We start from the raw sequence: 113,940 nt of genomic DNA, 5'->3' as shown, positions 1-113,940 counted from the left end.
CGCGATCTTCCACGACCGGCCGCTCGCCGAGGCCCTGGCGGCCATCGCGGGCAACGGCCTGACCGGCATCGAGCTGAACACCGGCGGGTTCCTGCCGCCGGTGCACGTGCCGGACATCGACGCGATCCTCGAGGACGACGCAGCACGGGACGCCTTCCTCGCCCGGTTCGAGGGCACTGGGGTGTCCATCGCCGGCCTGAACTGCAACGGCAACCCGCTGCACCCGGACCGTGCGATCGGCCAGGCCCACGCCGAGGACATCCGGCGCAGCATCCGCCTCGCCGCACGCCTCGGCCAGGACCGCGTCGTCACGATGTCCGGGCTGCCGGCGGGCGAGCCCGGCGGCACCCGACCGAACTGGATCGTGAACGCCTGGAACTCCGCCGCGCTCGACGTCATCGAGTACCAGTGGAGCGTCGCCGTGCCGTTCTGGCAGGAGATCGACGCCCTGGCCCGCGAGCACGGGGTCAAGGTCGCACTCGAGCTGCACCCGCAGAACGTGGTGTTCAACCCGGCGACGATCCGCGAGCTCGTGCAGCGCGGTGGCCTGACGAACATCGGCGTCGAACTCGACGCGAGTCACCTGTTCTGGCAGCAGATGGACCCGGTGGCGGTCGTCCGCGACCTCGGCGACCTGGTCTTCCACGCCGCCGCGAAGGACGTCCGGATCAACCGGCACGCGGCGATCAACGGCGTGCTCGACAACTCGTTCCGTCGGCTGTCGCCGGACGAGCCGCGCACGAACCTCGGTGGCGACGAGTGGGCCAACGAGTGGCCGAAGCCGTCCGCGTGGGACTTCGTCGCGCTCGGCAAGGGCCACGACGAGGCGTACTGGTCGGCGTTCCTCGAGGCCCTGCGCGAGGTGGACCCGGACATGTGGGTCAACATCGAGCACGAGGACACCGAGCTCGGTCGCGAAGAAGGGGTCGCGGTCGCCGCGAAGGTCCTGCTCGCAGCCGACACGGCGCTCACGACGCGCGCGTGAGCCGCGTCTGAGACGCACCACGTGATCCGCAACGGGAGGCCCGTGGGACGTGCGCTGATCGGCGCACGTCCCACGGGCCTCCCGTCCAGTGCGCATCGGTGACACGCCCACCGGGCGCTGTCACCGGACCGATGTAGCATGCACGACACCTGTCCCGAGACGAGGAGCCCTGCGTGCCGGAGCCGACCGACCCCGCCTTCCCCCTCGAGCGCATCCGAGAGGTCGGCGACGCCATCGTCGCGTCCGTCTCGACGGTGATCGACGGCAAGACCGAGGCGATCCGCACCGCCCTCACCGTGATGCTGGCCGAGGGGCACCTGCTCGTCGAGGACGTCCCCGGCGTCGGCAAGACGGTCCTGGCGAAGGCACTCGGCGCCTCGGTGGGCGGCTCGGTGAACCGCATCCAGTTCACGTCCGACATGCTGCCGTCGGACGTCACCGGGGTGAACATCTTCGACCAGTCCTCGGGCACGTTCCGGTTCTCGCCGGGGCCGGTGTTCGCGAACGTCGTCATCGGTGACGAGATCAACCGCACCAGCCCGAAGACCCAGTCCGCCCTGCTCGAGGCGATGGCCGAGTCGCAGGTCACGGTCGACGGCGTGACCCGGCTGCTCGATCGCCCCTTCATGATCGTGGCGACGCAGAACCCGATCGACATGGAGGGCACGTACCCGCTGCCCGAGGCCCAGCGTGACCGCTTCATGGCGCGCATCACGATGGGGTACCCGAGCGTCGACGCCGAACGGCAGATGCTCGCGAACCGCGGCGGCGGCGACCCGCTGTCGCACCTGCGACCGATCGTCGACGTGACCACGCTGCGCGGGATCATCGAGGCGGTGGCGAACGTCCACATCGCCCCAGACGTCGAGGCGTACGTCATCGCGATCGTCCGCTCCACACGCACCCACCCCGACCTGGTGCTCGGCGCCAGCCCCCGCGCCACGCTGCACCTGGCCCAGGCGGCCCGCGCCCACGCGGCGTTGCTCGGCCGGCCGTTCGTCACGCCGGACGACGTCGCCGCCCTGGCGCCGATCGTGCTCGCCCACCGGCTCGTGCCGGTGGCGCGCGGACTCGGTGGCACGGGCGAGGACACCGTGCGCGAGATCGTCGTCCGCATCGTCTCCGACACCGCCGTGCCGTTCACGGCGACCCCCGTCCGCTCCTGATGCCCGGCCGATCGGCACCGTCGTCGCTGCTGCGGCGCACCGGTGCCGCGCGCTCGACGCTCGGGCGCTTCGGCCGCCGTGGGCTGTCCCTGCTCCGGCGCACGCCGTTCCCCCGTCCGACCGTGCGCGGCTGGACCGTCATCGCGATCGGCATCGGGCTGGTCGGGGGTGGACTCGTGGGCACCACCAGCGTCGCCGTCTCGGCCGGGCTGCTGCTGCTCGTGCTCGTCGTGCTCGGCATCGTGATGGCGTTCGTGGTCGCCGCACCGCTCCGGGGCAGCCGGAGCACGGCCCGCGCGATCGTGCAGGTCGGCGAGGTGTACCGCGAGCGGATCACCCTCGGCAGCACCAGTCTGCCGATCGGCCCGCGGTCGACCCTGCTCGTCCGCGAACAGCTCGAGGACGCCTTCGCGAGTGCGTCCGAGGCGGAGACCTACGCGCTCGTCGGCCCGGGCCTGCCGCCAGCGGTGCTCGACGTCGAGGCGCTCGCGATGCACCGCGGCCGCACGCTCGTCGGACCCGTCACCATCCGGGTCGAGGACCCGTTCGGCCTGCTCCGCATCGACCGCCCGGTGGTGCCGGCAGAAGAGGTCGTCGTCGTCCCCGCGAGCGCACCCCTCGCCGCGATCGACACCGGCGCCCTCGCCGGGGCCGTCTCCGCCGACGAAGGACGGGTCGGGCAGGGCGGGTCCGCCGACGACAGCGAACTCCGGCCGTACCGTCCCGGCGACCCCATCCGTCGGGTGCACTGGGCGCAGAGTGCTCGCCGCGGCGAACTGCACGTCCGGCAGACCACGCAGGCGCAACCCCCCGAAGCCGTCATCGCGCTCGACGTCCGGCGCGAGTCGTACCAGGGCCTCGGGCGTGAGGACCTGGCGGAGCTGTCCGACCTGGGCGGTGACCAGGCCTTCGAGCACGCCGTCGTCGTCGCCGCCAGTGTCGCCCGCGCCCTCGCCGCCCGGACCTCGCGCGTCGTGCTCGTGAGCGACGGACCGTCCGGCAGCACCCGGCACGCCGGTGACGTCGGCGGCCTCACCGACGTGCTCGTCGGACTCGCGGACGTCCGGCTCCGCAGCGACGCCCGTCCGGTCACCGAGGTCCTGCCCGAGGTGCGTGGACGGGACGTGCACGGCATGACCGCGGTCGTGACCGGCAACTGCACCGCCGAGCAGGCGGCTGAACTCGTGACGGCGACGAGCGGATCGAGCCGCGGGATCATGGCGACGATCGTGCCGCCGGACCCGGTGGTCCGCGGGATCCTCGACCGCGGGGGTTGGCGCACCCTCGTGGTGCCGGTCGCCGGGGCGACCGCGTCCGGAGCCGCACGGTGAGCGGCACCGCTGCGTCGTCGCGTCGCCCCGTCGACGTGCGCGAGGTCCTGGACCGCGACGACGACACCCGTGACACCCCGAGCACCTGGGTCATCGCACTCGCGCCGGTGCCCGTCCTCATCGCCGCGCTCGCGATCCGCCCACTCGTGCAGGGCACCGCCTGGTGGGTGTCCGGCGTCGTGGTCGTCGCGGTGCTCGTGGCCGTCATGCTCGCGGTGCGTCGCCGGGCCCCCGGGGTCCGGTTCGTGGCACTCGTCGCCACCCTCGTGCTGTGCTCGTGCGCCGCCGCCCTGGTCAACGACGTGCAACCCCTCGGCTGGCTCGACGCCGACGGAGCGCTGGGCGAGACGCTCGCCGCCATCCGCCTGAACCCCGCGCCGCTGCCGCAGACCGACGCGATCCGACTGGTCGTGACCGTGTCGATCGCCTGGGTGGCGGGCGTCTCGTTGTTCCTCGCCGCGATCGCCCGGATCCCGTCGCTCGCCGCCGCGCCCGCACTCGTCATCCTCATCGTCCCGGGGATCATCACCGGACAGCCGGCGGGCACCGCGCTCGTCATCACCACCGCCGTCGCCTTCCTCGCCCTGCTGTGGCTGTCGGTCCGACCCGTGCAGCGAGCGCTCCCGGCCGCGGTCGTCGGTGCGATCGGGCTCGTCGTCGCGATCGGCCTGCCCGCGATCGTGCCGCTCAACGCGAGCTGGCTGTCCGGCGTCACCGGGGCCATCCAGTCGCCGATCCAGCCCGGGCGACCCGGCACCCTGCTCGAGCTCGGCAACGACCTGCGGCAGCCGAGCGAACTCGAGGTGCTGCGCTACCGGTCGTCCGACGGCCAGCCCGAGTACCTCAAGCTCGCCGACCTGGACGAGTTCGGCACCGGGGACTGGGTGCCGACGGTGACGAACGCCGCCGAGGCCGACACCGCCGACCAGCAGCAGTGGGCCGAGGGCGTGAACCCCCGCCTGGCGACCCGCGGCGACGTCACGGTCCGGATCACCGGGCTGTCGAGCACGTACCTGCCGGTGCCGTCCGGGGCGGTGTCGATCGAGTCGCGTTCCACCAACCTCGACCTGTCGCAGTGGCGCTGGATGGGGTCCTCGAGCACCGTACGGTCGACCGGTCCGGCCACGCCGCGCGGTGCGACGTACGAGGTCTACGGTGCCTCGACCTTCGCGAACGCGTACCTCGACGCCGTCGCGGCCTCGGGTGTCCTGTCCCGTGCCGACGGCCGGGGGTTCCGCGAGCCGAGCGGTGACCAGCTGCAGACCGACCTGACGCTGCCGAAGGACCTCCCCGCGAACATCTCGTCGACCGCGGAGCGGGTGGCCGGGGCCGCGTCCGACGACTACGCGCAGGCCCGCGCCCTGGAGCAGTGGTTCCGCAGCGACCTGTTCACCTACTCCGAGACCGCCCCCGTCGAGCAGGGCTACGACGGCGACAGCATGGACGTCGTCTCGACCTTCCTGCAGGTCCGTGAGGGCTACTGCGTCCACTTCTCGTCGGCGATGGCAGTGATGGCCCGGACGCTCGGCATCCCGTCCCGGATCGCGGTGGGGTACCGGGCCGGGGCGGCGCAGCCCGACGGTGAGTACGCGGTGTCGAACCGGCAGCTGCACTCCTGGCCCGAGCTGTACATCAAGGGGGCCGGCTGGGTCGCGTTCGAGCCGACGCCGGACTCCGACGCGGCAGCGCAACCCTCGACCGAACCCACCGAGACCCCGACCGCCGCGACGCCCGAGTCCCCGCTGCCCGCGCCCGAGCAGTCCGCTCCCGCCGAGTCCTCGGCGACGCCGACCCCCTCGGCGTCGGCGCAGCCCGGTGCGGCCGGTGCCCTGGGCGGCAGCGGTCCGGCCGGCCTGCTGTTCGGCGCCGCACTCGTCCTCGCGTTGCTCATCGCCCCCGGACTCGTCCGAGCGCTCCGACGGCGGTCGCGGTTGTCGGCCGTCGCCGCTGGTCGCTCACCCGCGGTGAACGCCTGGCGTGAGGCCCTCGACGACGTCGCCGACCACGGCTACGCCCCGGGGCTTGCACCACCCGGTGACGCAGGGGCTGCGGCCCGGACCGCCCGGGCCGTCCTCGGGCGACTCCGTCCGGTGCTGCCGGCCTCGGCACTCCCGCACCTCGACGCCGTGGTCGACGCCGTCGACCGTGAACGGTTCGCGGCTGGCGGGGTCGCAGCGGTCGACGGTGGTGCGCTCGTGCGGCACGTGCAGCAGGCGCGGGAGGCGCTCGACGCCTCGGTCTCCGGTGGACGGGTGCTGCGGTCGCGCCTGCTGCCGCCGAGCCTGCTGCCGTCGTCGGCGTGGTCGCACGAGGGTCATCGGCGCTCCCGTCGCCCCGCCTGACCCCGCCTGACCCGGGCTCACCGCTCGTCGCACCGTGCGAGGGTCGCCGGGTGGTGCGAGGTTGACGGCTCCGTGCGGCTCTACAGCCTGCCACCGAGCGGTCAACGCGGCACGGGATGGTCGCGGTCGCACGGTGCGCCGCCGCGCCTCGTCGCCGCCGCACCGTGCGAAGGTCGCCGGCTGGTGCGATCTTGACGGCTCCGTGCGGCTCTACAGCCTGCCACCGAGCGGTCAACATGGCACGGGATCGCCGCCGCCGCACGGTGCGCCGCCGCGCCGCGCCTCGCCGCGCCGCGCCGCCGTCGCACCGTGCGAGGGTCGCCGGCTGGTGCGATGTTGACGGCTCCGTGCGGCTCTACGGCCTGCCACCGAGCGGTCAACACGGCACGGGATGGTCGCGGTCGCACGGTGCGCACCGCGCCGCGCCGCCGCGCCGCGCCGCGCCCGGTCAGCGGCGGCGGACGACCGCCTCGACCAGGGCGGCGATGACCTCGCCGGGGTCGACCCCCGGCAGCGCAGGCCCGTCGAACACGATCCCGACGTTGGCGGCGACGAGCGCCGTGGCGAACACGTCGAGCGGCATGCCGGCGTCGACCTCCGGGTGCGCCTCGAACCACAGTCGCACCAGCTCGTGCACCCCGTCCTGCAGCACGCGACGTTGCCGCACGAACTCCGGCAGCAGGTCGGTGTGCCGGATGGCGTAGGCGCGGAACTCCGACAGCAGGGCGAACTGCGCGCGCTGGTCGTGCCGTCCGAAGGCCGCTCGCACGACGTCCGCGATGTCCGCCACGGCGATGTCGGCGCGGATGAGCTCCTGCAGCGACCCGAGCACCAGGTTCGTCCCACGCTGCATGACCTGCGCGAGCAGGTCCTCCTTCGACGAGAAGTTCGAGTAGACCGCGCCCTTGCTGAACCCGGCGCGGGCGGCGACCTCGTCGAGACGTGCTCCGTGCACGCCCTGCTCGGCGAAGACGGCAGCGCCGGCGATGAGGAGACGTTCTCGGACCTCGGCCCGTGGTGTCCGCGGCGTGGGGGAGTCGGAGACGTCGTCGTTCATCGTTCCTGCCGGGGCGGGGCACCGGGGCTGGAACCCGGGCGGGCGAGCTGGGGGCGGGCGAGCTTGGGGTGGGAGACCTGCCGCGCCGCGCGTCTGATCACGCGCGGCATCAGCGAAGCCCCCATCACCACGTCTGCGCGGAACCGCTGCGTTCGGGTCGCGTCGGTTCGGTGCGGACGACATGAGCCGGGTCGATACCCGACGGTAGGGATGCTACGCCGGAGCACCGACAGATGACAGCCCTCAGTCGTCGAACGAGGAATCCGTTGCCGTGTCGTGCTCTTCGCGGACACTGCCCGCTCCCGTGCGCCGTCCGGGGCGTCGGAGCAGCCGGAGCGCGTCGGGTCGCAGGCTCCGCCCGCGGCGCAGCAGCGAGCCGAGCGTCGACTTCGGCTGCCAGTCACGACCGTTGGGCAGTCCCCAGCCGCGGCGGACCGCACCCCAGCGCAGACCGAGCGACAGTGCGATCGCGGCCACGATCCCGATCGACGGCGACCCGAGGGCGGACGCGACGACCATCACCACCGACGCCGCGACGGCGACGGTGGCGTACAGCGCGTTCCCGCCGAACACCGCTGGAACCCGGCGGAGCAGCAGGTCCCGCATCGCGCCGCCGCCGACCGCGGTGATCGTCCCCATGATGATCGCGGCGGGCCACTCCAGGCCGGCGTCGTAGGTGCGCTGCACCCCGACCACCGCCCAGAACCCGATCACCGCGGCGTCGAGCACGGTGAACAGTCGGTCCCAGGTGATCTCGGAGAACGACACGAAGAAGGCGATGAGTGCCCCGGCCAGGGCGACCGGCACGTAGAGCGGGTCGACGAGTGCGACCGGGGGGCCGTTCTGCAGCAGGGTGTCGCGCAGCATGCCGCCGCCGAGCCCCGAGACGAAGCCGACGACCAGGAACCCGAACAGGTCGAAGTCCATCGCGCGGGCGATCGATCCACCGAGGAGGGCGGACGCGAACACCCCGGCCAGGTCGAGCACGTTCGTGACCGACGCCAGGCCATCGACGGACAGCAGGTTCATGAGAACCATCAAACCCCACGCCGAACGACTGGCGGGCCGAACGACGGTTAGGTTAGCCTCACCTACGTCATGCTCGCCACTCTCGTCATCGGCCTCCGTGAAGGCCTCGAAGCGACGCTCATCGTCGGCATCATCGCCGCGTTCCTGCGTCGCAACCGTGTCCCCCTCGCCCCCATGTGGTTCGGCGTCGGGGTCGCCGTCGTGCTCAGCATCGGCGTCGGGTTCGGCCTGCAGGTCGTCGAGCAGGCCCTGCCGCAGGCGCAGCAGGAGGGCATGGAGGCGATCATCGGCATCGTCGCCGTGGTCTTCGTCACCGGCATGATCGTCTGGATGCGCACCCACGCGCGCACCCTGACCAAGGAACTCGAGGCGAGCGCGACCGAGGCGCTCGGCCGCGGCACCGCGTGGGCACTGGCCGGCATGGCCTTCCTCGCCGTGCTCAAGGAGGGCTTCGAGACCGCGGTCTTCCTCCTCGCGACCTTCCAGGCCTCGTCGGACACCGGTCTCGCCGCCCTCGGCGCGGTCATCGGCATCGCGGGCGCCGTCGTCATCGGCTACGGCATCTACACCGGCGGCGTCCGGCTGAACCTGTCGAAGTTCTTCACCGGCACCGGCGTCTTCCTGGTGTTCGTCGCCGGCGGGCTCGTGCTGACGGTGCTCCGGCGCGCGCACGAGGCCGGGTGGATCGTCATCGGGCAGCAGCGGACCGTCGACCTGTCCTGGCTCGCCCCGAACGGCTCGGTGCAGGGTGCGCTCGTCACGGGCGTGCTCGGCATCCCGCCGGACCCTCGGGCGATCGAGGTGCTCGGCTGGGTCCTGTACGTCGTGCCCGTCCTCGCCCTGACGCTCTGGCCCCGCGCCTGGCGTCCGTCGGCGGCACGCGTCCCCGCGATCCGTGCGACGGTCGCCGGTGCGCTCGCGGTCGCCGCCGCAGCACTGGCGATCGCCGTCCCGACGGGCGGGGTCGACCTGCCGCGCACCGCTGCGGTCAGCGGGGACGCCACCTCCGTCTCGGCGGACGTCCACGGCGCGTCCGGCGTCCTCCGCGTCGCCGGCACCACCACCGGCCAGGAGGCACGGCTGACGTTGCCGACGTCGGCCCACCGCCGCGTCACCCGCGCAGGCGTGGCCGCCGACCGGTGGCGGGTGCGCACGTCGGCCACCGCAGCGGACCGCCCCGCCACACTGACGCTCGACGACCTCGTCGACCTGTTCGGCCGGATCCCGGTCGGCGTCTCGCCGTCGACGAACCCCGGCCCGTTCACCGCCCGCTGGGCGGTGCGCGACACCGTGACCCTGTGGACGGTCGGTGGTGGGGTCCTGGACGCCACCCGCGACGAACGCACGGTGCTGACGCTGAGCGACGGGGGCCTCCCGTCCGCGCGCACCACGACCCTGGACCGCTCCGTGTGGTCCGTCCCCGACTCCCGCGTCGAGCGGTCCGCCACTGCGGTGGCGACCGCGGACACGCGGTCCGCCGAGCTGCTGCTCTGGAAGGCCTGGTTGCCGATCGCCCTCGGCGTCGCGGCTGCCGCCCAGGCGCTGCTCGCGCTCCGTGACCGCCGTCGTCGGACGGCACCCGTGAACCCCACCCCCGAAACCGTCCCGACGCGCGGCCCACCCGCCGGGGACCCTGCAAGGAGCAACGACTATGCCGTTCGGTAAGCCCGTTCGACCCCTGATCACCCTCGGCGCCCTCGGCGTCGTCACCGCCCTCGCACTGACCGGCTGCGCGAGCTCCGACGGTGCCTCCGACAGCTCCACCGACGCCGCGAAGGTCTCGCGCGTCACCATCACCCTGACGAACGACGGCTCGGACCAGTGCAAGGTCTCCGAGACGAAGGTCCCCGCCGGGCCGGTCACGTTCTCGGTGAAGAACGAGTCCTCGACCGCCATCACCGAGGTCGAACTGCTGCAGGACCAGCGGATCCTGGGCGAGAAGGAGAACCTCGCACCCGGCCTCGACGCCGTGCAGTTCACCGCGACCCTGACCGGTGGGGAGTACCAGGTGTACTGCCCCGGAGCCGACACCGAGCTCACCGACTTCACGGTCACGGGCAAGGTCACCTCGACCGCGAACAGCAGCGCCGCCACCCTGCTCGACGAGGGCACGAAGGGCTACGCCGACTACGTCGACGGCCAGGTCACCGACATGGTCACCGCGGTCGAACTCCTGCAGAAGGACATCGACGCCGGCGACCTCGACGCCGCGAAGACCGACTACGCGAACGCCCGACCGTTCTACGAGCACGTCGAGAGCGACGTCGACGGCTTCGTCAAGAAGGGCCACAAGGCGACCGACAACGCCGGCAACCTCGACTACCTGATCGACATGCGCGCCTCGAACCTCGACCCGGCCGTCGGCTGGAGCGGGTTCCACGCCGTCGAGAAGGACCTGTTCCAGGCGGGGGAGATCACCGCGTCGACCAAGAAGACGGCGGCCGACCTGACCGAGAACGTGCAGCTGCTCGCGAAGCTCGTCCCGACGCTCGACTACAAGCCCGAGGACCTGGCGAACGGTGCCGCCGGCCTGCTCGAGGAGGTCCAGTCGAACAAGGTCACCGGTGAGGAAGAGGCGTACAGCCACATCGACCTCGTCGACCTCGCCGCCAACGTCGAGGGCGCCCGTCAGGCCTTCGCGTACCTCAAGCCGGGCCTGACGAAGCTCGACCCGACCCTCACCGAGCAGATCGCGAAGCAGTTCGACGCGACGAACACGATGATGGACGGCTACCGCAACGCCGACGACCTCGGCGGCTTCGACACGTGGGACGCAGCGACCAAGAAGTCCGACGCGAACCGCATCTCGCAGCAGATCCAGGCCCTGCAGGACCCGCTGTCCCGCCTCGCCGAGAAGGTCGCCACCGCGTGACGCAGCCCGACGACGACCGCGCAGCCCGTACCGGGGTCTCCCGGCGCGGGCTGTTCGGCGCGGGACTCGCCGCGGCCGGAGCTGGGGCGGGCGCCGCGGTCGGCATCGGCGGCGCGACGGCCGCGACGGGGGTCAACCCGTTCACGGCGGCCGCCAACGGTGACGAGTCCATCGACCTGTCCCAGAGCCACCCGTTCTACGCGACCGCCGCACGGCAGCCGCAGGGCGGGGTGCAGACCGCCCCCCAGCGGTACTGCGTGTTCATGACCTTCGACCTGTCAACCAGCGTCGCGACCGAGCTGCAGGTGCTCCTCGCCCGCTGGTCCGCGGCGATCGCGCAGCTGCAGGCGGGGAAGACCGTCGGCAGCGTCGAGCCCGCGCACGGTGACGGCGTCGGCGCGGACACCGGTGAGGCGCTCGACCTCGGCCCGGCGTCCCTGACGGTCACGGTGGGGTTCGGTCCCGGCGTGTTCGACGAGCGCTTCGGTCTGGCTGACAAGCGTCCGGCGGACCTCGCCGACGTGCCTCGGCTGCCGAGCGACAACCTGCAGGCCGGACTGACCGGCGGCGACCTGTCGTTGCAGGCCTGCGCCGACGACCCGCAGGTGGCGTACCACGCCGTCCGCGACCTGGCCCGGATGGCCCGGGGGACGGCGACCGTGCGGTGGACCGTGCTCGGCTTCGGTCGTGCGTCGGCCGGCCCGCACCAGACGACGCCGCGCAACCTGATGGGCTTCAAGGACGGCACCAGGAACATCACGACGGACGAGGACCACGACCGCTTCGTGTGGGTCGACGACCCGGGCGACGGTGCGGCGTGGATGACCGGCGGCACCTACCAGGTGGTGCGGAAGATCCGGATGAACATCGAGATCTGGGACGCCGACGTCGTCAGCGACCAGCAGCGCGTGTTCGGTCGGACCAAGATCGAGGGCGCACCGCTGTCCGGCGGGACCGAGCACACGACGCCGGACTTCGCGGCGACCGGGAAGGACGGTGCAGCGAAGATCGATGCGACGTCCCACATCGCCCTGGCCGCCCACGAGGCGAACGGCGGCGTGAAGATCCTCCGTCGTCCGTACAACTACACCGACGGCCTCAACGAGTACGGCCAGCTCGACGCCGGGCTGCTGTTCCTGGCGTACATGAACGACCCGGAGCACTTCACCCGGCTGCAGCGGAAGCTCGGCGCCTCGGACCGGTTGAACGAGTACGTCTCGCACATCGGCTCCGCGGTGTTCGCGATCCCACCGGCACCGCGCAAGGGGTCGTACATCGGCGAGCAGCTGTTCCGCTGACCGTGCCCGGAGCGCGCTGACACCGCTGGGGGAGAGGGTGCCCTCCGCCGTTTCCCTGGAGGCGGAGGGCACCCGCGCCGCGGGGTCTCGTCGAACGGAACCACCGCCGACCTGAGAGGCGACCCGGCGCGACGCGTCGCGATGCGACAGCCCCGAGAGTACCCCGCCGATCCCCGGATCCGCAGTGCGAGCGCTGCTATGGGACAGGGAGCGCGGCAGCGGATCGGCGCGCGGTGCGCGCCGGACGCGATCCGTGCCTCCCGGCGTGACGGAACGGGCCGCCTCACGGTGGTGAGACGGCCCGTTCGTGTCGGACGGGAGGCGCGGTGTCAGTCCGTCTGGACGCTCGCGTCAGTCCGTGCGCGCTTCCGGCGCACGGCGACGAGTGCGGTGATGCCCGCCAGCAGGAGCAGGCCCGCTGCGATCCCCGGCACCGTCAGGTCCGCACCCGTGTAGGCGAGGTCACCGCCGGCGTTCGTGGAGTCGGCGGGGTCGCCCGCCAGGTCCGTGCCCGCTCCGGGAGCGTTGCCGTTGCCGTTGCCGTTGCCGTTGCCGGCGCCGGGGGTATCCCCGTTGCCCGCGCCCGGGTCGGCCGGGTCCGTCGGGTCGGTCGGGTCCGTGGGGTCGGTCGGGTCGGTCGGGTCGACGGCGAGCGGGATGGTCACGGCGAACGTGATCGTCTGGCCGCCCGGCAGGGTGACCACGAGCGGTGCGTCCGTCGTGGCCGCGGCACGGGCAGCCGCACGGACCGTCGCTGCGTCGGCCGACGACTCGATGGTCGGCACGGCGAAGGTCAGCGTCGCGCGACCCTGCTCGTCGGTCTTGTCGACGATCGTCGGGTCGATCTCGGCGGTGGCGAGCTCGACGTCACCGGCGCTGACCGACACGGTGCCGGCCGCAGCGGGATCGTCGCTGCTGAACACGAGCGACGACAGGTCGATCGTGATCTCGTCACCGGGCTGGAACCCGCCCTCGGGGGTCGGCGTCACCGTGGTGCCGACGGCGCGCTGGTCGGTCGGCGGCGTGACCGTCGGGTTGGCGAGGAAGTAGTCCACCTGCGCCTGCAGGTCGACCTGGCCCGAGTCGGCGATGTTCGTGCCGGTCGCGAAGGCGGCGAAGTTGTCGCCGCCGGTCGACAGGAACGAGTTGACCGTCACCTTGAGGGTGTCGCCGAGCGCGATCGGCTCGCCGTTCAGGGTCATGCCGGTGATGCGCTCGCCGCGACCCTTCGCGGGGTCGTAGGTGTACGCGAAGCCGTTCGAGACGCCGAGCTTGAGGAACGGACGCTCCAGGCCGTCGGGCTGCCACTGCTGCTCGAGGGCGTTCTTGATCTGCTGGCCGGTCATGTCCTCGGTGACCAGGGTGTTCGCGAACGGCTGGACGAGCGCGGCCTCCTTGTAGGTCACTGTGCCGTCGGGGTCGCCGGCGCCGCTCGACGCGTACACCATGTCCGTGCGGAGCCCGCCGGGGTTCATGAAGGCGACCTGCGAGCCGTTGCGCTCGGTCGCGGAGCGCTGCACCTCGGCGATGGAATTGCCGAGCGCGGACTCGCCGCCGCGGTTCTCCGTCTTCCGGTCCGACTGCACCGCACGACGCAGGTCGCCGGTGATCTCGCCGAGCTTCTTGCCGCCCTCGACGTCGGCGACGGCCTTCGCGGCCGTCACGATGCCGGTGACCGCGTTGACGGACGTGGCGTCGGCCGGTACGCGGGTCTCACCGTTGACGGACTTCACTTCGGACGTGATGCCGGTGAGCTGCTTGTCGGCGTCGACGGTGAGCTGCAGGTGCCCGTAGTTCACGCCGTACGAACCGGTCTGGATCACCGGGCGGGTCGTGCCGTCCGGGCCGGCAATCCGGTGGTTGTAGGTCGCGTGGGTGTGTGCCGAGACGATCGCGGACACCTTCGACGAGACGCCCGAGGTGATCGTGCCGAACGCACCGGACCCGGTCGCGTCGGCGAGGGCGTTCGTGGTGGCGCCCTCGTGCACGAGGAGCACGAGCACGTCGGCCTCGTCGTTGGAGTCGTCGCCGTCGGTGAGCTGGTCGGCGTACTTGTTGACCTGGCCTACTATCGGGGCCATCGCGAGCCCCTGCACGCCACCCGGGCTGACGAGCCCGGGGATGAGGTCCTCGGTGGTCGCGCCGATGAAGCCGACCTTCACGCCGCCCTTCTCCACGATGGAGTACGGGGTGAACGCGGGATCGGTCGTGCCCTGCTTGACGATGTTCGCCGAGACGTAGGGCCAGTCGGCCCGGTCCTCGATGCGCCCGGTCAGGTCGTCCTGGCCCTTGTCGAGCTCGTGGTTGCCGATCGCGCTGACGTCGAGGTCCATGGCGTTGAGCGCATCGATCGTCGGGGCGTCCTGCTGGATCAGCGAGGTGAACGTCGAGGCACCGACGTTGTCGCCGACGCTGGCGAAGATCGTGTTCGGGTTGGCCTCGCGGTACGACTGCACGACACCGGCGAGCTTGGCGGCACCGGCGGCCTTGTCGACGGCGGTGCCCTCGGACTCGATGCGGCCGTGGAAGTCGTTGACGTCGATGATGTCGATCGTCGTGTCGCCCTCGGCGGCGACGGCGGTGGAGGGGACGGACAGTGCGACGAGCACACCCGCGGTGGCGAAGGCCGCGCCGCTGGTGATGCGCCGTCGGCGGCGCGGAGAGGAGTGGAGGTTCATCGTCCGAGAACCTATGAGGACGCACAGCCGACCCGCCAGTGTCGGGTCGAAGTCGTCACACGACGTTCACATGCGCAACACCCGTCGTGCTGCGTGCTGCTCGACGTGCCGTCACTCCGCGGCGATGAGGGGGCGGAGCGTGCGGTGGGCGATGCGCAGCCCCTCGAGGACCTTCTCGTCCGTGCCGCCCCAGAGCGGGTCCTCGTGCTCGACCGACAGGGTGCCGTCGAACCCCGCTTCGTACAGGCGGTCGACGACGTGCGGCCAGTCCACGACGCCACGGCCCGGCACCCGGAAGCGCCACCAGCCCATGTCCCACGGGTCGCCGCCCTTGTCGACCTTGCCGAAGAAGCCGTACTCGTCGCGCTTCCGGGGGAACAGCTCGAGGTCCTTCGCCTGCGCGTGCACGATGTGCTCGGCGAACGGCAGGATCGTCTCGACCGGGTCGATGCCGATCCAGGTCAGGTGCGACGGGTCCCAGTTCAGACCGAAGCCGAGGCCGGTGACCCAGCCCCAGAGCTCGGGGGAGTACGCCAGGTTGCCGGGGTAGCCGTCCGGGTGCCAGCCCTCCATCACGCAGTTCTCGATGATCAACCGCACGCCGCGCTCGCCGGCGTAGTCGACGAGCTCGGGGAGGACCCGGTTCCCTTCGGCCATGTTCTCCCGCACCGACTTGCTGTTGTCGCGGCCGATGAACGTGCCGACAAACGGCACGCCGAGCACCTGCGCGGCATCGATCGCGTGCTTGAGGTGGGTGCGGACCTCCTCGCGCCGGGCGAGGTCCTGGTGCAGGTTGTTCTCGTAGTAGGCGAGCGCCGAGATCTCGAGGCCGGTACGGTCGAGCAGGTCACGGGTCGTAGTGGCGTCCTCGTCGGTGAACGTCGCCACCGGCAGGTGCGCCGCCTCGAAGTCGCGGCCACCCGTGCCGGGCCACACGCCGACCTCGAGCCGCTCGTACCCTTGCTCGGCGGCGAAGTCCGCGATGCGGTCGAGGGTCCAGCCGGGCAGGCAGGCCGTCAGCATGCCGAGCTTCACCGGATCTCCCGCCACGTGGTCTCGGCCGCGCTGGTGATCACCGCGTCGATGATGTCGGCGGAACGTGCGCCGTCCGCGAAGGTCGGCAGGCCGTCGGGGGCCACACCGGTACGGACCGCGGTGTAGGTGTCGGCGACGAACGCGGCGAAGGCGTCGAGGTAGCCCTGCGGGTGCCCGGACGGCACGATCGCCAGACGCCGCTGGTCCGGGTACCCCTGCGACGGGTCGCGCACGACGATCTGCGCACCACGCTCGTTGCCGAACCACGCGGACTCGGGCTGTTCCTGGTCGAAGGCGGCGCTGCCCCGGGTGCCGTCGACCTCGAACCACAGGCGGTTCTTCCGACCGGACGCCACCTGCGAGATCACCACGTTGCCGATGCGCCCGGTGCCGGTGCGGAAGGTCGCGACCGCGGTGTCCTCGGTGGTGACCTCGGCCCGTTCCGCGGCGTCGGCGACCGGGTCGGGGTCCGGCGAGCCGGAGAACGACGGCCCCGAGGCCGCGGGCCGGGTCGGGTAGACGATGTCGGTCGCCGCGGACACCGAGGTGAAGCGCTCGCCGGTGACGAACTCGACCAGGTCGCACCAGTGCGAGCCGATGTCGGCGAACGCGCGGGACAACCCGCTCGAGGTCGGATCGACCCGCCAGCTCGAGGCGTCCTCGTCCAGCATCCAGTCCTGCAGGTAGTGGCCGTGCACGGCGAGCAGTCGACCGAGGTCGCCGTCGGCGATGCGCGCGCGGATCTCACGGATCATCGGGTGGTAGCGGTACACGAACGGCACCGTGGCGACGACACCGGCGTCCGCCGCCGCGGCGACGAGTTCGGCGGCCTGCGCCGGGTCGATCGCGAGGGGCTTCTCGCACACCACGTGGATGCCCGCGGCGATGACCGCCATCGCCTGCGGGTGGTGCTGGTCGTTCGGCGTGCAGATGTGCACGACGTCGGGGGCGTCCGCGATGACGTCGTCGAGCGATGCGTACCCACGAGGCAGGTCGAGTTGCGCCGCGACCTGCTCGGAGCGCGATGCGTTGCGGCCGAGCACCCCGAGCACCTCGGCACCGGCGGCCCGGGCCGCGCGGGCGTGGACCCCCGCGATCATGCCGGTGCCGATCACGACGACGCGGAAGCGTCGTCCTTCGTACCCACTGCTCATGGTGCTCCCTCGCGCCGAACTGTCACCACCGTAGCGGCCCGGCCGTCCACCGGGGCCGATGAGTACGGTCGGAGGCATGTCGAGCCTCCAGACCAGCCTGCTCATCCTCGGAGCCAGCGGCGACCTGTCCAAGCGCCTGCTCCTGCCGGGTCTCGCGACCCTGCTCGAGGTCAAGGACGACTGGGACGTCCAGCTCATCGGGGCGGGTGTCGAGGACCTCTCCGACGCCGACTGGAAGGCGCAGGTGCGCGAGTCCTTCGAGAACGCGCAGGCGTCGAAGAACGAGGGCGACGAAGGCGCGGAGGGCGAGTCGTCGCTGTCGGAGCGGCTGCAGGCCGTGATCGACGCGTCCTCGTACCGCAAGGCCGACGTCACGAGCGCCGACGACCTGCGCGCGCTGCTCGGAGCCTGCGACCACGACCCCGCGATCTACTTCGCGCTGCCCCCGGCCGTGACCGAGAAGAGCTGCGAACAGCTCGCCCACCTCGACCTGCCGGAGCGCACCCGCCTGGCGCTCGAGAAGCCGTTCGGTACCGACGCAGCAAGCGCCGAGCACCTGAACGACCTGCTGCACTCGTTCATCCCCGAGGAGCGCATCCACCGGGTCGACCACTTCCTCGGCCGTTCGACGGTGCTCAACCTGATCGGGCTGCGCTTCGCGAACCGCATCATCGAGCCCCTGCTGTCCTCGCAGCACGTCGAACGCGTCGACATCGTGTACGACGAGACCCTCGGGCTCGAGGGACGCGCCCGCTACTACGACAAGGCCGGCGCCCTCACCGACATGATCCAGAGCCACCTGCTCCAGGTCATGGCCGTCGTGGCGATGGAGGCGCCGGCGTCGATCGACGCCGACGACCTGCGGACCCAGAAGGAACTCGTACTGCGCGCCGTGCGGCCGTGGGGCGGGGACGTGGTCGCCGCCGGCAAGCGCGCCCGGTACACCGCGGGCACGGTCGGCGACCGCAAGCTGCCGTCGTACGCCGACGAGGACGGCGTCGACCCGTCGCTCGGCACCGAGACCCTGGCCCAGCTGACCCTCGAGATCGCGAACTGGCGATGGGCCGGCGTCCCCTTCACGCTGCGTTCCGGCAAGGCGCTCGCGAAGCAGCGCCGCGAGATCGTCATCACGTTCAAGGACTCCCCGCAGGTGCCCGTCGGCCTGTCCGGCGCCGCCCACCCGGACCGGCTCCGGATCTGGATCGCCCCGGACGAGATGCAGCTCGAGCTCAACGTCAACGGCCCCGGCGACCCGTACACGATCGACCGCACGAGTCTCGAGACGACGTTCAACCCCGGACGGCTCAGCGCCTACGGCGAGGTCCTGGCCGGTGTGCTCGAGGGCGATGCGACGCTGTCGGTCCGCGGTGACAGCGCCGTGCAGGGTTGGAAGGTCGTCGGACCGTTCCTCGAGGCGTGGAAGGCCGGCACGACGCCGCTCGACGAGTACCCGGCCGGGTCGAGCGGTCCTGAGGACTGGGACAACATCGACGCCTGAGCCGGACGGCGGCGTAGCGTCGGACGACGTGACCACCATCGACGACGTCCTGCAGACCGTTCCCGAACCCGCCGGCGCCGACATCCGTGTCGAGCCCGTCCACTACGACCACGACGGCACCGACCTGCTCGGCGTGCTCGCCAAGGACGCAGCCGTCGCAGGTCCCCGCCCGGCCGTCCTGGTCGTGCACGACTGGCACGGCGTGAACGAGCACGTGGAAGCACGGGTGACGATGCTCGCCCGCCTGGGCTACGTGGCGTTCGGCGCGGACATCTACGGCGCCGGCGTGCGGCCCGGAGACGACACCGCCGGCCAGGTCGCCGGGTCGTACTACCAGGACCTGCCGCTACTCCGGGCACGTGCGACCGCCGGACTCGAGCGGCTGCGGCAGGACCCCGACGTCGACCCCGCCCGCATCGTCGTCATCGGGTACTGCTTCGGCGGCTCCACCGCGATCGAGCTCGCGCGCACCGGCGCCGACCTGGTCGGTGCGGTGTCGTTCCACGGCGGGCTCATCACGCACGACCCCGCCGACGTCTCGGCGATCCGGGCAAAGCTGCTCGTGCTGACCGGGGGAGCGGACCCGGTGGTGCCCGACGACGCCGTGCACGCCTGGCAGGACGAGATGCGCACCGAGCCCGGCGTCGACTGGCAGGTCGTCACGTACGCCGGGGCCATGCACGCGTTCGCCGTGCCGGAGACCGACGCGCCCGACCACGGCGCCCAGTACCAGGAGCGCGCCGACCGCCGATCGTGGCAGGCGCTGCGGGTGTTCCTGGCCGAGGTGTTCGGCGAGGAGGCCGCGGCGCTGTGACGTCGGGGGCTCGGCTGTCGCCTCGCGACACGCCGGGTGGAGCGGTCGGACGGCCTCGATTGGCGCCCGGGCCGGAGCTGTTGTAGAGTCTTCCACGGCCGCAAGGCCACGCGCTCGTAGCTCAATGGATAGAGCATCTGACTACGGATCAGAAGGTTGGGGGTTCGAGTCCCTTCGAGCGCACAGTGCCGGTTGAACGGCATGACACCGAACAGATGAAGGGCCCCGGCGGATTCCGCTGGGGCCCTTCGTCGTTGGTGCTTCGGGTCGCTTCACCGACGCCGACGCCCGAGCAGTGCGATCCCCAGCGCGACCAGCGCCACGACGACGAGCGCTACGACGACGAGCAGGGGCAGCAGGTCGACCGAAGCGGTGTCGTGGCAGTCGACAGTCCCGACGGCACAGGATGCGAGGACGGTGGCCGAGGTCATGGTCAGAGTGAAGCACGACGACGAGGTCGGTGTTCGCGGCCGTCGGTGCGCACCCGCTGGTGGCGCTGCTGATCAGTCGGGCCGACTTCGTGAGCAGAAATGGTCGGGTTCGTCGGCGGGACCCGACCATTTCTGCTCACGAAGCGCGCGGCACTGCCACGATCCTGCGAGAAGCGCGTCACGCATCGGAACCATCCCCGGGACGGACGGGAGGCCCGTGGCGGTCTCGCCACGGGCCTCCCGTCCGTCGTTCGCTCGCCCCCACCCCGCGGGGTTCCGAGATCTCGGAACCTCGCGGGCACGTGCCGTCCTGATCGGAACCTCGACGGAACGCACGCGGGGTGTCGTGGAACCTCGACGCACAGCGCGACGCGTGTCGTGGATCGGGGCGCAGCGTCAGACGGTCGCGCGCACCTCTGCCAGCGACGGGTAGTCGGTGTAGCCCTCGGCGGTCGCGCCGTAGAAGAGCTCGGGACGGGCCTCGTTGAGCTCCGCGTCCTGCTCCCAGCGGTGGGCGAGGTCCGGGTTCGCGATGGCCGGACGGCCGGCGGCGACGGCGTCGGCGTGGTCGCCGTCGACGAGTGCGATGGCCTCGTCGCGGGTGGTCAGCGCCGAGAAGCCGGAGTTGACCACGAACGGTGCGCCCGCGGTGCGACGGACGTGCTGCACCAGGTCACCGGTCGGCTCGGCGTGCAGGACGTCGATGAAGGCGAGTCCGAGCGGCGCGAGGCCCTCGGCGATCGCGGTGTAGGTCGCGCGGACGTCGGCAGCGTCGTCCTCGATGACGCCCTGGATGCCGTGCTCGGGCGACAGGCGGATGCCGGTGCGGTCTGCGCCGACGGCCTCGGCGACGGCGGTCGTGACCTCGATCGCGAAGCGGGCGCGGTTCTCGGGGGAGCCGCCGTACTGGTCGGTGCGGGTGTTCGACACCGGGGACATGAACTCGTGCACCAGGTAACCGTTGGCGCCGTGGACCTCGACGCCGTCGAGTCCGGCGGCGATGGCGTTGCGGGCAGCCTGCGCGAAGCCCTGCACGGCGTCCTGCGCCTCGGCGGTGGTCAGCTCGTGGGGGACGGGCATGTCGGCCTTGCCGGTCGCGGTGTGGGTCTGTCCGGGAGCGGCGATGGCGCTCGGGGCGACGATGCGCGGCGTCTGCGAGATGTCGGGGTGCGAGACACGGCCACCGTGCATGAGCTGCATCACGATGGTGCCGCCCTCGGCGTGCACGGCGTCGGCGACGCGGCGCCAGCCGGCGATCTGCTCGTCGGTCTCGATGCCGGGCTGCCCGGGGTAGGAGCGGCCTTCCTGCACGGGCCAGGTGCCCTCGGTGATGATCATGCCGAGGCCCGCACGCTGACGGTAGTGCTCGACGAGCAGGTCGTTCGGGATGCCGTGCTCACCGGCGCGGGTGCGCGTGAGCGGGGCCATGACGACGCGGTTCGACAGGCGCAGGGCGCCGAAGGAGGTGGGTTCGAAGAGCTTCACGAGGGAGTGGAACGTCGTGTTGCTCGGTGCAATTCCCGCCGTCAGTCGCGCGGGCAGACCAGGGTCGACGAACGGACCTGGCCCTCTGGGCGGATCACCTGGTGCAGGGAGAGGGGCTTGCCGCAGATCGGGCAGCCGCGGTCCACTGACCGGTCGTCGACCCCCTCGGGGTGTCCGGCGCCGATCTGCGACGGTCCCATCTTGTTGATGAGCGTCGTGTTCCACCGTTCGTACCACTTGCCGAAGCGCCCCACGGTGCGTCCTTTCATTCGTGCACGAACCATTATTGCACCATCGGCCCCGGATCACACCTGGTCGACGCGCTCCAACAGTTCCGTCAGGTCGTCCTTGAGCGCTTCCAGGCGTTCCAGCGGCCACCCGAGTCGGTCCGCGACCGCCAGGGGGACCGCTCGTGCGCGGTTGCGCAGTGCCCGACCGGCGGTGGTGAGCGAGACCTCGAGTTGCCGTTCGTCGGCGGCGCTGCGGGTCCGGCGGACGTAGCCGGAGGCCTCGAGCCGCTTCAACAGCGGGCTGAGGGTGGCCGAGTCGAGCCGCAGTTCGCCGGCGATCTCGCGCACCGATCGCGGGTCCTGCTCCCAGAGTGCGAGCATCACGAGGTACTGCGGATGCGTCAGGCCCATCGGCTCGAGCAGGTCGCGGTACAGCCCGATGACGCTCCGGCTCGTGGCCGCGAGGGCGAAGCAGAGCTGCCGGTCGAGCGCGAGTGGGTCGGGTGCGGAGGTCATGTGCCCACGATACCGTTCGCCCACGAAGTGTTCCCGGGGCGCGGTGGGTGGTGCGGGTCGGTGCGGGTCGGTGCGACAAGTTCGACGTCGTACGACATCGATCTTGTCGCACTGGCGCGGCCGCAACAGTTGCAGGCGCGGGCTGGCGACATCCTCGATGTCGTACGACATCGAGGATGTCGTTCCGGGTCGCGGGTCGGCGTCGGCCGCGCGCGGGGTGGGCGCACGCACGGGAGGCCCGGTGCCGGTCTCGTGGACCGGCCCCGGGCCTCCAGGCTGGGTGCGTCGACTACGCGCGGTGCGCGGGCGGGTGCCCCGACTCGTGCGCGTTGGCGTCCGGCGCCACGGGGAGGGCGTGCGACCCCGTGTGGGTGTCCTCGTGACCGGGCTGACCGGGCTGACCGGGCTGACCGGGCTGGCCGGGCTGACCGGCGACCGGGTGCGACCGCTCGAGCTTCGCGCCCTCGACGTCGACGTCCGGCACGATCCGGTCGAGCCACTTCGGGAACCACCAGGCGCTCTGTCCGAGCAGGTGCATCGCTGCCGGGATCAGCAGCATTCGGACGACGAACGCGTCGATGAGCACGCCGAACGCCAGCCCGAAGCCGATCGGCTTGATGGTGGAGGAGTCCGAGAAGATGAAGCCCGCGAACACGGAGATCATGATGATCGCCGCTGCCGTGACCACCGCGCGACCGGCGTGCAGCCCGCGCTGGACCGCGACCTTCGCCGAGGCGCCGTGGGCGTAGGCCTCGCGCATGCCGGACACCAGGAACAGCTGGTAGTCCATCGCCAGGCCGAACAGGATGCCGATCTCGATGATGGGCAGGAAGCTCAGGATCGGCGCCGGGTCGTGCACGCCGAACACGGAGCCGAGCCAGCCCCACTGGTAGATCGCGGTCAGGCCACCGAACGACGCCATCACGGACAGGATGAAGCCCGCCGTCGCCGTGATCGGGACCAGGAAGGACCGGAACACGATGATCAGGATGATGAGCGACAGGCCGACGACCACCACGAGGTAGAGCGGCAGGACGTTCGACAGCTTCTCGGACACGTCGATGTTGGCGGACGCGTTGCCCGCGACACCGAGCGTGACCGTGCCGTCGTCGGTCGTGACGGTCTGCTCGCGCAGGTCCTTGACCAGGTTCTCGGTGGAGATGCTGTCGGGACCGCCGCCGGGCTTCACCTGGAACGCGATGATGTCGCGGTCCGACGAGGTACCGATCGGCAGGACGGCCGTGACGTCGTCGTTCTTCGCCAGGGCCTCGCCGATGGTGACCTCGGTCGCGGTGACGTCGGACTTGCTGATCGACTCCGGCAGCGTCGCGACGACGAGCAGCGGGCCGTTCTGGCCGGCACCGAACTCCTCGTCGAGGGCCTTGTACGCCTTGTACTGGCTCGAGTCGACGGACTCGGACGCGCCGGTCGGCAGGCCGAGGCGCATCTGCGTCGCGGGGAGCGCGATGACACCGAGCACGGCGACACCGGCGACGAGCGTGACGATCGCGCGCCAGGTCTTCATCGGCTTGTTCGGCACCCGGGTCGAGCCGGTGTTGCCGATCTTCGCTCGCTCCTTCTTCCGCAGGATCCGCATCCCGATCAGGGACAGCAGCGCCGGCGTGAACGACGTGGCGATGAGGATCGCGAAGAACACCGCGACCGCACCGACCGTGCCCATGAGCCCGAGGAACGGGATGCCGGTGATGTTCAGCGCGAGCAGGGCGACGATGACGGTCGCGCCGGCGAACACCACGGCGTTGCCGGAGGTGCCGTTCGCGAGGCCGATGGACTCGTGCACCTGCATGCCCTGCTTCAGCTGGGTGCGGTGTCGGTTCAGGATGAAGAGCGAGTAGTCGATGCCGACCGCCAGGCCCAACATCACCCCCAGCACCGGCGTGACCGAGATGAACTCGACCAGGCCGGAGAACGACAGGGATGCAAGTGACGCCACGCCGACACCGAGCACGGCGCTGACGAGCGGGATCGCCGCACCGATGACGGTGCGGAGCATCAGGAAGAGCACGAGCGCGGCGATGATGACGCCGACGATCTCGCCCGGTCCGAGGATCGACGGCACGCCCTGCGCGATGTCGTTCGACACGTAGACGTTCACGCCGCTGATGTCGGCCGAGTCGGCGTCGTCCGCGATGGCGGTCTTCGTGTCGGCGGGGACCTCGTAGGTCGACTTCGTGAACTGGACCGTGCCGATGGCGGCGCTGCCGTTCGACGACACGAAGCGGACGTCCTTCGACAGGTCGAGGAGCTTCGAGCCCTGCTCCAGCTCGTCGGCGCTGTCGTCGAGCTTCTTCGTGTTGGTGTCGATCGTCTTCTGCGCGTCGGCGAGCTGCTGTTCGCCGGCGGTGATCTGCGCCTGCTGCGCGTCGATCTGCGCCTGCGCCTGCTGGAGCTGCGCTGCCGCGGCCTGCGCCTGCGCTGCGGGGAGGGCAGCGCCGGCGGCCTCGGCCTGGGCCTTCTGGGCGTCGAGCTGCGCCTGGGCGTCCTCGATCTGCTGCTTGCCGGAGGTCAGCTGCGCCTTCTGGGCGTCGAGCTGGTCCTGGCCGGTCTCGAGCTTCGCGCGGCCGTCGGTGATCTCCTTGCGGCCGTCGACGATCTTCTGGCGCTGCTCGTCGAGCTGGTCCTGGGTGTCGAAGCCGCTCGTCGCGCCCTTGACGCCGTCGAGCTTCTCGACCTTGGTCAGGAAGTCCGCGACCTCCGACTTCTGCGCGTCGGTGAACGCCTTGCCGTTCGTCGTCTCGAAGACGATCGTGCCGTTGCCGCCGTTCGCCGACGGGAACTTGTCGGCGAGCTCGTCCTGCACCTGACTGGTCTTGGTGTTCGGGATCGAGATCGCGGACGAGATCGTGCCCGAGAACAGGCTGTAGGTGACGCCGGCGACGGCCATGATCACCACCCAGGTGATGATCACGAGCCAGTGGCGTCGTGCGGAGAACCGTCCGAGACGGTAGAGGAGACCGGCCATGCGGTTGCCCCGTTCCTTTCGTTGCAGGTGCTGTGTGGAGCGGGGTGCGCCGGTGGACCCCTGGGGAGGGAAGTGTCAGTCGGTGGGCATGTAGCCGCTGCGGACGCTGTGCACGAGTCGTGCCAGCAGGGAGTCCCAGTCGGCGACGGACTGCTCGTCGATCGCGGGGCCGGAGGTGGCCAGCCAGTGTTCCGCGATCACGACGATGCCGCTCATGAGCGACTCGACGAGCAGGGCGGCGTCGAGGGGATCGGCTGCCGGGTAGCGGCGTGCGACCTCGTCGCGGAGTCGTTCGGTGACCCGCGAGAACGCCGTCTGGGTGAGGACCGCGGCCTTCGGGTCGTCCTTGCCCGGGTCACCGAGGATCCGGTACATGCTCGAGATCGCGGCTGCCAGGTCGGCTCCGCGTGCGGCGGACTCGAGCTCGTCGAACATCGAGGCCCGGCTGCCGTCGCCGACCGGGGTGCGTGCCATGTCGGCGAGGAACCGGTCGATGATCACGGACAGCTCCTGCTCGCACACGGCCAGCAGGACCTCGTCGAGCGAGGCGAAGTGGTTGAACACCGTCCGCCGCGCGATGTCGGCCCGTGCTGCCAGGTCGTCGACGCTGAACTCGCGGCCACCGCGTTCGTCCACCAGGTCGCGTGCGGCCTGCAGGATCGCCGCACGGTGCTTCGCCTTGAGGGCGGCGCGGCGGTCGGTCGTGAGGGTCACGAATGAGAACACTAGGTGCATCGATGCACTCGGTGCAACGACTACGAGTGCATCCTCAGGTTCGTACCCCGCGGTGGAAACTCGGTTCTGAACAGATGTGCGCGTGGTTGACTGCACCCAGCACGACCGCCGGTGCGACCGGCGGCGCGACCGCCAGAACGACCGTTGTACAAAGGAGTACCCGATGCCCGTCCGCCTGTCCCCGGAGACCCTCGACGAGATCGCCGCGAGCGGTGTCGCCGTCCCGACCTACGACCGCAGCGGGATCACCGCCGGCATCGTGCACTTCGGCGTCGGCGGCTTCCACCGCGCGCACCAGGCGATGGTGATCGACCGGCTGCTCCAGCAGGGCGAGGCGCGCGAGTACGGCATCTGCGGCGTCGGTGTCCTGGAGCAGGACCGCCGGATGGCCACGGCCATGGCGGAGCAGGGCGGGCTCTACACGCTCGTCCTCAAGCACCCCGACGGCACCCGCGAGTCCCGTGTCGTCGGCAGCATCGTCGACTACCTGCTCGCCGTCGACGACCCGGACGCCGTCGTCGAGAAGATGGCGCACCCCGACACCAAGATCGTCAGCCTGACCATCACCGAGGGGGGCTACAACTTCGACCACGTCACCGGCGAGTTCGTCGCGGACGAGCCCGGCGTCGCGGCCGACCTGCGGGGCGACGGACCGCCCCGCACCGTGTTCGGCCTGGTCGTCGAAGCCCTGCGTCGACGGCGTGACCGCGGCGAGCAGCCGTTCACCGTGATGTCCTGCGACAACATCCAGGGCAACGGCCACGTCGCCCGCGACATGTTCACCGCCTACGCACGCCTGCAGGACCCGACGTTCGCCGACTGGATGGACGAGCACGTGTCGTTCCCGAACTCGATGGTCGACCGCATCACACCGGTCACCGCCGACGAGGACCGCGCCTGGGTCCGCGACGAGCTCGGCATCGAGGACGCCTGGCCCGTCGTCGCCGAACCGTTCTTCCAGTGGGTGCTCGAGGACGACCACCCCGCCGGGCGTCCGCCGTACCAGGACGCCGACGTGCAGATCGTCGAGGACGTCGAGCCGTACGAGCTGATGAAGCTCCGGTTGCTCAACGCCTCGCACCAGGGCCTGTGCTACTTCGGGTACCTCTCGGGGTACCGCTACGCCCACGAGGCCACGCAGGACCCCGCGATCGCCACGTTCCTGCGCCGCTACATGGACGAAGAGGGCTCGCCGACCCTGCACCCCGTGCCCGGCATCGACCTCGAGGACTACAAGTCCACCCTCATCGAGCGCTTCCAGAACCCCGAGGTCCGCGACACCCTCGCGCGCCTGTGTGCCGAGTCGAGCGACCGGATCCCGAAGTGGCTGCTGCCGGTGGTCCGCGACAACCTCGCCGCCGGCCGGCCCGTCACGTTGTCCGCCGGCATCGTCGCGTCGTGGGCGCGTTACGACGAGGGCACGGACGAGTCCGGCGAGCCGATCCAGATCGTCGACCGGCTGGCCGAACCGCTGCACCGCATCGCCCTCACCCAGCGCGACGACCGGCTCGCCTTCATCGCGAACCGGCAGGTCTTCGGTGACCTGATCGACGATGAACGGTTCGTCGCCGCCTACCGGGACGCCCTCGACGGGCTCATCGCCGACGGCGCCCACGCCACGGTCGAACGCTTGTCGCGTTCGTGACGCGAGTCGCGCCCTGCGCGTGACCGGACGGCGGACGGGAGGCCCGGTTCCAGCTGGCACCGCGCCTCCCGTCCGGTGCCTGGTCACGTCACGGGCTAGGGTCGCGTCGTGAACCGGACCGACCGCCTGTACGCGCTCGTCGAGGAGCTCCGCGCCGCTGCGCCCGCGCTGCGGAGCGCGCGCCGACTCGCCGAGCGGTTCGGGGTCAGTGTGCGCACGGTCGAGCGGGACCTGTTGTCCCTGCAGCAAGCCGGAGTGCCGATCTGGGCCGAGCCGGGGCGGACCGGCGGGTACACGATCGACGCCCGTGCGACGCTCCCGCCGCTCGGGCTGACCGTCGACGAAGCGCTCGCGGTGGCGATCGGCCTCGGCGCGCTCGCCTCCAGCCCGTTCCGAGACGCGGCGCGCAGCGCTGCCCGCAAGGTCACCGCGGTGCTCGCCGAGGACGACGCCCGACGGGCAGCGCGACTCGCGAGTCGCGTGCACCTGCTGGAGTCGGGGGAGCGCACGCCGGCTCCCACGGCGCTCGCCGGTGCGCTGACGGGCGGGCGCGTCGTCCGGATGCGGTACCGCGACGCGGCGGGCACGGAGACCGATCGCATCGTCGAACCGCTCGGCTACATCGGGAAGGGCGAGGACTGGTACCTGGTCGCGTGGTGCCGGTTGCGCGACGGCGTCCGTGCCTTCCGCGGCGACCGGGTGCTGGCGGTCGAGGAGACCGAAGAACAGGCACCGCCCCGAGTGGTCCGACTCGACGAACTCGACATCCCGCACGGCGTCCTGCGCCCCGTGCTCGGGGACCTGCTCGGGGACTGAGGCGCCAGATCCGCCTGCTCATTCGCCGAAACACCGACAGGACGGTGTCGCGGTGGTCGCGCATGCTCGACGAGTCCGGTCACGGTGGCCGGCCAGGAGGGCTTCCCGTGCAGTTCGCATCCGTCCGGATCATCACCGACGACCTCGACGGGATGGTGCGGTTCTACGAACGCGTCACCGGGACCGAGGCGCGGCGACCCGCACCCGTCTTCGCCGAGATCATGACCGGCGGCGCCGTGCTCGCCCTCGCGACCCCGGCGACCGTGGCGATGCTCGGACCGGCCGCGCCCGAGCCCCGCACGAACGGCAGCGTGTTCCTCGAGTTCGTGGTGGACGAGGTCGACGCCGCGTTCGCTGTCTTGCGTGGCGACCTCGACGACGTGGTGCTGCCGCCGACGACGATGCCCTGGGGGAACCGATCGGCGCTGTTCCGTGACCCTGACGGCAACCTCGTGAACCTCTTCAGCCGTCCCGCTTGACCATGTATTCTGTCAGTCACTGACAGAATCGAGTGCACATGCAGCTCCACGTCGAGACCCACGGACACGGCCCTGTCCGGGTCGGACTCGTGCACGGCATCCTCGGTTCGGCGCTGGTGTGGCGCGACCTCGTGTCCCACGCCGATCCGGACCGGTACACGTTCCTCGTGCCGGACCTGCGGGGTCACGGCGAGAGCGACCGCGCGGCGTCGTACACACTCGCCGCGTTCGCAGACGACCTCGCCGAGACGCTGCCGCAGGGGCTCGACGCCGTCGTCGGACACTCGCTCGGCGGACGGGTGCTGTTCGACGCCGTCGACCGGTTGCGCCCGGCGCGCGCGGTGTACCTCGACCCCGGCTTCCACCTGCGGGCACCGGGGCGGAGCGTGCTCGGGCGGGCGTTCTGGGCGCTGCCCGGCCTGCAGCCGTTGCTCGTGCAGGCCTACGACCGCACCGATCCGCGGTGGGGGCCGGCGAACGTCGCCCGCGCCGCGGAGAGCCACCGGCACTGGGACCGCACGATGCTGCGCGACGTCCTGCGCGAGGTCGTGACGACACCGGTCGCTCCGGCGGCCCCGTTCGTGCCGTCGACGCTCGTGCTCACCGACGACGGTCGACACGTCGTGCCCGACGCCGAGGTACCGGTCTACGAGCGCCTCGGGTGGGACGTCGAACGGGTGCGCGGCGTGCACCACGACCTCGCGATGGAGGACCCCGCGCGCACGATGCGGCTCCTCGACGACGTGCTCGGCGGGGCCCGCGCATGAGCGTCACCACGGTGTTCGGCGGGGTGTCCAACGTGCTCGTCACGGACGGCACGACGTCACTGCTCGTGGACGGCTTCTTCAGTCGTCCCTCGTTCCCGCGGCTGATGCTCGGCCGGCTCCGACCGGACGTCACCCGGATCGAGGACGCCCTCGCCCGGTTCGACGTCGACCACCTCGATGTTGTGCTCGTCTCGCACTCGCACGCCGACCACGCCCTCGACGCTCCCGTGGTCGCGGACCGGACCGGGGCGGAACTCGGCGGCTCGGCGTCCACCCGGATGATCGCCACCGGGTACGGGCTCGACCGCGTGCCCTTCCGGGAGCTCCACGACCGCGAGTCGTTCGCGGTGGGGGCCTTCAGGGTCACGCCGCTGCACGCCCTGCACAGCGACGGCGACGCGGTCCCGGGCGAGATCACCGAGCCGGTCACCCTGCCGGCCCGGATGCGCGACTTCCGGACCGGCGGCTGCTTCTCGTTCCTGTTCGAGCACCCGGACGGATCGGTGCTGGTCCACCCGACGGCGAACTGCATCCCCGGAGCGTTCGCGGGGCTCCACGCCGACACCGTCTACCTGGGTGCGGGCGCCGCCGGTGCGAAGCCGACGGCCTGGATCGAGCAGTACTGGCAGGAGACCGTCGGCGCCCTGCACCCGAGCGTCGTCCGACCGGTGCACTGGGACGCGTTCTGGCGTCCGGTGACCCGTCCGCTCAGGCCGCTGCCGAAGAAGCTCGACCGCCTCGACGTCACGATGCGCGCGTTCGCACGCCTGGCGGACGCCGACGGTGTCGACCTCCGGCTGCCGGAGCTCTGGCAGCGCGAGACCGTCTCCACGCGGTCCGCGCCGTGACCGGGGTCCGGGCGCAGAACCGGCGGGCGACGGAGTGTGCCGTCGAGGACGCCGCGGTCGCGCTGGTCGGCGCGCGCGGGTTCGACGTCGTCACCGGGGCCGAGATCGCGACCGCGGCCGGCATCACCGAGCGCACGTTCTTCCGGTACTGCGCTTCGAAGGTCGACGCGTTCCTGTTCGTCTCGCGCGACGTCCACGACGCCGTCACCGCCGCGGTGACCGCCCCGGTGCCGTTCGGTGCGTTGACCGAGGTGATCGCCGAGGTGCTCGTGACGTTCGAACGCGATCACCACGACGACCTCGACCGCCTGGTCCGGGTGCGCGCGCTGCTCGTGGCCGATCCGGCACTGCTGTCCGCCGTGCTCGAGCGGGACGCCGCGCAGACGCTGGAGCTGCAGTCGGCGTGGCAGGGCGCCGACCGGCTCGCGGTGCCGTTGGCGCTGCTCGCGCTGCGCGCCGCGTTCGACGAGTGGGCGGAGCGCCCCGCGGGGGAGTCACTCAGCGCGGCGTTCCGGCGGACCTGCGCCGCGCTGCGGACAGCCACCGGTGGCTGATCGCACGTCATGCCCCGGACGCGTCCACCTGACGCTGCTGGAGGCCCGTGGCGGGCGTGACCCGAGCCTCCCGTCCGCTCTGGACCGTGACGCGAGACGCGCCGCGTCAGTCGTCCGGAAGCACGTCGTCGTCCCACGGCACCGGCGTCGTCTCGCCCGTCTCCCAGTCGTGGCGGAGGACCCCGTACCCGACCGACGCGACCGCGCGGCCGCCCTCGATCGGCCACCCCTCGCGGTAGTGCGCCTCCTTGACCCACCCGGCACGCACGAAGACCCGGCGCATCGCCGTGTTGTCCTCGCGGGTCTGGCCCTCGAAGCGGGTCACTGACGGCAGGGTGCCGAAGACGTGGTCGGTGACCGCACGCAGTGTCGGGACGCCGAGTCCGCGACCTCGGAACGCGCCGGCGATGCGCAGGTCGAACAGCGGGACCGGGTCCTCCAGGTCCTCGAGCCGGACGAACCCGATGCGGCCGTGCTCCGTGTGGTCGACCCAGTACGAGTCGTGCTCGTCGTCGCGGTAGGAGCCGGACTCCACCGCCTGGACGGCCTCTGCACGGCTCCACGTCCGCCGCACGTGGAACGGGAAGTCCTCGGTCGACAGGAAGTCGACGAGTGCGTCGTGGTCGATCCCGGTCGGGTCGAGCCGGGTCAGCCGGACGGAGCGCTCGGTCATCCCGCCACGCTAGCGGGGCTGCAACGTGGTGGCCCAGCGTCCGATCGCGTCGTACGCCTGCTCGCGCACGTCGGGCGCGGACAGCACCACGTCGTGCACGGCTCCCGGCAGTCGGCGGACCGTCACCTCGTTGCCGAGCGACAGGGCTCGGTGGGCCACCGTGTCGACGTTCAGCGCGACGTCGGCGTGCGCCATGCCGGGGTCCCACCGGGGCTGCAACATGCTCTTGTCGCTGAGCATGACCAGGACGGGGACCTGGATGTCGAGCCCGTGCTCGACCGTCTCCTGCCCCGCGAAGACCGCCGCGAGCCAACCCGGGTGCAGGGGGAACCCACGGTCCGGCCGCCACTGCTGGTCGTACGTCCACGAGCCCTCGCCGGCGGCCGACACGGTGCGCGTGTAGAAGCCGGGGTCGACGGCGGGCATCGGGGCGAGGGGGTTCCGCTTGGCGCCGAGCTTGATGACGGGCGCGACGATCGCCCGGCCCACGGCGGTCGCCTGGAACTCGAGCCACGGACTGTTCAGGACGATGCCGTCGACGAGTTCGGGGTGGCGCGCAGCCCACAGCGACAGGGTCAGACCGCCGGTGGAGTGCCCCATCAGCACGAGCCGCCGCTCGCCGGGACCGGGGTGCTCGGCGGACACCGCGTCGAGCGCCGCGGCGATGTCCTCGTCGTACACCGCCAGGTCGTCGACGTTGCCGGGGGTCTGGTGGGGGCGCAGGCTCCGGCCGTACTTCCGCAGGTCCAACGCGTGGAAGCGGGCCCCGAGCCGTTCGACCCGCTCCGCCAGCTCGGTCTGGAAGAAGTAGTCCGACCACCCGTGCACGTACAGGACGTCGGCGCCGTGCAGCGGTCCGCGCCCGTGCAGCAGCAGGTCCGTCGGGGTGTGCCGCCGACGGACGAGGGTGGCGACGACCAGCCCCTCGGAGTCGGTGCCGAGCGGCAGTTCGAGTCGCTCGTAGGGCGCCCCGAGGACGTCCTCGTGCCACCGCTGGACGACCATGACCCCACCGTATCCGGCACCGCTGCGGGTGGTACCGGGGTACCACGGTCGCTCCGCGGAGATCGTCTGCGACGGCGATGTGGCGGACCCGCTCGTCTCCGTACCGTTGCCGCATGATCGAGATCCAGAACCTCTCCAAGCGCTACGGCGAGAAGGTCGCCGTCGACGACGTGTCCTTCACGGTGCGCCCCGGCGTCGTCACCGGCTTCCTCGGTCCGAACGGCGCGGGCAAGTCCACCACGATGCGCGCCGTCGTCGGACTCGACCGGCCGACCTCGGGCACCGCCCACGTCGACGGACGCCCCTACCGCGAGCTGCGCGACCCGCTGCGTCGCGTCGGCGCACTGCTCGAGGCCAAGGCGGTCCACAAGGGACGCAGCGCCTTCGACCACCTGTCGGCGCTCGCCGCGACGCACCGGATCCCGACGGCCCGGGTGCACGAGGTCATCGGCATGACCGGCCTCGAGAACGTCGCGAAGAAGCGCGTCGGCGGGTTCTCGCTCGGCATGGGACAGCGGCTCGGGATCGCGGCGGCACTGCTCGGCGATCCGCAGACGCTGATCCTCGACGAGCCGGTCAACGGCCTCGACCCCGAGGGCGTCGTGTGGGTGCGTCGGCTCGCTCGCAGCCTGGCCGCCGAGGGGCGTGCGGTCTTCATCTCGAGCCACCTGATGAGCGAGATGGCGCTGACCGCCGACCGCATCGTCGTGATGGGTCGTGGCCGGGTGCTCGCGGACATGGACATCGCGGACCTGGTCGCCGCCGCCACGGAGCGGTCGGTCACCGTGCGGACGCCGGAGCCCGAGCGGCTCCTCGACGCGATCGCCGGCCCGGACGTCACGATCGGCTACGAGGGCGACGGGGCGCTGCAGGTCCGTGGCCTCGGTGCCGAGCAGATCGGCGAGGCAGCCGGTGCCGCGGGGATCGTCCTGCACCAGCTGGCCACCACCGAGGCGAGCCTGGAGCAGGCCTACCTCGAACTCACGCACGACCAGGTCGAGTACCGATCGGAGGTGGCCCGATGAGCGCGGTCACGAGCAACGCCGTGCCTCGGCACGAAGCGTCGGGCATCCACTTCTCCGGCGTCCTGCGCTCGGAGTGGATCAAGCTCCGCTCGCTGCGGTCGACGGCGTGGACCTTCCTGCTGGTGCTCGTCCTGCCGATCGGCATCGGCGTGCTCCTGGCGGCCTTCGCGGACAACGGTGGTCAGGGGCTCACGGGTGACGCGGCTCGGAACGCGCTCGTCCTCTACAGCACGAGCGGCACGATGCTCTCGTCGCTGATCGTCGCGGTGATCGGCGCCCTCGTCGTCACCGGCGAGTACGGCACCGGCATGATCCGCTCCTCGTTCGCGGCGGTCCCACGGCGGTCGGTCGCACTGGCGGCGAAGGCGATCGTCCTCGCCGTGGCCGTCTTCGCCACGAGTGCCGTGAGCGTCTGGGCCACCGCCTTCACCACCCTGCCGATCGCGGCGGGACGGAACGTCGAGGCGTCGCTGGACGCGAGCGTCGCGATGCCGCTGCTCGGCGCCTCCGTCTACCTGACGCTCATCGCCCTGCTCGCCTTCGCGGTCGGTGTGGTCCTGCGTTCCACCGCCGGGGCGATCGCGGGTGTGCTCGGGCTGATGCTCGTCGCCCCGGTCGTCGTGCAGCTGGTGCAGTCGTTCACGGGAGCGGACTGGCTCGGCACGCTGACGAACCTGCTGCCGCAGAACGCGGGCCAACCGCTCATGCAGTTCGGCACCGAGGTGACGTCGGGGTGGCACGACGGCGTCCTAGCCTTGGGGGGATGGAGCGGATTCGCGGTACTGCTGGCCTGGGTGGTTGTCGCCTCGGTGACGGCACTCGCCCTGGTCGAGAAGCGGGACGCGTGACCCCTGCCGACCTCGCCCCCGGTGCCGTCGTGGACGGCACCGGGGGCATCGCCCTGCCCGATGCACCCGGTCGTCTCCGGCGGTTCTGGGCGCGCCACCCGGTCATGACCGACGTGCTGCTCATGGTCTTCTGGGGTGCGATCGAGGTCGTCGTGGCGTTCCGGAGTGCGTGGCAGGTCGACGGGAGCCCCGCCGCGCGGGTCACGGTCGTCATCCTCGTGGTCATCGCCGTCTCCGGCATCCCGCTCCGGCGCACGCACCCCGCGGTGACGGCGGTGCTCGGGCTCGCGTCCGTCGTCGCGATGACGTGGACGCAGGCGGGGTACTCGCCGGTGCTCTTCACCGTCTACGCCGCGACCGTGTGGTGGTCGCGTGCCGCCGGGTGGTGGACGGCCGCGGTCGCCGTCGTGCTGGCCGCGGGGGCCACGGCGCTGCGCGTCTTCGTGGTCGCGCCCGGGTCCGGAGGACTTGCGGACGTCCTGTACCCGCAGCCCACGACGTTCCTGCTGGCAGCGGTCCTGATCGGGGTCAACGTGTCGAACCGCCGTCGCTACACGCAGGCGCTGATCGACCGCGCGCACCAGCTGGCCCGGGAGCGCGACCAGCAGGCGCAGCTCGCCACCGCCGCGGAACGGGCCAGGATCGCGCGCGAGATGCACGACATCGTGTCCCACTCGCTCACGGTGATGGTGCGGCTGGCCGAGGGTGCGGCGGCGGGGGTGACCGCTGGTGCACCGACCGGTTCGGCGGGGTCCGCTGCCGCCGCCATGCGCGGTGTCGCCGACGTCGGCCGCGGCGCGATGGGCGACATGCGCCGCATGCTCGGGGTGCTCGGAGGCGACGGCGAACCCGCGCTCGCGCCACAACCGGGCATCCACGACGTCCCGCAGCTCGTCGACCGGTTCCGCGCGCTGGGCACCCCCGTCGCCCTCGAACTGGTCGGCGTCGTCCCCGACGACGACGCCCTGCAGCTCGCCGTGTACCGGGTCGTGCAGGAGGGCCTCACCAACACCGCGCGGCACGCGCAGCGCGTCCGATCGGTCGACGTCCGCGTGGCAGCGTCCGCCACCGAGGTCACCGTGGTCGTCACCGACGACGGACGGACAGGAGGCCCGACTCGGCCCGCCGGATCGGCCCACGCCCCAGCGGGGTCGGGTCGAGGGCTCATCGGGATCGACGAGCGCATCCGCGCGCTGGGTGGGAAGGTGCGCGCGGGCTCCCGCGACGGCACCGACGGTTGGCAGATCCGGGCGACGATCCCGGTCAGGGCGGAGGACCGGTGATCCGCGTGGCGATTGTCGACGACCAGCAGCTCATCCGGACCGGGTTCCGGCTGCTGCTCGAGGCACAGCCCGACATCGAGGTCGTCGGTGAGGCCGGCGACGGCGGCGCGGGTGTTCGGCTCGTGCGTGCCCTGCGTCCGGATGTCGTGCTCATGGACGTCCGGATGCCCCACGTCGACGGCGTGACGGCGACGGCCGCGATCGTCGAGCAGGTCCCCGAGACCCGGGTGCTCGTGCTGACGACGTTCGACCTGGACGAGTACGCGTTCGGTGGCCTGCGTGCCGGGGCGAGCGGGTTCCTGCTCAAGGACGTCAGTGCCGCGCAGCTCCTCGACGCCGTCCGATCCGTGGCAGCGGGCGAGGCCGCGGTCTCACCGCGGGTGACGCAGCGGATGCTCGAGCTGTTCGGCCCCGTGCTCCCCGACGACCGGCCGGCGGGTCCGGACCCGCTGGAGCCCTTGACCCCGCGGGAGCGCGACGTCCTGCTCGCGATGGCCCGCGGGCTGTCGAACCCCGAGATCGCCGCACACCTGGTGACGAGCGAGTCCACGGTCAAGACCCACGTCGGGCGGGTGCTCGGCAAGCTCGGGCTGCGTGACCGGGTGCACGCGGTGATCTTCGCCTACGAGCACGGTCTCGTGCCGCGGTCCTAGCTGCGCGGGGCCCTCGCGAAGAACAGGGTGATCGCGCCGAGGGCGATGGACGCGACGATCAGCACCCAGGCGAGCACGGGGATCAGCCCGTCCCACGGGGTGAACAGGAGCACGATGCCGATCACCAGCACGACGGCGGCGGCGATCAGCACGAGGCGGTGCGGTCTTGCCGGGTGGGTTCTGGTCACAGGTGCACCGTACGCGACGGGACTGCGGACGGGCGCAGTCGCGCGCCGCTAGCCTGGCCGCAGTGACACGTTCTCCCGCTCTGTGACGCAGAGCCCATCCAGCGACACCGGTTCGCTCCTCGGACGAGGGGCGGTGATCTCGTGCGCCCGGAACGGGGACTCCCGACGGAGTTCCCCAGCAACCCGGCGCCCTGTCGAGACCACTCCAGAGAGACCGTTCGTCCATGTCATCGTCTTCTTCTTCATCCTCTCCTTCTGCTCCCGCCGACCGCTCGGGGCTCCGCGCTTCGTGCGGTGACTGCTTCGCCCTCTGCTGCACCGCCTTCGGGTTCCAGCGGTCCAGCGACTTCCCGATCGACAAGCCCGCCGGCACCCCGTGCCGGAACCTGGCCGACGACTTCTCCTGCACGATCCACCAGACGCTCCGTCCGCGGGGCTTCACCGGGTGCACCACGTTCGACTGCTTCGGGGCTGGCCAGTACGTCTCGCAGGTCCTGTTCGACGGCACGAGTTGGGTGGACCGGCCGGACTCGAAGCCCGAGATGTTCCGGGCCTTCGCCGTCGCCCGGCAGCTCCACGAGATGCTCTGGTACCTGGCCGAGGCGGTGTCCCGCTCGACGACTCTGGGGTCGGCGGAAGTGCCGACCGCGCTCCGGCACCGGGTCCAGCAGATCCTCGACGGCGAGCTGTCGGGCCTCCTCGCGGTGGACGTCGAGTCGCTCCGGTCCGAGGTCCGTTCCGTCCTGATCGACGTCAGTGCCGAGGCCCGAGGCGGGTACCCCGCCGCCGGCGAGGCGGCCGGCGACCTGCACCCGTCGGCCGACCTGGCTGGCCGCGACCTGCGATCTCACTTCCTGGTCGGCGCCGATCTCCGAGGTGCCGTCCTGATCGCCGCGGACCTGCGGGGATGCGACCTGTCGGGTGTCGACCTGCTCGGGGCGGACCTGCGCGACACCCGGCTCGGGGGAGCGGACCTGTCGAACGCGCTGTTCTTGACTCAACCCCAGGTGAACGCTGCGCAGGGCGATGCGTCCTCGGTGCTGCCCGACGACCTCGACCGTCCAGGGCACTGGCCGCTCCCGTGATCGGGTTCAGGGCAGGACGATGACCTTGCCGGCGATCCGCCCGGCTGCGCCCTCGGCGTGCAGTGCGCGCAGCTCGGCGAGCGGGATGCGTCGCGTGACCTCGACCGTCAGAGCACCGTCGTCGACCAGTGCGACGAGCTCTGTCAGGCGTTCGCGGTTGGGCAGGACGAACACGGTCGCTGCACGAACGCCTCGGGACTCGTCACCCGGCGTGGCCATGAACGCCGTCGTGCTCACGACGACTCCGCCGTCACGGACCGCTGCGACGTCCGCCGCGAACTGCTCGGGCTCGATCGGCGCCAGGTTGAGCAGCACGTCGACCTGACCATCGAGGGCATCGAGCAGGTCGGTGGCGGTGTGGTCGATGACCTGATCGGCACCCGCCGCGCGCACGGCGTCGGCACTGCGGGGGCTGGCGGTCGCGATGACGTGTGCTCCGGCGCGCTTGGCGAGCTGGACGGCGTACTTGCCGACGACCCCGCCGGCACCCACGACGAGCAGCCGCTGCCCGGTGGTGAGCTGGCCGTCGTCGAACAGCGCCTGCCAGGCGGTCAGAGCGACGGACGGCAGCGCGGCCGCGTCGGCCAGTGGGATGCTCGTCGGCGCTGCGACCACGGCGTCCGCCGGTGCGATGACGTACTCGGCTGCGCCGCCGTCGCGCTCCATCGGCAGGAACGCGATCACTGCGTCGCCCACGGTCAGACCGGTCACGCCCTCGCCGATCGCGTCGACCGTGCCGGAGACGTCGTAGCCGGGGACGTGCGGCAGCTGGATCGGGATCGGCAGGAAGCCGGCCCGCATGCCGTTGTCCGCAGCGTTGTACGCGGAGGCCGCGACGCGGAGTCGCACCTGACCCGCTGCCGGGGTCGGCTGCTCGACCTCGCCGTACTGGAGGACCTCGGGTCCACCGACTTCGTGGAACTGCACTGCCTGCATGGTCATGCCTCTCGTATTTGCTTCGAATTCGAAGCGCTTGCCGGGGATACTAGCACTGCTTCGAACTCGAAGCAACAGGTACGATGGTCGTATGAGCGACACCCCCACCGCGCTGACCCCGACACAGCTCGGCGCCTACTTCGCGCTGACCGAGGTGAGCGCGCTCCTGCGCCCCGCGGTCGAGAAACAGCTCCGCGACGTCGGCGGCTTGAGTTACGTGCAGTTCCAGCTCCTGGCGCGGTTGGGGGATGCTCCGGAGGGGCACCTGCGCATGACGGACCTCGCCGACGGCGTCGTCTACAGCCGCAGCGGGCTGACTTACCAGGCGCAACTGCTCGAACAGCGCGGGCTCGTCACGAGGTCCCCGTCGCCGGACGACGAGCGCAGCACCGTCGTCGCGATCACCGACGCTGGGCGCGAGGTCCTTGCCGACGTGTTCCCCGGCCACATCGGCACCGTGCACGGACTCCTGTTCGCGCCGATCACGGACGACGACGCGAGTGACCTCGCCCGGATCCTCGGGCGCATCAGCGAGCACCTCCGTGCGAACCCGCCACGGTCGAAGTCACGGCGTTCCGGCAAGGCGGCGACAGCATGAGCCTCGAGCGGCGCGCCGCTCGGTGGATCATCGTCGGCTCGGTCGTCGTCGGACTGGCGCTGACCGTCTACGCGACGTCCTACTGGCTGTTCCCGACGTCGTTCCAACTCCAGGAGCGGTTGCCCGACGGATCGATCAACCCGCGCGCATGGGCCGACCTGCTCGTCGCGTACGTCCTCGCGCTCGGCTGCTTCGCGGTCGCCGGATGGGTGGGCGTGCAGCGACTCCGCACTCGCCGCTGAGGCGTCAGCTGCGCGTGCGTGACCGTCGCCGCGACACGGTGGCGACGACGAGCGTGGCGACGCCGAGCGCGATCCCGATCAGACCGAGCAGGTAGCCGAACAGCATCAGGATGCCGCCGCCGATGTTCGCACCGCCCCCGGTGTCGTTCGCGAGCGACCACGCACCGATACCGACCGACAGGAAGGCGCCCAACAGGAACACCGTGCACATCACGTGCAGGACCCTCGTGCTCTGGGAGGTCATGGCGACTCGCTTCCGTGCGTGGACCGGTACCGGATGGTAGCGCGACCTGCGAGGGTGGAGCGATGACCCTCGAGATGCTCTGGGAACGAGCCGATCCAGCCCAGGTGCTGCGGAGCCGCTTCGGGTTCACGGACGTCGACGCTGTTGAGGACTGGGTCATCCGGACGCTCGACCGGTGGTGGAACGTGCACGTCGTCGCGTGCGAGCGCATCGTGATGAGTGACCACAACGCACTCGCCTGGGTCTCGACCGCTGGCGGCCGGATGCTCCTGAAGTGGTCGATCGCGCCGGATGGGTTCGAGCGCTTGGCGTTCGCGGCGGACCTCACGACGTGGCTGGCGGAGCGCGGCCTGCCCGTTTCCGCCCCGGTGCCGACGCCCGACGGACGGGTACAGGTCGAGGACGACGGAGTCTCGATGGGGCTCCAGCACGTCATCAGCGGAACCCTGCTGGACGTCCGTGAACCGGCACAGGTCCACGCGGCCGGTGCGACGCTGGCCCGCTTCCACGACGCCCTGCGCGACAGCCCCGATCGGGCGCGCGCAGCCGGTGTGCGCCCGCCGCCGACCCCACTCACGCAGCAGATCGTGGGTTGGCTGAACGGCGCGCCGGGGCAGGTGTCGGACCGTGCCCGGGTGGCGCTGCGACGGTTGCTGACGGCCGCGCCGTCCGACGACCTGCCGGTCCAGATCGTGCACGGGGACTACCGGGCGGCGAACGTCCTGTGCGCTGACGCGGACGTCGTCGCCGTCATCGACTTCGAGGACCTGCGGCTCGACCACCGCATCGTCGAGCTGGCACGCTCGGCCGTCCTGCTCGGGACGCTCTTCCACGACTGGGGGCCGGTCCCCGAAGCCGTCCATCGGCAGCTGCTCGACGGCTACCGCTCGGTGAGCGCGCTCACTGCCGACGAGCTTGTGTGGTGGGACGTCCTGGTGCTCTGGAACACGATGCTGTTCGTCCCGCTGGGGGATGACCCCACCGGGTGGGGTGCTGCTGCCGAGGCGCTCGTCGGTTAGCGGCCGAAGCGCTTCGCCGCCCGGGCGACGGCCACGAGCGCGGCGACCCCGAGTGCGATCCCGGCGGTACCGACAACCATGCCGCCCATGTACATGAACCCCGCGGCGAAGTTCACGCCAGTGCCGTCCGGGGTGAGGATCGTCCAGAGGGAACCACCGGCGGTGAGCAGGAAGCCCAGACCGAGGAAGACGATCGCGAGGGTGACGATCGAGCGGAAGTCGCGCATGGTCCGAACCTACCGACCCCGCACCGGTGGCAGAGTGGCGTGATGGGGAGCATCCGGAACATCGCGGTCGGGCTGCCGGTCAAGGACGGCCACGTGCTGCTGTCCGAGTCGTTCGACAGCGTGCGGGACCTCCGCTTCCACCGTGCAGTCGGCGGCGGCATCGAGTTCGGCGAGACCGCGGTCCAGGCGCTCCGTCGCGAGTTCCGCGAGGAGCTCGACGTCGCCCTTGACGAGGTCCGGCTGCTCGGTGTTCTCGAGAACCTGTTCGAGTACGAGGGGCAGCCCGGACACGAGTACGTCCACGTGTTCGCCGTCCGGTCAGCCGATCTGGACGAAGTGCCGATCGACGCCGAACTCGTGGTGCTGGACGAGGGCAGCCCGGTGCGCTGGGTACCCGTCGACACGGACGTCCCGGTGTTCCCGGACGGCGTGCTCGATCTGCTCGCGGACACTCACCCGATGGACTCCTCGGTCAGCTGATGCGGCTAGGTCGGCGCCTGACGCCGCCCTGCACCAGGACTCACCCGGAAGCTGCCTCTCGCGATCGAAGATCACGTGGGCATAACCCTTGTCTGAGCATCCATTAAGACCGATCCGGAACGACCCGCTCTGACCGGGGCTTTTGCGTTCTACCCCCGTACGGGGGCCGGGTACAGACACTCAGCTTCCTCATATGCTGCGGACGCTGACAGCAGCCCGTGCTGTCCATCACGTAGGGGGTTTCGTGCGCACATTGCTGCACGCTCCGCGTCCGAGGAAGCGCAGCATCGCTGCTGCCACCCTCGGCGCGCTCGCACTTGTCGGATCACTACTCGTCGCCACACCGGCGCAGGCCATCAACGACACCGGCACCGGTGGCGTGTTCGTGCCTGCATCCGGCCGTGTCCTGGACACCAAGGCTGGTACCGGTGGGTTCAGCACGCCGATGGAGGCCGGCAAGTACCGGACCATCAAGATCGCCGGCGTCGCCGGGATCCCCGACGACGGCACCGTGGGTGCCGTGTCGTTGAACGCGACCGTCAGTGGCAACCCGTCGGCGGGCACGCTGTTCGGCCGGCCGGATGCGGACACGTCACGCACGACGATGTTGATCTACAACGCCAACACCGGGGAGTACGTCTCCAACACCGCGATCGTCGCCGTGAGCGCGGCTGGCACCATCCAGGTCTCGACCGAGACGGCTTCGCGGTTGATCCTCGACGTGCAGGGTTACTACACCGCCAACACGGACGGCCTGACCGCCGGTGGGTTCGTCCCCGTCGCGGGCAAGCGCATCGTCGACACCCGTTCCGGTCTCGGCGCCCCGAAGGCGCTCTTGGCGCCGGGGAAGAGCGTCGACATCCAGGTCACCGGCGCCAACGGCGTCCCGGCCAGCGCGTCCGGCGCGGTCGTGAACCTCCTGCCGATCAACTCCACGGCCTCCGACGGCTACCTCACCCCGTACGCGACCGGGACCACCCGTCCCGACAACGCGTTGCACTACGCCCCGTCGGTGAACACCTCGATCCAGGCGCAGGTGCAGCTGTCCTCGAGCGGGAAGATGACGATCTACAACGGCTCGTCGACCATCAACCTCGTCATCGACCTGCAGGGGTACTTCACCGCCGGCGGCACCACTGGCGCGACCTTCACTCCCGGTGTTGGTCGGGTCTTCGACTCCCGCGCGACGGGGAACACGATCCTCGCGAAGAACGAGACCCGCGCAATTTCGGTCGCCGGCCAGGCCGGTGTCCCGGTCATGGGCTCCGGCATCACCGCGGTCGTCCTCACGCTGAGCGTCGTGCACGGCGGCAGTGATGGTCGCGCCTCCGTCTGGGCCAATGGGACCACGCAGCCGGACACGACCTCGATCAACTTCCAGACCGACGAGATCCGCACCAACACCGTCACCGTCGCCCTCGGCGCGAACGGCAAAATCAACCTCAACAACGTCGCCGAGGCAACGAACTACGTCATCGACGTGCAGGGCTGGTACAGCACGCCGAACGTACCGATCATGAGCTGCCCGGCGCCCTACGCCGCCGACGCGACGGTCGCAACGATTCCGGCGAACGACGTCAAGTGCACGGCTAAGGTGGCCGCGGCTGCCAGCTCGGATCAGGTACTCGCGGTCTCCATCGACGGTGGGGCCGCGGTTAACACGGCTGCTGCTTCCACCGCTGCGACCATGGCAGCCGCGACCGTTCCTGCCACCGCAGGTGCGCACACCATCGACGCAGCCCTTCTTGCAGGTGATGGCACAGTCCTGAACACCAGCACCTACAGCTTCTTCCTCGGCGGTGCTTGGGACAACGCGGTGCTGGATCCGTCGACGGCATCCGGAGCCGAGGTGTACGACGAGGGATATTTGCAGGTCAGCCCGCACGGCGAGGCGTTCCCGTCCGACGTGCAGCAGCGCCTCACTATCTCGTCGTCCGCGGATCCCGACGCTGCACCGCTGTACCAGTCTGGTTGGGACACCGATGCGTCGCCCATCCCCGCAGGACTCCTCGTCGACGGCCAGACCTACTTCTGGCACTCCGACGTCACTGGTACGACCAACGCAACCGGGGCCACGATCACCCGGACCAGTCCGATGTACTCCTTCATTGCGTCTCCCGACAAGGTCGACTCCGCCTGTGCAAGCGCGCTGTACGGGCTCGCACAAGAGCAGTCTGCTGTTCCGACCGCGCAGGAATACATCGACAACTGCACTGTGACATCGGACTCGGAAAGCCCGACATACCTGTCGTCCGACGAGTCCTCCACGCAGTCCACCGTGAAGACGCAGATGAAAGCCGCCGGCACCGTTCGCACGAAGACGCTGTGGAGTGGCGCGCCGGGCGGGTCGTACTACATTGAGCACCGCGCCAAGTTCTTCTACGACGGTGCAAATGCGTGGTCGACCACCAAGATGCGGGGCAAGGTCGGCTGGCACCAGTGCGGGAAGAACGGCAGCTGGGTTGTCTGGCCGGCAAGCACGAAGGTCACCGCGTGCGGCGACTACCGCACCAAGGGCAACGACTACTCCTACATGTCCTGGAGCTTTAACATCGGCTACAAGGGCAAGGGCATCACGACCAACCACACCATCCACATCCACGTGCGACCCAGCGGGGAAGCGCTCTACGGGAACGGAATCACCGGATGACCCAGATGAGCTCGACGCCGAAGCGTCGACCTCGGTTCGCGGCAGGGACGACGTCGAAGATCGCCTTCGTGGTCATCCTCCTGCTCACCATCGCGAGCAGCGGCCTGCTCTTCGCACCGACAATCGTGTCGGCAACGGCTCTGCTGACAACGTTCCGCAAGCACGGGTGGATTCGATGGGCCTGCCTCGGGCTCGGCATCCTGCTGACCGTCTACCAACTGATCACACTGTTCGTCACGCCGCCGGTTCTCGGCGGCGAGGTCCACTAACTCGACCATCCACTGCCCCTGACTTGTCCGTCCTCACGGCGAGTCAGGGGCAGTTGCCTTTTCAACGAAGGCACGACACCGACGTCACTCCCACAGCCGCCGGACACTGTCCGAGACCGTCGTTGTCGCAAGGGGACCCGCCGGTACTCATGGCCAAACTCGGCCTAATGGACGGTTCGTGGCGCGGCCGCATTCGTCTGTGCGCTGTCGTACATCCCTACGGTTGCGAGACGTCGCGTCGGTAGCACGGCCGCGGCCTTCCGACTCGCGAAATCCGGGGGTGCGGCGGTTCTCACAACCATGTCTCGCAAGTGTCTTCGGTGATGGGTTCACCATGGTGGCTTGCGAGACGAGCGTGGCGACGCACGGCTGATCTGGCTCGCCTGAGCTTCCAGCAGTGGGACACGGCTCGGCGAGCGAGATACGTGACCGCCACAGGCGCGCGCCGCGACGAACGATGTCTCGATCGGAGTGCGCCGGAGCTCGTGTTTCCCGTACGGCATTCGGGCTCTCGTCCGGAGCTCGGCGGACATCCGCCCGACCGCCAGTCGCGCGCGACTCTGCAGCTGGTCACGAGGAATGGTCGCGGGATTCCCAGCGGCGAGACGCGCAGAGGCGGGCACTCTCGGAGTCGACCGTCATCGTCCTGGAGGCCGAGATCGCCCCCGCGGACGTCACGATCCCGTCACGACGGGCGCATTCCCAGCGGACACGGCGGTGTTCCGCGGCGAAGTCCCGGCGACCGCCCGAGATCGGCTGGGACGCTCCCGAACTACTGCACCAGATCGGTGCGTAATGCTCCACAGGGGAACCAGATCGATGACGATGAGACGTGCAGGGGGAGCCGCGCTCGGCTTCGTGGGCGGCAGTGTGCTCGCCGGGTTGATGATCGGGGTCGGCGTGACGCCGATGATCGCGGTCGCCGGGGTGAGCACGACGTCGGCGATCGGGGTGTTCGAGGCGCTGCCGGAGCACATCGAGATCGGGGACCTGCCGCAGCGCAACCAGGTCTGGGCGTACCGCGGCGGCGAACCGGTGCACCTGGCGAACGTGTGGGCGCAGGACCGGCAGGAGCTGTCCTTCGACCAGATCAGCGACCAGCTCAAGCACGCTGCGGTCGACGGCGAGGACAAGCGGTTCTACGAGACCGGTGGTGTGGACGCGACGTCGATGGTCCGCTCCTTGGTGAGCGTCGCCGCGTCGCAGGGGGAGGGCGGTTCGGGTGGATCGACGCTCACGATGCAGCTCGTGCGCAACATCAAGATCCAGCGGGCGAGCGAGCTGCCGACGCTCGCGGAGCAGAAGGCCGGCTACAAGGAGGCGACGAAGCGGTCGCCCCAGCGGAAGCTCGCCGAGATGAAGCTCGCGATCGGCCTGGCGAAGAAGTACACCAAGGAGCAGATCCTGACGGCGTACCTGAACATCGCCTACTTCGGCGACCAGACCTACGGCGTGCAGTCGGCCGCGCAGCACTACTACGGCAAGTCCGCCACCGACCTGACCCCGGCCGAGGCGGCATCGCTCATCGCGATCGTGCAGTGGCCGGAGCGCCGCGACCTGTCCACGCCGGAGCACTACCGCGACAACGCCGCACGGCGGAACGTGATCCTCCGTTCGATGCGCGAGCAGGGGCACCTGACGACCGACGAGTACCGCACGGCACGGCTGTCTCAGGTGGCTGATTACGTGCGCATCACCGCGCCGCAGCAGGGGTGCGAGGCCGTCGAGACCGGGGCGGAGTTCTTCTGCGACTACGCCAAGCGCGTCGCAGCGCGGCTGCCGCAGCTCGGTGCGACGAAGCAGCAGCGCGCGGACGCCTGGCGCACGGGTGGGTACCGCATCCAGACGACGCTCGATCTCGACCTGAACGCGAAGCAGAAGGAACTGCTCGACCGGTACGACCCGAAGACCGAGACCCGGCTGGCGCTGGGCGCGACGCTGAACACCGTCGAGGCGGGCACCGGCCGGGTGCTCACGATGGCGCAGAACACCGACTACGACCGGTCGGAGCAAGCCCCACCGACCGCGACGTCCCTGAACTACGCCGTCGACCAGGCCGACGGAGATTCGACGGGCTTCCAGACCGGCTCGACCTACAAGATGTTCACGCTGCTGGCGTGGCTCGAAGCCGGCCGCAGCCCGGACGCGGTCGTGAACGGCACCCCGCACCCGCAGAGCACGTGGACGGCGTGCGGCGAGCAGACGACGGCCTTCTGGCAGCCGAAGAACGACTCGCCGGGCCAGAAGGGGCCGTACTCGGTGCGCTCCGCCACGGCCCAGTCCGTGAATGCCGCGTACCAGTCGATCGCGGCGCAGCTCGACCTGTGCGACATCCGCGACGTCGCGAAGCGCCTCGGTGTTCACCTGGCCGCCGGCGGCGAGCTGCCGTGGAACCCCGCGTCGCTGCTCGGCACCGAGAGCATCGCGCCGCTGACGATGGCAGCGGCCTACGCGGGCATCGCGAACGGCGGTCGGTACTGCGCGCCGGTCGTCATCGACCAGGTCACCGCCCCGGACGGCACGGAGCTCGGCGGTCAGTCGCGCACCTGCTCGCAGGCCGTCTCGCCGCAGACCGCGGCGACCGCGTTCGAGGTCATGCAGGGCGCGTTCCGGGGCGGGACCGCGAGCGGCGGCCAGACCCCGGACGGCGCGACACTCTTCGGCAAGACCGGGACGGCCGACGCCGCCGACCAGGTCTGGCTGATCGGCGGGACGTCCCGCGCGGTGACCGCCTACTGGCAGGGCAACACCGACGGCGGAAAACACAATCTGCGGTACTACTCGAACGGTCAGGGCGGCACCTACGCGGGCTCCCGCGCAGCGGTCTGGCGCGATGCGCAGACCGCGGTGAACGCCGCCTTGCCAGTGGGCTGACGACACCAGGCGGGGCACGTGCACGAGAACGCACCACTGATGGACGGGAGGCCCGTTGCCAGCTGGCAACGGGCCTCCCGTCTGATCGTCGGTTGCGTTCTAGGACAGCTTCTTGCTGTCCTCGAGCCAGCCCGCGAGCTCCGTCATGTAGCCGGCCTGCGAGGCGTAGTCGAGCGCCGGGAAGGTGAAGCTGTGCACCTGGCCGGCCTCGAGCGCCGCGTTGTCAGCGAAGGTCGGCTGCTTCTCGAGGTCCGCGACCTGGTAGCCCTGCTGCGACAGCAGCAGGACGTCGGCCTTGATCTGCCCCGCGTTCTCCCACGAGTAGATGCCCCAGTAGAAGCCCTTCGGCTTCGGGTTCACGAAGTCGACGCCGAACGACGAGTACATCTGCAGCAGCGGCTCGTCGGTCGGGCGGGTGACGTAGGCGCCGTCACCGTCGGCGTACATGGAGACGACCGACAGGTCCTGCTCCTTCGCGACCTTCTCGAGCTCGTCGCCGGCGGTGTCGAAGCGCTTCTCAGCGGCCTCGATCGTCGACTCCTTCGCACCGAGGGACTCGCTCAGGTCGGCGATCTTCTCGATGACGTCCTCGCCCTTGCCGCCCCACTTGACCTGGACGACCGGCGCGATGGCCTCGATCTGCTTCTCCTGCTCGTTGTCCTTGAAGCCGTAGCCGGGCTGCGTGTCGTCGAGCGTGCCCTTCTCGTCGGTCGGGTAGACCGAGGTCACGACGAGGTCGGGCTTCAGCGCGGCGAGCTTCTCGAGGTCGATGTCGCCGTAGGCGGTGCCGAGCTGCGTGATGCCGTCGGTGTCCAGGTCGTCGAACCGGGCGTCCTTCGCCATGGTCAGCTGGCCGAAGGTGCCGACCGGCTTCAGGCCGTACTCGATGAACGAGATCGCGATGTCGTTCAGCACGACGACGCGCTTCGGCGTGTGGTCGACCTTGACGGTCGTGCCGGTGGCGTCCTCGTAGGACCAGGCCTTCGACGCCGCGGTGTCACCGTCGGAGTCGTTCGAGTCGGTGCTCGAGCAGCCGGCGAGGAGGAGGGCCGAGACGGCCACGGAGGTCAGGAGAGTGGCTCGGAGGGAGCCGCGTCGGGAGAGCTTCACGTTAGGAGAGGCTAACCTAAGTGCGCGGCCCCCGCCAGTTCGACGTCCGGTTCGGCATGCGGCGCCGGGTCGTGCTCGTCGGCCTCGGGCACGATCATCGGGGCCCCGGTCACGGGGTCCGGGAACACGCGCGCGTGCAGCCCGAAGGCGTGCTCGAGCAACGCGGGGGTCAGTACCTCGTGCGGTGCGCCGTCGGCAGCGACGCCGCCGTCGTGCAGGACGACGAGCCGGTCGGAGAACCGGGCCGCGAGCGACAGGTCGTGCAGGACCATCACGATGGTGGAGTCCTGCTCGCGGTTGAGGCGGCGCACCAGGCGCAGGACCTCGAGCTGGTGTGCGAGGTCCAGGTAGGTCGTCGGTTCGTCGAGCAGCAACGTGTCGGCCTGCTGCGCCACCACCAGGGCGATCCACGCACGCTGTCGCTGGCCACCCGACAGGCTCGCGACGTCGCGGTGGGCGACGTCGGTCAGCCCGGTCGCTGCGATGGCCTGCTCCGCCACGTCGGCGTCGTCCGCGGTCCACGGCTTCGCCCACGACTGGTGCGGGTTGCGGCCGCGCATCACCAGGTCGAGCACGCTCGTGCCGGCGGGCGCGACGGGGGACTGCGGCAGGATCGCGAGCTTCCGCGCGACCTGGCGGTTCGGTTCCTTGCGGATCGGGGCGCCGTCGAGCAGGACCTCGCCGGACTGCGGCTTCAGCACTCGCCCGAAGGCCTTGAGCAGGGTCGACTTGCCGCAACCGTTCGCGCCGAGGAACGTCGTCACGGTGCCGCGCTCGATGCGCAGGTCGAGGTCGGTCAGCACGGGGTGCCGGTCGTAGCCGACGGACAGGCCGCGGGCTTCGAGGACCGGGGTGGACGGGGGTGTCGACGGGGGAGTCATCGGGACATCTCCTTGCGGTGACGGATGAGGAGCCAGATCAGGTACGGGGCGCCGATCACGGTGGTGATGATGCCGACGGGCACCTGCCACGGGAACGCCGATCGGGACAGCAGGTCCGCCGCGAGGACCAGCGCGGCGCCGAGCAGTCCGGCGAGCAGCAGTGGTGGCCGGTTCGTCCCGGCGAGCCGGAGTCCGACCTGCGGCACCACGAACGCGACGAAGCCGACCGGTCCCGCAGCGGCGACGGCGGCGGCGGTGAGCACGACGGCCAGGGCGATCACGAGCAGGCGGTGCCGCTGGACCGCGAGCCCCACCCCGGTCGCGACCTCGTCACCGAGCTGTCCGATGCCGAGCGCCGCACTCGTCGCCAGGGCGATCGGCACCGCGACCGCGGCGACGATGAGGAGCGGCCAGACGCTCGACCACGAGGTGCTCGACAGGCTGCCGACGAGCCACTGCGATGCCGCGGTGGCGATGGTGATCTTGGCGCGGACGAGCAGGTAGCTCGTCACGGCGTCGAGGGTCGCGCTCACGCCGATGCCGACCAGGATGAGTCGGTAGCTCTGCACCCCGCCGCGCCAGCCGAGCCCGTACACGACGGCGGCGGCGACGAGCGCGCCGATCGTCGCGGCCACCGGGATCCCGCCGCTGAGCACGATCGAGGACACCGAGTACGTGCCCCCACCGAGCACGATGGCCGCCACGGCGCCGACGCTCGCGCCCGACGTCACGCCGATGATGTCCGGGGTGCCCAGGGGGTTCCGCGTGAACGTCTGGGTCAGTGCGCCGGCGATGCCGAGGGTCAGCCCGACGAGCGCGCCGGTGAGGACACGGGGGAGCCGCAGTGTGGTGATGATGAAGCCGTCCGGGCCGGTCTCCAGCCCGACCAGGGAGCGGAGCACGATGCCCGGGGCGATCCAGGTCGAGCCGATCGCGACACCGAGGACGACGAGCACCAGGACCAGACCGAGCGAGGCCACCGTGTACCAGAACACCCGCGGGCGCCAGGCGAGGCCGATCGGACCGATGCGGACCCCGGTCCGGCCGGGCGCACGGACCGCTGCGCCCGTCACAGGGACACCAGCGATCGGCGACGGGCGACGGCGACGAAGACGGGGCCGCCGATGACGGCCAGGACGATGCCGACCTCGACCTCCGAGAACCCGCCGATCAGGCGTCCGACGACGTCGGCGAGCAGCACGAGCGCCGCTCCGACGAGCCCGGAGACCGGCAGGGTCCACCGGTGCCCGGTACCGACGAGGGCTCGGGCGACGTGCGGCACGGTCAGGCCGACGAAGCCGATCGGGCCAGCGGCGGCGGTCGCACCGGCTGCGAGCAACGTGATGGCCCCGAGCCCGACGAGCCGCGCGACGAGCACGTTCTCGCCCAGGCCCTTGGCCAGGTCCGAGCCGAGCCCGAGTGCATCGAGTGCCCGGACGTTCAGGACCGCGAGCACCAGCCCGGCGACGAGGAACGGCCACACCGCGCCGAGGATGTCGAGCTGCCGTGCAGCGAGGGAACCGACGACCCACAGCCGGTACGCGTCGAGCGAGTCCTGGTCGGTCAGGACGACGAACGAGGTCAGCGCGCCCAACAGGGCCGAGACGGCGGCGCCCGCGAGTGCGAGGGGGACCGGGCTGGCCGTCCCGCTGCCCGCGATGGTCACCGAGAACACGACGACGCTCGCGACCAGCGCGCCGCCGAGGGCGAACCACACCGTCGCGCCGGTGCTCGTGACCCCGAACACGTAGACGCCGAGGACGACGGCGAGCCCGGCACCCGACGAGACCCCGAACAGTCCGGGGTCGGCGAGCGGGTTGCGGGTGTGCCCCTGCATCAGGAGCCCCGCGATCCCCAGGGCCGCACCGACCGCGGCACCGATGAGCGTGCGCGGGACCCGGGAGCCCCAGACGATCGCCTCGTCGGTGGTCGAGCCGGTCCGGAACAGGCCGTCGAGCACCCGGTCGACGCCGATCCGGTTGCTGCCGAGGAGCATGCTCGCGACCGCCACCAGGACCAGCACGACGACCAGTCCGGCGATCACCAGGACGCGGCGACGGACGGCGGTGCGGTGGACACCGAGGGCTGCTGACGCATCGGCGGTGCGGGCCTCCGAGACGGAAGCCAGGGCGGGGGAGGGGGCTGGCACGGAGAACATCTTAGGTTAGCCTTGCCTCATGGCGAAGACTCCGCGGCTCCTGCCCGAGAATCCCCGGCTCTTCCGTGCCCGAGTCCTGCGGACCGAGCGCACGACGCCGTCGATGCAGCGCGTCACCGTCACCGGCGACGACCTGCACGAGTTCCCGTTCCTCGGCTTCGACCACTGGTTCCGCCTGTTCACCGGGCGTCCGGACCAGGACGCGTTCCGGATGCCGGACCTCGACGGCAAGAAGTGGTGGCCGACGTTCCTGGCCATCCCCGAGGACGTCCGCCCGCACTGCGCGAACTACACCGTCGCCGCGTTCCGCCCGATGCCCGACGGCACCGCCGAGATGGACATCGACTTCGTCGTGCACACCGACGACGCCGGCGAGCCCGAGGGCCGTGCCGCGATCTGGGCCTGCGGTGCCCGCCCCGGCGACCAGCTGGCGATGCTCGACCAGGGCTGCATCTTCGACTGCCCGGACGACACCAGCGAGATCGTGATCGCGGCCGAGGAGACCGGGCTGCCCGGCGTGCTCGGCATCGCCGCGTCACTGCCCCGGAACGCCGTCGGCCGCATCATCCAAGAGGTCCCCACCGCCGGCGACGTCCGCGAGATCGACGCACCGGCCGGGGTCACGGTCACGTGGATCGTCCGCGACGAGGTCGACCACCACGCCGTCCCGGGCCGCGCGGCGCTCGCCGAACTGCAGCGGCACGTGCCCGTCGACGACCGGGGCTACGCCTTCGTGGTCGGCGAGTCGACCCTCGCCACCGAGGGCCGCCGGCACCTGCACCGTGCGGGTCTGCCGAAGGCGCGCATCACGTTCTCCGGTTTCTGGAAGCACGAGGCCAAGGAGTCCGTCTCCGCCTGAGCGGTGCACGTTCCTTCCCATGGCATGTGCGATGCCTGGCGTTATCGGGCGTACCGTCACGGAACTTCTCACCAGGTACGCCCGTTTCCGCCAGGTACGCCTGGGACGCGACCAGCACGACGGACGGGAGGCCCGGTGCCAGCTGGCACCGGGCCTCCCGTCCGTCGTGGGGTGGCGTCAGCCCTTGAGGCCGGAACCCGTCACGCCCTCCACGATCTGCCGCTGGAAGATCAGGTAGAGGATGATCAGCGGCAACGCCGCCAGGATCGCTCCGGCCTGGATGTCCGCGTAGCGCTGACCGAAGCTGCCCTGGACCGTGGCGAGCCCGACCGGGATCGTCATGAGGTCCGGGTTCGACAGCACGAACAGCGGCAGCAGCAGGTTGTTCCAGACACCGACGAAGGTCAGGATCGTCACCGCGGCGATCACCGGACGCGACAGCGGCAGGATGACCGACCAGTAGATCTTCCAGATGTTGGCACCGTCGATGCGTGCCGCTTCCTCCAGCTCCTTCGGGATCCCGTCGAAGAACTGCTTGAAGATGAACACCGCGATCACGGCGGGCACCTGCGGGAAGATGACCGACCAGTAGGTGTTCAGCAGGCCGACGGCGTTGAGCTCCTGGAAGATCGGGATGATCAGGACCTGCGTCGGGATCATGATGCCGAGGATGATGAGCAGGAACGCGATGTTCCGACCGCGGAACACCAGGCGGGACAGCGCGAACGCCGCCATCGAGGCGAACATGACCGTCAGGACGGCCGTGATGACGCTCGTGATGGCGCTGGCGAGGTACCAGTTCCAGATGTCGCCGGCCTGGAACAGCGACGCGTACGAGTGCAGCGTCGGGTTCCAGTTCGACAGGATCGAGTTCGCGCCGAGGGCGGCGACGCCGTTGTCGGACAGCGACGTCTTCAGGGCGAACAGGCTGGGGATGAGCCAGATGATCGCGAAGACGATCAGGATGATCCCGGCGACCAGGTTGAAGCCCTTGCCGGAGACGCCGATCTTGGCGGCGTTCGCGGGGGCGGCGGCCGAGACGCCGGTGCGGAGCTTGGCGCGGCCGGTGGTGATGCTCTCGGTGGCGGTCATGTCAGGCCCCGATCTCTCGCTTGGCGGCAGCGCGCTCGACGAGCTGCCGGATGACCGCGATCGCGACGATCACGATGAACAGGAGCACCGACGCTGCCGAGGCGGCACCGAGTCGGTTGTCGGTGAAGCCGACGCCCGTGATGAGCTGCAGCGAGACCTGGGTGGAGATGCCCGGTCCGCCGTTCGTCATCAGGTACACCTGGTCGAAGATCTTCAGGCTCGCGATGATCTGCAACAGGATGACCAGCGTCGTGGTGCGGCCGAGCAGCGGCAGCGTGATCGACTTGATCTGCTGCCAGTTCGACGCACCGTCGACGGCGGCCGCTTCGTACAGTTCGCGCGGGATCTCCTGCAGGCCAGCCAGGTAGAGCACGAAGTTGAAGCCGAGGGTCCACCAGACGGTGGCGATCGCGACACCGATCATCGCGGTGTTCGGGCTGGACAGCATGCCGGAGCCCGGGGTGAGGCCGATGGCCGACTGCATGCTCGCCCACAGGCCGGTCGCCGGCGTGAAGATGAACACCCAGATGAGCGAGATCGTCGCCGACGGCAGGATGAACGGCAGGAAGAACGCCAGTCGGAAGAACCACTGGCCGCGGTTCATCCGGTTCGTCAGCACGGCGAACACGAACGCCAGGATGACGAGCGGCGGCGTCGTGTAGAGCGTGAACTGCAGCGTGTGCCAGAGCGACGACCAGAAGTCGGAGCGTCCGAGCATCTCCGCGTAGTTCGCGAACCCGGCGAAGCTGCCGAGGCCTGTGCGGACGGTCGAGGTGTTGAAGAAGCTCGAGACGATCATCCAGACCGTCGGGCCGAGCAGGAACGCCGCGTAGAACAGGCCGAACGGGGCGAGGAAGAGCCAGCCGCTGCGGCCCTGGCCACGGGTGAGGCTGGTGCCGTAGGTGCGGTTCCGGCGCGGACGCGACGCGGTGGCCGCATCCGTGGGCCGGTCGAGGACAGGTGCTGTGGTCACGTCATCGTGCCTTTCGCGCGGTGTTCACGGCGTTCACATGCCGGGCAGGTGCATGCCCGGTGGTCGCGTGCCCGGTCACAGGGGGCTCGGGGTGTTCAGGTAGGTCGCGAGCTGCGACTTGATGGCACTGAGCGCCTGTGCGGGCGACGAGCTGCCCTGCTGCACGAGGGCCAGCTGGGCGCCGACGGTGCCCTCGAAGGTCGAGCCGGAGCCGCCGTACCAGGCGGGGTCGTCGAACACGGCGGTCTCGGCTGCGGCCGCGTAGTTCGACTGGGGCTTGAGCTCCTTGTAGGCGCTGCTGTCGAAGGTCGGGATGTAGGCGGGGACGTGCCCGCCCTCGGCCCAGGTCAGGCTCTGCTCGAGCATCTGCTTGATGAAGAGCATGTGCTGCTTGCGCTGCTCCGGCGTGCGGTCCTTCTTCGGCAGCACGAACGTGTGCGAGTCCGCCTGCGTCGCGGGCTTGTCGTACAGCTGCGGGATCGGGGCCATGCCGAACTTCAGTCCCTTGATGGACTGCGCCGTGCTGATCTCCCACTCGCCCTGCATGAAGAAGCCGGCCTTGCCGTCGAACATCAGGGACTGCGCCGTGGCGTAGTCGAGCGCCTTGTTCATCCAGCCCTGCTTGACCCACTTCTGGGTGCGGCTGGTGACCTCGTTGTAGGCGTCCTCGTTGACCGTGAGCTTCGCGCCGCCGTCGCTGATGAAGGGGGTCGCGTCGTTGATCTGGTTGTACATCGTCCAGAAGAAGCGCCACGGGGTGGCGGTCTCCGGCACGACGTTGGCGACGTTGAGCGCGGTGCCGCCGGTGACCTTCGCGACCGCGGCGAGGGCACTCTCGAACGTGTCCATGCCGGACAGGTCCTTGAGGTTGCCGTCGCTGTCGAGCAGGCCCGCCTTCTTGCACACGTCAACGTTGTAGAAGAGCACGAAGGGGTGGGTGTCGAGCGGGATCGCGATGTTGTTGCCGTCGGTCTTCTGCGCCGTCCAGGCCTTCTGGTTGAAGTCGGCGGCGCTGAGGCCGACGCTCGCCAGGTCCTCGGACGTGATCGGGTCGAGCAGGTCGCCGTCCCACAGCGGCTTCGCCCGGGTCAGGTGGGCGACCGCGACGTCCGGCGGCTTGTTCCCGACGGTGGCCAGTGTCAGCTTCGAGTAGTACGGGTTGCCCCACGCGAACGTGGTGGCCTGCAGCGAGCTCGATCCGCCGTGCTGCTTCGCGTAGCCGTCCTCCATCGCCTGCATGCGGAGGCCGTCACCGCCGCCGAAGAGGTTCCAGAAGACGAGCGTCTCGGGGTTGAGGGCACTGCCGGCCAGGCCGGCTGCGATCGGGCTCGAGCACGCGGCGAGCGGCAGGACCGTCGCGGCCGCCGCTCCTGCGGCGAGGAAGCCGCGGCGCGAGAGGCGCGACGCGGGTGTTGCTGGGCGGTTCGGCATGGCATCACTCCATCGGGATGGGCCGGGCTCGGGAGCAGGGTCGGTGCTCCCGTCGGAGCGGTGGGTCGGTGCTCCGTGAGCGCTCACATTAGCGCTCGCGAAGATCATCCGCCACCCCTTTCGCGTCGCCGTGGAACCCGGTAGCGTTTCTGTCAGGTGAGCGCTCACTTTCGTGACGGTCCGCTTCGCTACCCCTGGCGCCGGACCGAGCACGCGCACCGCACGACCCGCAGTACCCGCTCTCGCACGATCGAAGGAGATCCATGCCCCGCACACACCTCGTTCTCGACGCCGCGTTCACCGTGGGGCCGGTGCGACGTCGCCTGTTCGGCGGGTTCGTCGAGCACCTCGGCCGCCACGTCTACGACGGCATCCACGAGCCCGCGCACGAGACCGCCGACGAGCACGGCTTCCGCAAGGACGTCGTCGAGCTCGTCAAGGAACTCGGCGTCTCCGCCATCCGCTACCCCGGCGGCAACTTCGTCTCCGGCTACAAGTGGGAGGACGGCGTCGGCCCCGTCGAGCAGCGCCCGAAGCGCCTCGACCTGGCCTGGCACTCGACCGAGACCAACGAGGTCGGCCTGCACGAGTTCCAGCACTGGCTCGACCAGGTCGGTTCGGAGCTCATGCTCGCCGTGAACCTCGGCACACGTGGCACCGCCGAGGCGATCGAGCTGCTCGAGTACGCGAACATCGACGCCGGCACCGCACTGTCCGAGTACCGCAAGTCCAACGGTCGCCAGGAGCCCTTCGCCATCAAGATGTGGTGCCTCGGCAACGAGATGGACGGCCCGTGGCAGCTCGGCCACAAGAACGCCGACGACTACGGCAAGCTCGCCGCCATGACCGCGAAGGCCATGCGCCAGATCCAGCCCGACCTCGAGCTGGTCGCCTGCGGTTCGTCCGGAGCGTCGATGCCGACGTTCGGCGAGTGGGAGCGCACCGTCCTCGAGCACACCTACGACGACGTGGACTACATCTCGGCGCACGCCTACTACGAAGAGGGCGACGACCTGCCGTCGTTCCTCGCCGCTGGCGTCAACATGGACCACTTCATCAAGACGGTCACCACCGCCGCCGACCACGTGCAGGCGCAGAAGAAGTCCGACAAGCGCATCGACATCTCGTTCGACGAGTGGAACGTCTGGTCGATCACGAAGTGGAACGAGCAGCAGAAGACCTTCGGACCGCAGGACTGGCCGGTCGCCCCGCGCCTGCTCGAGGACGTCTACACCGTCGCCGACGCCGTCGTCGTGGGTGGACTGCTCATCTCGCTGCTCCGCCACGCGGACCGTGTCGCCTCGGCCTCGCTCGCGCAGCTCGTCAACGTCATCGGCCCGATCATGACCGAGCCCGGCGGCCCGGCCTGGCGCCAGACGACGTTCTTCCCGTTCTCGGTGACGTCGCGCCTGGCGAACGGCACGTCGCTGCAGATCAAGGCCTCGGGTGACACTGTCGACGGCGGCAAGTACGGCGAGGTGCCGGTCGTGGACTCGGCCGCCACCGTGACCGAGGACGGCAAGGCAGCGGTCTTCCTGATCAACCGCCACCCGTCCGAGTCGACCACCGTCACGATCGACCTCGCGGGCCTGGCAGCCTCGGGCGACGTCCGTGCCGAGGGCGTCTGGGACGACGACATCCACGCCGTGAACGACCTTTCGTCCACCGAGCGCGTCGGGCTCCGCACGAACGAGACGGTGAGCCGCGACGGCGACACCATCACGATCGAGCTGCCGCCCGTGTCCTGGACCGCCGTGTCGATCGGCTGAGACGCCTCGGCGTTCGCTGCGGCGGGCGTCGAGTGAGCACAGAGGACGTCGGGCGCTCGCGCCCGACGTCCTCTGCTCGTTCCCGCGGGGCGCGGGGCGCGTGTCGCGTGTCGCGTGTCGCGTGTCGGTCTGGTCCGGTCCGGTCCGGTCCGCGAAAGCGACAGCCTCCCGGCATGCTGCGGCGTCCGGACCGCGAAAGCGACAGATCTCCGCAAATGGTTGGCGGCACACTGTCGCTTTCGCGGGTGTGCCCCGGGCGGCGGACGGGAGGCCCGTGGCGGGCTGGCACCGTGCCTCCCGTCCGCCTGTTGGTCGCGAAAGCGACAGATGTGCGGCCGGCTGCGCCGTCGGGTCCGCGAAAGCGACAGTTCTCCGCGGAAGGTTGGCGGCACAGTGTCGCTTTCGCGAACCGGGGCGAACCGCGGCAGCGCGCAGCGCGTCAGCGCGCGGCAGGCGGCGGCGCCGTGCTCGCCCGCTCCACCAGGCGCACGGGCACCAGGTCGGGGGCGGAAGACACGGACTCGCCGTCGATCTGGGCGAGCAGGTTCGCGACGGCTCGGCGCCCGACCTCGTCGAAGGACTGGTGCACGGTGGTGAGCGGCGGCCAGAAGGAGTCGGACTCGGGGGAGTCGTCGAACCCCACCACGCTGAGCGACGACGGCACGGACCGCCCGAACTCGTGCGCGGCGCGGAGCACCCCGAGCGCGGTCTGGTCGTTGGCGGCGAACACGGCGGTGATGTCCGGGCGTGCGGCGATGGTGAGGCCGGCGCGGTAGCCGGAGTCGGTGCTCCACCCGCCGTGGAACACCGGCGGGACGTGCCGCCCGGCGCGCTCGAGGGTGTCCTGCCACGCGGCCAACCGGCGTGCGGCGGAGTACGACGAGGTCGGTCCGGCGACGTGCCAGACGGTCTCGTGGCCGAGGTCGAGCAGGTGCTGGGTGGCCTGGCGCGCGCCGTCGGTCTGGTCGGTGTCGATCGCCGGGTGGTCGGTGCTGCCGGTGGAGTCGATGATGACCATGGGCACGCCGTCGGGCAGCACGACCTCGGCCGTGTCGATGATGTGCGACTCGATGATGATGACGACGCCGTCGACGGCCTGTTCGTGCAAACGGGAGAACGCGGAGCGCACGCCTTCTTCGGTGCGCGAGGCCATCGGCAGCAGCGTGATCGTGAAGTCCGCCGCACCGGCGGCGTCGGCGATCGCCTCGAGCGTGCGCATGTTGCCGAAGGACGCGAGCGTGAACATGATCACGCCGATGGTGCGGAAGCGCCCCGATCGCAGGGCCCGTGCGGCACGGTTCGGCCGGTAGCCCAGGGTGTCCATCGCGCGCTGCACGCGGTCGCGGGTGTCCGGGCTGACGTTGTCGAACCCGCGGGCGACGCGCGAGACGGTCTGCATCGAGACCCCGGCGGCGTCGGCGACGGCGGCCATCGAGGGGGAGCGGCGGGTGCCGGCGGGGGACTCGGTCGTCATCGGCTCGAGCTCCTTCCGTTGCGGGATCACGCAGTCTGCGTTCCCGGACGCTAGCGCATGTTGACGTTGCCATGCTATCGTCCTGACGTTCGATGTTGACGTCAACATCTGCGACCGCCAGAGCGCCCGTCACCGGGCCCGGGTCGCGGCAGACGACACCGGACACCCGAACGCAGCAGACGAAGGAGTCACATGAGCACGCTCGCAGCGCGGCCCGGCGAGGCAGCCGCAGCGCAGCCGGCAGCCCCCCGCCCGGCAGGTCGCCGGACCAAGGCGCGGGGGCGCTACACCGGTTGGCTGTTCGTCGGCCCCTTCGTGGTCGTCCTGATCGCCATGCTCATCGTCCCGATCGGCTACGCCCTCTGGCTCAGCCTGTTCCGCGACCAGCTCATCGGCGGCAACCAGTTCGTCTGGTTCGCCAACTACGTCCAGCTCTTCCAGGACGCCAAGTTCTGGTCCGGCTTCGGTCGGGTCGCGATCTTCCTGGTCGTCCAGGTGCCGATCATGCTCGGGCTCGCACTCGTGGCCGCCCTCGCGCTCGACAGCGCACGGCTCTGGGGCACGAGCTTCTTCCGCATCGCGGTGTTCCTGCCCTACGCCGTGCCCGGTGTCGTCGCGGCCCTGATCTGGGGCTTCATCTACGGCAACCAGTTCGGCCTGACGGGTGCGGCGAACGACGCGCTCGGCATCGACCTGCTGCAGCCGTTCAGCCCCAGCTGGGTGCTGACCTCCATCGGCAACGTGGTCACGTGGGAGTTCCTCGGCTACAACATGCTGATCTTCTACGCCGCACTCCGCACGGTGCCCGGTGAGCTGTACGAGGCCGCCGAGCTCGACGGCGCCGGCCCCCTGCGCACGGTCTTCTCGATCAAGCTCCCGGCCCTGCGCGGCCCGATGGTCATCGCCACGATCTTCTCGATCATCGGCAGCTTCCAGCTCTTCAACGAGCCGAACCTGCTGAAGACCCTGGCCCCGAACGTCATCGGCAGCGCCTTCACCCCGAACATGTACGCCTACTCGCTGTCCTTCAGCGGCCAGCAGTTCAACTACTCCGCCACCGTCGCGATCGTGATGGGCGTGATCACCGCGGTGATCGCCTACGTCGTCCAGGTCCGCGGAACCCGCCAGGAGAACCGATGAGCACCATCCAGCACCCCGCGACCGGCGCCGCCGGGCCGGCCACGGTCACCGAGGCGACCACGACGCAGCGCGACCCGCGCACCCGCTCGACCCGGGCCTCCAGGAAGGCCGAGCGGAAGGCCGAGCAGCACGTCGACGGACGCAAGCCGAAGCGTTCCGGCCTGCTGACCGCGGTCATGGTCGTCTTCGTCGTCTACTCGTTCGCGCCGCTGTTCTACCTGCTCGTGAACAGCACGAAGACGCAGGCGTCGCTGCTCTCCACGTTCGGGCTCTGGTTCGGCGGGGACTTCAACCTCTGGCAGAACATCGTCGACACCGTCACGTACAACGACGGCATCTTCCTGCAGTGGTTCGGCAACACGTTGCTCTACGTGGTCGTCGGTGCCGGTGGCGCCACCCTGCTCGCGACCGTCGCCGGCTACGGCATGGCGAAGTTCCAGTTCCCCGGACGCCGGGCGGTGTTCGCCATCGTGCTCGGTGCCATCGCGGTCCCCGGCACGGCCCTGGCGGTCCCGACCTTCCTGCTCTTCTCGCAGGTCGGCCTGACCAACACCCCGTGGTCGATCATCCTGCCGTCGCTCATCAGCCCGTTCGGCATGTACCTGATCTGGACCTACGCAGTCGACGCGATCCCCGCCGAGCTCCTCGAGGCCGCCCGCATGGACGGCGCCGGCGAGTTCCGGATCTTCTTCACCATCGCGCTCCGCCTCCTCGCTCCCGGTGTCGTCACCGTCCTGCTCTTCGCGGTCGTCGCCACCTGGAACAACTACTTCCTGCCGCTCATCATGCTGAGCGACCCGAAGTGGTACCCCCTGACGGTCGGCCTGAACCAGTGGAACGCCCAGGCCACCGGGTCCGGCGCGCAGCCGATCTACAACCTCGTCGTCACGGGATCGCTCCTCACGATCATCCCGATCGTGGTCGCGTTCCTCTTCCTCCAGCGCTTCTGGCAGTCCGGCCTCGCGGCCGGGTCCGTCAAGGCCTGATCCGTCGGACGGGAGGCCCGTGGCGACCCCGCCCCGCGCCCTCCGGTCCGGAACACAGCAGCACTACCCCCTCTCCACGAAGAAGTGAAAGGCACCCCCATGAACAAGCGTCTCCGGCGCGGGCTCAGCGCCCTTGCCATCGGCGTCACCGCCACGATCGCCCTCGCCGCCTGCGCGACCGGCGGCTCGTCGTCCGGTGGCTCGTCCGACGACATCACCAAGGCGTTGAAGGACGGTGGCACCCTGACCTACTGGTCGTGGACCCCCTCCGCCAAGGCCCAGGTCGCCGCGTTCGAGAAGCAGTACCCCAAGGTGAAGGTCAAGCTCGTCAACGCCGGCACCGGCGCCGACCAGTACACCAAGCTGCAGAACACCGTGAAGGCCGGCTCGGGCGCCCCCGACGTCGCCCAGGTCGAGTACTTCGCGCTGCCGCAGTTCGCCCTGTCCGACTCGCTGCTCGACCTGTCCGGCTACGGCTTCGACTCGCTCGAGGACAAGTTCGCGAAGAGCACCTGGAGCTCGGTCTCGATCGACGACAAGGTCTACGGCCTGCCGCAGGACTCCGGCCCCATGGCGCTGTTCTACAACAAGACGGTCTTCGACAAGCACGACATCGCCGTGCCGAAGACGTGGGACGAGTACGTCGCTGCCGCGAAGAAGCTGCACGAGGCCGACCCGAACGCGTACATCGCGGCCGACTCCGGCGACGCCGGGTTCACCACGAGCATGATCGCCCAGGCCGGCGGCACCCCCTTCACCACCGACGGTGACAAGGTGACCATCAACCTGCAGGACGAGGGCTCGAAGAAGTGGACGAGCACCTGGAACGAGCTCGTCGAGCAGGGCCTGCTGTCGAAGACCGTCGGCTGGACCGACGACTGGTACAAGCAGCTCGGCAACGGTGAGATCGCCACGATGATCACCGGCGCCTGGATGCCCGGCAACCTGGAGTCCGGCGTCGCCCAGGCCTCGGGTGACTGGCGCGTCGCTCCGATGCCGACCTACGACGGCGGCACCGCCCAGACCGCGAACAACGGTGGCAGCGCCGAGGTCGTCATGAAGCAGTCGAAGAACCCGGCCCTCGCCGCGGGCTTCCTGAAGTGGCTGAACTCGTCCAAGGAGTCGACCGGCGTCTTCATGAAGTCCGGTGGGTTCCCCTCGACGACCGCTGACCTCGACTCGTCGGCCTTCCTCGACGAGAAGCCGTCCTACTTCGGTGGGCAGCAGATCAACAAGGTGCTCGTCGACGCGTCGAAGTCCTCGGACAACGACTTCACCTACCTGCCGTACCAGGTGTACGCGAACAGCGTCTACGCCGACACCGTCGGTCAGGCGTACGAGAACGGCACCTCGCTCGACGCCGGCCTCGAGGCCTGGCAGAAGGCCCTCGCCAAGTACGGCAAGGACCAGGGCTTCACGGTCTCGACCAAGTAGCACCGGCACCAACTCCCCGGGGTCGTGCGGACATCGTCCGCACGACCCCGCTGTCTGAAAGAGTCATCTCATGCGATTCGCCATCGGCGACACCGACTTCCTGCTCGACGGCGAGCCGCACCGCGTGCTGTCCGGTGCGATCCACTACTTCCGCGTGCACCCCGACCTGTGGGCTGACCGGATCCGCAAGGCGAAGCTGATGGGCCTCAACACCATCGAGACCTACGTCGCCTGGAACGCGCACGCGCCGTCGCCCGACGTCTTCGACCTGACCGGCGGGCTCGACCTCGGCCGGTTCCTCGACCTGGTCGCTGCCGAGGGGATGCACGCCATCGTCCGCCCCGGCCCCTACATCTGCGCCGAGTGGACCAACGGCGGTCTGCCGTACTGGTTGTTCGCGGACGGCTCCGTGGGCGTCCGGCGCAACGAGTCCGGGTTCCTCGCGGCGGTCCAGACGTACCTGCAGCAGCTGGCCCCCGTGCTGGTCCCGCGGCAGATCGACCAGGGCGGGCCCATCGTCCTGGTGCAGGTCGAGAACGAGTACGGCGCCTACGGCTCCGACCCCGAGTACCTGCGTGCACTCGAGCAGATGCACCGCGACATCGGGCTGACCGTCCCGTTCACGAGCGTCGACCAGCCGATGGGCACGATGCTCGAGGACGGTTCGCTGCCGTCGCTGCACAAGACCGGCTCGTTCGGCTCGCGGTCCGCCGCGCGCCTCGAGCGGCTCCGCCAGGCTCAGCCCACCGGCCCCCTGATGTGCTCCGAGTTCTGGGACGGCTGGTTCGACAGCTGGGGCGAGCACCACCACACCACCTCGGCCGCGGACAGCGCCGCGGACCTCGACGTCCTGCTCGCCGCCGGTGGCTCGGTCAACATCTACATGTTCCACGGTGGCACGAACTTCGGCTTCACGAACGGCGCCAACGACAAGGGCGTGTACCGACCGATCGCGACGTCGTACGACTACGACGCGCCGCTCGACGAGGCCGGTCGGCCGACCTCGAAGTTCCACGCCTTCCGCGCGGTCATCGAGCGCTACGCGCCCGTCCCGCCGCTGCCGGCGTCGATGGAGCCGGGTGGGTCGGGTCGACTCGCGTCCGATGCGGCGGACGGAGTCGGCCTGGAGGCCCGGATCACCCCCGCCACGGACCTCGCCGTCCGCCTCGACCGCGTCGCGTTGCTCCGCTCCCTGCTGCCCACGCTCACGACGTGGTCGGCGCACGACGAGCCGCCGACGTTCGACGCCCTCGGTGCGGCCAGCGGCTTCGTGCTGTACCGGGCCGAGGTCGACCTGCCCACCGGCGGAGTGCTGACCATCGGGGAAGAGGTCCGCGACCGCGCGATCGTGTCGGTCGACGGCGTCGTCGTCGGCGTCCTGGAGCGCGAGCACCACGACCGCGCCGTCGTCCTGCCGCCGGTGACCGGCACGCTCGAACTGCTCGTCGAGGACCAGGGCCGGGTCGACTACGGCATCCGCATCGGCGAACCGAAGGGCCTGATCGGCGGGGTCGCCGTCGACGGTGTCCCGCTGTCGCGCTGGACCGCGGCACCGTTGGCGCTCGACCCGATCGCACCGTCCGCCCTCGATGCGCTGTCGGCTGTGGAACCGACCGACGGCGAGGTGCTCGCCGGGCCGACCTTCGCCGCAGGGTCGTTCGACCTCGACGCGGTGGACGACCGCTACCTGGCGCTCGACGGCTTCCGCAAGGGTGTCGCGTGGGTGAACGGGTTCTGCCTCGGCCGGTACTGGTCGCGCGGCCCGCAGCAGACCCTGGCGATCCCCGGCCCGGTCCTGCGCCAGGGCCGGAACGACCTCGTCGTCCTCGAGCTGCACGCGTCGGCGTCCCGCACGGCCCACCTGCTCCTCGAGCCGAGCCTGGGCCACACCGAGGGCTGACGAGGCTCGCCGCGTACCTGGTCGAATCGGGCGTACCGGGTCGGAACTTTCGACCAGGTACGCCCGATTTCGCTTCCCACCGCGGGCGTCATGGGACGTTTCGGACTTCGTGAGTCGCTGCCCACGCCCGCACCTCGAGGAGCGCCTCGCGTCGCCAGCGCCAGAGCGGAGCGAACCTCGTGCCGTCGTCCTCCCATGCACGGGTCAGCAGCCAGATCTGCCGTCGGTGGTCGACCCCGCGATCGTCGCGCCACTCGACGTACGCGTCGTCGAGCACCGCGGTGACGCCCGCACGCGGTGCGGTCCACGACGACAAGAAGCCGGAGTACCGGAGGGTTTCGTCGGACAGGTACACGGCGACGCGTCGGAGCCTGGCCGTGGCCCAGGTCCCGCCGGCGATGAAGGCGACACCGAGGACGAAGACGAACACCCGCGCAGATGCTCCGGGCACGAAGGCCACGCTCGCGAGTGCGACTCCTGTCCCGATCATCACCGGGCCGAACACGATGAGGTTCAGGATGCGGTCCAGGCGCGGCGGACGGATCGTCGTCACGGCAGAGCGTCCAGGTCGGCGAGTGCTCGCTCGGCATCGGCGATCCGATCGGCCTCGGGGCGCGTCCACCACTCCGGACCCCGTTCGCCGAGCCCGTGCTTGGCGAGGCCGTTCCGGTGCCGGGCCGCGGCCAGGGCGTCGTCGTCGCCCACGCGCTTGGCCTGCTTGACGGCGTTCCGCCCACGACCGAGGTGGCTCCGGAGCGCCGCCGCGACGTCCCCGGGCAGCGCGGGGTCGGTGCGGCGCCATCGTCGCCCGTTGACGACGAAGAAGTGGTCGTCGGCTTCGGCGGTCATGGTCCGAGCGTGCCAGGTCATGCCTGGTGGCGCTCCGCCAGGGCTCGTCGGACCTGGTCACCGCGCAGGGGGCGTCCGGCCAGCACGCCGCGCGGGACGTCCGTCGCCCGGAACCCGTCGAGCACCAGGTCCACCCAGCGTCGGTACGCCTCGGGCGCGACCCGGCCGAACGTGCGGATCGTCTCCGCGATCGAGAGCTGCAGGAGTGCGACGTCGGCCAGGGTGGCGTCGGCGCGGATGACCGCGGCCGCCTGTCCGGCTGTGAAGAGGGCGTCGATCCCGTCCTGCACGGCGATGCGGAGCCGGAGGAGTTCCGGAGCGTCGCGGTAGTCGGTGGTCATGAGTTCGCTGAAGCCGGTGCGGCGGGCCTCGATCGCCGCCGTCTCGCGGACGAAGGTCGCGAAGCCCTCCCACGGGTCCGAGGCGGACAACTCGCAGCAGTGCTCGACGAGGTCGAGCACCTCGTGCATCGGCTCGACCAGGACGGCTTCCCACAGCGCCGCGCGGGTCGGGAAGTGCCGGTACAGGGTCGCGTTGCCGAGTCCCGCTGCGACCGCGATCGGTTCCAGTGCAGCCTGGAGGCCGTGGTCGGTGAACGCGGACCGGGCCGCGTCGACGAGCGCCTGACGGTTCCGGGCGACGTCTCGGCGGGTCATGCACCGAGCCTAGATCGCGTGGCCGGGAATACGGGGAGCAGTCCCCGGTTTGAAACGGGGACAACCATCCGTTTCACCACCTGGAGTTCCCCGTGCACATCGCTGCCGTCGTCCTGTCCCTCGTCCTCGCCGTGGCCCTGCTCGGCTCGGGCGTCATGAAACTCGTCCGCAACCCGAAGATCGTCGCCTCGATGCAGGGCGTCCACGTCACCCCCTCGCAGATGACGGTCCTCGGGGTGCTCGAGGTCGCCGCTGCCGCCGGGCTCGTCATCGGCATCTGGTGGGTGCCGCTCGCCATCGCCGCGGCCATCGGCGCGGTGGTGTACTTCGTCGGCGCCGTGGTGGCGCACCTCCGAGCGCACGACAAGGACCTGCAGGGCGCCGTCGTCCTGCTGGTGCTCTCGGTCGCGACGCTCGTGGTGCTCCTGCTCGCGCTGTAGCCCGCTGTTCCGGGCCGACGGCTCAGGGGATGAGGCGGTCGGCCCGGTAGCGCGCGAAGAGGTCGGCGAACGCGCGTTCGGTCCGTCGGAAGGCCGTGAACCCGGCCTCGCGGCTCTTCCCCATGTCGGTGACGACCTCCATCGCGCGACCGAGGTCGGCGTCGGTGTGCCACCACGAGGCGAGCCGTGTGATGTCCGCCTCGGCCAGACCGTGTCGCTCGGCGATGCCGGCCCACTCCGACTCGTACGGCGCCATCTGCTGCTCGAGCGGACGCGGCTCGTCCTGGTACCCGACCACGCGCGCCGGGTCGACGCCGAGGTGTGCAGCCAGGCGCGGCCACATCCAGCGCCACCGGAAGACGTCGCCGTTCACGATGTTGAAGGCCTCGTCGGCACCCTCGGGTGCGGTCGCCGCCCAGACCATCTGCTCGGCGAGGATCCCCGCCTCGGTCATGTCGGTCAGGCCGTTCCACTGCGCCTCGCTGCCCGGGAACACGAAGTCCAGGTCGAGCTCCTTCGCCAGGGTGGCCTGCACCGCGATCGTCAGGCCCATGTTCATCGCGTTGCCGACAGCGTGCCCGATCACGGTGTGCGAGCGGTGCACCGACCACGTGAAGCCCTGGCGCTCAGCGGCGGCGAAGAGTTCGTCCTCCTGCGCGTAGTAGAAGTTCGGGGTGTCCAGGCGGGGCTCTTCCTCGTGGAAGGGCGTGTCCGGCATCTCGCCCGCGGCGTAGGCCTCGAACGGGCCGAGGTAGTGCTTGAGCCCGGTCACCAGCGCGACGTGCGCCAGTGGAGCGTGCGCGAGTGCGGCGAGCAGGTCGCGGACCATGCCGCCGTTCACGCGGATGTTCTCGGCTTCGGTCTCCTGGCGCTGCCACGCGGTGAAGAACACGTGCGTGGGACGTTCGTCGGCCAGGGCGGCGCCGAGGCTGTCGGGATCGCGGAGGTCCGCGGCGACGGTCCGGACGTCCTGCTGGGGGAGCGGACGGCGGGACAGCGCGGTCACGTCCCAGCCGAGGTCGAGCAGGTGGCTCACCAGGGCAGAGCCGGTGATGCCGCTCGCGCCCACGACGAGGGCTCGGGGCTGGACGGAGGTCGGTTCGGTCGATCCGGTTGCAGTCATCCCCATCCCCAACCGAGGTTGGACGACACGTGTTCCCTCACCGCGTGCGACGGATGCGGATCGGACCCTTCGCTGTCGACGGGTCCACCACGGAGCCGCCCTGGGTGATCTCGACCTCGCCGCGCGCCATCATGCGCTGGGCCGCTCGCCGGGCGGGCTCCATGAGCGGGCGCCAGTCGTCCGGATCGAGCGACCGCGCCACCTCGGACGGGCAGATGCTCGAGGTGCGTGCCCGTGCGGCGAGCAGTTCGTCGATGCGCTGTTCGAGTGCCAGGTCCGTCGGGTCGACCCCGTGGCGACGGCAGGCACGGGAGCACCACTTGGCCTCGGGCGCCGCCGTCGACGGCATCCGACGGCCGCACGACGCACAGGTCCGCTCGGCCTGTGCCGACTCCGACGCCGCAGCGTCCGCTTCCGTCCTGATCGCACGTCCCATGCCCACATCCTCGTCCTGCCGTCCCTGTCCGTTCCCAGCACGGGAGCGCCCAGCACAGGCGCGGCTGGCAGCATCGGAGCGGTGAGCACCGACACCGCACCGATCCGTCCACCCGAGCCCGCCTGGGTCCCGCACGTCATGTGGTGGCACGTGTACCCGCTCGGGTTCGTCGGGGCGGACGTCCGCCCGGGGGTGCCGGTCGAGGAGCGCGCCGTCGAGCACCGTCTCGGCCGCATCGAACCCTGGCTCGGCCACGTGGTGGACCTCGGCCTGAACGGCCTGGTACTCGGGCCGGTGTTCGCGAGCTCCACCCATGGCTACGACACGGTGGACCACTTCCGGATCGACCCACGGCTCGGCGACGACGCCGACTTCGACCGCCTGGTGTCCGCGGCGCACGAGCGGGGGATCCGGGTCCTGCTCGACGGTGTCTTCAACCACGTCGGCCGTGAGCACCCGGCGTTCCGGGCGCTCGGAGAAGCAGGACCGGATGCGGCGACCGCTGGCCTGTTCGCGATCGACTGGTCGAGGTGGTCGCCGGGGCAGCCGGTACCCGTCGGGTTGTTCGAGGGACACGACATCCTCGTGGCGCTGGACCACGACAACCGAGCGACCGAGGACCTCGTCGTGCAGATCATGACGCACTGGCTGGAGCGCGGGATCGACGGCTGGCGCCTCGATGCGGCGTACGCGGTGCCACCGGCGTTTTGGGCGAGGGTGCTGCCGCGGGTGCGCGAGCGGTTCCCGGACGCGTGGTTCAGCGGCGAGGTGATCCACGGCGACGCGGCGGCGATCGCGCGGGAGTCGACGATGGACTCGTTGACGCAGTACGAACTGTGGCAGGGCATCTGGCACGGCATCGCGGACGGCAACGGCCACGAACTGGCGCACGCGATCGAGCGGCACGACGCCCTGCTCGAGACGTTCGCCCCGACGACCTTCATCGGCAACCACGACGTCACCCGCATCGCGAGCGCGGTGGGGGAGCAGTTCGCCGGGCACGCGGCCGCGGTGTTGTTCACCGTCGCTGGCACCCCGATCGTCTACGCGGGCGACGAGTACGGCTGGACCGGGGTGAAGGAGGAACGCGAGGGCGGTGACGACGCGGTCCGACCGGAGTTCCCGGACACACCACCCGCAGCGGGGGACCTGACGCACGCGTACGAAGCCCTGATCGCCCTGCGCCGCCGCAACCCGTGGTTGCACCGGGCGCACACCGACGTCGTGCACCTGACGAACACGGCGGTCGTCCTGCGGACCGCGACGTCGGACGCGGCCGTGGTGACCGCCCTGAACCTGTCGGCCGATCCCGTCGAGGTGCCCGCGGCGGATGCGACGCAGGTGGAGGCGGGCGGTGCCGACCTGGGGAACGGAACCCTGCGCCTCCCGGCCAGGGGGTGGGCGGTCCTGTCCCGCTGACGCACGAAAGCGACAGAAGTGCGCGGATGTTCCGCAGCACTCTGTCGCTTTCGCGAGGGCGGGGATGACCCCGGACGCCCTACTTGCGCGCGGCAGCCGCCCGACGCTTGTTGAACACGTCGAACGCGACGGCGGCGAGCAGGACCAAGCCCTTGATGAGCGACTGGTACTCGGTGCCGACGCCGAGGATCGACATGCCGTTGTTCAGCAGACCGATGATGAGACCACCGACGATGGCGCCGGGCACCGTGCCGATGCCGCCGGTGACCGCTGCGCCACCGATGAACACCGCGGCGATGGCGTCGAGCTCGAAGCCGTTGCCCGCACCGGGTGCCGCCAGGTTGAGCTGGCCGGTGAAGACCACGCCGGCCAGCGCCGAGATGACACCCATGTTGACGAAGAGCATGAACGTGACGCGCTTGGTCTTCACGCCGGACAGCTGCGCGGCCAGGGCGTTGCCGCCGATGGCGTAGACGTGGCGGCCGAACACCGCGCTCCGCATGATGACCGAGTAGATCACCACGAGTGCGCCGAGGATGACGAGCACGATCGGGGTGCCGTTGTAGCTCGCGAGCAGCAGGGCCACGTAGACGACGAGCACGACGCCGAAGACGAGCTTCACGATGAACCAGGCGAACGGTTCGCTCTCGAGCTGGTACTTGCGGCGGGTGGCCCGGCCGCGGAACGCCGTGACCGCCATGACGGCCGCGGCGGCGAAGCCGAGGATCATCGTGAGCGGCTCGTACCCGGTGGTGCCGAACGACGGCAGGAAGCCGGAACCGAGGGCACGGAACCCGTCCGGGAACGGCGAGATCTGCTGGTTGTGCAGCACGATCTGCGCCGCACCGCGGAAGGCGAGCATGCCAGCCAGGGTGACGATGAACGCCGGGATCCCGAAGTAGGCGATCCAGAACCCCTGCCAGGCACCGACGAGCGCTCCGACGACGAGGCACAGCACGACGGCGATCGGCCACGGGATGTGCCACTGCGTGATCATCACGCCGGCCATGGCGCCGGTGAAGGCGACGACCGACCCGACGGACAGGTCGATGTGCCCGGCGATGATGACCATCACCATGCCGATGGCGAGGATGAGGATGTAGCTGTTCTGGACGATCAGGTTCGAGACGTTGATCGGGGCCAGGGTGATGCCGTTGGTCGTCACCTGGAAGAAGACGACGATGACGATCAGCGCGATGAACAGGCCGATCTGTCGGAGCTGCCCGGTGAGGTAGCCGGCGGCGGACTTAAGCGCGTTCATTGACAGGGGTCTCCCGTTCCTGGGTCATGTACTGCATGAGGACCTCTGGGGTGGCCTCGGAGCGGGGCACATCGGCGGTGATGGTGCCCTCGGAGAGTGTGTAGATGCGGTCGCAGATGCCGAGGAGCTCCGGGAGCTCCGAGGAGATCACGATGACCCCCTTGCCCTGGTCCGCGAGGCTGTTGATGATCGTGTAGATCTCGTACTTCGCACCGACGTCGATGCCGCGGGTGGGCTCGTCGAGGATGAGCACGTCCGGGTCGGTGTACATCCACTTCGACAGGACGACCTTCTGCTGGTTGCCGCCGGAGAGCTTGCCCGTGATGACGTCGACGTTCGGTGCCTTGATGTTGAGGTTCTTCAGGAACTGCCCGGCGACCGTGGTCTCCTCGGACGCGTTCACGAAGCCCCAGCTGGCGAGCTTGCCGAGCGCCGACCCGGAGATGTTCCGTTTGATGTCGTCGATCAGGTTCAGGCCGTAGCGCTTGCGGTCCTCGGTGACGTACGCGATGCCGTGGTCGATCGCCTGCGACACCGTGTGGGTCTTGATCGGCTCGCCGCGCTTGTAGACGGTGCCGCTGATGCCGGATCCGTACGACCGGCCGAACACGCTCATCGCGAGTTCGGTCCGCCCGGCGCCCATGAGTCCGGCGATGCCGACGATCTCGCCGGCGCGCACGTTCAGGTCGACCTGGTGGATGATCTCGCGCGATCCGTCGAGCGGGTGGTGGACCGTCCAGTCCTCGATCCGCAAGAGCTCCTCGCCGATCTTCGGTTCGTGCTCGGGGTACCGGTTCGACAGGTCGCGGCCGACCATCCCGCGGATGATGCGGTCTTCGGAGACGTCGTCGGCGTGCATGTCGAGCGTCTCGATGGTCTTGCCGTCACGGATGATCGTGACCTTGTCGGCGATCGCCTTGATCTCGTTGAGCTTGTGGCTGATGATGATCGCCGTCATGCCCTCGGCCTGCAGCGAGCGGATGAGCTCGAGCAGGTGCGCGGAGTCGTCGTCGTTCAGGGCGGCGGTGGGCTCGTCGAGGATGAGGAGCTTGACCTTCTTCGACAGTGCCTTCGCGATCTCGACGAGCTGCTGCTTGCCGACACCGATGTCCACGATCTTCGTGACCGGGTTGTCCTTGAGACCGACGCGCTGCAGGAGCTCGGCGGCTGCCAGGTTCGTCTTGTTCCAGTCGATGAAGCCGCCCTTGGACCGCTCGTTGCCGAGGAAGATGTTCTCGGCGATCGACAGGAACGGGCTCAGTGCGAGCTCCTGGTGGATGATGACGACGCCGGCTGCTTCGGAACCGTTGATGTCGTGGAACGCGACGGGCGACCCGTCGAGCAGGATCTCGCCCTCGAAGGAGCCGTGCGGGTAGACGCCCGACAACACCTTCATGAGGGTCGACTTGCCGGCGCCGTTCTCGCCGCAGATGGCGTGGACCTGGCCACGCTCGACCTCGATCGAGACGCCCTGCAGGGCCTTCACGCCGGGGAACGTCTTGGTGATGTCACGCATCTCGAGGATCGTGTCCGTCACGTCGACCGCCTTCCGTGGTGCGCGCCGTGGCGCGCGGATGGGGCGGACGGGAGGCACGGGGCGGGGTCGACCCGTGCCTCCTGTCCGACAGGTGGGTTGCGACTACTTCAGGTCGGCTTCGGTGTAGTAACCCGAGTCGACGAGGACTTCCTTGTAGTTGTCCTTGGTGACGACCGTCGGCTGGAACAGGAAGGTCGGGACGACCTTGACCTTGTTGTCGTAGCTCTTCGTGTCGTTGACCTCGGGCTTGTCACCGGTGAGCAGGTCCTCGGCCATGGTGACCGACTGCTTGGCGAGCTTGCGGGTGTCCTTGTAGATGGTCGAGTACTGCTGACCGGCGATGATCGACTTGACCGAGGCCGCCTCGGCGTCCTGGCCCGTCACGATCGGCAGCGGACGGTCGCTGGTGCCGTAGCCGGCACCCTGCAGCGCCGAGATGATGCCGATCGAGATGCCGTCGTACGGCGAGAGCACGCCGTCGAGCGTGGTGCCGCCCGAGTACGACTTCGCGACCAGGTTCTGCATGCGGGCCTTGGCGGTCGCCGGGTCCCACTGCTGCGTGGCGGCCTGCGAGAGCTGGTCCTGACCCGACTGGATCTTCAGCGTGCCGTCATCGAGGTACGGCTTGAGGGTCTTCATGGCGCCGTTGAAGAAGAAGCTGGCGTTGTTGTCGTCGAGCGAGCCGGCGAAGACCTCGATGTTGAACGGGCCCTTCTCGCCGGTCTTCTCGCCCTTGTCGTCGAGGACGCCGAGGCCGGTGAGCAGGCTCGTCGCCTGGTCGACGCCGACCTTCTCGTTGTCGAACGACACGTAGTAGTCGACGTTCTTGTTGCCCGTCAGCAGGCGGTCGTAGGAGATCACCTTGATGCCGGCCTTGGCGGCGGCGTCGAGCTGGTCGGAGAGGGCTCCGCCGTCGATCGACGCGATGATGAGGACCTTCGCGCCCTTCGTGATCATGTTGCTGACCTGCTGGGCCTGCTGCTGGACCTTGTTGTCGCCGTACTCGAGGTCGACCTTGTAACCGGCCTTCTCGAGGTCGCTCTTGACGGCGTCGCCGTCCTTGATCCAGCGTTCCGAGACCTTGGTCGGCATGGCGACGCCGACGAGGGCGCCCTTGTTGTCGCTGCTGCTGCCGCCGCCGTCGGTGGACGCGCGGCCACCGGCCGAGCAGCCGGCGAGTGCGATCGCGATGCCGAGGGCTGCAACGCCCGCGATGATCCTGCGCTTCGTCATCGAAGTACCTCTGTTCCTCTCGCGTCGTCCTCGACGCGCTCAGGTGCCGGGGCTGCTGTGCCCCGAGGGATGTGCTCGTGTGAGCGCTCACATACTGGGGCTTTCGTAACGGGGTGTCAACTCGGCGTGACCGTTTCGCGATCTTGCCGCGCGGGCCGGACTGCGCGGTACGGTTGGCGTCGTGACGACCACGACCGCCCCAGGGGGCACGGGCGGCAAACGCCGGAAGGCTCCGACGATCTTCGACGTCGCCGAGCGCGCGGGCGTCTCCCACCAGACCGTCTCGCGCGTGATCAACGGCGACCCGACGGTCCGCGACGCCTTCCGCACGCAGGTCACCGACGCCGTCCACGACCTCGGCTACCGGCCCCGCGCCGCAGCCCGCGCACTCGCCGGGGGGCGGAGCCGCGCGCTCGGCATCATCACCGCCGGCGACGCGCTCTACGGCCCGTCGAGCACCGCGATCGGCTTCGAACGTGCGGCCCGGTCGGCCGGGTACCACGTGCTGCTCTCGACCCTGCCCGAGGACCCGACGCCGTCCGACCTGTCCGGTGCACTCACGACGCTGCTCGCGCAGGACGTCGCCGCGATCGTGCTCGTCGCCGCCGACAACCGGGTGCTCGACGCCCTCGGATCACTCACCGTGCCGGTCACCGTGCCCGTCGTCGTGTCGAACGCCGTGCAGCGCGACGCCGTGCGGACCCCGGCGGCGTCGACCGTCGCCGCCGTCGCGATCGACCAGGCCGCCGGGACGTCGCTCGTGATGGAACACCTGTTCGGGCGCGGGTACCGGCGGATCGTGCACATCGCCGGCCCGCCCGTCTCGCAGGAGTCCGAGGTGCGTCGCGCCACGTACGTCCGGATCATGCAGGACGCCGGCCTCGAGCCCGTCGTGCTCGACGGCGACTGGACCCCGGGGAGCGGGTTCGCGGCCGCACGGCACATCGACGTGACGGCCGTCGACGCGGTGTTCGCCGGCAACGACCAGATGGCGCTCGGGGTGCTCCACGCCTTCGCCGACGAGGGCCTGCGCGTGCCCGACGACATCGCGGTGGTCGGGTTCGACGACGTGCCCGAGGCCGCGCACTTCACGCCGCCGCTGACCACCGTGCGGCAGGACTTCCGGGCGATGGGGGAGCGGGTGCTCGACACCGTGCGGGCCCTGGTCGAGGGCGAGCCGCTCGACGAGACGCTGCTGGCGCCCGAACTCGTGGTGCGCCGGTCGGCGTAGCTCGCACGGTGCGGTGTTGAGCGGCCGGTGCGAGGTTGGTCGCTCGGTGCAGCGCTACAACCCCGCATCGAGCGGGCAACCCCGCACCGGCCGATGGGCGGCGCACGGTGCGAGGTCGTGGCCGTCCCGCACCGAGCGGGCAACCCCGCACGGTGCGAGCGGGCCCGGCCCCGAGCCGACCCGACCGTCAGCCCTTCAGCGCACCCGACGACAGGCCTGCGACGTAGAACCGCTGCAGTCCGACGTAGAGCGCGATGCACGGGATCATCGCCACCACCGACCCGGCGACGAGGTTGCCGTACGACACCTGCCCGTACGCCCCGGTCTGCAGGTTGAGCAGCGCCACCGGCAGCGTGTAGAGCGAGTCCTTCGTCAGGAAGGTCAGCGCCCCGAGGAACTCCGTCCACGACGCCAGGAACGCGTACAGCGCAGCGGTGGCCGCACCGGGCAGCAGGAGCGGGCGGAGCACCGACACGACGACCCGGAAGCGTGAGGCCCCGTCGACGAACGCCGAGTCCTCGAGCTCGGTCGGGATCGACTCGAACGCGTTCCGCATCACGAACACCCCGAACGGCAGGTTCACGGTCGTGTAGAACAGCACGAGCCCGAGCAGCGAGTTCGTGAGCTTCATGGCGTTCATCTCGAGGTACAGCGGGGTGAGGATCGCCTGGAACGGCACCATCATCGTCAGCAGCACCAGGCCGAACACGATGCCCGACCCGCGGAACCGGAAGCGGGCGAACCCGTACCCGGCCATCGTGGCGATCACCGCGGTCAGCACAGCGGTGGCGATCGACACGATCAACGAGTTGAACACGCCGGTCAGCAGGTGCGACGACGAGCTGAAGACGGCCGCGAAGTTCTGCCAGCCGAGCTGGAAGAAGGTCGCGGGGTCGGCGGCCTGCGTGATGACGGCCTCGGACTGGAACGCCCGCAGGATCGACCACAGCAGTGGGACACCGAACACGAGCACCGACCCGACGCCGGCGATCACGTACAGGGTGCGCTTGACGGCGGTGTCGCGGGGGTGCCGGACGCTGCCCTGGTGGTGGCGCCGGCGGCGTCCGTCGCCGGTGGTGGTCAGCGTGCGGGTGGACAGGTCCGGCGCCGCGATGCCGGCACGGGAGGTCGTGGTGCTCATGGCTCAGTCCTTCTCTCGCAGTGCCCAGAACTGGAACACCGTGACGGCGGCGATGACGACGACCAGGGCGATCGACTCGGCGGTCGCGGCGCCGAGCTGCAGGTTGACGAAGCCACGGTTGTAGATCGCGTTGACGATCGTCGTGGTCTCGGTCCCCGGCCCGCCCTGGGTCAGGATGTAGAACTGGTTGAACGCGAGCAGCGAGCCGATCACCGAGATGATGGCGCTGAGGGCGATGGTCGACCGGATCATCGGCAGGGTGATGAGCCGTTCGGTCTGCCACCACGACGCACCCTCGAGCTGGGCCGACTCGTACACCTCGTCGGGGATGCCCTGCATGGCCGACATCAGGAGCACCATCGTCAGGCCGGACACCGCCCAGACCACGAGCACGCAGATGAGCAGCGTGGCGAGGGGGCCGTTGACGAGCCAGGCGGTGCTGCCGTCGGTGATCCCGAGCCAGCGGAGCACCATGTTGACGGCTCCGGAGTTCGGCTGCGCCTCGAGCACGAGCATGAACGACAGCGTGGTCAGGCCGACGACGTACGGCAGGAAGAACACCGTCCGCAGCAGGGTGCTGCCCCGTCGCCGTGCCCGGATGAGCACCGCCAGGAAGTAGCCGAGCACCAGGATCGGCACTGTCACGATCGCGGTGTACAGCAGCGTGTACCCGATGGCGTGCACGAACGTCGGGTCCTGGAACAGGGTCAGGTAGTTCTGCAGCCCGATGAACCGGTACGGGCCGATCAGGGGCCAGTTCGTGAACGAGATGTAGAGCGCGAACACGAGCGGGGCGAGGACGAACACCGCGACGAAGACGATCGCCGGGGTGACGAGCACGGCGCCCGCGCGCGGCGGGTGGGTGAGCGCCCCGCGGGACGGACCCGAGCGGCCCGAGCGGCCCGGACGGCCAGCGCCGCGCCCGACGGTCGGGCGGCCGGCGCCGGTCCGTCGGTTGGAGATGGTGGTCATGTCTGCACCTCTCTGTGCAACGAGCGAGCGACGGTCAGGCCTGGACCTGGTCGAGGATGCGGGTGTAGTCCGCCTGCGCCGTCTTCATCGCGGCAGCGGTGCCCGAGCCGAACACGGCCTCGCGGAACATCGCGAAGTACGGTGACGACGGCTGGTTGTTGAGCAGGTTGTACGCCAGGGTCTGCGGCGCGTAGCCCTTGTCGATGGCGTCGAGCGGGCCGAACGCCAACGGGAACCGCTTCCGGTACTCGGGCGTCGCAGCGTCGGAGCGGGTGGGGAAGTACCCGCCGTCGGGCAGGGCCTGCTGTTGCTGCAGGCCGTTCGCGTACTGCATGAACGCCCAGCCGCCGGACGGGTTCGCCGCCCCGTTCGGGATGCACATGTTGTCGCCGCCGTCGAAGAACGACCGCTGGCCGTCCCACGACGGGATGAGCACCGTCTGCATCTTCGCCCGCATCGCCTTGGTGGCCGCGGGCACGGTGGCGCCGTAGGAGGTCGGGAAGATCCCGACCTTGCCGGCCCGGAAGTCCGCGCCCCACGTGGTGCCGGCGTCCGAGTACGTCGCCTTCGACAGCGCGCCGTCCTTCCAGAGCTGCCGGTAGAACTCGAGCATCCGTTCCAGCGCTTCGTTGCCGGTGATGTTCGCCGTCTGGGAGCCGACCTCGCCGGACATCATGTCGACTCCGGTCGCCCAGACGTGCGGCTGGGTGACGAAGCCGATGATGCCGGCGGCGTTGCCGGAGATCGACCACCCGTAGACGTCGTCGTCGAGCTTCCGGATGGCCTTCGCCGCGTCGAGCAGCGTGGAGAGGTCCTTCGTCGACTCCTCGACGTCGAGCCCGGCCCGGTCGAACAGCTCGGTGTTGACGAACAGCTGCGAGTTGTCCGCCAGGTAGGGCAGCCCGTAGTACCGGTCGCGGTACTCGAGCAGCCGCAGGTGCCCCGGCGAGATCGCGTCGAAGTAGTCGAGGCCCTTGACGACGTCGGTCAGGTCGGCGAACGCCTCGCGGAAGATGAACAGCTGCGAGTTGATGTCGTCGATGTCCACGACGTCCGGCGGCTCACCACCGCGGATGGCCGTTGCGAGCTTCGTCACGTACTGACCGTCCGGCACCGGGGTCAGCTCGACCTGCAGCTTCGGGTTCGCCTTGTTGAACCCGGCCACGGCCGAGGTCAGTCCGGCCTGGGTCGCGGACCGGCACCAGACGTGCACGGTGCCGGTCGCGTCCTTCCCGAAGCTCGCCACCTTCGCGTCGACCTTGGGCAGGGTGCCGGAGCACCCTGCCAGGGCGAGTGCTGCGCCGCCGGCGACACCGCCGACCAGGAACGCTCTGCGGTCCATCAGATCACCGCGCCAGCGGGAGCCACACGCGCATCGGCGCCGCGCCCCGGTTCGCCCAGGCGTAGTAGGGAACCGCTGTCGCGGTGACCGACGGGAGGCCCGTGGTGGCGTTCTCGGAACCGGCCACGTCGCCGACGTTGGTCGCGTCGAGAGCGTTCGTCGCGCCTCCCGGCCCGTCCAGCCGCTGGTACGGCCACGATGCCTGCTCGTGTCCGGCCGGGGCGTGTCCGGGCACGCGCAGCGTGACGATGCCGTCGAGCAGGTCGTCGCGACGTTCCTCGGTGATCGGTGCGACCGCGTCGACCGTCAGGTCGTCGACCGTGAAGCCCTGCTGGTCCGCCTGCTCCACGGCGTACACGAGGGGGCCGCGCTCGATGGCGACCTGACCGCGGGCGGCGTCGATGCGGGTGTCGGCCACGTACCGGTGCGGCGTCGTGTCGAAGACGAGCTCGACGGTGTCCCCTGCGGACCAGTGCCGGTCGACGACGTGCAGCGTGCCCGGCTCCGGGTGCGCGGTACCGTCCGGTCCCTGCACCGTCGTCGTGTCCGACCAGACCGGGATCCGCAGGCCGAGGGCGAGCGGGCCGTCCTCGGTGACCGTGACGACCACGCGGCCGTCGTGCGGGTACCCGGTCTCGACCGACACCGGCCCGAGGTCCGCGGTCGCGTACTGGTGGATCTGCAGGCCGCCGTCGGTCGCGGTCGCCAGGTAGCCGTCCAGGCTCGCGAACGTGCGCATGATGTTGGGCGGGCAGCAGGCGCAGTCGAACCAGCCGCGGCGCCCGTGAGCGGGGGAGCGGTTCTCGTCCTGGTGCGCGTGGTCCCGCTGCTGCAGGGGGTTCACGTAGAAGTACTCGGTGCCCGCCAGGCTCACGCCGGCCAGGAACGCGTTGTAGAGCAGGCGCTCGATCGCGTCGGCGTAGACCGGCTTGCCGGTGGCGAGCAGCAGGCGCCACGCCCACTGGACACCGCCGATGGCGGCGCAGGTCTCGGCGTAGCCACGGTCGGTCGGCAGCTCGTAGGGGTCGCCGAACGCCTCCCAGTCCCAGCGCGCCCCGAGGCCGCCGGTGATGAACGCCTTCGTCGCCATCATGTCGGCGAACTGCGTCTCGCTCGCGGCCAGCAGCTCGGTGTCGCCGGTCTCGATCGCGACGTCGACGGCGCCGGCTGCCAGGTACACGGCGCGGACGGCGTGGCCCTCGACGGTCGTGGCCTGCCGGCTCGGCACCCGGTCGGAGAAGTACGTCGGCTCGCCGCCGGCGCGCTCGATGATGCCCGTGCCGCGGGCGTCGACGAACCAGTGCGCCAGGTCGAGGTACTCACGGTTGCCGGTCTCGCGGTACAGCTCGACGAGGCCCATCTCGACGACGGGGTGGCCGTCGACGTCGCGGGTCTTCGGCGTGCCGTCCGGTGCGGTCCCGTCGCCGAACGTGCGGACCAGGTGGTCGGCGTTCTTGATCGCGACCTCGAGCAGGCCGGTGTCGCCCGTCGCGCGGTGCTGTGCCACGGCGGCCTGGTACAGGTGCCCGGCGCAGTACATCTCGTGGCTCCACTTGAGGTCCGTGTACCGCTCGCCCTTCCCACGGATCTGCTGCACGGAGTCGAGGTAGCCGTCGTCGGCCTGCGCCTGGGCGTACAGGGCGGTGACCTCGCGCTGCAGTTCGAGCAGGTCCTCGGACGGGGCGCGGCCGTACTCCCACGCCACCGCCTCGAGCCACTTCGTCACGTCCGAGTCCATGAAGATCGGGCCGGTGGCCTCGCCCTCCTCGAGCCCCGCGGCGATGCGCAGGTTCCGGAAGTTGCCGGCGGTCTCGAGCAGGGCGTACCCGCCGCGGACCGCGTCACGGCCGTTGCGCTCCTGCCGGAGTGCCCAGAAGCCGCCGGTGATCCGGGCGTCGCCCGTCGGCAGGGGCCGGAGCGTGAGGTGCGCGTCGGCGGTCGGGAGGACCGGGGTCGCGGTGTGCGCACGGCTGTCGGTCGCGAGCGTGGTGGTCATGTCCCCTCCTTGCGATGTGACGTGATCCGTTTCGGAAAACGGTTTCTGCGGTGGACGTTACGACACTGGTCTTCGCGGCGCAAGAGGGCTGGTGGGTTTTCTGCGTATGCTCATCGTCACGTCCCGCGATCCGGAAAGGAACTTGCCGTGACCCTCGAGCGCACCGGTGCCGACCGCAGCACGCAGCCCGTCCGGATCACCGACGTCGCCGCGCTCGCCGGGGTGTCGATCGGCACGGCGTCGAAGGCGCTCAACGGCACCGGACAGCTCCGCGACTCCACACGGGCACGGGTCAAGGACGCCGCCGAGAAGCTCGGGTTCGTCGGCGACGCCCGGGCCCGTGCGCTGTCCTCCGGCCGGACCTACACGGTCGGCATGATCACCACCGACTCCTTCGGTCGGTTCTCGATCCCGGTGCTCCTCGGTGCCGAGGACGCCCTGTCCGCCGGGCAGATGGCGGTCCTGCTCTGCGACACCCGCGACGACCACGTCCGCGAGGCCCACTACCTCCGCTCCCTCGCAGCCCGCGGCGTCGACGGGATCATCGTGACCGGACGCTCCGCCGACCCGCGACCGCCGATCGACGTGGCGATCCCGGTCGTGTACGCGTTCACGCCGTCGACCTCGGCCGACGACGTGTCGATCACCCTCGACGACTCCGCCGGGTCCGCGCTCGTCGCCGCGCACGTGCTGACGCTCGGGCGGCAGCGGGTCGCCGTCGTCACCGGGCCCGCGCGGCACCGTTCCGCCGAACGTCGGGTGGCGGGAGCGGCCTCCGTGCTCGGGTCACGATTGGTCACGCCGCCGCTGTTCGGCGAGTGGTCGGAGCGGTGGGGGCGCCAGGCCGTCGACGTGCTCGCGCGGCAGTCGCCCGACGTCGACGCGATCGTGTGCGGCAGCGATCAGATCGCCCGCGGCGTGTGCGATCGGCTTCGGGAGCTCGGACGCTCGGTCCCCGAGGACGTCGCCGTCACCGGGTACGACGACTGGGACGTGATGGCGCTCGCCTCGAGGCCGCCGCTGACGACGGTGGACCTGCGGCTCGAGGAGCTCGGGCGCGTGGCCGGGCAGGCGTTGCTCGGTCTGATCGACGGCGGCGCGGCGGCCTCGGCGACGGTCACCCCGGCCCTCGTCATCCGCGAGAGCACCGCCGGCGCGTAGCCCGCGCCGCCGTCCGCCGCGCCCGTCCGCCCGCCCCGCCCGTCCGTCGAGGTTCCGAAATCTCGGCATCTGGGCGGGGACCCGAGCCGTTCGTGGAACCTCGGCGCGATGTCGGCGGCGAGTCGTGGAACCTCGGCGGGGAAGGGTCGGGCGAGTCGTCGCCGCGGAGAGGGCCGTCGGAATGCGCCGAAGGTCGCCGCCCGGAGTTCCCGCTCGGCGCTCGGGGTTCCGAGATTTCGGCATCTGGGCGGGGATCCGGGCCGTTCGTGGAACCTGGGCATGGCGCGGGCGGCGAGTTGTGGACCCTCGGCGGACGTGAGCGGGGTGTCGTGGTCGGGCTCGAGAACGGGTGGTCAGGCTCGAGATCGGGTGGGAACCGGGTGGGAACCGGGCAGAGCCGGGTGTGGTGCGGACGTGCAGCACAGCCGAGCGGGCGGCGCGCCCGGACGTTGCGAGAGTGAGCGCTCACGTGCCAGGATGTGAGCGCTCACGGAGGACGACGGAGTTCTGGAGGAACGCATGGGCGACGACCCCACCCAGCAGGTCGCGAACGGCCGCACGACACTCGGGATCGAGCTCGGCTCCACCCGCATCAAGGCATGCCTGGTGGACGAGGACCTCGTGCCCATCGCCGCCGGCTCCCACGAGTGGGAGAACGAGTTCGTCGACGGCCGCTGGACCTACTCGCTCGACGCCGTCGAGACCGGTCTCCGGGCCGCCTACGCCGCGCTCGTCGCCGACGTCGAAGCGCAGTTCGGCGTGCGTCCGACCACCTTCCGCGCGGTCGGCGTGAGCGCGATGATGCACGGCTACCTGGCGTTCGACGCCGCGGGCGACCTGCTCGTGCCGTTCCGGACCTGGCGGAACACCTCGACCGGGCCCGCGGCCGAACAGCTCAGCGAGGCACTGGCGTTCAACGTGCCGCTCCGCTGGTCGATCGCACACCTGTACCAGGCGGTCCTCGACGAGGAACCGCACGTGGGCGAGGTCGCAGGCATCACGACGCTCGCGGGCTACGTGCACCGACGACTCACCGGACGGAACGTGCTCGGCGTCGGGGATGCCTCCGGGGTGTTCCCGATCGAGGGTGGCCCCGTCGACAGCGGTCCGGGCGACCCCGGCTCCCGCGGATGGGACGAGCACATGCTCGCCACGACGCAGGCCCTGCTCGGCGAGCACGTCCCCGACCTCCGCGCGGTCCTGCCCGAGGTGCTCGTCGCGGGCGAGGAAGCCGGATCGCTCACCCCCGAGGGCGCCGCGTGGCTCGACCCCACCGGCACGCTCGAACCCGGCGCGCCGCTCTGCCCGCCCGAGGGTGACGCCGGCACCGGCATGGTCGCGACGAACGCCGTCGCACCCCGCACCGGCAACGTCAGCGTCGGCACGAGCATCTTCGCGATGGTGGTCCTCGAGCACCCGCTCAGCACCCCGCATGAGGAACTCGACGTCGTGACCACCCCGGCGGGCGACGCCGTGGCGATGGTGCACTGCAACAACGGCGCCAGTGAGATCGCGAGCTGGGCGAAGGTGTTCGGGCGGTTCGCCGAAGCGGCCGGGCAGCCCCTCGACGTCGACACCGTCTACGCGACACTGCTCACCGAATCGATCGCGGACAGCACCGACCTCGACGCCGGCGGCCTGCTCTCGTTCAACTACCTGGCTGGCGAACCCGTCACCCACGTCGAGGACGGCCGGCCCCTGCTGCTCCGCACCCCCGACGCCCGCTTCACCCTGGGCAACCTGGTCCGCTCCGAGGTGCACGGCGCGTTCGCCACCCTGGCGATCGGCATGGACGTGCTGCACGGCGAGCGGGTGCAGGTCGACCGGATGACCGCGCACGGGGGGCTCTTCCGAACGCCCGGTGCCCCGCAGCGACTGCTCGCCGCGGCACTGCGGGTGCCGATCGCCCTCGAGGAGACCGCGGGCGAGGGCGGGGCCTGGGGCATCGCCGTCCTGGCCGCCTACCTCGAGCACACCGACCAGCAGCTCGCCGACTTCCTGTCGGACACCGTCTTCGGCGGGGACGCCGTGCACGTGGCCGAGCCCGAGCCGGCCGACGTCGACGGCTTCCAGACGTACCTCGGCCGGTACCGCGCTGCCCTGCCCGTCCAGGCCGTGGCGGCAGCGGCGACCGGACCCGAGACGACCGGAACCGCTGCCGCAGCGGCGACCGGACCTGAGACGACCGGAACCGGTGCGGCAGCCGCCCCCGGCGCCGACGCGACCACGACCCGAGGCGAGGGGACGGCGGGAGCCGAGCCGCGCCTCCCGGCAGAGCAGGAAGTGACCAGATGACCAGCGCAACCGACCCCGACACCCAGCGGGCCGTCGCGACCACCCGGGAACGCGTCGCCCGCCTGCACGGCGAACTCGTCCGCTACGGGCTGGTGATCTGGACCGGCGGCAACGTCTCCGAGCGCGTGCCCGGCACCGACTTGTTCGTCATCAAGCCGAGCGGCGTCTCGAGCGACGACCTGACCCCCGAGAACCAGGTCGTCTGCACCCTCGACGGCGAGCCGGCCGACGGCTGGGGCAACGAGCACGGACCGAGCTCCGACACCGCCGCGCACGCCCACGTGTACCGGAACATGCCCGAGGTCGGCGGTGTCGTGCACACCCACTCGACGTACGCGACGGCGTGGGCCGCACGAGCGGAACCCATCCCGTGCGTGATCACCGCGATGGCGGACGAGTTCGGCGGGCCGATCCCGGTCGGCCCGTTCGCGATCATCGGTGACGACTCGATCGGCCACGGCATCGTCGAGACGCTGACCGGCCACCGATCCCGCGCGGTCCTCATGCAGAACCACGGCGTCTTCACCATCGGCAAGGACGCCAAGGACGCCGTCAAGGCCGCCGTGATGTGCGAGGACGTCGCCCGCACCGTGCACATCGCGAAGCAGGGCGGGGACGTGGTCCCGATCGCGCAAGCAGACATCGATCGACTCTTCGATCGCTACCAGAACGTCTACGGACAGAACCCCGAAGGAGCCATGCGATGACGCAGGACACCCCGACGCACGACACCCCGACGCACGACACCACCGTCGACCCCCAGGCCACGCTCGACGGCTACGAGGTCTGGTTCCTCACCGGCTCCCAGGGGCTGTACGGCGAGGAGACGCTGCGCCAGGTCGAGGAGCAGAGCAAGGCCGTGCACGCCGAACTGGCCGGCGCGCTGCCGGTCAAGCTCGTCTGGAAGCCGGTCCTGAAGGACGCCGACGGCATCCGCCGCGCCCTGATCGAGGCGAGCGCCGACGACAAGGTCATCGGTGTCACCACCTGGATGCACACCTTCAGCCCCGCGAAGATGTGGATCGGCGGCCTGCAGGCGCTGACGAAGCCGCTGCTGCACCTGCACACGCAGGCGAACGTCACGCTGCCGTGGGCGGACATCGACTTCGACTTCATGAACCTCAACCAGGCCGCGCACGGCGACCGTGAGTTCGGCTACGCCCTGGCACGCCTCGGTGTCCGGCACGCCACCGCCGTCGGCCACGTCTCGGACCCCCGCGTCCAGCAGCGCGTGTCGAACTGGACCCGCGCCGCAGCCGGCGCCGCAGCCGTCCGCGAGCTGAAGCTCACCCGCTTCGGCGACAACATGCGCTACGTCGCCGTCACCGAGGGCGACAAGACCGAGGCCGAGATCGAGCTCGGCGTGCAGGTCAACACCTGGGCGGTGAACGAGCTGGCAGCGGCCGTGTCCGCCGCGTCGGACCACGAGATCGACGCGCTGCTCGCCACCTACGACGCGTCCTACGACCTCGTACCGGAACTCCAAGAGGGGGGCGAACGCAGGAGCGCGCTCCGCGACGGCGCCGCGATCGAGATCGGCCTCCGCACCCTGCTCGCGCAGAACGGGTCCGCCGCCTTCACCACCAACTTCGAGGACCTCGGCACGCTCAAGCAGCTGCCCGGCCTCGCGGTCCAGCGCCTGATGGCCGACGGTTACGGCTTCGGCGCCGAGGGCGACTGGAAGACGGCCGTCCTGGTCCGTGCGATGAACGTCGCCGGCGCCGGACTGCCCGGTGGTGCGAGCCTGATGGAGGACTACACCTACGACCTCACCCCGGGTGCCGAGAAGATCCTCGGTGCCCACATGCTCGAGGTCTCGCCCACGCTCACCACCACGAAGCCGACGCTGGAGATCCACCCGCTCGGCATCGGCGGCAAGGACGACCCGGTCCGCCTGGTCTTCACGGCCGACTCCGGCGAGGCCGTGGTGGTCGCGCTCTCCGACACCCGCGACGGCTTCCGTCTCACCGCGAACGTCGTCGACGTGGTGCCCCCGACCGAGGCCCTGCCGAAGCTCCCCGTCGGCCGTGCCGTCTGGGAGCCGCGCCCGTCGTTCCCCGTCGCCGCCGAGGCCTGGCTCACCGCCGGCGCCGCCCACCACACCGTGATGACGACGGCCGTCGGTCTGCAGGTGGTCGAGGACCTGGCGACCATGGTCGGCACCGAGTTCCTGGTCATCGACGAGCACACCACCGCCCGCGGCTTCCGCGACGAGCTGCGTCTCCAGCAGACGTGGCACCGTCTCGACCGCGGCTTCTGAGGGACGCGGACCGTACGATGAGCGACGTGATCGCAGAGCAGCGCACGCGGACGAACTGGGCGGGCAACGTCACCTACCGGGCGTCCGGTCTGGCGCGTCCGACGTCGGTGGCCGCGTTGCAGGAACTGGTCGCGTCGACCCCGCGCCTGACGGCGCTCGGCTCACGGCACTCCTTCAACACGATCGCCGACACCGACGCCGTGCAGGTGTCGCTGCAGGACCTGCCGCCGGTGCTCGACATCGACACGTCGCGTCGTGTGGTCCGCGTGGCCGCCGGCATGACGCACAGTCAGGTCGCGGCCGGTCTGGAGGCCCGTGGCTGGGCACTCGGGAACCTCGCGTCCCTGCCGCACATCTCCACGGCCGGGGCCGTCGCCACGGGCACGCACGGCTCCGGCGTGCGCAACCCGTCGCTCGCGCAGGCAGTGGTCGGGCTCGACGTCGTCCGCGCTTCCGGGGCGATCGAGCACGTCGATGCGTCCTCGCCGGACGGGGCCCTCGACGCCCACCGGGTGGCCATCGGTGCGCTCGGTGTCGTCACCACGGTGGAGCTCGCGATCGAGCCGACGTTCGAGGTCGCCACGACGGTGCACCTCGACCTGCCGTGGGACGCGGTGTCCGCCCACTTCGACCAGGTCATGTCCGACGCCTACTCGGTGTCGATGTTCACCTCGTTCGACGACCGCGGTGCCCGGCAGGTCTGGGTGAAGCACCGCGTGGACGAGCCCTCGCCCACCGTCGACCTCGTCGCCCTCGGAGCGCGGCCCGCCACCGGCCCCGTGCACCCGGGGGAGAACGACCCCGCCGGCGTCACCGAGCAGGGCGGCGTCCCCGGGCCGTGGGCCGAGCGGCTGCCGCACTTCCGGTCCTCGTTCACGCCGTCGACCGGTGCCGAGATCCAGGCCGAGTACTTGATCCCGGCAGCGTCGACGGTGTCCGCGCTCGAGGCCCTCCGTCCGCTCGAGTCGGTGTTCGCGCCGATCCTCATCGCCGCCGAGATCCGTACGATCGCGCCCGACACCGCCTGGCTCGCGCCGTCGTCCGGTCGGCAGTCGGTCGGCATCCACTTCACGTTCCGCCGGGACGCCGCTGCCGTGGCGGCCGCGGTGACGCGGATCGAAGAAGCGCTCGCGCCCTTCGACCCGCGGCCGCACTGGGGCAAGGTGTCCGGCGTGAGCGTCGAGCGTCTGCACGAGGCGTACCCGCGGCTGTCGGACTTCGCTGCGGTCGCGCGCGACGTCGACCCCACGGGCCGGTTCCGCAACGCGTACCTGGCGCGCGTCCTGTCCTGACGGGGCGTGCCGCGTGGCGCCACCACTGGGGCGTGCGCGTGACGACACCGGTTCCGGAGCCTCCTCGGAGGCAACGGAGGGGAGCACAGTGACGCTGCCGATCGCCGGGTGGTACCCGGACCCGCAAGACTCGAACCGCACACGGTGGTGGGACGGAGCACGTTGGGGAGCACTCGCACCCCAGCCTGCTGCAACTGTCCCCACGCCACAGTGGGAGCCGGCACTTCGTCGTCCGAGCGGCACAGTTGCTCGCGTGACGACAGGTGTCCCGCACCGTTGAGCGCGATGCGGGACACCCGGGTCCTCAGTCCCTGCGGAACAGGTCGATCAGGAGCCTGACCACGGTCACGAGCAAGCTCGCGATCCCCAGCCAGGGCACCCGACGCCTGGACCGATCATCGGTGTCGTTCGACATCGGTGACCTCCTGGTGTCGTCGCCGGCTGACACGAGGAGCTTCGACCGAGGGATGCGTCGCCGAGCGTGCTCGGCTACCATCGGTTCCGAACGTTCGACTCGGGATGGTTGGTGCATCCCTTGGCTTTCCACTCGGAAGGCGAATCGAAGCCCGGAACTGTTGTCGCAGTCCCGGGCTTCGTACTTTCGCCCGGATCGCGCTCCGGCTGTGGCGCGACCGGGTCAAGCCTACGACGAACTGTCCGGTGACATTCCGGTCGTCGCTCACAGCGGTTTCCCGCCGGATGTGCGGGCGACCCGCCGGTTCGTCGCTGGGAGCGCACATGTGCATCCACAAAGGTCGGGGGATGGCGAACTTCAACCGCATCCTCGGCATGGCCTCGAAGGTCATCGACAAGCAGCTCCAGAAGCGTGGGCAGGGGGACGGTGCGCCCGGCAACGGAGCGCAGCGCGCTGGCGGCACCGACTGGCGTGACGTCGTCCGCGGCGCAGCGGACCGGCTGACGGGCGACGATCGGAGCCAGCAGCAGCGGCCCCAGCAGCAGTACGGCCAGCAGCAGCAGCGGCCGCAGCAGCAGTACGGCCAGCAGCAGCAGCGGCCGCAGCAGCAGTACGGCCAGCAGCAGCAGCACGGCCAGCAGCGGTACGGGCAGGCGCCCCAGCAGCAGTACGGCCAGCCGCAGCAGCACGGCCCGGCCGACTCGGACAAGGTCGCCCTGGCGAAGTACGACTACCTGCTCCGCACCTCGTCGCCGGACCAGCTCGAGCAGGTCCACCACGACGCCTTCGCCCGCCTCACCCCGGCGCAGCGGCAGCAGGTGCGCAACCGTCTGAACTCCGAACTCCCGCCGCACGAACACCTGCGCGACGACTCGGCCGGCGGCATGGCGCGCGCGATGACCCGCGGCGAGGTCCGCCGTCCGGGCCTGATCCGCCGCGTCCTCGGCGGCTCGAGCAACGGCAACGGCAACGGCCGCGGGCGTGGTGGCGCCTTCGCCGGCGGGGCCGCGGTCGGCGCCGGCGCGATGGCGCTCGGCGGCATCGGTGTCGCGGTCGCCGGGGGAGCGGTGCTGAGCGCCGCCGCCGGGCCCGTGCTGGCCGAGGCAGCGAACCTCGGCGTCGACTTCGACGGCATCGCCTCGGGCATCGGCGACCTCGGACTGGCCGACCTCGGGGCCGACCTCGGCGGCGGCTTCGAGGGGATCGCGGGCGAGGGTGAGCAGCTCCTCGGCGGTCTCGGCGAGCAGGCGTCGGGCCTCGGCGAGCAGGCCTCGAACCTCGGCAACGACTTCCTCGGGGGCCTGTTCGACCGCTGACCCACGCCCCTCGGGTGGACTCGGTGCAGATCCATCGGGAATAGACGGACGTCGCACGGCACTTGGATTGTTTCGTCGTGCGACGTCGGTCGCACGCGGGATTCGGACGGGCGACCGCCGCGGTGTCAGGATGGACGCCGCCCGGCGACCCGGTCCGTGCAACCACAGCGGCTGCAGCACGGTCGCCACCACCCTTCCCACGAGGAGCTCCACCGTCATGAGACGCCCGAACCGCCTGACGATCACCGCGGCCGTCGCCGCAGCAGCAGCCCTGGTCCTGACCGGCTGCTCGGGCGGCAGCTCCTCGGACGACGCGGCGAACGGCACGGCCAAGGGCGGCACGCTCAACATCCTGCTGCCGCAGACGGCGTTCCACCTCGACCCGGCGACGAGCCAGAGCCTGGGCATCACGTCGCTCGCTCTCGTCGCGCGGCGCCTGACCACGTGGGACGTGGAGCCCGGCAAGACCGCGAAGGTCGTGCCGGACCTCGCGACGGACACCGGGAAGTCCAGTGACGGCGGCAAGACGTGGACGTACACGCTGAAGGACGGGCTGAAGTTCCAGGACGGCACCCCGATCACCACGAAGGACATCAAGTGGGGCATCGAGCGCTCGTTCGCCCCCACGCTGACCGGCGGCCTGAGCTACCACAAGTCGCTCCTGGTCGGCGGCGACAGCTACAAGGGTCCGTTCGACGGCAAGACCCTCGACAGCATCGAGACCCCGGACGACAAGACCATCGTCTTCAAGTTGAACAGCGCCTACGGCGACTGGCCCTGGCTGGCCTCGATGCCCGCGTTCACCCCGGTCCCCGAGGGCGACGGCACGGACACCGGCGCCTACGACCTGAAGCCGGTCGCGTCCGGTCCGTACAAGGTGCAGTCGAACACGCAGGGCACGCAGGTCACCCTCGTCCGCAACAAGGAGTGGAGCGCGAAGACCGACGACGTCCGCACCGCCGGCCCGTCGAAGGTCGTCTTCAAGGAGAGTCAGGACCCGTCGACCGTCACACAGACGCTGATCGCCGACAACGGTGACGCGAAGGACTCCTTCGGTGCGAGCTACCTGGGTGCAGCCGAGCTGAACCAGGTGCGGAGCAACCCCGCCGCCCAGGACCGCCTCGCCACGTCGAAGGCCGGCCCGATCAACTACATGGCGATCAACACGCAGAAGGGCTCGCTCAAGGACCTCAAGGTCCGTCAGGCCCTGCAGTACGCCGTCGACAAGAAGTCGTACCGGATCGCTGCGGGCGGTGCGCTCGCCGGTTCGTACGCCACGACCCTGATCACCCCGGGCATCGCGGGCCGCGAGGACTACGACCTGTACAAGCCCGGCGCGAACGGTGACGTCGCGAAGGCGAAGCAGCTCCTCAAGGACGCGGGCGTGTCCGACCTCAAGCTGACCCTGGCGACCCAGAACGACCCGACCTACCTCGCCCAGGCGCAGGCGCTGCAGTCCGGCCTCAAGCGCGCCGGCATCACCGTCACGCTGAAGCCGCTCGACGCGGACTCGTTCTACACCGCGACGACCGACGGCACCGACTTCGACCTGGCGCTGTTCAGCTGGCAGCCGGACTTCCCGAGCGCGAACGCCAACATCCAGCCGCTCTACGACTCGTCGCAGATCGGTGGCGGCGGCTACAACGTCTCGAAGTACAGCAACCCCGAGGTCGACGCGCTGATCAAGAAGGCCAGCGCCACCGTCGACCAGCAGGACGCGCAGAAGCTGTGGGTCGAAGCGGACAAGAAGATCATGGCCGACGCGCCGATCGTCCCGCTGACCTACGCGAAGCAGTCGTTCCTGGCCGGTTCGAACGTGCAGAACTTCCAGATCGCGGACTTCCCGGCGTACCCGAACTACCTCAAGGTCTCGCTCGCGAAGTGAGTTCGCCGCTGCTCGAGGTCGAGGGGCTCCACGTCGCGTTCGGCGACGCGGAGCCCGTCGTCCGTGACGTCTCCTTCACCCTGACCCCCGGTCGTGTGCTCGCCCTCGTGGGGGAGTCCGGCTCCGGCAAGTCCGTCAGCGCCATGAGCGTGCTCGGCCTGCTGCCGCCCGAGGCGCGGGTCTCCGGCAGTGTCCGGTTCCGCGGCGAGGAGCTCGTCGGTGCCTCCGACGACACGCTCCGTGCCGTTCGCGGCGCCGGCATCGGCGTCGTGTTCCAGGAACCGATGAACTCGTTCACGCCGGTGCTGTCCATCGGCACGCAGGTCGCCGAGGCGATCCGGGCGCACCCGACGGACCTCGACCGTGCAGCGGTCTCCGCGCGCGTCGACGAGCTGCTGCGTGCCGCAGGCCTCACCGACCCCGAGCGCATCCGCAAGGCCTACCCGCACGAACTGTCCGGCGGGCAGCTGCAGCGCGCCATGATCGCGATGGCCCTGGCCGGGGACCCGGTCGCGCTGATCGCCGACGAGCCGACGACCGCGCTGGACGTCACGGTGCAGGCCGGGATCCTCGACCTGCTCCGCCGACTCGGTCGCGAGCGCTCCTTGGCCGTCCTGCTCATCACGCACGACATGGGTGTGGTGGCGGACGTCGCGGACGAGCTCCTGGTGATGCGCCGCGGCGACCCCGTCGAGCACGGCATGGTGGCCGAGGTCTTCGCGCACCCGTCCGCCGACTACACGCGCGAGCTCCTCGCGGCCGTCCCCAGCCTGGAGGCCCGTGGCGGCGCCGCCGACGCTGCTGCGGATGTCGAAGGGGACCCGTCCACTGCCCGGGCCGACGTGGCGGAGGCGAGTCGCGCCTCCCGTCCGCTGGTCGCGCAGCTGCGCGACGTCGCCGTGCGGTACTCGCGCCGCGGCGGACCGACCGTGTCGGGCATCGACCTGGACCTGCGCGCCGGCGAGACCGTCGGCCTGGTCGGGGAGTCCGGGTCCGGCAAGTCGACCATCGGTCGCGCCCTGGCGGGCCTGGTGCCCGTCGTCGAGGGCTCGGTCGAGGTCGACGGCAGCGACCTGCGGACCGCCAGGGGCCGACGGCTCCGCGAGCTCCGCAGCCGCGTCGGCATCGTCTTCCAGGACCCGGCATCGTCGCTGAACCCGCGGCAGACCATCGGCTGGAGCATCGCCGAGCCGTTGCTCGTGCACGGGACGGCCTCGGCGGCCGATCGTGCGGAACGCGTCCGTGAACTGCTGACCGCAGTGCAGCTCGACCCGTCGTGGGCCGAGCGGTTCCCGCACCAGCTCTCCGGCGGGCAGCGCCAGCGCGTCGCCGTCGCGCGGGCCTTGGCACTCCGTCCGGCGCTCGTCATCGCCGACGAGCCCACCTCGGCACTCGACGTGACCGTGCAGGCAGCCGTGCTCGACCTGCTCGCACAGCTGCAGGACGAGTTCGGGTTCGGCATGCTCCTCATCAGCCACGACCTGGCCGTCGTCCGGCAGCTCGCTGACGAGGTCATCGTCCTGCACGATGGTCGCGTGGTCGAGCGGGGGACCACGGACGCCGTGCTCGACGACCCGCAGCAGGACTACACGCGCATGCTGCTCGCCGCGGCGCCCGTCGCCGATCCCGTGCGACAGGCGGCCCGCCGCGAAGCCTGGCGCGCCTGGGAAGGAGTGTCCTCGTGACCGCCAACGTCGTCGAGCGCCCCGTGGCCTCGTCCGGACGCACCACCGGCTTCCGTGCCGTGGTGCGCCGCATCCGGCAGGACCGATGGGCCGTGACCTCGGCCGTCGTCATCGTCGTGTTCCTCGTGGTCGCCGTCGCGGCGCCGCTCATCAGCGCCGTCACCGGCCAGGACCCCTACGGGTACGACATCGACGCGCTCAACTCGTTCGGGGCGCCGAAGGGCTTCGGTGGGGGGATCAGCGCCGAGCACTGGTTCGGCGTCGAGCCGCTGACCGGTCGCGACCTGTTCGCGATCGTGACGTACGGTGCCCGGACGTCGCTCGGCATCGGACTCGCCGCGACCTTCCTATCGATCGTCATCGGGGTGCTCGTCGGCGTCACCACCGGCTTCTTCGGCGGCTGGTACGACCGCGTGCTCTCCCGCGTGGTCGACGTGATCTTCGGCTTCCCGTCGCTCGTCTTCATGATCGCCCTGACCGCGATCGTGCCGACGTCGTTCCCGAAGCCCGTCCTGGTCGTGCTCGTCATCGGGTTCTTCGGCTGGCCGTCCGTCGCCCGCGTGGTCCGCGGCCAGACACTGTCGCTCGTCAGTCGGAACTACGTCGTCGCCTCCACGGCGATGGGCGCTGGCCGGTGGCACGTCATCCGCACCCAGCTGCTGCCGAACCTGGCGGCGACGATCACCGTCTACGCGACGATCTCGATCCCGTCGATGATCGGCGCCGAGGCCGCGCTGTCGTTCCTGGCGGTCGGCGTGACCCCGCCGACGCCGTCGTGGGGCCGCAGCATCGGCGACGCCGTCGGCTGGGTGCAGACCGACCCGATGTACCTCGTGTTCCCCGGAGCGGCACTGTTCCTCATCACCCTCGCGTTCAACGTGCTCGGCGACGCCCTGCGTGACGCCCTCGACCCGAGAGGAGCACGCCGATGAGCACGTTCCGCTTCATCGCGATCCGCGTCCTCGGCGCAGCCGTCGTGCTGCTCGTCGTCGCCGCGATCACCTACGCACTGTTCATGCTGCTGCCGACGAACGCCGCGCGGGCGATCTGCGACAAGCCCTGCACGCCGGACCGGCTGCGTGAGGTGCAGGCGTTCCTGGGCACCGACAAGCCCTGGCTGGCGCAGTTCGGCGCCTACCTGGCGGGGATCTTCACCGGCCGCACGTTCGGCAGCGGCGCGTCCGTGATCACCTGCGCCGCGCCGTGCTTCGGGTACTCGTTCCAGCTGCACGAGAGCGTCACCGACCTGATCCTGTCCCGCCTGCCCGTCACCGCGTCGATCGCCGTCGGTGCCGCCGTGCTCTGGCTCGTCGCCGGGGTGTTCGGCGGAGCGGTCTCGGCGCTCCGTCGCGGCACGTTCGTCGACCGGGCCGTGATGACCGTCGCGGTCGCCGGGGTCTCGTCGCCGGCGTACCTGATCGGGTTGCTCGGCATCCTGCTGTTCGGGTTCGTGCTCGGCATCCTGCCGACGAGCGGGTACGTCGCGTTCACCGACGACCCGGTCGGCTGGTTCACCCACCTGATCCTGCCGTGGTGCGTGCTCGCGTTCATCAGCGCCGCGATCTACGCGCGCCTGACCCGTGGCGAGATGCTCGAGTCGATGTCGCAGGACTTCGTCCGGACGGCTCGGGCCAAGGGCCTGCGCGAGCGCCAGGTCGTCGTGCGGCACGGACTGCGTACCGCGATCCTGCCGGTGGTGACGCTGTTCGGACTCGACCTCGGGTCGCTGCTCGGCGGTGCGGTCATCACCGAGAAGGTGTTCTCGATGCAGGGCCTCGGCGCGCTGCTCATCGACGCCGTGCACACCCTCGACCTGCAGGTCGTCGTGGGCTTCACGTTGTTCTCGGCGCTGTTGATCGTCACGGCGAACGTGATCGTCGACGTGGTCTACGCGTTCGTCGACCCGCGGGTGCGGCGCCGGGCGTAGCTCAGGTGGCGTCCCACCAGCGCAGCACGCGGGTGCCGTACAGCGTGAGCCACTTCGACGGCTCGCCCTCGGGGACGTCGACCTCGAACCACTGCCGACCCGGTGGCCGCGTTCCCTGGGTCCACGTTCCGTCGTCGTTCCTGGCGGCTCGGACGACCTCGACCGCCTCGGCGGCACGTGGGTCCGGCGCGGTGCCGTCCTGCAGCGCGGCAGCCCGCAGGTGGTCGGTGACCCGCAGCGCCGAGTAGATCCACCGCAGCGGGTACGCGAACCGGCTCGCCCAGGGCCCGACGAGCTCGCCGTCGTGCTTCCGGAACAGCAGTCGCCGTTCGAGCAGGTACTCGGTGCCGCGGAGTCGAGCCGCTCGGAGTTCCGCCGCGCGGGGGTGGTTGCCGCTGGTCAGTTGCTCGTGCTGCAGGAGCCCCTCGATCACGTTGAGGGTCGAGTGGAACGACGACACCGTCGACCCCTCGATCCACTCGCAGTTCCAGCCGCCGTCGTCCAGCTGGTGGTCGAGGAACCACTCCGCCAGCTGCCCGACGTCGGCACCGAGCCAGGCGCCGTTCGCCAGGGTGAAGGCGTTGATGCAGCAGTCGACCTCGCCGCTCCAGCAGGGCAGGTCCTCGTACTCCCAGCGGCTGTTCGTCGCGAGCCGGGCGGCCGTGTCCCCGAGGACCGCGGCGTCGAGTCCCCAGTCGCGCAGGGCGTTCAGCGACCAGGTCGTCGCCGTGTAGGGCCGCCCGGGCTCGTCCGCCTCGGGACCGTCGAAGTCGAAGTCCGCCGGGAAGTACGCGCCGCCGGCCCACTGCCCGTCGGGGTCCTGGTGTGCGAGCATCGCCGCCCCGACGCCCTCGGTCGCGACCCGTGCCCGGGTCTGCTGCCACACCGACGGCGGTGCACCGGCCAGATCACGCTCGACCTGCCACCGGACCGCCGGGTCCGAGTCGAGCAGCCACTCGACCACCGCGTCGTCGCTCATGGCGCGGAGGCTACGCCGAAGGCGCCCGGTCCGGCCGCAGAGCGGTCGGACCGGGCGCCCCGGTGACGGTGGATCAGAAGTAGGTGATGCCGTGCGGGGTCCGCGGGGGCAGGAGCATCGCGCGCAGCAGCTCGACCGACGCGGTGTCCGCAGCACGGACCAGGCCGGCGGCCGCCAGGGTGACCGGCGAGACCGACCCGATGAGCAGGGCACCGAGCTCTGCCACGTCGAGCTGGACGTCGGAACCGGCCACGTCGGCGTCGTCGGCGATGCGCGTGACGCTGCCACGGGCCTCCTGGACGTCCAAGCGGTACGTGCCGGTCGTGTGGCCGAGCGCATCGGTGACCGCGAGTGTCAGCGAGCCGTCGACGGCGAACGGCCGCGACTCGAGCACCGCGGCCACGTCGAGGACGCGCAGCCAGACGTGGTCCTCTTCGTGGTCGACGTCGTACGCACGGTTGTCGCCGAGGGCCGCGACGATCGGGTCGTCGAGGCGCGAGCGGTTGTACTTCACGACGTCGTTCAGGTCGATCGACAGCACGAACTCCCACAGCGCCGTGTAGGCCTGGTCGTTCGCGTAGACCAGGTCGACGATCTCGAGCGCGGTGTCGGAGGACCCGTCTTCCTTGACGCGCCAGGTGACGTAGCCGTCGATCTCGTCGGTGCCCTCGGCACGGTGCACCGCCGCACGGACGTCCTTCGCCTTCTGGCCGTCGTTGCCGAGCAGTCCGAAGACGACCGGCCAGGTGCCCGCGTTGCGGACCATCGAGCCGGGCGTGCGGGTGTGGAAGCGCTCGAAGACCGCCTTGCCGGGGCCGTCGGCGAGCCACTGCGGCGTGACGACGGACACCGAGCCCGACGTCGGGGCGAGGAGGGGGAGTGCGCGTTCGCGACGCACGCGCACCGCGCGCTCGCGGATCGCGCTGCCGAACCCGAAGCGGCGGTAGATCGTGCCCTCGGACGCGGTCAGGGACGCCACGGCGTAGCCCTCGGCGACACCGCGCTCGAGCGCGTGCGTCATCATGCGGCGCAGGATGCCGCGGCGACGCTCGGTGGGCCGGACCGTGACCGCGGAGATGGCCTGCGTGTCGACGGACGACCCGTCGCCCCAGCTCAGCGCCTTGCGGAACCACGTGAAGGTGCCGGCGGGCCAGGTCTCGTCGACGGAGCCGGGGAAGGGCTTCCGGACGTAGACGCCCAGGAAGGTCTCCTCGTCGGCGATGAAGTGGGACGCCATGCGCGCTGCACCTTCGGCGTCCGGATCGGCTTCGTGGAAGCCGAGGCCGACGGCCTGCATCCACGATCCGGTCTCGGCGTTCGGTGCCCCCTCGTCATTCGTCCCGGGCGCGAACTCGCGCAGCTCGTAGCGGTCGTCGAATGCCTCGTTGCTCACGCTCACGACCCTATCGGGACCGGGTGACGTCACGGCAAGGTGCGACGGGCCTCCTGCGCGACGACCTCGTCGAGGTCCGCCAGTGACCGCATCTGCTGCAGCGGGCGGGCCATCCGGTGGTTGTCACGGAGTGCCGGCTCGGTGCGCGCGAGGAACGCCCAGTACCCGGCAGTGAACGGGCAGGCGTCGTCGCCGACCCGCTTCGTCGGGTCGAACCGGCAGCCCTCGCAGTGGTCCGACATCCGGTCGATGTAGCGACCGCCCGACGTGTACGGCTTCGTGGCGACCATCCCGCCGTCGGCGTGCTGGGACATGCCGATGATGTTCGCGGGCATCACCCAGTCGGTGCCGTCGACGAACACGTCGGTGAACCACTCGGTCAGGTGCACCGGGTCGTAGCCGCGCTGCAACGCCCAGTTGCCGAGCACCATGAGGCGCTGGATGTGGTGCAGCCAGCCGTGGTCGTGCAGGCCCTCGATCGCGGTCCGCACGCAGACGGCATCGATCTCGGACGCGTCGAGCTCCCGCCACCAGTCGGGCAGCCGTCCGTGCGCGCCGAGGGCGTTCTCGGACGCGCCGTAGTCGTCGCCGAACCACCAGTACAGGTGCCAGACGTAGTCCCGCCAGCCGGCGACCTGGCGGACGAAGCCCTCGACGCTGGCGAGCGGGGCGGCCTCGGTCCGGTGCGCTTCGAGGGCGGCGTCGATCGCCTGCCGCGGATCGAGCACCCCGAGGTTCATCGGCACGCTGAGGAGCGAGTGCGCCATCGTCCAGTCGTTCGTCAACGTGGCGTCCTCGTACGGCCCGAAGTCGCCGAGGCGCACCGCGACGAAGTCGTCGAGCGCGCGCTGGGCCTCGTCCGCCGTCACCGCGAACCGTCGGGTGTCGTCGCGGCCGACGAATCGGGCGGTGCCGTCCCGCTCCCACCGGTCCAGATCGTGCCGCACCTGGTCGTCGATGTCGTCCTCTTCCGGCCACCAGGGCTCGGGCAGCCCGAGGGTCGTCGCGCCCTTCGGCGGCGGCTCGCGGTTCTGGTCGTCGAGGCTGAACTTCCCGCCGATCGGCTTGCCGTCGCGCAGCAGCCAGCCCTCGCGGCGCCGGACACGCTCGTAGTGGTCCTCCATGCGGAACCGACCCGTGCCCTGGGCCGCCCACTCCACGAACTCGTCCTCGTCGGTCACGAAGCCGCGGCTCGGCAGGACCACGGTGCCCCGGCCCCAGTGCCGGATCTGCGCGCGGAGGGTGCGGGACGGCGGATCGATCGCCTCGAGGTCGTCGCGGCCGGTCAACGCTTCGCGGAGGGTGTCGACCTGGACGTGCTCGGCACGGTCACCGAGTTCGTGGGCGCGGTGGCGCAGGGCGCTCAACCAGAGGTGGGCCTTCGCCCGGTGGACGGGGCGAGCGGTGAAGAACTCGCGTGCCTCGACGACGAGGGCTGGGCCACCGTCGTCGAACAGGGGTCCGTACTGCCCGGGGAGGAGCAGGCGACGACGTTCGGTGGGCATGGGTGGACCGTACCCAGCGGGTTGGGTCGAACTGTCAGTCAGGGGCGTTCGTCGACGAGGGCGATGAACCGGCTGCCGATGCCCTCGACCTCACGCCGGGTGAGCCCCGCGGTCGGTTCCGGCGCCTGGTACGGCTCGTGGTAGTCGCACATCAGGTAGTCCCACTCGGGCCACCACTTCTTCGGCCGCGCTTCTTCGGCGAACGCGCAGACGACGCACTCGAGACGGACCCAGACCTTCTTGGCACCCGTGCGGTTCGCTCGGGACTGCACGAGCCACGCGGGCGGATCCTGTTCGATCGCGTCGAGTTCGGCTTCGCTGAGACGCGAGGGGATTCCGTGGTGGGTCGCCATCTCGAGGGTGATGTCGAGTCGAACGGCGGCGTCGCGTCGGGAGAGCATCCGACAAGAGTAGGTTCTGGCGGGGGCTCAGTGCCCGTCGAGGGCGTGGCATCCGCCGTCGAGGACCCAGCCCGCGGTCGTGACCTCGGGCGTGCCGTCCCGCTGGACCTCGCCGATCAGGCACCCGGACATCTCGACCTGCGCCTCGAACAGCACCTTCTCGCCGGTCTGCGTCGTCACGATCCAGCGGTTCGGTGCTCCGACGCCGTCGAGGATCCCCTCGATCGCCGGCTGCAGGACCGGGGTCGGCTCCGCGGCGACCTCCCGCACCACCTGAGCGCGTGCGACGTCGAGCGCTGCCGCCGACTCCGCGCTCAGGTCGGTGCGGTCGTGGTGCCGCTTGTTGAGCCCGTACTGCGATGGGCTGTCGGCGCCCGGGCCGGCGCCGTCCCCGGATGGGGCGTAGGTGCCCGCGGCGCCCGTCGGCTCTCTGGTCGTGGTGCCGGTCTGCGCGCTGCTCGTCGACGGGCCACCGGAGGCCGGGCCGCTCTCGGTGGCGCAGCCCGTCAGCAGGATCAGCGCGAGCAGCGCTCCGGTCACCGATGCGGTCGTTCTGTGGTCCCCCATGAGCGGCATCCTGACAGAGCGCGGGGGAGAGCACGGAGCTCGTCACCGGATCGTGATGCGGGAGCGTGGCCGCGACGTCGCTCCCGGGCAACCCGGGGACGATGAGGGCCACCGCGACGATGACCTTCCCGGCAGCATCGGCGGGGCCGAAGATGGCGCCCAGGTCGTCTTCTTCGCCGGCGCATCGGGGCCGTACCGGCACGACGAGTCCGACTGAACGCACCCGGTGCGGCCGGATCGCGCCTCCTGCCCGGTAGCGTCTTCCGCGTGAGCATCCCCGACTTCGACGTCGAGCCCGCCGTCGGGCCGCGGTTCTGGATGGTGCTGCTCGGCGTGGGGAGCGCGATCACGGGGCTCCTCGCTGTCATCGGTTGGCCGTTGCCCCTGGTCTCGGGGCGAGGCGGCCCGGATCGGCACGCATGGGCTCAGACAGTTCGTTCGGTCCGGGACTGGTTCGCGTACGACGGCTGGCGCATGTCCGGCGCTTCTTGGTTCTACGGCGCCCTGGCGGCCGCGGCGTTGGCCGGCATCCTCGTGCTCCGCAACCCGGCCTGGAGCGGCACCCGGTCGTTGCTCGTCGTCGTCGTCCCAGCCGCCGCGCTGCTCGGGCTCGGCCCCGCGGCGCAGTGGGCGCTCGGGCTGCCGTGGTCGAACTACGGGGCCGGGTCGACCGGCGGGATCGCACTCGGCATCATCGTCACGGTCATCGTGGGTGCCGCGATCACGTGGTTGCGCAGAGCCTTCCGGCGCAGCGCCCGCTCAGACGACGACGATGTGAACCCGCCGCCCAGGGGCGTGCACTGAACCCGAGCGGCTGGAGCACCACCTCGTTGCTCCGGCCGCTGTCCCGCCTCAGTAGTCGGGGTCCTGGCGATCCTGGTCCTGCCAGGGCAGCATCCGGCCGGCGACCAGCGACAGCACGCCCCCGAACATGAAGACGAGCAGCACCGCCCACCAGGGGTTGCGTCGTTCGCGCGGCTGCTGTCCGTCCACGCCTTCACGATAGCGGGTCAGTCGGTCGCGCCCCGGGGCGGTTCGACGAGCAACCCGACGCGATCGGCCAGGTAGTCGGCGAGCGGGACGGCGGAGCCCGCGGCCGGTGACCAGCGGACGAGCGGCACGTCGTCCTCGACGAAGAGCACCCCGGTCGAGCCGACGAGCGTTCCGTCCAACGCGACCGCCGTGGCGCCGTGGTTGACAGTGTCGCCGGCCGCGAAGTGTCCCTTCGCCGCAGCAGCGCGGTAGGCCCGGCGGACCTCGGCGGAGACCGACTGGAACTGCGCTCGGCCTGGATCGGTCACACGGGTGATCGACCCGGTGGCCCAGACCCGACCGCCGGACTCGAGCGACGAACCGATGAGCAGGGCACCGACGCGCCACACGCGACCGAGCGGCCGCATGGTCGCTTCGCGGCGGATGCCGAGCACCGCCTTCGGCTGCGCGTACTCGCCGAGTGCCTCGTCCGGCACCCCGGCGGAACGGAGCCGTCGTGCGGCGTCGTCGAGCAGTTCCCTCGCTCGCTGAACTCCGTCGGTCACGTCCACCGAGCCTAGACCGGAGCCGGCCCCGAACCCCGGTGCGATGCGCTGCGGCGCCCGCGACCGGACGTCGCACGCCGCCCGCGACCGGACGTCGCACGCAGCCCACGACCGGACGTCGCACGTCGCCCGTGGCCGGTCGTCGAACGTCGCCGGCGGGCGGCCGCGACGGTGCCGATGGTGATCATCACGCCGCCGTACGCCAACAGGACCCCGGCGACGGTCGGGATGAGCCAGCTCCGCGACCCGTTGACGAGCTGGTTGACGACACCGACCTCGGGGATGCTGTACCAGACCACGCCCCGGATCTGTGCGGCGGTGACGGGGTGCGGGTCGGCCTTCGCGTTGTTGTCGCCCTTGAGGACGAACGTGCGCGCCCCGTTCGACGACGAGGACACCGAAGTCACGCGGTGGCTGATGACGGCCGGCTGGCCGGAGACGATCTGGTAGGTGACGACGTCGCCCACCTCGATGTCGTCGACTGCGGTGGGACGGACGACGAGCAGGGTGCCCGGGGGCAGCGTCGGCTCCATCGACTGGGTCAGGACCGTCAGCGGCATCGACCCGGTGGCCTTGGGGACGACGATGAGCACGACGGCGAGGGCTGCGACCAGCAGGAGCAGTCCGGTGCTGAGACCGAGGACGACGGCGTGCACGACCGCACGCCCACCGGAGCCCTCTGCACGTTCGGGACGAGCCGCCGCGCAGGTCATGCGCCGCACCGGATCGCCGCGCCGTTGTTCTGCGTGAAGAGCGTGACCGGGCCGCTGCCGGCGACGGTCGAGGTCGGGTTGCCGGCGCTGTCGAGGACCTTGACCGTGACGGTGAGCGTGCCGGAGGTACCCGCGCTCGCCGGGATGTCGCTCGGGGCGATGGTGATGAACGCCGAGTAGTCCTGTGCCTTCTGTCCGACCGGCGTGGTCCCGACGTAGGCGGCGTACCAGGTCTCCTTGGGGCGGCCTGCGGCGTCCCAGGTGACGTCGACGTAGTTGCCGCTGTGGTCGTTGCAGGTCAGCGCTGCTTCCGCTGCCGAGGTGTTCAGGTAGAAGCCTCCCTGCACGACGCCCGAGGTCCAGCTGCCGCTCGCCACGGTGAGGTTCACGTTCACGTTGGCCGTGGCGGATGCCGGCGCCGAGGACTTGGGCGTGCTGCGGGTGCACCAGATGGCCGAGGCGCCGGCGGCGAGCTTGGACGTCATGCTCGGCAGTGACGCCCAGGTGCCGGTGACCGAGCCGCTGCCGACCGCGGTGTTCGTCGTGCACGCCGCGGTCGTGGCGACGGGCCACGCGACGACGGTGACCGCCTGCGCGAGCGCCGTCGAGCTGCCGGAGACGACGGACACGGTGGTCGTCGCGGTGCCGGCGATGGAGCCCGAGTTGGTGAGCGTGATCGGCTTCGTGACCGACGTCACCGTGGACGAGAAGGTGGTGGTCAGCGCGCTCGTGCCGGCGATCGAGGCGGAGAGCTTGCCGATCGTGACGCTCGAGGCTGTGGTGCCGGACGCACTCCACAGTGCCCAGGCGGCGCTCGACCCACCGCCGACGAACACGGCGGTGAGCAGCACAGCGACGACGAGCCGGAGACGGCGGTTCATGCGGAGACCTGCGTTCCGGTGACGGTGAGGGTGAAGTCGGTGACGGCGCCGGACACGCTCTGCGGCGCGTCGGCGTCGAGGACCAGCTCGACACAGCCGACGGTGCTCGCACCGGGCTGGAGCGTGAACGAACCGCTACCGGTGTCGAAGGCGGCGAGACGGCCGCTCGCGCCGGACAGCCCGGCGGTGCAGGCAGCAGCCGATGACACGTTGGTCAGACGGAGCGTCAGCTCGCCGAGCACGGCCGCCGACGACGCGTTCGTCGCGTAGGCGACGTTCGTGGACGTCGTGGCGACGCGCATCGACAGCGGGATCGAACCGGTGTTCTTCACGGCGAAGGTACCGGTGACTCCGGCACCCGGTCCGAGGACGGTCGTGTTCATCGTCGACAGGGTGCCGACGGTGATCGTCGCCGTCGCGGACTTGACGGTGGTGGCCGCGGTGCTGGCGGTGCCGTTCCAGAGGGCGTAGGTTCCGCCGACGCCGAGGAGCGCCGTGGCGACGGCAACGACCAGGGCGAGCGCGACGGGCAGGATCCACCGGTGGCGTCGTGCAGCGCGGTGGCGGCCCGTCGTCCTCGGTGTCCCGGTCATGTGCGTCCCCTGGTGCTCGTCGATCGTGCGGGAGCAGGCCACGACCGGCGGATCAGGGGCCGGTCGTGGCCCGCGTCAGTGCGATCGGTGGATCAGGAACCGATCGCGGTCTGGGTGAGCGTGAAGGCCAGGGCGCCGACGTTGATCGACCCGTTCTGCCCGGTCGTCGCCGAGGACGGCAGTGTGATCGTGAAGACGACCTTGACGGTCGAGGTCGACGCCGACGGCGAGACGACGAAGGTGTTCGCGTTCGACGTGGACTGCACGACGGTGGCGCTCGAGGACGTCACGGCGAGGGTCTTCTGCGTGGCGGCGAGGAGTGCGGAGTCACCGGTGATCGACTGGCTGGCGTAGGTCAGGTTCGCCTTGAGGTCCTGGCCGGTCGCACCGATGTTCAGCGTCTGCGTGAACTGGAACGTGTTGCCCGGCACCATCAGGGCGGTGGTGGGGTTGATCGCGGTCGAGCGGCCGTTCGTGATGTCCGTCCAGGCGCCGTCGTTGTTCGCGCTGAGGGTCAGCGTGCCAGAGCTCACCGAGGACGCGGCGCTGGAGGCACTGGCGTTCCAGAGGGCGAAGGTGCCTGCTCCACCGAGGAGGAGGGCGATGCCGGCTGCGCCGGCGATGGCGCCGGTGACGATCTTGTGCATGGTGGCGGGTCCGTTCTGTGCGTTCGGGGCGCACTGGATTCCACCGGCTCGTGATTCGGGTCGTCGTGCCGGTGGGACGGTGTCATCGACCTCGCGGGTGAGGGGTCGCGGCTGACCTTTGCCGAGAGCGGTCGCCGGGCTCCGGAGCGCAGATCTGCTGCTCGGGCGGGCTGGACTCGCTCTGGTGACGACGCTACTCGTCCCCCAAAGTGCGGACAAGCGGGAACATGCCTTTGCATGGACCCAAAACGGGGGTGATTTCTGTCCACCCTGTGGAGGACATGTTTGTACCCCGATCATCACTGGAATGCCGGACGTCCCCCGACCGTTGCACCGACCGGAAACGAGGAGGGCCCATGGGCATCGTGCGCTGGCTGTTCGACGCGCAGATCGTGATCGGCGACCAGGCGGTGCTCTGGCGCGAGGTGATCGGCAACGTCTTCGGGCTGCTCAGTGCGCTCGGCGGGATGCGCCGCAAGGTCTGGGCCTGGCCCGTCGGGCTGGTCGGCAACGCGCTCCTGTTCACCGTCTTCATGGGCGCACTGTTCGACACCCCGAACCCCGTCAACCTGCTCGGCCAGGCCGGCCGCCAGGTGATGTTCATCATCGTGAGCATCTACGGCTGGTACCGCTGGACCCACCGCCCCGACGACACGTCCACCCTGATCGAACCGCATTGGGCATCGTGGCGGACCCGCGTCCTGCTGATCGTCGGCATGGTCGGTGGGACCGCCCTGCTCACGCCGGTGTTCCGCGCCCTCGGGTCCTACGAGCCGGTGTGGAGTGACGCGTGGATCTTCGTCGGCTCGCTGCTCGCCACCTACGGCATGGCGAAGGGCTGGGTCGAGTTCTGGCTCATCTGGGTCGCGGTCGACCTGGTCGGTGTCCCGCTCCTGTTCTCGGCCGGGTACTACGCGTCGGGTCTCATGTACGTCTTCTACGGCGTCTTCACGCTGACCGGCTTCTTCGTCTGGGCGAAGCAGCGGGTGAAGCCCCCGGCAGCCCCCGTCACGGTCGGCTGACGAGTCGGCCGACGACCCGGCTGAACGGCCCGCCCACGCCGAGCCGGTCCACGCCGACCCGGCGTGGATGTGACGGCCCCCGGTCTGGGACGAGACAATGGGGTACCGCACACGATGGGATGGTCGGATGGAACCCCTGCACGGCGAACGCGTCGAGGACGATGAGTCCCTCGCCGAGCGCACCGTCCGCGGAGCGATCCGCGCCTACCGGCTGCACCCCTTCGACGCGGTCGACGCCTCGGTCGTGGCCGAGGTCGCGGGCATCCCGCTCGAGACCGTGGAGCGGTTGTTCCCCGCGTGGGAAGCGCTGCTGCTGGTGACGTACGACCGGTGGACGCAGCTGCGTGGCACCCGTCGGAAGACCCCGCCGGCGTGCACGATCGACCACGTCCGGCTGACCCTGGCCGAGGACGTCGCCGACCCGGGGCTCGTCCGCGTCCTCGCGGGCGTGATCACGGTCGCGAGCTCGGAGTCCGGCTTCGCCGAGCTGTTCCGCAAGCGCTTCGACGAGTACGTCGAGCAGCTCAGCAACGGTCTGCAGCGCGACTTCGACAACGGTGCCGAGGAATCGGCGATCCCGTCGTACCAGGCGGCCACGCAGCTGCTCGCGGTGTACGAGGGACTGCAGATCCAGATGCTCGTCCGGCCGCACATCGACGTCATGGTGGAGTTCGACCGGTCGGTCCGGACGCTCCGGCAGGGCTGGAAGCAGCACGAGCTGCCGTCGTGGGACCTCGACGCAGACGTTCCCGAGCGCGAGACGCCGCAGCGCCAGCGATCGGCGGAGCACCAGCAGACCGTACGCGAGCCCGAGCGGGAACCCCAGAGCCGTCCCTAGCGGGAGACCGACCGCCGCCGCCACGACACGATCTGCCGCAGCGTCACCTTCGACCCGTACTGCGCGACCGAGTGCCGGAACAGGTACTCGGCGAACCAGAGCAGCAGGCCGGCGGCGACGAACACCTCGACGATGCAGACCACTGACTCGACGACGCTCAGCGAGCCGACGGCGTTCCGCACCATGGCGGTGACGGGCGTGAACGTCGGGAAGTACGTGAAGAACGCGGCGACGGGCGACGTCGGGGTGGTCATCACGAAGAACGCCGCGTAGAGCGGGATGATCAGGGCGAAGATCGCCGCGGACTGCAGCGCTGATGCGTCCTTGATCGACGGCACCGCGGCACCGACGGCGACGAACAGCCCGGACGCCAGCAGCACGCCGCCGACGAGCAGCAGCGCACCGACGAGCATCCGCCACGGGTCGATCGTCAGCCCGCCGAGCTGCGAGGCGACGAGTGGCAGGACGGCGAGCATCCCGACCAGCCCCGGGATGACGAACACCCCGACCTGCACGAACCCGACGAGCAGCATCGCGATCACCTTGCCGCGGATCAGGTCGCCGGCGGTGACGGCGGTCAGGATCATCTCGGAGATGCGGTTCTCCTTCTCCTCGACCACGACGGTCACCATGCGTGCCGCGAGCAGGATGACGAGTCCGAAGAAGGCGGCGACGTACAGGAACGGCGGCACGATCGACAGCCAACCCGGCGCGACCTGCCCGTCGGCGTAGGTCGTGACGTCGGTGGCCGGTGGGGAACGTAGGAGCTCGACGGTCTCGGGGTCGTCGACGGTCGCGGCGACGCTCTGCTCGAGCACCCGTTCGGCGAGCGACGAGTAGCCACCGTTCGCGAACAGGCCGCGGTCGGCGGCGTCGACGGTGATCGGCGAGGTCGAGGGGGAGGACGGGAACGAGATGAAGGCGTCGAGGTCCCCGGAACGCACGGCGGCGCGGTCGGCGTCGGCGTCGGTGGACGGCGACCCGCCCCACTTCGCCGCGACGGACTCGGACACCAGCCCGGAGTGGTCGACGTAGCGGAACGGGGTCTTCGTGGCCGACGATCCCGAGACGACCGAGTCGGTGCCGGCTGCCTGTCCGATGCCGACGAGCAGGGACACGATGACGATGACGACCGGCAGCGCGAGCGTGCCGATCCAGAAAGCGGGCTTCTTGACCGCGCGGACGAACTCGAACCGGACGACGGTCCCGAGGCGGCTCACGCCGCTGCCCCCGCGGCGGCGAGCGCGTCGTGGCCGTAGACCTGCACGAAGATCTCGTCGAGCGGGATCCGACGCATCTCGAACGCGGTGACGCGGACACCGTCCGCCACGAGCGCGGCGAGGATGTCGGCACCGTCTGGTGCTGCGGCGGACGTCGGCACGAGGTAGGCGACGTGGCCCTCGTGCCGCGCGAGCTTGTACAGCGGCGAGCGGGGGACCGGCCCGTCGAGGCCGACACGGGCGACGGCGCCGCCGAAGGCGTCCTGCACGTCGGGGATCGACCCGTAGGCGGCAGCGGTGCCGTCCTTGAGCAGCAGGATCCGGTCGCAGAGCCGCTCGACCTCGTCCATGTGGTGGGTCACGAGGATGACGGTCGCACCGTCGGCCTTCCGTTCGTCGACCAGGTCGAGCAGCAGCCGTCGGTTCACGGGGTCGAGGCCCTTCGTGGGTTCGTCGAGGATGAGCAGCCGCGGCCGGTCCATGATCGTGATGCCGAGCTGCACCTTCTGCTGCTGCCCGCCGGAGAGCTTGTCGACGCGGAGCTTGGCGCGGTCGGCCAGGCCCACGCGTGCCAGGTAGTCCATGCTCCAGGCCGTCGCCTCGGGACCTCGGAGCCCGCGGAGCCGTCCGAAGTAGGACATCACGTCGATGACGGATTCCTTGCGGTAGAGCCCGCGCTCTTCGGGCAGGTACCCGATGCCACCGGTGGCGGGCCGGTAGGGCTGGCCGTCGATGGTCAGGGTGCCCGCGGTCGGGGTGGTGATGCCGAGCAGGGCACGGATCGTCGTGGTCTTGCCGGAGCCGTTGCTGCCGAGCAGGCCGAACGTCTCGCCGGCGGCGACGTCGAACGACAGTCCGTCGACCACGTTCCGGTCCCCGAACCGCATGACGAAGTCCTGCACGCTGATCGTCGCCCCGCTCATGCGGCGACCCTACCGTCAGCGGCTGACGTCTCGGATGCCGGTCGCGGCCCGAGATGGTGACCCCACGGCGGACGGGAGGCCCGGTGCCTGCCCGCACCGCGCCTCCCGTCCGTCACCTGGTCGCGTTCACGACGCGCACCCTGCGTCAGGAACGCAACCAGGCCGTCCCCACGCCCGTGAGGGCACCGTCTGCGACCGGTGCCGAGGCGAGCAGCAGCTCGCCGGCGGGGAGTTCGTAGGGCTCGTCACCGAACACCGTCACGCTCGTCCAGCCGTTCGGGCGTCGGAACGCGAGCACGTCGTCGCGGCCGGTCTCGAGCCACTCCAGGTGCTCCTCGGACTGCAGCTGGCCGCGCAGCCCGAGGGCCTTCCGGTACAGGTTCAGGGTCGAGTCGGGGTCGGGGTCCTCGGCCTCGACGCTGGCGTCCGCGAACCACGCCGGCTGCGGCAGGTGCGCGGAGGCGGAGCCGAAGCCGAACGACGGGCCGGACCGGGTCCACGGGATCGGGACACGGCAGCCGTCGCGGCCGACGTCGACGCCCGGGTTCCGGAAGAACGCGGGGTCCTGGCGGTCGGCGTCGGGGATGTCGCCGACCTCGTGCAGGCCGAGTTCCTCGCCCTGGTACAGGTAGGCGGAGCCGGGCAGCGCCAGCTCGAGCAGGGTTGCCGCCTGCGCGCGGCGCAGCCCCAGCGAGCGGTCGAGGGCGTCCTGCGCGCCGCCGGCGAGCAGCCACGCGCCGCCCTGCTTGTCGGGGGAGCCGTTCCGCGCCGGCAGCGCGTAGCGGGTCGCGTGCCGGACGACGTCGTGGTTCGAGAACACCCACGTGGTCGACGAGCCGGACTGCTCGGCCAGGCCGAGGTTGAACTCGATGATCTCCTTGAACGAGCCGGCGTCGAAGTCGGCCTCGAGCAGGTCGAAGTTGAACGCCTGCCCCAGACCGTCGGCGCTGGCGTACCGGGCGCGGCGGTCGGCGGCGACCCAGGCCTCGGCGACCGCGGTGCGCGCCGGGGTGTACTCGTTGAACACGGTCCGCCACTCGGCGTAGATCTCGTGGACGTCGTCGCGGTCCCACAGCGGGTGCGAGCCGTCCTTCGGGATCTCGGCGAGCTCCGCCCAGGTCGGCAGGGCTCCGGACGGCAGGTCCTTCGCGAGCCCGTGGGCGACGTCGATGCGGAAACCGTCGACGCCACGGTCCGACCAGAAGCGCAGGGTGTGCAGGAAGTCGTTGCGGACCTCGCGGTTCGCCCAGTTCAGGTCGGGCTGCTCCTTGGCGAAGGAGTGCAGGTACCACTGGCCGTCGCCGACCGCGGTCCACGCCGGGCCGCCGAAGATCGAGATCCAGTCGGCCGGCGCCTGTTCGCCGGACGGTCCGGTGCCGTCGCGGAAGACGTACCGGTCGCGCGCGGGGGAGCCCTTCGGCGCGGCGAGCGCCTCGCGGAACCACTCGTGCCGGTCGCTCGTGTGGTTCGGCACGACGTCGACGATCACCCGGATGCCGGCGGCGTGCAGCGCTTCGACCATCCGGTCGAAGTCGTCGAGCGTGCCGAGCTTCGGGTCGACGTCGCGGTAGTCGTCGACGTCGTAGCCGCCGTCGGCGAGGGCGGACGGGTAGAACGGGCTGAGCCAGACGGCCTCGACACCGAGCGACGCCAGGTACGGCACGCGCTCGGTGATGCCGGGCAGGTCGCCGATGCCGTCGCCGTTCGCGTCCGCGAAGGACCGCGGGTAGATCTGGTAGACGCTCGCCTGGCGCCACCAGGTCTCGTCGGCGCTGGTGGTGGCGGGCTGGGCGAGGGTGTCGGTCACGACGGGCCTTTCGTGGTTCGTGGGGTTCGTGGGGTTCGTGGTGGTGTCGGTCGTGCTGGCCGGGTCGGTCGTCTTGCTCACTTGATGGCGCCCTGGGTCACACCGGCCATCACCCATCGCTGGGTCACGAGGTAGACGATGATCGCCGGGGCCATCGCCATCAGGTACGAGGCGAACGAGACGTTGTAGTTGTTGCTGAACTGGGTCTGGAACATCTGCTGCAGCACCGGCAGGGTCTGCAACGCCGGGTCCGAGGTGATCAGCGACGGCATCACGAAGTCGTTCCACGACGCCAGGAACGCGAAGATGCCGACGGTGGCGCTCATCGGTGCCAGCAGCGGGAACACGAGCCGCCAGAACACCTGGCCCGTGCTCGCGCCGTCGATGCGGGCGCTCTCCTCGAGCTCGGCCGGGATCGACCGCAGGAACGCGGTGAAGAGCAGCACGCTGAACGACAGCTGGAACATGACGTGCAGCAGCGCGACGCCGAACGGGTTGTCCAGGTGTGCGAGCCCGGTGAGCTTCACCTGCGACAGCGCGAGCACCGGGAACGGCAGGAACATCGCGGCGAGCAGGTAGAAGAACGACCAGCGGAACAGCCGACGGTCCCAGTTCCGGGCGATCGCGAACGCGGTGAACGACGCGAGCAGGATCGTGCCGACGACGGTGATCGCGGCGACGAGCACCGAGACGCCGAACGCCCGCGGGAAGTCGGTGAGCTCCCACGCCTGCACGAAGCCGTCGACGCTGAACGGAGCCGGCAGCGAGAACGCGTTGCCGTCGACGGCCTGGCCGGTCGTCTTGAACGCCATCGTCAGGGTGACGTAGAGCGGCACCAGGATCGAGAGCGCGCAGAGCACGAGGACGACGGTGACGGGCCAGTTGGACCGGCCGCCCCGGCGGCCGGCGGTCCGGTCGGCGTCGACCGATCTGATGCTGCCCGTCTTCGTCGTCCCCGGACGGAGGGGTGTCTGGATGGTCATCAGAGCGCTGCCTTCCCGCGGGTCGCCCGCAGCTGGATCACGGCGATGACGACCGCGATGACGAAGAAGATCGTGGCGTTGGCCATCTGGTAGGCGTAGTCGCCGCCGTTGAAGCCCTTGAAGATCGACATCGCGACGCTCGTGGTCGAGGTGCCTGGGCCACCGTCGGTCAGGCCGACGATGATGTCGTACGAGTTCAGGAAGTTCTTGAACCCGATCACCAGGTTGATCAGGATGTAGCCGGCCGTCAGCGGTGCGGTGATCGAGATCAGCTGCCGCCACGCGCTCGCGCCGTCGAGGGCAGCTGCCTCGTAGACCTCGCCGGGGATGGACAGCACCCCTGCGATGTAGATGAGGAGCGTCGACGGGATCGCCTGCCACGCGGTGACGATCACGATGGCGACCCACGCCAGGTCGGGGTTCGCCAGGATGCTCTGCTCGAGCGGACCGAATCCGATGGCACTGGCCAGGGCCGGCAGGCTGTTCGCGAACAGGAACGAGAACACGTACGCGATGACGATGCCCGAGATGACCATCGGCAGCACGAACACCGCGCGGAGGGCGATCTTGCCGCGGATCTTCGAGGTCAGGGCGATGGCGAGCAGGAACGCGACCGCGTTGACGACGATCACGGTGACGAGCGAGAACCCGAGGGTGAACAGGTACGCCTGCAGGATCGCGGGGTCGGAGAACACCGCGACGTAGTTCGTGAGTCCGATGAAGCGGAACTCACCGAAGCCGACGGAGTTCGTGAAGCTGAGCACGATGCCCATCACGGCCGGCAGCGTGATGGCGAGCGTGAAGAGCAGCAGGGTGGGGAGCAGGAAGGCGAGGAAGAGCGGGTCGACGCGGGGCTTGCGTCGTCCGGCCCGTCGTCCGGCCTGGAGGCCCGGGGCGGCTCCGCCACGTCGGCGGCGGTCCGCCGTCGTGATGGCTTCGGTGGTCGTGGTTGCCATGGGACGTCTCCTTACGCGGCCGTGCGGAGCGCGAGACGCGCCCAGTCGGCGTCGAGGGTGCGGAGCTGGCGCTGCGGGTCGCCGCCGAAGGCGATCGACTGCGCGTAGTTCGCGACCGGGATCTCGGCGGGGATGAGCTGCGACGCACCGAGGTAGAAGGCGGCGTCGTCGTAGTACGACTGCATGCCGGTCAGCGCCGGGTTCGACGCCGGGGGAGCGTCCTTGCGGACACCGAAGCCGTTGTTGTCGGCGTTGTACTTGTCGTTGACCTTCGACTGCATCAGGAACGTCAGGAACTCGCGGGCGGCCTCCTGCTTGCGGGACGCCTCCGGGATCCAGAGCGCCAGGTCGACGTTCACCCGCACCTTGTTGTCCGCGGCGTCGTCGGTGACGGGCAGCGGGAAGGTGCCGAGGTCCATGTCCTTGTTCGTCTTGGCGATCTCGCCGAGCGCCCACGGCCCCTGCAGGTACATCGCGGCCTTGCCCTGTGCGAACGCGAGGTTGCCGTCGCCGTACCCGCGGCTGGCGGCACCGTCCTGGTGCCATGCGCGCAGCTGGGTCATGCGTTCCATCGGCGTCCGGAGGTCCTTCTCGAACGACACCGACGAGTCCTTGCCGACCTTGGTTCCTTCGTCGCGGAGTGCCGCGAACGTCTTCGGGGTGTCGATCGCACCACCGACCGTGTAGTCGAACATGCCCTGCGCGATCGTCCAGTTGTCCTTGAACGTCCCGTAGATCGGGGCGATGCCGGCCTGCTGCAGGCGCCCGCAGAGATCGGCGAACTCGCTCCAGGTCGTCGGCACCTCGAGCCCCTGCTCGGCGAACAGTGCCTTGTTGTAGATCACCGAGGCGGCGGTCACCGAGTACGGCAGCGCGCTCTTGCGACCCGGGTAGTCGGCGGTCTGCTGCATGAGCGGCCACAGGTCCGGGTTGATCGTGTCGGCCTGCGACAGGTCGGAGAGGTCCGTCAGGGCTCCGTGCTCGACGAACGGCACGACCGAGAAGTTGTAGTTCCAGCAGCCGAGGTCCGGCGGCCGGTTCCGGACGAAGTTCGCGGACATGCTCGAGGTCGAGTCGCGGACGACCCGCACCTTCGACTGGCTGTCGTGGAACTGCGCGATGACGCCGTCGAAGTACCCGATGACCTCGGGCTTCGAGACGTAGAACGTGATGGTCTCCGGCTTGGCGCTCGAGGACCCGATCGGGGCGCACCCGGCGAGCGCGAGGCCCGCTCCGATGCCGCCGGCTCCGAGCAGGAACGAGCGTCGGCTCACCGATGCCGCCGTCCTGGTCGTGGCGTGTGGTTGCACGTCGTCTCCGTCCGTCCGGACCCGGCAGCCCTGCCGTTCCGTCCTGCGATCGGCTCCGATGCCGACCGCGTGACTAAATCTAGCGACAAAATCTAATTACGCAAGGAACTCGTTGCGCGATAAGGTCACCGCATGCCGCCACCCCGTCGAACGAGCGCCGAGACACTGCTCGCGCACGCCTTCGACGCGGGCGCCTTCACCGCGACCGAGGCCATCGACGCCACCGGCCTGACCCGCTCGACCGTGCTGGCCGCGTGCGAGGAACTCGTCCGGCTCGGCTGGCTCCACGAGCTCGACGACGCCCGTGCCGCCGGGGAGTACCGGATCGGCCGACCCGCCCGCCGCTACGGACTCGACACCGCCGCCGGGGTCGTCGTCGGCGTGGACGCCGGACAGCACCGGGTCACCGCCATCGTCGCCGACCTGCGCGGCACCGTGCTCGGGCGCGCCGAAGGGGCACTCGGTGAGTCGGGACTCGAGGTCCCCGTCCGGCTCGCAGTCCTCGCCCACACCGTGGACGACGCGCTCGCCGCGGCCGGAGCCGACCGCTCTCGCGTCCTGGTCACCGTCGTCGGCATCCCCGCGCCGGTCGACGCCGGCGGGGCATCGCCGGGCGACGGCGGCTTCTGGGACCGGATGAACCCGGGCTTCGCCGGCGCCGTCCCGCACGGCCGCGTCGTCGTCGAGAACGACGCGAACCTCGCCGCGCTCGCCGAGCGGCCGTCCTCGGGGGACGCCTCGTTCGCCGCGCTGCTCTCCGGCGAGCGGTTCGGCAGCGGCCTCGTGGTCGACGGTGTGCTGCTCCGCGGTGCCCACGGCGGCGCGGGGGAGATGCGCGTGCTCGACATCGTCCAGGGCGTCGGGTCGTCGGACGGCATCGGTGCGACGGCGCGGACGCTGGTCGCCGAGGCCGTCGCTGCGGGCGAGGTCCGGCCGGGCAGTCCGCTCGCGGTGGACGCCGGCGCCTCCGCCGTGTTCCGCGCGGCGCAGGACGGCGACACCGTGGCGCTGGCGATTGTCGACCGCCTCGGCGACCGACTGGCCCGTGTCTGCGTCCTGCTCGCCAGCCTGCTCGACATCGACCGCGTGGTGGTCGCCGGTGCGATCGCCCAGCCTGCGGTCGCCGTCATCGACCGTGCCCGTGCGCTGCTCGGCGGCTGGCACTTCGACCCCGTGCCCGACCTGGTGGCGTCGACGCTCGGCGGCGACGTCGTCGTCATCGGGGCCGTCGCTCACGCGGTGGACGCGGTCCGTGCCGACCCGCTGTCGTTCCCGCTGGGCGGTGTCGACCGGGTCAGTGTCGACGATCGAGCGGCAGTTCCCGCTCCCGATCCCAGTCCTCGGTCCACCCGAGCCGGTCGAACAGCGCATCCAGCAGCATCGCGGTGAACCCCCACACCAGGTGGTCGTCGTGGTGGTCGCCGTCGTCGTGGTCGCCGTGCTCCGCATCGACGGTGAAGCCCGGCCCGCGCCACTCCTGACCACCGCGTCGGATCACCGTGACCCCGCGGTTCGCCGGGTCGAGCAGGTCCGCCACG

107 protein-coding genes and 1 tRNA gene (2 of these 108 only partly in view) are annotated in these 113,940 nt (G+C 70.5%); 53 read left to right on the top strand and 55 right to left on the bottom strand.

Annotated features, from left to right (window positions below):
* The 4 genes from EDF40_RS06880 to EDF40_RS06865 all read left to right on the top strand — a co-directional run.
* Window positions 1-985 carry the 3' portion of a sugar phosphate isomerase/epimerase gene (locus EDF40_RS06880; RefSeq protein WP_123338645.1) on the top strand. It extends 20 nt beyond the left edge of the window, so only the last 985 of its 1,005 coding nucleotides appear in the window; its start codon lies beyond the left edge, outside the window; it ends in the stop codon at window positions 983-985.
* Between the two features lie 173 nt (window positions 986-1,158).
* Complete coding sequence (locus EDF40_RS06875; protein ID WP_235035938.1) at window positions 1,159-2,151, top strand: MoxR family ATPase; 993 nt, start codon at window positions 1,159-1,161, stop codon at window positions 2,149-2,151.
* A complete protein-coding gene (locus EDF40_RS06870) occupies window positions 2,151-3,482 on the top strand; it encodes a DUF58 domain-containing protein (RefSeq protein ID WP_123338646.1) in 1,332 nt (443 codons plus the stop codon). Before EDF40_RS06875 ends, EDF40_RS06870 begins: the two co-directional genes overlap by 1 nt.
* The gene (locus EDF40_RS06865) at window positions 3,479-5,824 is read left to right on the top strand and encodes a DUF3488 and transglutaminase-like domain-containing protein (protein WP_148053780.1); all 2,346 of its coding nucleotides are present in this window, start codon (window positions 3,479-3,481) and stop codon (window positions 5,822-5,824) included. Before EDF40_RS06870 ends, EDF40_RS06865 begins: the two co-directional genes overlap by 4 nt.
* A gap of 448 nt (window positions 5,825-6,272) precedes the next feature.
* Here the strand turns inward: EDF40_RS06865 and EDF40_RS19385 are convergent, their stop codons facing one another.
* Together EDF40_RS19385 and EDF40_RS06850 are read right to left on the bottom strand one after the other, a co-directional pair.
* Entirely contained in the window at window positions 6,273-6,881 is a 609-nt protein-coding gene (locus EDF40_RS19385; RefSeq protein ID WP_123338649.1) for a TetR/AcrR family transcriptional regulator, read from the bottom strand.
* A 243-nt stretch (window positions 6,882-7,124) separates the two neighbouring features.
* Window positions 7,125-7,910: a trimeric intracellular cation channel family protein gene (locus EDF40_RS06850; RefSeq protein WP_123291876.1), complete on the bottom strand. Its 786-nt coding sequence runs from the start codon at window positions 7,908-7,910 to the stop codon at window positions 7,125-7,127.
* A gap of 69 nt (window positions 7,911-7,979) precedes the next feature.
* On the opposite strand from EDF40_RS06850, the gene efeU reads away from it, so the two are divergent.
* The 3 genes from efeU to efeB are packed head-to-tail and all read left to right on the top strand — an operon-like array spanning window position 7,980 to window position 12,080.
* Entirely contained in the window at window positions 7,980-9,575 is a 1,596-nt protein-coding gene (efeU, locus tag EDF40_RS06845; RefSeq protein ID WP_123338650.1) for an iron uptake transporter permease EfeU, read from the top strand.
* On the top strand, window positions 9,562-10,782 hold the full coding sequence (gene efeO / locus EDF40_RS06840) for an iron uptake system protein EfeO (protein WP_123338651.1): 1,221 nt from the start codon (window positions 9,562-9,564) through the stop codon (window positions 10,780-10,782). The genes efeU and efeO overlap by 14 nt, the downstream gene beginning before the upstream one ends.
* Window positions 10,779-12,080 (top strand): iron uptake transporter deferrochelatase/peroxidase subunit, encoded by a 1,302-nt coding sequence (efeB, locus tag EDF40_RS06835; protein ID WP_123338652.1) that lies wholly within the window; start codon window positions 10,779-10,781, stop codon window positions 12,078-12,080. The genes efeO and efeB overlap by 4 nt, the downstream gene beginning before the upstream one ends.
* A 329-nt stretch (window positions 12,081-12,409) precedes the next feature.
* Here efeB and EDF40_RS06830 read toward each other — a convergent pair whose 3' ends face one another.
* The 3 genes from EDF40_RS06830 to EDF40_RS06820 all read right to left on the bottom strand — a co-directional run bounded on the left by EDF40_RS06830 (window position 12,410) and on the right by EDF40_RS06820 (window position 16,947).
* Window positions 12,410-14,758: a bifunctional UDP-sugar hydrolase/5'-nucleotidase gene (locus EDF40_RS06830; RefSeq protein WP_123338653.1), complete on the bottom strand. Its 2,349-nt coding sequence runs from the start codon at window positions 14,756-14,758 to the stop codon at window positions 12,410-12,412.
* Between the two features lie 111 nt (window positions 14,759-14,869).
* Window positions 14,870-15,793 (bottom strand): sugar phosphate isomerase/epimerase, encoded by a 924-nt coding sequence (locus EDF40_RS06825; RefSeq protein WP_123339023.1) that lies wholly within the window; start codon window positions 15,791-15,793, stop codon window positions 14,870-14,872.
* Entirely contained in the window at window positions 15,790-16,947 is a 1,158-nt protein-coding gene (locus tag EDF40_RS06820; protein WP_185002853.1) for a Gfo/Idh/MocA family protein, read from the bottom strand. Before EDF40_RS06820 ends, EDF40_RS06825 begins: the two co-directional genes overlap by 4 nt.
* Window positions 16,948-17,023: 76 nt before the next feature.
* Between EDF40_RS06820 and EDF40_RS06815 the strand changes: the two genes are divergently transcribed.
* From EDF40_RS06815 to EDF40_RS06805, 3 genes are all read left to right on the top strand, one after another.
* Entirely contained in the window at window positions 17,024-18,445 is a 1,422-nt protein-coding gene (locus EDF40_RS06815; protein ID WP_123338654.1) for a glucose-6-phosphate dehydrogenase, read from the top strand.
* 28 nt (window positions 18,446-18,473) lie between these two features.
* The gene (locus EDF40_RS06810; RefSeq protein WP_123338655.1) at window positions 18,474-19,259 is read left to right on the top strand and encodes a dienelactone hydrolase family protein; all 786 of its coding nucleotides are present in this window, start codon (window positions 18,474-18,476) and stop codon (window positions 19,257-19,259) included.
* Between the two features lie 110 nt (window positions 19,260-19,369).
* A tRNA-Arg gene (locus EDF40_RS06805) sits at window positions 19,370-19,442 on the top strand.
* 89 nt (window positions 19,443-19,531) lie between these two features.
* Here the strand turns inward: EDF40_RS06805 and EDF40_RS19160 are convergent.
* From EDF40_RS19160 to EDF40_RS06780, 6 genes are all read right to left on the bottom strand, one after another.
* Window positions 19,532-19,690, bottom strand: a complete 159-nt coding sequence (locus EDF40_RS19160) for a hypothetical protein (protein ID WP_185002850.1) — start codon at window positions 19,688-19,690, stop codon at window positions 19,532-19,534.
* 396 nt (window positions 19,691-20,086) lie between these two features.
* The gene (locus tag EDF40_RS06800; protein ID WP_123338656.1) at window positions 20,087-21,175 is read right to left on the bottom strand and encodes an alkene reductase; all 1,089 of its coding nucleotides are present in this window, start codon (window positions 21,173-21,175) and stop codon (window positions 20,087-20,089) included.
* Between the two features lie 41 nt (window positions 21,176-21,216).
* Complete coding sequence (locus EDF40_RS06795; protein ID WP_123338657.1) at window positions 21,217-21,444, bottom strand: hypothetical protein; 228 nt, start codon at window positions 21,442-21,444, stop codon at window positions 21,217-21,219.
* Window positions 21,445-21,480: 36 nt separating this feature from the next.
* A complete protein-coding gene (locus EDF40_RS06790) occupies window positions 21,481-21,921 on the bottom strand; it encodes a MarR family winged helix-turn-helix transcriptional regulator (RefSeq protein ID WP_123338658.1) in 441 nt (146 codons plus the stop codon).
* 289 nt (window positions 21,922-22,210) lie between these two features.
* Window positions 22,211-24,904 (bottom strand): MMPL family transporter, encoded by a 2,694-nt coding sequence (locus EDF40_RS06785; protein ID WP_123338659.1) that lies wholly within the window; start codon window positions 24,902-24,904, stop codon window positions 22,211-22,213.
* Between the two features lie 75 nt (window positions 24,905-24,979).
* Window positions 24,980-25,618 (bottom strand): TetR/AcrR family transcriptional regulator, encoded by a 639-nt coding sequence (locus tag EDF40_RS06780; protein ID WP_185002848.1) that lies wholly within the window; start codon window positions 25,616-25,618, stop codon window positions 24,980-24,982.
* A gap of 184 nt (window positions 25,619-25,802) precedes the next feature.
* Here EDF40_RS06780 and EDF40_RS06775 point away from each other — a divergent pair, with 184 nt between their 5' ends.
* The 6 genes from EDF40_RS06775 (at window position 25,803) to EDF40_RS06750 (ending at window position 30,748) form a co-directional block, all read left to right on the top strand.
* Window positions 25,803-27,284, top strand: coding sequence for a mannitol dehydrogenase family protein (locus EDF40_RS06775; RefSeq protein WP_123338661.1), 1,482 nt, complete (start codon window positions 25,803-25,805; stop codon window positions 27,282-27,284).
* 108 nt (window positions 27,285-27,392) lie between these two features.
* A complete protein-coding gene (locus EDF40_RS06770; protein ID WP_123338662.1) occupies window positions 27,393-28,100 on the top strand; it encodes a YafY family protein in 708 nt (235 codons plus the stop codon).
* Window positions 28,101-28,207: 107 nt separating this feature from the next.
* Complete coding sequence (locus EDF40_RS06765) at window positions 28,208-28,579, top strand: VOC family protein (protein ID WP_123338663.1); 372 nt, start codon at window positions 28,208-28,210, stop codon at window positions 28,577-28,579.
* A 38-nt stretch (window positions 28,580-28,617) separates the two neighbouring features.
* Window positions 28,618-29,346 carry an alpha/beta fold hydrolase gene (locus tag EDF40_RS06760; protein ID WP_123338664.1) on the top strand — a complete coding sequence of 243 codons (729 nt, stop codon included), beginning with the start codon at window positions 28,618-28,620 and terminating at the stop codon, window positions 29,344-29,346.
* Window positions 29,343-30,194, top strand: coding sequence for an MBL fold metallo-hydrolase (locus EDF40_RS06755; protein WP_123338665.1), 852 nt, complete (start codon window positions 29,343-29,345; stop codon window positions 30,192-30,194). Before EDF40_RS06760 ends, EDF40_RS06755 begins: the two co-directional genes overlap by 4 nt.
* A complete protein-coding gene (locus tag EDF40_RS06750; RefSeq protein WP_185002846.1) occupies window positions 30,191-30,748 on the top strand; it encodes a TetR family transcriptional regulator in 558 nt (185 codons plus the stop codon). The genes EDF40_RS06755 and EDF40_RS06750 overlap by 4 nt, the downstream gene beginning before the upstream one ends.
* Window positions 30,749-30,854: 106 nt before the next feature.
* Here EDF40_RS06750 and EDF40_RS06745 read toward each other — a convergent pair whose 3' ends face one another.
* Both EDF40_RS06745 and EDF40_RS06740 read right to left on the bottom strand, forming a co-directional pair.
* The gene (locus EDF40_RS06745; protein ID WP_123338667.1) at window positions 30,855-31,421 is read right to left on the bottom strand and encodes a GNAT family N-acetyltransferase; all 567 of its coding nucleotides are present in this window, start codon (window positions 31,419-31,421) and stop codon (window positions 30,855-30,857) included.
* 9 nt (window positions 31,422-31,430) lie between these two features.
* Window positions 31,431-32,426 carry an alpha/beta hydrolase gene (locus EDF40_RS06740; RefSeq protein ID WP_123338668.1) on the bottom strand — a complete coding sequence of 332 codons (996 nt, stop codon included), beginning with the start codon at window positions 32,424-32,426 and terminating at the stop codon, window positions 31,431-31,433.
* A gap of 113 nt (window positions 32,427-32,539) precedes the next feature.
* On the opposite strand from EDF40_RS06740, the gene EDF40_RS06735 reads away from it, so the two are divergent.
* Genes EDF40_RS06735 through EDF40_RS06720 form a run of 4 tightly spaced genes read left to right on the top strand, consistent with a single transcriptional unit; the run spans window position 32,540 to window position 36,235 of the window.
* Entirely contained in the window at window positions 32,540-33,451 is a 912-nt protein-coding gene (locus EDF40_RS06735) for an ABC transporter ATP-binding protein (RefSeq protein ID WP_123338669.1), read from the top strand.
* A complete protein-coding gene (locus EDF40_RS06730) occupies window positions 33,448-34,299 on the top strand; it encodes an ABC transporter permease subunit (protein WP_123338670.1) in 852 nt (283 codons plus the stop codon). Before EDF40_RS06735 ends, EDF40_RS06730 begins: the two co-directional genes overlap by 4 nt.
* Window positions 34,296-35,582 carry a sensor histidine kinase gene (locus tag EDF40_RS06725; RefSeq protein ID WP_185002843.1) on the top strand — a complete coding sequence of 429 codons (1,287 nt, stop codon included), beginning with the start codon at window positions 34,296-34,298 and terminating at the stop codon, window positions 35,580-35,582. Before EDF40_RS06730 ends, EDF40_RS06725 begins: the two co-directional genes overlap by 4 nt.
* Window positions 35,579-36,235 carry a response regulator transcription factor gene (locus tag EDF40_RS06720; protein ID WP_123338672.1) on the top strand — a complete coding sequence of 219 codons (657 nt, stop codon included), beginning with the start codon at window positions 35,579-35,581 and terminating at the stop codon, window positions 36,233-36,235. The genes EDF40_RS06725 and EDF40_RS06720 overlap by 4 nt, the downstream gene beginning before the upstream one ends.
* Here EDF40_RS06720 and EDF40_RS18825 read toward each other — a convergent pair.
* Window positions 36,232-36,423, bottom strand: a complete 192-nt coding sequence (locus EDF40_RS18825) for a hypothetical protein (protein ID WP_123938330.1) — start codon at window positions 36,421-36,423, stop codon at window positions 36,232-36,234. The genes EDF40_RS06720 and EDF40_RS18825 overlap by 4 nt on opposite strands.
* A gap of 224 nt (window positions 36,424-36,647) precedes the next feature.
* On the opposite strand from EDF40_RS18825, the gene EDF40_RS06715 reads away from it, so the two are divergent.
* Window positions 36,648-37,508, top strand: a complete 861-nt coding sequence (locus EDF40_RS06715) for a pentapeptide repeat-containing protein (RefSeq protein ID WP_123338673.1) — start codon at window positions 36,648-36,650, stop codon at window positions 37,506-37,508.
* 6 nt (window positions 37,509-37,514) lie between these two features.
* Here the strand turns inward: EDF40_RS06715 and EDF40_RS06710 are convergent, their stop codons facing one another.
* Window positions 37,515-38,444, bottom strand: coding sequence for an NADP-dependent oxidoreductase (locus EDF40_RS06710; protein WP_185002890.1), 930 nt, complete (start codon window positions 38,442-38,444; stop codon window positions 37,515-37,517).
* A gap of 91 nt (window positions 38,445-38,535) precedes the next feature.
* On the opposite strand from EDF40_RS06710, the gene EDF40_RS06705 reads away from it, so the two are divergent.
* Window positions 38,536-39,042 carry a MarR family winged helix-turn-helix transcriptional regulator gene (locus EDF40_RS06705; RefSeq protein WP_123338675.1) on the top strand — a complete coding sequence of 169 codons (507 nt, stop codon included), beginning with the start codon at window positions 38,536-38,538 and terminating at the stop codon, window positions 39,040-39,042.
* Window positions 39,039-39,284, top strand: a complete 246-nt coding sequence (locus EDF40_RS06700; RefSeq protein ID WP_123338676.1) for a hypothetical protein — start codon at window positions 39,039-39,041, stop codon at window positions 39,282-39,284. Before EDF40_RS06705 ends, EDF40_RS06700 begins: the two co-directional genes overlap by 4 nt.
* A gap of 4 nt (window positions 39,285-39,288) precedes the next feature.
* Here the strand turns inward: EDF40_RS06700 and EDF40_RS06695 are convergent, their stop codons facing one another.
* Window positions 39,289-39,528, bottom strand: a complete 240-nt coding sequence (locus EDF40_RS06695) for a hypothetical protein (protein WP_123338677.1) — start codon at window positions 39,526-39,528, stop codon at window positions 39,289-39,291.
* Between the two features lie 62 nt (window positions 39,529-39,590).
* Between EDF40_RS06695 and EDF40_RS06690 the strand changes: the two genes are divergently transcribed.
* Window positions 39,591-40,547, top strand: coding sequence for a phosphotransferase (locus EDF40_RS06690; RefSeq protein WP_123338678.1), 957 nt, complete (start codon window positions 39,591-39,593; stop codon window positions 40,545-40,547).
* Here the strand turns inward: EDF40_RS06690 and EDF40_RS06685 are convergent.
* The gene (locus EDF40_RS06685) at window positions 40,544-40,774 is read right to left on the bottom strand and encodes a hypothetical protein (RefSeq protein WP_123338679.1); all 231 of its coding nucleotides are present in this window, start codon (window positions 40,772-40,774) and stop codon (window positions 40,544-40,546) included. The genes EDF40_RS06690 and EDF40_RS06685 overlap by 4 nt on opposite strands.
* 42 nt (window positions 40,775-40,816) lie before the next feature.
* Between EDF40_RS06685 and EDF40_RS06680 the strand changes: the two genes are divergently transcribed.
* The 4 genes from EDF40_RS06680 to EDF40_RS06665 all read left to right on the top strand — a co-directional run bounded on the left by EDF40_RS06680 (window position 40,817) and on the right by EDF40_RS06665 (window position 47,047).
* A complete protein-coding gene (locus EDF40_RS06680; protein ID WP_123338680.1) occupies window positions 40,817-41,254 on the top strand; it encodes an NUDIX hydrolase in 438 nt (145 codons plus the stop codon).
* 244 nt (window positions 41,255-41,498) lie between these two features.
* Window positions 41,499-43,904, top strand: a complete 2,406-nt coding sequence (locus tag EDF40_RS06675; RefSeq protein ID WP_148053781.1) for a hypothetical protein — start codon at window positions 41,499-41,501, stop codon at window positions 43,902-43,904.
* Window positions 43,905-43,909: 5 nt separating this feature from the next.
* On the top strand, window positions 43,910-44,173 hold the full coding sequence (locus EDF40_RS06670) for a hypothetical protein (protein WP_148053782.1): 264 nt from the start codon (window positions 43,910-43,912) through the stop codon (window positions 44,171-44,173).
* A gap of 819 nt (window positions 44,174-44,992) precedes the next feature.
* Complete coding sequence (locus EDF40_RS06665; RefSeq protein ID WP_260212507.1) at window positions 44,993-47,047, top strand: transglycosylase domain-containing protein; 2,055 nt, start codon at window positions 44,993-44,995, stop codon at window positions 47,045-47,047.
* 99 nt (window positions 47,048-47,146) lie between these two features.
* Here the strand turns inward: EDF40_RS06665 and EDF40_RS06660 are convergent, their stop codons facing one another.
* Genes EDF40_RS06660 through EDF40_RS06645 form a run of 4 tightly spaced genes read right to left on the bottom strand, consistent with a single transcriptional unit; the run spans window position 47,147 to window position 51,187 of the window.
* Complete coding sequence (locus EDF40_RS06660; RefSeq protein WP_148053783.1) at window positions 47,147-48,157, bottom strand: ABC transporter substrate-binding protein; 1,011 nt, start codon at window positions 48,155-48,157, stop codon at window positions 47,147-47,149.
* Window positions 48,158-48,168: 11 nt separating this feature from the next.
* Window positions 48,169-49,038 (bottom strand): ABC transporter ATP-binding protein, encoded by an 870-nt coding sequence (locus EDF40_RS06655; protein ID WP_123338685.1) that lies wholly within the window; start codon window positions 49,036-49,038, stop codon window positions 48,169-48,171.
* Window positions 49,035-50,111, bottom strand: coding sequence for an iron ABC transporter permease (locus EDF40_RS06650; RefSeq protein WP_260212508.1), 1,077 nt, complete (start codon window positions 50,109-50,111; stop codon window positions 49,035-49,037). Before EDF40_RS06650 ends, EDF40_RS06655 begins: the two co-directional genes overlap by 4 nt.
* On the bottom strand, window positions 50,108-51,187 hold the full coding sequence (locus tag EDF40_RS06645) for an iron ABC transporter permease (RefSeq protein ID WP_260212509.1): 1,080 nt from the start codon (window positions 51,185-51,187) through the stop codon (window positions 50,108-50,110). The genes EDF40_RS06650 and EDF40_RS06645 overlap by 4 nt, the downstream gene beginning before the upstream one ends.
* Window positions 51,188-51,215: 28 nt before the next feature.
* Between EDF40_RS06645 and EDF40_RS06640 the strand changes: the two genes are divergently transcribed.
* The gene (locus tag EDF40_RS06640) at window positions 51,216-52,055 is read left to right on the top strand and encodes a siderophore-interacting protein (RefSeq protein WP_123338687.1); all 840 of its coding nucleotides are present in this window, start codon (window positions 51,216-51,218) and stop codon (window positions 52,053-52,055) included.
* A 177-nt stretch (window positions 52,056-52,232) separates the two neighbouring features.
* On the opposite strand, the gene EDF40_RS06635 is transcribed toward EDF40_RS06640, so the two are convergent.
* From EDF40_RS06635 to EDF40_RS06625, 3 genes are all read right to left on the bottom strand, one after another.
* Window positions 52,233-53,147, bottom strand: a complete 915-nt coding sequence (locus EDF40_RS06635) for a carbohydrate ABC transporter permease (RefSeq protein ID WP_111086243.1) — start codon at window positions 53,145-53,147, stop codon at window positions 52,233-52,235.
* 1 nt (window position 53,148) lies between these two features.
* Window positions 53,149-54,120, bottom strand: coding sequence for a carbohydrate ABC transporter permease (locus tag EDF40_RS06630; protein WP_111086244.1), 972 nt, complete (start codon window positions 54,118-54,120; stop codon window positions 53,149-53,151).
* Between the two features lie 75 nt (window positions 54,121-54,195).
* Window positions 54,196-55,551, bottom strand: coding sequence for an extracellular solute-binding protein (locus EDF40_RS06625; protein WP_111086245.1), 1,356 nt, complete (start codon window positions 55,549-55,551; stop codon window positions 54,196-54,198).
* Between the two features lie 263 nt (window positions 55,552-55,814).
* On the opposite strand from EDF40_RS06625, the gene EDF40_RS06620 reads away from it, so the two are divergent.
* A complete protein-coding gene (locus tag EDF40_RS06620) occupies window positions 55,815-57,320 on the top strand; it encodes an alpha-N-arabinofuranosidase (protein ID WP_123338688.1) in 1,506 nt (501 codons plus the stop codon).
* Between the two features lie 439 nt (window positions 57,321-57,759).
* Here EDF40_RS06620 and EDF40_RS06615 read toward each other — a convergent pair whose 3' ends face one another.
* On the bottom strand, window positions 57,760-58,794 hold the full coding sequence (locus EDF40_RS06615; RefSeq protein WP_123339025.1) for a LacI family DNA-binding transcriptional regulator: 1,035 nt from the start codon (window positions 58,792-58,794) through the stop codon (window positions 57,760-57,762).
* A gap of 192 nt (window positions 58,795-58,986) precedes the next feature.
* Between EDF40_RS06615 and EDF40_RS06610 the strand changes: the two genes are divergently transcribed.
* The 4 genes from EDF40_RS06610 to EDF40_RS06595 all read left to right on the top strand — a co-directional run bounded on the left by EDF40_RS06610 (window position 58,987) and on the right by EDF40_RS06595 (window position 64,254).
* Window positions 58,987-59,934, top strand: a complete 948-nt coding sequence (locus EDF40_RS06610) for a carbohydrate ABC transporter permease (protein WP_111086247.1) — start codon at window positions 58,987-58,989, stop codon at window positions 59,932-59,934.
* Entirely contained in the window at window positions 59,931-60,920 is a 990-nt protein-coding gene (locus EDF40_RS06605; RefSeq protein WP_207906668.1) for a carbohydrate ABC transporter permease, read from the top strand. The genes EDF40_RS06610 and EDF40_RS06605 overlap by 4 nt, the downstream gene beginning before the upstream one ends.
* A 99-nt stretch (window positions 60,921-61,019) precedes the next feature.
* A complete protein-coding gene (locus tag EDF40_RS06600; RefSeq protein ID WP_173169216.1) occupies window positions 61,020-62,354 on the top strand; it encodes a sugar ABC transporter substrate-binding protein in 1,335 nt (444 codons plus the stop codon).
* Window positions 62,355-62,424: 70 nt separating this feature from the next.
* Window positions 62,425-64,254 (top strand): beta-galactosidase family protein, encoded by a 1,830-nt coding sequence (locus EDF40_RS06595; RefSeq protein ID WP_123338689.1) that lies wholly within the window; start codon window positions 62,425-62,427, stop codon window positions 64,252-64,254.
* Window positions 64,255-64,342: 88 nt separating this feature from the next.
* Here the strand turns inward: EDF40_RS06595 and EDF40_RS06590 are convergent, their stop codons facing one another.
* Genes EDF40_RS06590 through EDF40_RS06580 form a run of 3 tightly spaced genes read right to left on the bottom strand, consistent with a single transcriptional unit; the run spans window position 64,343 to window position 65,759 of the window.
* Window positions 64,343-64,807: a hypothetical protein gene (locus EDF40_RS06590; protein ID WP_123338690.1), complete on the bottom strand. Its 465-nt coding sequence runs from the start codon at window positions 64,805-64,807 to the stop codon at window positions 64,343-64,345.
* Window positions 64,804-65,103, bottom strand: coding sequence for a biopolymer transporter Tol (locus EDF40_RS06585; protein ID WP_123339026.1), 300 nt, complete (start codon window positions 65,101-65,103; stop codon window positions 64,804-64,806). Before EDF40_RS06585 ends, EDF40_RS06590 begins: the two co-directional genes overlap by 4 nt.
* Window positions 65,104-65,120: 17 nt before the next feature.
* Window positions 65,121-65,759 carry a TetR/AcrR family transcriptional regulator gene (locus tag EDF40_RS06580; RefSeq protein WP_123338691.1) on the bottom strand — a complete coding sequence of 213 codons (639 nt, stop codon included), beginning with the start codon at window positions 65,757-65,759 and terminating at the stop codon, window positions 65,121-65,123.
* Between the two features lie 92 nt (window positions 65,760-65,851).
* Here EDF40_RS06580 and EDF40_RS06575 point away from each other — a divergent pair, with 92 nt between their 5' ends.
* Window positions 65,852-66,199 carry a DoxX family protein gene (locus EDF40_RS06575; protein ID WP_123338692.1) on the top strand — a complete coding sequence of 116 codons (348 nt, stop codon included), beginning with the start codon at window positions 65,852-65,854 and terminating at the stop codon, window positions 66,197-66,199.
* Window positions 66,200-66,221: 22 nt separating this feature from the next.
* Here the strand turns inward: EDF40_RS06575 and EDF40_RS06570 are convergent, their stop codons facing one another.
* Window positions 66,222-67,322, bottom strand: a complete 1,101-nt coding sequence (locus tag EDF40_RS06570; RefSeq protein WP_123338693.1) for an SDR family oxidoreductase — start codon at window positions 67,320-67,322, stop codon at window positions 66,222-66,224.
* 37 nt (window positions 67,323-67,359) lie between these two features.
* Window positions 67,360-67,758 carry a DUF3253 domain-containing protein gene (locus tag EDF40_RS06565; RefSeq protein WP_123338694.1) on the bottom strand — a complete coding sequence of 133 codons (399 nt, stop codon included), beginning with the start codon at window positions 67,756-67,758 and terminating at the stop codon, window positions 67,360-67,362.
* 81 nt (window positions 67,759-67,839) lie between these two features.
* Here EDF40_RS06565 and EDF40_RS06560 point away from each other — a divergent pair, with 81 nt between their 5' ends.
* A complete protein-coding gene (locus tag EDF40_RS06560; protein ID WP_260212513.1) occupies window positions 67,840-69,177 on the top strand; it encodes an alpha-amylase family glycosyl hydrolase in 1,338 nt (445 codons plus the stop codon).
* 79 nt (window positions 69,178-69,256) lie between these two features.
* Here the strand turns inward: EDF40_RS06560 and mmsB are convergent, their stop codons facing one another.
* From mmsB to chvE, 3 genes are all read right to left on the bottom strand, one after another.
* Window positions 69,257-70,438: a multiple monosaccharide ABC transporter permease gene (gene mmsB / locus EDF40_RS06555; RefSeq protein ID WP_111086259.1), complete on the bottom strand. Its 1,182-nt coding sequence runs from the start codon at window positions 70,436-70,438 to the stop codon at window positions 69,257-69,259.
* A complete protein-coding gene (gene mmsA, locus EDF40_RS06550; protein WP_123338695.1) occupies window positions 70,425-71,975 on the bottom strand; it encodes a multiple monosaccharide ABC transporter ATP-binding protein in 1,551 nt (516 codons plus the stop codon). The genes mmsB and mmsA overlap by 14 nt, the downstream gene beginning before the upstream one ends.
* A 102-nt stretch (window positions 71,976-72,077) precedes the next feature.
* Window positions 72,078-73,208, bottom strand: a complete 1,131-nt coding sequence (gene chvE / locus EDF40_RS06545) for a multiple monosaccharide ABC transporter substrate-binding protein (protein ID WP_123338696.1) — start codon at window positions 73,206-73,208, stop codon at window positions 72,078-72,080.
* Between the two features lie 181 nt (window positions 73,209-73,389).
* On the opposite strand from chvE, the gene EDF40_RS06540 reads away from it, so the two are divergent.
* A complete protein-coding gene (locus EDF40_RS06540; protein ID WP_123338697.1) occupies window positions 73,390-74,439 on the top strand; it encodes a substrate-binding domain-containing protein in 1,050 nt (349 codons plus the stop codon).
* A 187-nt stretch (window positions 74,440-74,626) separates the two neighbouring features.
* Here the strand turns inward: EDF40_RS06540 and EDF40_RS06535 are convergent, their stop codons facing one another.
* The 4 genes from EDF40_RS06535 to EDF40_RS06520 are packed head-to-tail and all read right to left on the bottom strand — an operon-like array spanning window position 74,627 to window position 79,890.
* On the bottom strand, window positions 74,627-75,580 hold the full coding sequence (locus EDF40_RS06535) for a carbohydrate ABC transporter permease (RefSeq protein ID WP_123338698.1): 954 nt from the start codon (window positions 75,578-75,580) through the stop codon (window positions 74,627-74,629).
* Window positions 75,581-75,583: 3 nt separating this feature from the next.
* The gene (locus EDF40_RS06530; RefSeq protein WP_123338699.1) at window positions 75,584-76,552 is read right to left on the bottom strand and encodes a carbohydrate ABC transporter permease; all 969 of its coding nucleotides are present in this window, start codon (window positions 76,550-76,552) and stop codon (window positions 75,584-75,586) included.
* 34 nt (window positions 76,553-76,586) lie between these two features.
* Window positions 76,587-77,894, bottom strand: coding sequence for a sugar ABC transporter substrate-binding protein (locus EDF40_RS06525; RefSeq protein WP_123338700.1), 1,308 nt, complete (start codon window positions 77,892-77,894; stop codon window positions 76,587-76,589).
* 4 nt (window positions 77,895-77,898) lie between these two features.
* Window positions 77,899-79,890, bottom strand: coding sequence for a glycoside hydrolase family 127 protein (locus EDF40_RS06520; RefSeq protein ID WP_123338701.1), 1,992 nt, complete (start codon window positions 79,888-79,890; stop codon window positions 77,899-77,901).
* A 147-nt stretch (window positions 79,891-80,037) separates the two neighbouring features.
* Between EDF40_RS06520 and EDF40_RS06515 the strand changes: the two genes are divergently transcribed.
* The 11 genes from EDF40_RS06515 (at window position 80,038) to EDF40_RS06460 (ending at window position 94,126) form a co-directional block, all read left to right on the top strand.
* Window positions 80,038-81,051: a LacI family DNA-binding transcriptional regulator gene (locus tag EDF40_RS06515; RefSeq protein ID WP_123338702.1), complete on the top strand. Its 1,014-nt coding sequence runs from the start codon at window positions 80,038-80,040 to the stop codon at window positions 81,049-81,051.
* A 519-nt stretch (window positions 81,052-81,570) separates the two neighbouring features.
* Window positions 81,571-83,346: a xylulokinase gene (locus EDF40_RS06510; RefSeq protein ID WP_123338703.1), complete on the top strand. Its 1,776-nt coding sequence runs from the start codon at window positions 81,571-81,573 to the stop codon at window positions 83,344-83,346.
* Entirely contained in the window at window positions 83,343-84,053 is a 711-nt protein-coding gene (locus EDF40_RS06505) for an L-ribulose-5-phosphate 4-epimerase (protein ID WP_123338704.1), read from the top strand. The genes EDF40_RS06510 and EDF40_RS06505 overlap by 4 nt, the downstream gene beginning before the upstream one ends.
* On the top strand, window positions 84,050-85,606 hold the full coding sequence (gene araA / locus EDF40_RS06500) for an L-arabinose isomerase (RefSeq protein WP_123338705.1): 1,557 nt from the start codon (window positions 84,050-84,052) through the stop codon (window positions 85,604-85,606). Before EDF40_RS06505 ends, araA begins: the two co-directional genes overlap by 4 nt.
* Window positions 85,607-85,632: 26 nt before the next feature.
* Entirely contained in the window at window positions 85,633-86,898 is a 1,266-nt protein-coding gene (locus EDF40_RS06495; protein WP_311316754.1) for a D-arabinono-1,4-lactone oxidase, read from the top strand.
* Window positions 86,899-86,911: 13 nt separating this feature from the next.
* Window positions 86,912-87,178: a DUF2510 domain-containing protein gene (locus EDF40_RS06490; protein ID WP_311316766.1), complete on the top strand. Its 267-nt coding sequence runs from the start codon at window positions 86,912-86,914 to the stop codon at window positions 87,176-87,178.
* A gap of 482 nt (window positions 87,179-87,660) precedes the next feature.
* Complete coding sequence (locus EDF40_RS19155; protein ID WP_185002840.1) at window positions 87,661-88,629, top strand: hypothetical protein; 969 nt, start codon at window positions 87,661-87,663, stop codon at window positions 88,627-88,629.
* Window positions 88,630-88,846: 217 nt separating this feature from the next.
* Window positions 88,847-90,514: an ABC transporter substrate-binding protein gene (locus tag EDF40_RS06475; RefSeq protein WP_185002838.1), complete on the top strand. Its 1,668-nt coding sequence runs from the start codon at window positions 88,847-88,849 to the stop codon at window positions 90,512-90,514.
* A complete protein-coding gene (locus EDF40_RS06470; protein ID WP_123338710.1) occupies window positions 90,511-92,199 on the top strand; it encodes an ABC transporter ATP-binding protein in 1,689 nt (562 codons plus the stop codon). The genes EDF40_RS06475 and EDF40_RS06470 overlap by 4 nt, the downstream gene beginning before the upstream one ends.
* Window positions 92,196-93,131 carry an ABC transporter permease gene (locus tag EDF40_RS06465; protein WP_123338711.1) on the top strand — a complete coding sequence of 312 codons (936 nt, stop codon included), beginning with the start codon at window positions 92,196-92,198 and terminating at the stop codon, window positions 93,129-93,131. The genes EDF40_RS06470 and EDF40_RS06465 overlap by 4 nt, the downstream gene beginning before the upstream one ends.
* Entirely contained in the window at window positions 93,128-94,126 is a 999-nt protein-coding gene (locus EDF40_RS06460) for an ABC transporter permease (RefSeq protein ID WP_123338712.1), read from the top strand. The genes EDF40_RS06465 and EDF40_RS06460 overlap by 4 nt, the downstream gene beginning before the upstream one ends.
* Window position 94,127: 1 nt before the next feature.
* Here the strand turns inward: EDF40_RS06460 and EDF40_RS06455 are convergent, their stop codons facing one another.
* The 5 genes from EDF40_RS06455 to EDF40_RS06435 form a co-directional block, all read right to left on the bottom strand.
* The gene (locus EDF40_RS06455) at window positions 94,128-95,105 is read right to left on the bottom strand and encodes a squalene cyclase (protein WP_123338713.1); all 978 of its coding nucleotides are present in this window, start codon (window positions 95,103-95,105) and stop codon (window positions 94,128-94,130) included.
* A gap of 73 nt (window positions 95,106-95,178) precedes the next feature.
* Window positions 95,179-96,498: a GNAT family N-acetyltransferase gene (locus EDF40_RS06450; RefSeq protein WP_148053784.1), complete on the bottom strand. Its 1,320-nt coding sequence runs from the start codon at window positions 96,496-96,498 to the stop codon at window positions 95,179-95,181.
* 29 nt (window positions 96,499-96,527) lie between these two features.
* Complete coding sequence (locus EDF40_RS06445; RefSeq protein WP_123338715.1) at window positions 96,528-98,003, bottom strand: cryptochrome/photolyase family protein; 1,476 nt, start codon at window positions 98,001-98,003, stop codon at window positions 96,528-96,530.
* 38 nt (window positions 98,004-98,041) lie between these two features.
* Window positions 98,042-98,404, bottom strand: a complete 363-nt coding sequence (locus EDF40_RS06440; RefSeq protein WP_123291944.1) for a hypothetical protein — start codon at window positions 98,402-98,404, stop codon at window positions 98,042-98,044.
* Between the two features lie 27 nt (window positions 98,405-98,431).
* A complete protein-coding gene (locus tag EDF40_RS06435) occupies window positions 98,432-98,971 on the bottom strand; it encodes a hypothetical protein (protein WP_148053785.1) in 540 nt (179 codons plus the stop codon).
* Here EDF40_RS06435 and EDF40_RS06430 point away from each other — a divergent pair.
* Window positions 98,970-99,188, top strand: coding sequence for a hypothetical protein (locus tag EDF40_RS06430; protein ID WP_123338717.1), 219 nt, complete (start codon window positions 98,970-98,972; stop codon window positions 99,186-99,188). The genes EDF40_RS06435 and EDF40_RS06430 overlap by 2 nt on opposite strands.
* A gap of 50 nt (window positions 99,189-99,238) precedes the next feature.
* Window positions 99,239-99,775: a hypothetical protein gene (locus tag EDF40_RS06425; RefSeq protein ID WP_123338718.1), complete on the top strand. Its 537-nt coding sequence runs from the start codon at window positions 99,239-99,241 to the stop codon at window positions 99,773-99,775.
* A gap of 48 nt (window positions 99,776-99,823) precedes the next feature.
* On the opposite strand, the gene EDF40_RS19150 is transcribed toward EDF40_RS06425, so the two are convergent.
* The 6 genes from EDF40_RS19150 to EDF40_RS06400 all read right to left on the bottom strand — a co-directional run bounded on the left by EDF40_RS19150 (window position 99,824) and on the right by EDF40_RS06400 (window position 103,343).
* Entirely contained in the window at window positions 99,824-99,964 is a 141-nt protein-coding gene (locus EDF40_RS19150; protein WP_165901085.1) for a hypothetical protein, read from the bottom strand.
* Between the two features lie 17 nt (window positions 99,965-99,981).
* On the bottom strand, window positions 99,982-100,509 hold the full coding sequence (locus tag EDF40_RS06420; protein ID WP_148053786.1) for a hypothetical protein: 528 nt from the start codon (window positions 100,507-100,509) through the stop codon (window positions 99,982-99,984).
* Window positions 100,510-100,520: 11 nt separating this feature from the next.
* Window positions 100,521-101,222: a signal peptidase I gene (locus EDF40_RS06415; protein ID WP_123338720.1), complete on the bottom strand. Its 702-nt coding sequence runs from the start codon at window positions 101,220-101,222 to the stop codon at window positions 100,521-100,523.
* A complete protein-coding gene (locus tag EDF40_RS06410) occupies window positions 101,219-102,103 on the bottom strand; it encodes a hypothetical protein (RefSeq protein ID WP_123338721.1) in 885 nt (294 codons plus the stop codon). Before EDF40_RS06410 ends, EDF40_RS06415 begins: the two co-directional genes overlap by 4 nt.
* Window positions 102,100-102,696 (bottom strand): TasA family protein, encoded by a 597-nt coding sequence (locus EDF40_RS06405; RefSeq protein ID WP_148053787.1) that lies wholly within the window; start codon window positions 102,694-102,696, stop codon window positions 102,100-102,102. Before EDF40_RS06405 ends, EDF40_RS06410 begins: the two co-directional genes overlap by 4 nt.
* 92 nt (window positions 102,697-102,788) lie before the next feature.
* Window positions 102,789-103,343 (bottom strand): alternate-type signal peptide domain-containing protein, encoded by a 555-nt coding sequence (locus EDF40_RS06400; RefSeq protein WP_123291956.1) that lies wholly within the window; start codon window positions 103,341-103,343, stop codon window positions 102,789-102,791.
* Window positions 103,344-103,699: 356 nt separating this feature from the next.
* On the opposite strand from EDF40_RS06400, the gene pnuC reads away from it, so the two are divergent.
* Window positions 103,700-104,365: a nicotinamide riboside transporter PnuC gene (gene pnuC, locus EDF40_RS06395; protein ID WP_123338723.1), complete on the top strand. Its 666-nt coding sequence runs from the start codon at window positions 103,700-103,702 to the stop codon at window positions 104,363-104,365.
* Between the two features lie 127 nt (window positions 104,366-104,492).
* A complete protein-coding gene (locus EDF40_RS06390; RefSeq protein WP_123338724.1) occupies window positions 104,493-105,203 on the top strand; it encodes a hypothetical protein in 711 nt (236 codons plus the stop codon).
* Here the strand turns inward: EDF40_RS06390 and EDF40_RS06385 are convergent.
* From EDF40_RS06385 to EDF40_RS06360, 6 genes are all read right to left on the bottom strand, one after another.
* The gene (locus tag EDF40_RS06385) at window positions 105,200-106,423 is read right to left on the bottom strand and encodes an ABC transporter permease (RefSeq protein ID WP_123338725.1); all 1,224 of its coding nucleotides are present in this window, start codon (window positions 106,421-106,423) and stop codon (window positions 105,200-105,202) included. The two genes, EDF40_RS06390 and EDF40_RS06385, sit on opposite strands and share 4 nt — an antisense overlap.
* Window positions 106,420-107,346: an ABC transporter ATP-binding protein gene (locus tag EDF40_RS06380; protein ID WP_123338726.1), complete on the bottom strand. Its 927-nt coding sequence runs from the start codon at window positions 107,344-107,346 to the stop codon at window positions 106,420-106,422. Before EDF40_RS06380 ends, EDF40_RS06385 begins: the two co-directional genes overlap by 4 nt.
* 145 nt (window positions 107,347-107,491) lie before the next feature.
* Window positions 107,492-109,153 (bottom strand): glycoside hydrolase family 13 protein, encoded by a 1,662-nt coding sequence (locus EDF40_RS06375; RefSeq protein ID WP_123339028.1) that lies wholly within the window; start codon window positions 109,151-109,153, stop codon window positions 107,492-107,494.
* 77 nt (window positions 109,154-109,230) lie between these two features.
* On the bottom strand, window positions 109,231-110,136 hold the full coding sequence (locus EDF40_RS06370; RefSeq protein WP_111084433.1) for a carbohydrate ABC transporter permease: 906 nt from the start codon (window positions 110,134-110,136) through the stop codon (window positions 109,231-109,233).
* Window positions 110,136-111,092, bottom strand: a complete 957-nt coding sequence (locus EDF40_RS06365) for a carbohydrate ABC transporter permease (protein ID WP_185002835.1) — start codon at window positions 111,090-111,092, stop codon at window positions 110,136-110,138. The genes EDF40_RS06370 and EDF40_RS06365 overlap by 1 nt, the downstream gene beginning before the upstream one ends.
* 11 nt (window positions 111,093-111,103) lie before the next feature.
* Window positions 111,104-112,366 (bottom strand): ABC transporter substrate-binding protein, encoded by a 1,263-nt coding sequence (locus tag EDF40_RS06360; protein ID WP_260236183.1) that lies wholly within the window; start codon window positions 112,364-112,366, stop codon window positions 111,104-111,106.
* A 168-nt stretch (window positions 112,367-112,534) separates the two neighbouring features.
* Here EDF40_RS06360 and EDF40_RS06355 point away from each other — a divergent pair, with 168 nt between their 5' ends.
* On the top strand, window positions 112,535-113,791 hold the full coding sequence (locus EDF40_RS06355; RefSeq protein ID WP_123338728.1) for an ROK family protein: 1,257 nt from the start codon (window positions 112,535-112,537) through the stop codon (window positions 113,789-113,791).
* Here the strand turns inward: EDF40_RS06355 and EDF40_RS06350 are convergent.
* Window positions 113,697-113,940, bottom strand: partial view of a CoA pyrophosphatase gene (locus tag EDF40_RS06350; protein ID WP_123338729.1) — the end only. It continues 479 nt past the right edge of the window; the window shows 244 of its 723 coding nt (coding positions 480-723); its start codon lies off the right edge, out of view — the gene reads right to left on this strand; it ends in the stop codon at window positions 113,697-113,699. The genes EDF40_RS06355 and EDF40_RS06350 overlap by 95 nt on opposite strands.

Origin of the sequence: Curtobacterium sp. PhB170, from assembly GCF_003752345.1 — a bacterium.
Taxonomy (GTDB): domain Bacteria; phylum Actinomycetota; class Actinomycetes; order Actinomycetales; family Microbacteriaceae; genus Curtobacterium.
The sequence above is the reverse complement of the archived record's forward strand: the minus strand, read 5'-3'. Positions and strand labels throughout refer to the sequence as shown.

Excerpts from the sequence above, each read along its gene's own strand:
- EDF40_RS06400 (WP_123291956.1), bottom strand. The coding sequence starts at position 103,343 with ATGCACAAGATCGTCACCGGCGCCATCGCCGGCGCAGCCGGCATCGCC.
- EDF40_RS06605 (WP_207906668.1), top strand. The coding sequence starts at position 59,931 with ATGAGCACCATCCAGCACCCCGCGACCGGCGCCGCCGGGCCGGCCACG.
- EDF40_RS06455 (WP_123338713.1), bottom strand. The coding sequence starts at position 95,105 with ATGAGCGACGACGCGGTGGTCGAGTGGCTGCTCGACTCGGACCCGGCG.
- EDF40_RS06610 (WP_111086247.1), top strand. The coding sequence starts at position 58,987 with ATGAGCACGCTCGCAGCGCGGCCCGGCGAGGCAGCCGCAGCGCAGCCG.
- EDF40_RS06370 (WP_111084433.1), bottom strand. The coding sequence starts at position 110,136 with ATGACCATCCAGACACCCCTCCGTCCGGGGACGACGAAGACGGGCAGC.
- EDF40_RS06670 (WP_148053782.1), top strand. The coding sequence starts at position 43,910 with ATGAGCTCGACGCCGAAGCGTCGACCTCGGTTCGCGGCAGGGACGACG.
- efeU (WP_123338650.1), top strand. The coding sequence starts at position 7,980 with ATGCTCGCCACTCTCGTCATCGGCCTCCGTGAAGGCCTCGAAGCGACG.
- EDF40_RS06595 (WP_123338689.1), top strand. The coding sequence starts at position 62,425 with ATGCGATTCGCCATCGGCGACACCGACTTCCTGCTCGACGGCGAGCCG.
- EDF40_RS06740 (WP_123338668.1), bottom strand. The coding sequence starts at position 32,426 with ATGGTCGTCCAGCGGTGGCACGAGGACGTCCTCGGGGCGCCCTACGAG.
- EDF40_RS06570 (WP_123338693.1), bottom strand. The coding sequence starts at position 67,322 with ATGACTGCAACCGGATCGACCGAACCGACCTCCGTCCAGCCCCGAGCC.
- EDF40_RS19385 (WP_123338649.1), bottom strand. The coding sequence starts at position 6,881 with ATGAACGACGACGTCTCCGACTCCCCCACGCCGCGGACACCACGGGCC.
- EDF40_RS06790 (WP_123338658.1), bottom strand. The coding sequence starts at position 21,921 with ATGACCTCCGCACCCGACCCACTCGCGCTCGACCGGCAGCTCTGCTTC.
- chvE (WP_123338696.1), bottom strand. The coding sequence starts at position 73,208 with ATGACGAAGCGCAGGATCATCGCGGGCGTTGCAGCCCTCGGCATCGCG.
- EDF40_RS06685 (WP_123338679.1), bottom strand. The coding sequence starts at position 40,774 with ATGCGCGACTTCCGCTCGATCGTCACCCTCGCGATCGTCTTCCTCGGT.
- EDF40_RS06640 (WP_123338687.1), top strand. The coding sequence starts at position 51,216 with ATGGCGAAGACTCCGCGGCTCCTGCCCGAGAATCCCCGGCTCTTCCGT.
- EDF40_RS06445 (WP_123338715.1), bottom strand. The coding sequence starts at position 98,003 with ATGCCCACCGAACGTCGTCGCCTGCTCCTCCCCGGGCAGTACGGACCC.
- EDF40_RS06505 (WP_123338704.1), top strand. The coding sequence starts at position 83,343 with ATGACCAGCGCAACCGACCCCGACACCCAGCGGGCCGTCGCGACCACC.
- EDF40_RS06745 (WP_123338667.1), bottom strand. The coding sequence starts at position 31,421 with ATGACCGAGCGCTCCGTCCGGCTGACCCGGCTCGACCCGACCGGGATC.
- EDF40_RS19160 (WP_185002850.1), bottom strand. The coding sequence starts at position 19,690 with ATGACCTCGGCCACCGTCCTCGCATCCTGTGCCGTCGGGACTGTCGAC.
- efeO (WP_123338651.1), top strand. The coding sequence starts at position 9,562 with ATGCCGTTCGGTAAGCCCGTTCGACCCCTGATCACCCTCGGCGCCCTC.
- EDF40_RS06365 (WP_185002835.1), bottom strand. The coding sequence starts at position 111,092 with ATGGCAACCACGACCACCGAAGCCATCACGACGGCGGACCGCCGCCGA.
- EDF40_RS06710 (WP_185002890.1), bottom strand. The coding sequence starts at position 38,444 with ATGCAGGCAGTGCAGTTCCACGAAGTCGGTGGACCCGAGGTCCTCCAG.
- mmsB (WP_111086259.1), bottom strand. The coding sequence starts at position 70,438 with ATGAACGCGCTTAAGTCCGCCGCCGGCTACCTCACCGGGCAGCTCCGA.
- EDF40_RS06565 (WP_123338694.1), bottom strand. The coding sequence starts at position 67,758 with ATGGGACGTGCGATCAGGACGGAAGCGGACGCTGCGGCGTCGGAGTCG.
- EDF40_RS06705 (WP_123338675.1), top strand. The coding sequence starts at position 38,536 with ATGAGCGACACCCCCACCGCGCTGACCCCGACACAGCTCGGCGCCTAC.
- EDF40_RS06475 (WP_185002838.1), top strand. The coding sequence starts at position 88,847 with ATGAGACGCCCGAACCGCCTGACGATCACCGCGGCCGTCGCCGCAGCA.
- EDF40_RS19155 (WP_185002840.1), top strand. The coding sequence starts at position 87,661 with ATGGCGAACTTCAACCGCATCCTCGGCATGGCCTCGAAGGTCATCGAC.
- EDF40_RS06690 (WP_123338678.1), top strand. The coding sequence starts at position 39,591 with ATGACCCTCGAGATGCTCTGGGAACGAGCCGATCCAGCCCAGGTGCTG.
- EDF40_RS06535 (WP_123338698.1), bottom strand. The coding sequence starts at position 75,580 with ATGAGCACCACGACCTCCCGTGCCGGCATCGCGGCGCCGGACCTGTCC.
- EDF40_RS06755 (WP_123338665.1), top strand. The coding sequence starts at position 29,343 with ATGAGCGTCACCACGGTGTTCGGCGGGGTGTCCAACGTGCTCGTCACG.
- EDF40_RS06585 (WP_123339026.1), bottom strand. The coding sequence starts at position 65,103 with ATGACCGCCGAAGCCGACGACCACTTCTTCGTCGTCAACGGGCGACGA.
- EDF40_RS06715 (WP_123338673.1), top strand. The coding sequence starts at position 36,648 with ATGTCATCGTCTTCTTCTTCATCCTCTCCTTCTGCTCCCGCCGACCGC.
- EDF40_RS06435 (WP_148053785.1), bottom strand. The coding sequence starts at position 98,971 with ATGGGGGACCACAGAACGACCGCATCGGTGACCGGAGCGCTGCTCGCG.
- EDF40_RS06510 (WP_123338703.1), top strand. The coding sequence starts at position 81,571 with ATGGGCGACGACCCCACCCAGCAGGTCGCGAACGGCCGCACGACACTC.
- EDF40_RS06795 (WP_123338657.1), bottom strand. The coding sequence starts at position 21,444 with ATGAAAGGACGCACCGTGGGGCGCTTCGGCAAGTGGTACGAACGGTGG.
- EDF40_RS06520 (WP_123338701.1), bottom strand. The coding sequence starts at position 79,890 with ATGACCACCACGCTCGCGACCGACAGCCGTGCGCACACCGCGACCCCG.
- araA (WP_123338705.1), top strand. The coding sequence starts at position 84,050 with ATGACGCAGGACACCCCGACGCACGACACCCCGACGCACGACACCACC.
- EDF40_RS06680 (WP_123338680.1), top strand. The coding sequence starts at position 40,817 with ATGGGGAGCATCCGGAACATCGCGGTCGGGCTGCCGGTCAAGGACGGC.
- EDF40_RS06665 (WP_260212507.1), top strand. The coding sequence starts at position 44,993 with ATGACGATGAGACGTGCAGGGGGAGCCGCGCTCGGCTTCGTGGGCGGC.
- EDF40_RS06355 (WP_123338728.1), top strand. The coding sequence starts at position 112,535 with ATGCCGCCACCCCGTCGAACGAGCGCCGAGACACTGCTCGCGCACGCC.
- EDF40_RS06410 (WP_123338721.1), bottom strand. The coding sequence starts at position 102,103 with ATGAACCGCCGTCTCCGGCTCGTCGTCGCTGTGCTGCTCACCGCCGTG.
- EDF40_RS06460 (WP_123338712.1), top strand. The coding sequence starts at position 93,128 with ATGAGCACGTTCCGCTTCATCGCGATCCGCGTCCTCGGCGCAGCCGTC.
- EDF40_RS06735 (WP_123338669.1), top strand. The coding sequence starts at position 32,540 with ATGATCGAGATCCAGAACCTCTCCAAGCGCTACGGCGAGAAGGTCGCC.
- EDF40_RS06390 (WP_123338724.1), top strand. The coding sequence starts at position 104,493 with ATGGAACCCCTGCACGGCGAACGCGTCGAGGACGATGAGTCCCTCGCC.
- EDF40_RS06635 (WP_111086243.1), bottom strand. The coding sequence starts at position 53,147 with ATGACCGCCACCGAGAGCATCACCACCGGCCGCGCCAAGCTCCGCACC.
- EDF40_RS06695 (WP_123338677.1), bottom strand. The coding sequence starts at position 39,528 with ATGACCTCCCAGAGCACGAGGGTCCTGCACGTGATGTGCACGGTGTTC.
- EDF40_RS06870 (WP_123338646.1), top strand. The coding sequence starts at position 2,151 with ATGCCCGGCCGATCGGCACCGTCGTCGCTGCTGCGGCGCACCGGTGCC.
- EDF40_RS06625 (WP_111086245.1), bottom strand. The coding sequence starts at position 55,551 with ATGCCGAACCGCCCAGCAACACCCGCGTCGCGCCTCTCGCGCCGCGGC.
- EDF40_RS06415 (WP_123338720.1), bottom strand. The coding sequence starts at position 101,222 with ATGACCTGCGCGGCGGCTCGTCCCGAACGTGCAGAGGGCTCCGGTGGG.
- EDF40_RS06440 (WP_123291944.1), bottom strand. The coding sequence starts at position 98,404 with ATGCTCTCCCGACGCGACGCCGCCGTTCGACTCGACATCACCCTCGAG.
- EDF40_RS06850 (WP_123291876.1), bottom strand. The coding sequence starts at position 7,910 with ATGAACCTGCTGTCCGTCGATGGCCTGGCGTCGGTCACGAACGTGCTC.
- EDF40_RS06580 (WP_123338691.1), bottom strand. The coding sequence starts at position 65,759 with ATGACCCGCCGAGACGTCGCCCGGAACCGTCAGGCGCTCGTCGACGCG.
- EDF40_RS06655 (WP_123338685.1), bottom strand. The coding sequence starts at position 49,038 with ATGACTCCCCCGTCGACACCCCCGTCCACCCCGGTCCTCGAAGCCCGC.
- pnuC (WP_123338723.1), top strand. The coding sequence starts at position 103,700 with ATGGGCATCGTGCGCTGGCTGTTCGACGCGCAGATCGTGATCGGCGAC.
- EDF40_RS06730 (WP_123338670.1), top strand. The coding sequence starts at position 33,448 with ATGAGCGCGGTCACGAGCAACGCCGTGCCTCGGCACGAAGCGTCGGGC.
- EDF40_RS06530 (WP_123338699.1), bottom strand. The coding sequence starts at position 76,552 with ATGACCACCATCTCCAACCGACGGACCGGCGCCGGCCGCCCGACCGTC.
- EDF40_RS06600 (WP_173169216.1), top strand. The coding sequence starts at position 61,020 with ATGAACAAGCGTCTCCGGCGCGGGCTCAGCGCCCTTGCCATCGGCGTC.
- EDF40_RS06760 (WP_123338664.1), top strand. The coding sequence starts at position 28,618 with ATGCAGCTCCACGTCGAGACCCACGGACACGGCCCTGTCCGGGTCGGA.
- EDF40_RS06380 (WP_123338726.1), bottom strand. The coding sequence starts at position 107,346 with ATGAGCGGGGCGACGATCAGCGTGCAGGACTTCGTCATGCGGTTCGGG.
- EDF40_RS06615 (WP_123339025.1), bottom strand. The coding sequence starts at position 58,794 with ATGACGACCGAGTCCCCCGCCGGCACCCGCCGCTCCCCCTCGATGGCC.
- EDF40_RS06785 (WP_123338659.1), bottom strand. The coding sequence starts at position 24,904 with ATGGCCGGTCTCCTCTACCGTCTCGGACGGTTCTCCGCACGACGCCAC.
- EDF40_RS06700 (WP_123338676.1), top strand. The coding sequence starts at position 39,039 with ATGAGCCTCGAGCGGCGCGCCGCTCGGTGGATCATCGTCGGCTCGGTC.
- EDF40_RS06830 (WP_123338653.1), bottom strand. The coding sequence starts at position 14,758 with ATGAACCTCCACTCCTCTCCGCGCCGCCGACGGCGCATCACCAGCGGC.
- EDF40_RS06430 (WP_123338717.1), top strand. The coding sequence starts at position 98,970 with ATGAGCGGCATCCTGACAGAGCGCGGGGGAGAGCACGGAGCTCGTCAC.
- EDF40_RS06820 (WP_185002853.1), bottom strand. The coding sequence starts at position 16,947 with ATGAGCAGTGGGTACGAAGGACGACGCTTCCGCGTCGTCGTGATCGGC.
- EDF40_RS06405 (WP_148053787.1), bottom strand. The coding sequence starts at position 102,696 with ATGACCGGGACACCGAGGACGACGGGCCGCCACCGCGCTGCACGACGC.
- EDF40_RS06620 (WP_123338688.1), top strand. The coding sequence starts at position 55,815 with ATGCCCCGCACACACCTCGTTCTCGACGCCGCGTTCACCGTGGGGCCG.
- EDF40_RS06815 (WP_123338654.1), top strand. The coding sequence starts at position 17,024 with ATGTCGAGCCTCCAGACCAGCCTGCTCATCCTCGGAGCCAGCGGCGAC.
- EDF40_RS06775 (WP_123338661.1), top strand. The coding sequence starts at position 25,803 with ATGCCCGTCCGCCTGTCCCCGGAGACCCTCGACGAGATCGCCGCGAGC.
- EDF40_RS06525 (WP_123338700.1), bottom strand. The coding sequence starts at position 77,894 with ATGGACCGCAGAGCGTTCCTGGTCGGCGGTGTCGCCGGCGGCGCAGCA.